Annotated in this window: 95 protein-coding genes, 1 tRNA gene, 1 pseudogene and 1 riboswitch (1 of these 98 cut by a window edge); of the genes and pseudogenes, 54 read left to right on the top strand and 43 right to left on the bottom strand. The window is 56.1% G+C overall.

Annotated features, from left to right (window positions below; genetic code table 11):
* Positions 1 to 101 precede the first annotated feature (101 nt).
* Together gyrA and rcsC are read left to right on the top strand one after the other, a co-directional pair.
* Complete coding sequence (gyrA, locus tag ACJBF3_RS01255) at positions 102 to 2,738, top strand: DNA topoisomerase (ATP-hydrolyzing) subunit A (protein ID WP_045327968.1); 2,637 nt, start codon at positions 102 to 104, stop codon at positions 2,736 to 2,738.
* Positions 2,739 to 2,872: 134 nt separating this feature from the next.
* Complete coding sequence (gene rcsC / locus ACJBF3_RS01250) at positions 2,873 to 5,719, top strand: two-component system sensor histidine kinase RcsC (RefSeq protein ID WP_045327969.1); 2,847 nt, start codon at positions 2,873 to 2,875, stop codon at positions 5,717 to 5,719.
* A gap of 111 nt (positions 5,720 to 5,830) precedes the next feature.
* On the opposite strand, the gene rcsB is transcribed toward rcsC, so the two are convergent.
* Positions 5,831 to 6,481: a response regulator transcription factor RcsB gene (gene rcsB / locus ACJBF3_RS01245; RefSeq protein ID WP_003859405.1), complete on the bottom strand. Its 651-nt coding sequence runs from the start codon at positions 6,479 to 6,481 to the stop codon at positions 5,831 to 5,833.
* Positions 6,482 to 6,497: 16 nt separating this feature from the next.
* Positions 6,498 to 9,170 carry a phosphotransferase RcsD gene (gene rcsD, locus ACJBF3_RS01240; protein ID WP_045327970.1) on the bottom strand — a complete coding sequence of 891 codons (2,673 nt, stop codon included), beginning with the start codon at positions 9,168 to 9,170 and terminating at the stop codon, positions 6,498 to 6,500.
* A 742-nt stretch (positions 9,171 to 9,912) separates the two neighbouring features.
* Here rcsD and ACJBF3_RS01235 point away from each other — a divergent pair.
* The 6 genes from ACJBF3_RS01235 (at position 9,913) to mgtE (ending at position 17,326) form a co-directional block, all read left to right on the top strand.
* Positions 9,913 to 11,028, top strand: a complete 1,116-nt coding sequence (locus tag ACJBF3_RS01235) for a porin OmpC (RefSeq protein ID WP_045327971.1) — start codon at positions 9,913 to 9,915, stop codon at positions 11,026 to 11,028.
* Positions 11,029 to 11,142: 114 nt separating this feature from the next.
* Positions 11,143 to 12,198, top strand: a complete 1,056-nt coding sequence (gene apbE / locus ACJBF3_RS01230) for an FAD:protein FMN transferase ApbE (RefSeq protein ID WP_045327972.1) — start codon at positions 11,143 to 11,145, stop codon at positions 12,196 to 12,198.
* Positions 12,199 to 12,270: 72 nt separating this feature from the next.
* Entirely contained in the window at positions 12,271 to 13,329 is a 1,059-nt protein-coding gene (gene ada / locus ACJBF3_RS01225; protein ID WP_045327973.1) for a bifunctional DNA-binding transcriptional regulator/O6-methylguanine-DNA methyltransferase Ada, read from the top strand.
* Positions 13,329 to 13,985 carry a DNA oxidative demethylase AlkB gene (gene alkB, locus ACJBF3_RS01220; RefSeq protein WP_045327974.1) on the top strand — a complete coding sequence of 219 codons (657 nt, stop codon included), beginning with the start codon at positions 13,329 to 13,331 and terminating at the stop codon, positions 13,983 to 13,985. Before ada ends, alkB begins: the two co-directional genes overlap by 1 nt.
* Positions 13,986 to 14,054: 69 nt before the next feature.
* The gene (locus ACJBF3_RS01215) at positions 14,055 to 15,698 is read left to right on the top strand and encodes a multidrug ABC transporter permease/ATP-binding protein (RefSeq protein WP_045328237.1); all 1,644 of its coding nucleotides are present in this window, start codon (positions 14,055 to 14,057) and stop codon (positions 15,696 to 15,698) included.
* A 191-nt stretch (positions 15,699 to 15,889) separates the two neighbouring features.
* Complete coding sequence (gene mgtE, locus ACJBF3_RS01210; protein WP_045327976.1) at positions 15,890 to 17,326, top strand: magnesium transporter; 1,437 nt, start codon at positions 15,890 to 15,892, stop codon at positions 17,324 to 17,326.
* On the opposite strand, the gene ACJBF3_RS01205 is transcribed toward mgtE, so the two are convergent.
* Positions 17,289 to 18,578 (bottom strand): SulP family inorganic anion transporter, encoded by a 1,290-nt coding sequence (locus ACJBF3_RS01205; RefSeq protein ID WP_045327978.1) that lies wholly within the window; start codon positions 18,576 to 18,578, stop codon positions 17,289 to 17,291. The genes mgtE and ACJBF3_RS01205 overlap by 38 nt on opposite strands.
* Before the next feature lie 187 nt (positions 18,579 to 18,765).
* Here ACJBF3_RS01205 and mqo point away from each other — a divergent pair, with 187 nt between their 5' ends.
* Complete coding sequence (mqo, locus tag ACJBF3_RS01200) at positions 18,766 to 20,415, top strand: malate dehydrogenase (quinone) (protein WP_045327980.1); 1,650 nt, start codon at positions 18,766 to 18,768, stop codon at positions 20,413 to 20,415.
* 92 nt (positions 20,416 to 20,507) lie between these two features.
* On the opposite strand, the gene eco is transcribed toward mqo, so the two are convergent.
* Complete coding sequence (eco, locus tag ACJBF3_RS01195) at positions 20,508 to 21,011, bottom strand: serine protease inhibitor ecotin (RefSeq protein ID WP_045327981.1); 504 nt, start codon at positions 21,009 to 21,011, stop codon at positions 20,508 to 20,510.
* A gap of 209 nt (positions 21,012 to 21,220) precedes the next feature.
* Here eco and ACJBF3_RS01190 point away from each other — a divergent pair, with 209 nt between their 5' ends.
* Entirely contained in the window at positions 21,221 to 21,481 is a 261-nt protein-coding gene (locus tag ACJBF3_RS01190; protein ID WP_045327982.1) for a DUF2534 family protein, read from the top strand.
* Between the two features lie 125 nt (positions 21,482 to 21,606).
* Positions 21,607 to 22,794 (top strand): MFS transporter, encoded by a 1,188-nt coding sequence (locus tag ACJBF3_RS01185; RefSeq protein ID WP_045327984.1) that lies wholly within the window; start codon positions 21,607 to 21,609, stop codon positions 22,792 to 22,794.
* 37 nt (positions 22,795 to 22,831) lie between these two features.
* Here the strand turns inward: ACJBF3_RS01185 and ACJBF3_RS01180 are convergent.
* The 3 genes from ACJBF3_RS01180 to ACJBF3_RS01170 form a co-directional block, all read right to left on the bottom strand.
* Positions 22,832 to 22,908: transfer RNA gene (locus ACJBF3_RS01180), tRNA-Pro, on the bottom strand.
* A gap of 72 nt (positions 22,909 to 22,980) precedes the next feature.
* The gene (gene yejM / locus ACJBF3_RS01175; protein WP_045327986.1) at positions 22,981 to 24,741 is read right to left on the bottom strand and encodes an LPS biosynthesis-modulating metalloenzyme YejM; all 1,761 of its coding nucleotides are present in this window, start codon (positions 24,739 to 24,741) and stop codon (positions 22,981 to 22,983) included.
* A gap of 19 nt (positions 24,742 to 24,760) precedes the next feature.
* The gene (locus tag ACJBF3_RS01170) at positions 24,761 to 24,988 is read right to left on the bottom strand and encodes a YejL family protein (RefSeq protein WP_008500958.1); all 228 of its coding nucleotides are present in this window, start codon (positions 24,986 to 24,988) and stop codon (positions 24,761 to 24,763) included.
* A gap of 134 nt (positions 24,989 to 25,122) precedes the next feature.
* Here ACJBF3_RS01170 and yejK point away from each other — a divergent pair, with 134 nt between their 5' ends.
* A complete protein-coding gene (gene yejK, locus ACJBF3_RS01165; RefSeq protein WP_032641831.1) occupies positions 25,123 to 26,130 on the top strand; it encodes a nucleoid-associated protein YejK in 1,008 nt (335 codons plus the stop codon).
* Positions 26,131 to 26,180: 50 nt separating this feature from the next.
* On the opposite strand, the gene rplY is transcribed toward yejK, so the two are convergent.
* On the bottom strand, positions 26,181 to 26,465 hold the full coding sequence (rplY, locus tag ACJBF3_RS01160) for a 50S ribosomal protein L25 (RefSeq protein WP_008500956.1): 285 nt from the start codon (positions 26,463 to 26,465) through the stop codon (positions 26,181 to 26,183).
* A 125-nt stretch (positions 26,466 to 26,590) separates the two neighbouring features.
* Complete coding sequence (locus ACJBF3_RS01155) at positions 26,591 to 28,351, bottom strand: DEAD/DEAH box helicase (protein ID WP_045327990.1); 1,761 nt, start codon at positions 28,349 to 28,351, stop codon at positions 26,591 to 26,593.
* Positions 28,352 to 28,632: 281 nt separating this feature from the next.
* Between ACJBF3_RS01155 and rsuA the strand changes: the two genes are divergently transcribed.
* The 3 genes from rsuA to ACJBF3_RS01140 all read left to right on the top strand — a co-directional run bounded on the left by rsuA (position 28,633) and on the right by ACJBF3_RS01140 (position 31,175).
* Entirely contained in the window at positions 28,633 to 29,340 is a 708-nt protein-coding gene (gene rsuA, locus ACJBF3_RS01150) for a 16S rRNA pseudouridine(516) synthase RsuA (RefSeq protein ID WP_045327991.1), read from the top strand.
* 15 nt (positions 29,341 to 29,355) lie between these two features.
* On the top strand, positions 29,356 to 30,552 hold the full coding sequence (locus ACJBF3_RS01145; protein ID WP_045327992.1) for a Bcr/CflA family multidrug efflux MFS transporter: 1,197 nt from the start codon (positions 29,356 to 29,358) through the stop codon (positions 30,550 to 30,552).
* Positions 30,553 to 30,830: 278 nt separating this feature from the next.
* A complete protein-coding gene (locus ACJBF3_RS01140) occupies positions 30,831 to 31,175 on the top strand; it encodes a YejG family protein (protein WP_045327993.1) in 345 nt (114 codons plus the stop codon).
* A gap of 3 nt (positions 31,176 to 31,178) precedes the next feature.
* On the opposite strand, the gene yejF is transcribed toward ACJBF3_RS01140, so the two are convergent.
* The 9 genes from yejF to ACJBF3_RS01095 all read right to left on the bottom strand — a co-directional run bounded on the left by yejF (position 31,179) and on the right by ACJBF3_RS01095 (position 42,770).
* Entirely contained in the window at positions 31,179 to 32,768 is a 1,590-nt protein-coding gene (yejF, locus tag ACJBF3_RS01135) for a microcin C ABC transporter ATP-binding protein YejF (RefSeq protein WP_045327994.1), read from the bottom strand.
* Between the two features lies 1 nt (position 32,769).
* Complete coding sequence (locus ACJBF3_RS01130) at positions 32,770 to 33,795, bottom strand: ABC transporter permease (protein ID WP_045327995.1); 1,026 nt, start codon at positions 33,793 to 33,795, stop codon at positions 32,770 to 32,772.
* On the bottom strand, positions 33,795 to 34,889 hold the full coding sequence (locus tag ACJBF3_RS01125) for a microcin C ABC transporter permease YejB (protein ID WP_045327997.1): 1,095 nt from the start codon (positions 34,887 to 34,889) through the stop codon (positions 33,795 to 33,797). The genes ACJBF3_RS01130 and ACJBF3_RS01125 overlap by 1 nt, the downstream gene beginning before the upstream one ends.
* Before the next feature lie 9 nt (positions 34,890 to 34,898).
* Complete coding sequence (locus tag ACJBF3_RS01120) at positions 34,899 to 36,704, bottom strand: extracellular solute-binding protein (RefSeq protein ID WP_045327998.1); 1,806 nt, start codon at positions 36,702 to 36,704, stop codon at positions 34,899 to 34,901.
* Between the two features lie 74 nt (positions 36,705 to 36,778).
* Positions 36,779 to 38,335 (bottom strand): cyclic di-GMP phosphodiesterase, encoded by a 1,557-nt coding sequence (locus tag ACJBF3_RS01115; RefSeq protein WP_045327999.1) that lies wholly within the window; start codon positions 38,333 to 38,335, stop codon positions 36,779 to 36,781.
* A gap of 127 nt (positions 38,336 to 38,462) precedes the next feature.
* Positions 38,463 to 39,032, bottom strand: a complete 570-nt coding sequence (mepS, locus tag ACJBF3_RS01110) for a bifunctional murein DD-endopeptidase/murein LD-carboxypeptidase (protein WP_008500946.1) — start codon at positions 39,030 to 39,032, stop codon at positions 38,463 to 38,465.
* 415 nt (positions 39,033 to 39,447) lie between these two features.
* On the bottom strand, positions 39,448 to 40,161 hold the full coding sequence (locus tag ACJBF3_RS01105) for a phosphatase PAP2 family protein (RefSeq protein ID WP_162837908.1): 714 nt from the start codon (positions 40,159 to 40,161) through the stop codon (positions 39,448 to 39,450).
* Positions 40,162 to 40,194: 33 nt separating this feature from the next.
* On the bottom strand, positions 40,195 to 41,181 hold the full coding sequence (locus tag ACJBF3_RS01100; RefSeq protein WP_045328002.1) for a GTP-binding protein: 987 nt from the start codon (positions 41,179 to 41,181) through the stop codon (positions 40,195 to 40,197).
* A gap of 122 nt (positions 41,182 to 41,303) precedes the next feature.
* Complete coding sequence (locus ACJBF3_RS01095) at positions 41,304 to 42,770, bottom strand: mannitol dehydrogenase family protein (protein ID WP_045328003.1); 1,467 nt, start codon at positions 42,768 to 42,770, stop codon at positions 41,304 to 41,306.
* A 205-nt stretch (positions 42,771 to 42,975) separates the two neighbouring features.
* Between ACJBF3_RS01095 and uxuA the strand changes: the two genes are divergently transcribed.
* Complete coding sequence (uxuA, locus tag ACJBF3_RS01090; RefSeq protein WP_045328005.1) at positions 42,976 to 44,166, top strand: mannonate dehydratase; 1,191 nt, start codon at positions 42,976 to 42,978, stop codon at positions 44,164 to 44,166.
* A gap of 117 nt (positions 44,167 to 44,283) precedes the next feature.
* Here the strand turns inward: uxuA and yeiP are convergent, their stop codons facing one another.
* Positions 44,284 to 44,856 (bottom strand): elongation factor P-like protein YeiP, encoded by a 573-nt coding sequence (gene yeiP / locus ACJBF3_RS01085; protein WP_008500940.1) that lies wholly within the window; start codon positions 44,854 to 44,856, stop codon positions 44,284 to 44,286.
* Positions 44,857 to 45,020: 164 nt separating this feature from the next.
* Between yeiP and ACJBF3_RS01080 the strand changes: the two genes are divergently transcribed.
* A complete protein-coding gene (locus tag ACJBF3_RS01080; RefSeq protein WP_045328007.1) occupies positions 45,021 to 45,275 on the top strand; it encodes a zinc/iron-chelating domain-containing protein in 255 nt (84 codons plus the stop codon).
* Here ACJBF3_RS01080 and setB read toward each other — a convergent pair.
* Entirely contained in the window at positions 45,272 to 46,453 is a 1,182-nt protein-coding gene (gene setB, locus ACJBF3_RS01075) for a sugar efflux transporter SetB (RefSeq protein WP_045328008.1), read from the bottom strand. The genes ACJBF3_RS01080 and setB overlap by 4 nt on opposite strands.
* Positions 46,454 to 46,814: 361 nt before the next feature.
* On the opposite strand from setB, the gene fruB reads away from it, so the two are divergent.
* Genes fruB through fruA form a run of 3 tightly spaced genes read left to right on the top strand, consistent with a single transcriptional unit; the run spans position 46,815 to position 50,579 of the window.
* A complete protein-coding gene (gene fruB / locus ACJBF3_RS01070) occupies positions 46,815 to 47,945 on the top strand; it encodes a fused PTS fructose transporter subunit IIA/HPr protein (protein ID WP_045328009.1) in 1,131 nt (376 codons plus the stop codon).
* Positions 47,945 to 48,883 carry a 1-phosphofructokinase gene (gene fruK, locus ACJBF3_RS01065; protein ID WP_008500936.1) on the top strand — a complete coding sequence of 313 codons (939 nt, stop codon included), beginning with the start codon at positions 47,945 to 47,947 and terminating at the stop codon, positions 48,881 to 48,883. The genes fruB and fruK overlap by 1 nt, the downstream gene beginning before the upstream one ends.
* Before the next feature lie 16 nt (positions 48,884 to 48,899).
* The gene (gene fruA, locus ACJBF3_RS01060; RefSeq protein WP_045328012.1) at positions 48,900 to 50,579 is read left to right on the top strand and encodes a PTS fructose transporter subunit IIBC; all 1,680 of its coding nucleotides are present in this window, start codon (positions 48,900 to 48,902) and stop codon (positions 50,577 to 50,579) included.
* A gap of 47 nt (positions 50,580 to 50,626) precedes the next feature.
* Here fruA and nfo read toward each other — a convergent pair whose 3' ends face one another.
* Positions 50,627 to 51,484, bottom strand: coding sequence for a deoxyribonuclease IV (gene nfo, locus ACJBF3_RS01055; protein ID WP_032641793.1), 858 nt, complete (start codon positions 51,482 to 51,484; stop codon positions 50,627 to 50,629).
* A 64-nt stretch (positions 51,485 to 51,548) separates the two neighbouring features.
* Positions 51,549 to 52,595: a YeiH family protein gene (locus ACJBF3_RS01050; RefSeq protein ID WP_045328015.1), complete on the bottom strand. Its 1,047-nt coding sequence runs from the start codon at positions 52,593 to 52,595 to the stop codon at positions 51,549 to 51,551.
* 97 nt (positions 52,596 to 52,692) lie between these two features.
* Here ACJBF3_RS01050 and yieE point away from each other — a divergent pair, with 97 nt between their 5' ends.
* From yieE to cirA, 3 genes are all read left to right on the top strand, one after another.
* A complete protein-coding gene (yieE, locus tag ACJBF3_RS01045) occupies positions 52,693 to 53,559 on the top strand; it encodes a DNA-binding transcriptional regulator YeiE (RefSeq protein WP_045328016.1) in 867 nt (288 codons plus the stop codon).
* A 152-nt stretch (positions 53,560 to 53,711) separates the two neighbouring features.
* Positions 53,712 to 55,181 carry an amino acid permease gene (locus ACJBF3_RS01040; RefSeq protein ID WP_045328018.1) on the top strand — a complete coding sequence of 490 codons (1,470 nt, stop codon included), beginning with the start codon at positions 53,712 to 53,714 and terminating at the stop codon, positions 55,179 to 55,181.
* A gap of 224 nt (positions 55,182 to 55,405) precedes the next feature.
* The gene (gene cirA / locus ACJBF3_RS01035) at positions 55,406 to 57,376 is read left to right on the top strand and encodes a catecholate siderophore receptor CirA (RefSeq protein WP_045328019.1); all 1,971 of its coding nucleotides are present in this window, start codon (positions 55,406 to 55,408) and stop codon (positions 57,374 to 57,376) included.
* Between the two features lie 99 nt (positions 57,377 to 57,475).
* Here the strand turns inward: cirA and fghA are convergent, their stop codons facing one another.
* A complete protein-coding gene (fghA, locus tag ACJBF3_RS01030) occupies positions 57,476 to 58,303 on the bottom strand; it encodes an S-formylglutathione hydrolase (RefSeq protein ID WP_045328021.1) in 828 nt (275 codons plus the stop codon).
* A gap of 138 nt (positions 58,304 to 58,441) precedes the next feature.
* On the opposite strand from fghA, the gene ACJBF3_RS01025 reads away from it, so the two are divergent.
* The 7 genes from ACJBF3_RS01025 (at position 58,442) to mglC (ending at position 66,634) form a co-directional block, all read left to right on the top strand.
* A complete protein-coding gene (locus ACJBF3_RS01025) occupies positions 58,442 to 59,590 on the top strand; it encodes a YbfB/YjiJ family MFS transporter (protein ID WP_045328023.1) in 1,149 nt (382 codons plus the stop codon).
* Positions 59,591 to 59,692: 102 nt separating this feature from the next.
* Positions 59,693 to 60,361, top strand: a complete 669-nt coding sequence (gene folE / locus ACJBF3_RS01020) for a GTP cyclohydrolase I FolE (protein WP_045328024.1) — start codon at positions 59,693 to 59,695, stop codon at positions 60,359 to 60,361.
* Between the two features lie 19 nt (positions 60,362 to 60,380).
* Positions 60,381 to 61,538 (top strand): DUF418 domain-containing protein YeiB, encoded by a 1,158-nt coding sequence (gene yeiB, locus ACJBF3_RS01015; protein WP_045328025.1) that lies wholly within the window; start codon positions 60,381 to 60,383, stop codon positions 61,536 to 61,538.
* Positions 61,539 to 61,693: 155 nt separating this feature from the next.
* Complete coding sequence (galS, locus tag ACJBF3_RS01010; protein ID WP_045328027.1) at positions 61,694 to 62,716, top strand: HTH-type transcriptional regulator GalS; 1,023 nt, start codon at positions 61,694 to 61,696, stop codon at positions 62,714 to 62,716.
* A gap of 293 nt (positions 62,717 to 63,009) precedes the next feature.
* Complete coding sequence (mglB, locus tag ACJBF3_RS01005; protein WP_014884564.1) at positions 63,010 to 64,008, top strand: galactose/glucose ABC transporter substrate-binding protein MglB; 999 nt, start codon at positions 63,010 to 63,012, stop codon at positions 64,006 to 64,008.
* Positions 64,009 to 64,087: 79 nt separating this feature from the next.
* Positions 64,088 to 65,608 carry a galactose/methyl galactoside ABC transporter ATP-binding protein MglA gene (gene mglA, locus ACJBF3_RS01000; protein WP_008500922.1) on the top strand — a complete coding sequence of 507 codons (1,521 nt, stop codon included), beginning with the start codon at positions 64,088 to 64,090 and terminating at the stop codon, positions 65,606 to 65,608.
* A 15-nt stretch (positions 65,609 to 65,623) separates the two neighbouring features.
* Complete coding sequence (gene mglC, locus ACJBF3_RS00995) at positions 65,624 to 66,634, top strand: galactose/methyl galactoside ABC transporter permease MglC (RefSeq protein WP_008500921.1); 1,011 nt, start codon at positions 65,624 to 65,626, stop codon at positions 66,632 to 66,634.
* Between the two features lie 50 nt (positions 66,635 to 66,684).
* Here mglC and ACJBF3_RS00990 read toward each other — a convergent pair whose 3' ends face one another.
* From ACJBF3_RS00990 to ACJBF3_RS00970, 5 genes are all read right to left on the bottom strand, one after another.
* Positions 66,685 to 68,073 carry a glutamine synthetase family protein gene (locus ACJBF3_RS00990; RefSeq protein ID WP_045328238.1) on the bottom strand — a complete coding sequence of 463 codons (1,389 nt, stop codon included), beginning with the start codon at positions 68,071 to 68,073 and terminating at the stop codon, positions 66,685 to 66,687.
* A 124-nt stretch (positions 68,074 to 68,197) separates the two neighbouring features.
* Complete coding sequence (gene sanA, locus ACJBF3_RS00985) at positions 68,198 to 68,914, bottom strand: outer membrane permeability protein SanA (RefSeq protein ID WP_045328029.1); 717 nt, start codon at positions 68,912 to 68,914, stop codon at positions 68,198 to 68,200.
* Positions 68,915 to 69,041: 127 nt separating this feature from the next.
* Positions 69,042 to 69,926 carry a cytidine deaminase gene (cdd, locus tag ACJBF3_RS00980; protein WP_045328031.1) on the bottom strand — a complete coding sequence of 295 codons (885 nt, stop codon included), beginning with the start codon at positions 69,924 to 69,926 and terminating at the stop codon, positions 69,042 to 69,044.
* Between the two features lie 129 nt (positions 69,927 to 70,055).
* Positions 70,056 to 70,751: a CidB/LrgB family autolysis modulator gene (locus tag ACJBF3_RS00975; RefSeq protein WP_024908161.1), complete on the bottom strand. Its 696-nt coding sequence runs from the start codon at positions 70,749 to 70,751 to the stop codon at positions 70,056 to 70,058.
* Positions 70,748 to 71,143, bottom strand: a complete 396-nt coding sequence (locus ACJBF3_RS00970; RefSeq protein ID WP_023336341.1) for a CidA/LrgA family protein — start codon at positions 71,141 to 71,143, stop codon at positions 70,748 to 70,750. Before ACJBF3_RS00970 ends, ACJBF3_RS00975 begins: the two co-directional genes overlap by 4 nt.
* 167 nt (positions 71,144 to 71,310) lie before the next feature.
* On the opposite strand from ACJBF3_RS00970, the gene dusC reads away from it, so the two are divergent.
* The 5 genes and pseudogenes from dusC (at position 71,311) to ACJBF3_RS00945 (ending at position 78,278) form a co-directional block, all read left to right on the top strand.
* Positions 71,311 to 72,243: a tRNA dihydrouridine(16) synthase DusC gene (gene dusC, locus ACJBF3_RS00965; protein ID WP_045328033.1), complete on the top strand. Its 933-nt coding sequence runs from the start codon at positions 71,311 to 71,313 to the stop codon at positions 72,241 to 72,243.
* A 340-nt stretch (positions 72,244 to 72,583) separates the two neighbouring features.
* Positions 72,584 to 73,891, top strand: a complete 1,308-nt coding sequence (locus ACJBF3_RS00960) for a carbohydrate porin (protein ID WP_371196739.1) — start codon at positions 72,584 to 72,586, stop codon at positions 73,889 to 73,891.
* Between the two features lie 155 nt (positions 73,892 to 74,046).
* Positions 74,047 to 74,880 carry a BglG family transcription antiterminator LicT gene (gene licT / locus ACJBF3_RS00955; protein WP_045328036.1) on the top strand — a complete coding sequence of 278 codons (834 nt, stop codon included), beginning with the start codon at positions 74,047 to 74,049 and terminating at the stop codon, positions 74,878 to 74,880.
* A gap of 30 nt (positions 74,881 to 74,910) precedes the next feature.
* Positions 74,911 to 76,871, top strand: a pseudogene (gene bglF, locus ACJBF3_RS00950) (PTS beta-glucoside transporter subunit IIABC); the annotation flags it as partial.
* A gap of 12 nt (positions 76,872 to 76,883) precedes the next feature.
* Positions 76,884 to 78,278: a glycoside hydrolase family 1 protein gene (locus tag ACJBF3_RS00945; RefSeq protein ID WP_045328040.1), complete on the top strand. Its 1,395-nt coding sequence runs from the start codon at positions 76,884 to 76,886 to the stop codon at positions 78,276 to 78,278.
* Between the two features lie 44 nt (positions 78,279 to 78,322).
* Here ACJBF3_RS00945 and ACJBF3_RS00940 read toward each other — a convergent pair whose 3' ends face one another.
* Complete coding sequence (locus tag ACJBF3_RS00940; RefSeq protein WP_162531749.1) at positions 78,323 to 78,568, bottom strand: hypothetical protein; 246 nt, start codon at positions 78,566 to 78,568, stop codon at positions 78,323 to 78,325.
* On the opposite strand from ACJBF3_RS00940, the gene mdtQ reads away from it, so the two are divergent.
* Positions 78,480 to 79,898 carry a multidrug resistance outer membrane protein MdtQ gene (gene mdtQ, locus ACJBF3_RS00935; protein WP_045328041.1) on the top strand — a complete coding sequence of 473 codons (1,419 nt, stop codon included), beginning with the start codon at positions 78,480 to 78,482 and terminating at the stop codon, positions 79,896 to 79,898. The genes ACJBF3_RS00940 and mdtQ overlap by 89 nt on opposite strands.
* A 50-nt stretch (positions 79,899 to 79,948) precedes the next feature.
* Positions 79,949 to 80,713 (top strand): SDR family oxidoreductase, encoded by a 765-nt coding sequence (locus tag ACJBF3_RS00930; protein ID WP_072265666.1) that lies wholly within the window; start codon positions 79,949 to 79,951, stop codon positions 80,711 to 80,713.
* Between the two features lie 525 nt (positions 80,714 to 81,238).
* Here the strand turns inward: ACJBF3_RS00930 and ACJBF3_RS00925 are convergent.
* A complete protein-coding gene (locus tag ACJBF3_RS00925) occupies positions 81,239 to 81,811 on the bottom strand; it encodes a DedA family protein (RefSeq protein WP_045328044.1) in 573 nt (190 codons plus the stop codon).
* A gap of 157 nt (positions 81,812 to 81,968) precedes the next feature.
* Between ACJBF3_RS00925 and ACJBF3_RS00920 the strand changes: the two genes are divergently transcribed.
* Both ACJBF3_RS00920 and pbpG read left to right on the top strand, forming a co-directional pair.
* Positions 81,969 to 82,556, top strand: coding sequence for a Yip1 family protein (locus ACJBF3_RS00920; RefSeq protein ID WP_045328046.1), 588 nt, complete (start codon positions 81,969 to 81,971; stop codon positions 82,554 to 82,556).
* A 167-nt stretch (positions 82,557 to 82,723) separates the two neighbouring features.
* On the top strand, positions 82,724 to 83,647 hold the full coding sequence (pbpG, locus tag ACJBF3_RS00915) for a D-alanyl-D-alanine endopeptidase (RefSeq protein ID WP_045328047.1): 924 nt from the start codon (positions 82,724 to 82,726) through the stop codon (positions 83,645 to 83,647).
* Positions 83,648 to 83,744: 97 nt separating this feature from the next.
* On the opposite strand, the gene ACJBF3_RS00910 is transcribed toward pbpG, so the two are convergent.
* Together ACJBF3_RS00910 and dld are read right to left on the bottom strand one after the other, a co-directional pair.
* Positions 83,745 to 84,299: a GNAT family N-acetyltransferase gene (locus ACJBF3_RS00910; RefSeq protein ID WP_045328049.1), complete on the bottom strand. Its 555-nt coding sequence runs from the start codon at positions 84,297 to 84,299 to the stop codon at positions 83,745 to 83,747.
* 112 nt (positions 84,300 to 84,411) lie between these two features.
* Complete coding sequence (gene dld, locus ACJBF3_RS00905) at positions 84,412 to 86,160, bottom strand: D-lactate dehydrogenase (protein WP_045328051.1); 1,749 nt, start codon at positions 86,158 to 86,160, stop codon at positions 84,412 to 84,414.
* A 189-nt stretch (positions 86,161 to 86,349) separates the two neighbouring features.
* Here dld and bglX point away from each other — a divergent pair, with 189 nt between their 5' ends.
* From bglX to ACJBF3_RS00880, 5 genes are all read left to right on the top strand, one after another.
* Complete coding sequence (bglX, locus tag ACJBF3_RS00900) at positions 86,350 to 88,647, top strand: beta-glucosidase BglX (protein ID WP_045328053.1); 2,298 nt, start codon at positions 86,350 to 86,352, stop codon at positions 88,645 to 88,647.
* Between the two features lie 146 nt (positions 88,648 to 88,793).
* Positions 88,794 to 89,711: an ABC transporter substrate-binding protein gene (locus ACJBF3_RS00895; RefSeq protein WP_045328055.1), complete on the top strand. Its 918-nt coding sequence runs from the start codon at positions 88,794 to 88,796 to the stop codon at positions 89,709 to 89,711.
* Between the two features lie 12 nt (positions 89,712 to 89,723).
* On the top strand, positions 89,724 to 90,881 hold the full coding sequence (locus tag ACJBF3_RS00890) for an ABC transporter permease (RefSeq protein WP_045328056.1): 1,158 nt from the start codon (positions 89,724 to 89,726) through the stop codon (positions 90,879 to 90,881).
* A complete protein-coding gene (locus tag ACJBF3_RS00885; RefSeq protein WP_045328057.1) occupies positions 90,874 to 91,824 on the top strand; it encodes an ABC transporter ATP-binding protein in 951 nt (316 codons plus the stop codon). Before ACJBF3_RS00890 ends, ACJBF3_RS00885 begins: the two co-directional genes overlap by 8 nt.
* Positions 91,808 to 92,545: an ABC transporter permease gene (locus ACJBF3_RS00880; protein WP_045328058.1), complete on the top strand. Its 738-nt coding sequence runs from the start codon at positions 91,808 to 91,810 to the stop codon at positions 92,543 to 92,545. The genes ACJBF3_RS00885 and ACJBF3_RS00880 overlap by 17 nt, the downstream gene beginning before the upstream one ends.
* On the opposite strand, the gene ACJBF3_RS00875 is transcribed toward ACJBF3_RS00880, so the two are convergent.
* Both ACJBF3_RS00875 and mlrA read right to left on the bottom strand, forming a co-directional pair.
* Positions 92,520 to 92,633 (bottom strand): protein YohO, encoded by a 114-nt coding sequence (locus ACJBF3_RS00875; RefSeq protein ID WP_008500895.1) that lies wholly within the window; start codon positions 92,631 to 92,633, stop codon positions 92,520 to 92,522. The genes ACJBF3_RS00880 and ACJBF3_RS00875 overlap by 26 nt on opposite strands.
* 69 nt (positions 92,634 to 92,702) lie before the next feature.
* Entirely contained in the window at positions 92,703 to 93,443 is a 741-nt protein-coding gene (mlrA, locus tag ACJBF3_RS00870) for an HTH-type transcriptional regulator MlrA (RefSeq protein ID WP_045328060.1), read from the bottom strand.
* 217 nt (positions 93,444 to 93,660) lie between these two features.
* Here mlrA and ACJBF3_RS00865 point away from each other — a divergent pair, with 217 nt between their 5' ends.
* From ACJBF3_RS00865 to ACJBF3_RS00855, 3 genes are read left to right on the top strand one after another with little or no spacing between them, the layout of a single operon-like run.
* On the top strand, positions 93,661 to 95,346 hold the full coding sequence (locus ACJBF3_RS00865; RefSeq protein WP_045328061.1) for a sensor histidine kinase: 1,686 nt from the start codon (positions 93,661 to 93,663) through the stop codon (positions 95,344 to 95,346).
* A complete protein-coding gene (gene btsR / locus ACJBF3_RS00860) occupies positions 95,340 to 96,059 on the top strand; it encodes a two-component system response regulator BtsR (protein WP_045328062.1) in 720 nt (239 codons plus the stop codon). Before ACJBF3_RS00865 ends, btsR begins: the two co-directional genes overlap by 7 nt.
* A 46-nt stretch (positions 96,060 to 96,105) precedes the next feature.
* The gene (locus ACJBF3_RS00855; RefSeq protein WP_032641725.1) at positions 96,106 to 96,576 is read left to right on the top strand and encodes a DUF1456 family protein; all 471 of its coding nucleotides are present in this window, start codon (positions 96,106 to 96,108) and stop codon (positions 96,574 to 96,576) included.
* A 73-nt stretch (positions 96,577 to 96,649) separates the two neighbouring features.
* Here the strand turns inward: ACJBF3_RS00855 and metG are convergent, their stop codons facing one another.
* Positions 96,650 to 98,683 (bottom strand): methionine--tRNA ligase, encoded by a 2,034-nt coding sequence (gene metG / locus ACJBF3_RS00850; RefSeq protein WP_045328063.1) that lies wholly within the window; start codon positions 98,681 to 98,683, stop codon positions 96,650 to 96,652.
* 137 nt (positions 98,684 to 98,820) lie between these two features.
* Between metG and apbC the strand changes: the two genes are divergently transcribed.
* Positions 98,821 to 99,930 carry an iron-sulfur cluster carrier protein ApbC gene (gene apbC, locus ACJBF3_RS00845; RefSeq protein WP_045328064.1) on the top strand — a complete coding sequence of 370 codons (1,110 nt, stop codon included), beginning with the start codon at positions 98,821 to 98,823 and terminating at the stop codon, positions 99,928 to 99,930.
* 93 nt (positions 99,931 to 100,023) lie between these two features.
* Here apbC and ACJBF3_RS00840 read toward each other — a convergent pair whose 3' ends face one another.
* Together ACJBF3_RS00840 and ACJBF3_RS00835 are read right to left on the bottom strand one after the other, a co-directional pair.
* Positions 100,024 to 100,479: a GNAT family N-acetyltransferase gene (locus tag ACJBF3_RS00840; RefSeq protein WP_045328065.1), complete on the bottom strand. Its 456-nt coding sequence runs from the start codon at positions 100,477 to 100,479 to the stop codon at positions 100,024 to 100,026.
* Positions 100,454 to 100,786, bottom strand: a complete 333-nt coding sequence (locus tag ACJBF3_RS00835; protein ID WP_023336316.1) for an RcnB family protein — start codon at positions 100,784 to 100,786, stop codon at positions 100,454 to 100,456. Before ACJBF3_RS00835 ends, ACJBF3_RS00840 begins: the two co-directional genes overlap by 26 nt.
* Before the next feature lie 486 nt (positions 100,787 to 101,272).
* Here ACJBF3_RS00835 and ACJBF3_RS00830 point away from each other — a divergent pair, with 486 nt between their 5' ends.
* The 4 genes from ACJBF3_RS00830 to ACJBF3_RS00815 all read left to right on the top strand — a co-directional run bounded on the left by ACJBF3_RS00830 (position 101,273) and on the right by ACJBF3_RS00815 (position 105,633).
* A complete protein-coding gene (locus tag ACJBF3_RS00830) occupies positions 101,273 to 102,412 on the top strand; it encodes a polysaccharide export protein (protein WP_045328066.1) in 1,140 nt (379 codons plus the stop codon).
* Complete coding sequence (locus ACJBF3_RS00825) at positions 102,412 to 102,861, top strand: protein-tyrosine-phosphatase (protein WP_045328067.1); 450 nt, start codon at positions 102,412 to 102,414, stop codon at positions 102,859 to 102,861. Before ACJBF3_RS00830 ends, ACJBF3_RS00825 begins: the two co-directional genes overlap by 1 nt.
* Entirely contained in the window at positions 102,861 to 105,041 is a 2,181-nt protein-coding gene (locus ACJBF3_RS00820) for a polysaccharide biosynthesis tyrosine autokinase (RefSeq protein ID WP_045328068.1), read from the top strand. The genes ACJBF3_RS00825 and ACJBF3_RS00820 overlap by 1 nt, the downstream gene beginning before the upstream one ends.
* A 76-nt stretch (positions 105,042 to 105,117) precedes the next feature.
* A complete protein-coding gene (locus ACJBF3_RS00815; protein ID WP_045328069.1) occupies positions 105,118 to 105,633 on the top strand; it encodes a protein disulfide oxidoreductase in 516 nt (171 codons plus the stop codon).
* A gap of 36 nt (positions 105,634 to 105,669) precedes the next feature.
* On the opposite strand, the gene ACJBF3_RS00810 is transcribed toward ACJBF3_RS00815, so the two are convergent.
* Together ACJBF3_RS00810 and ACJBF3_RS00805 are read right to left on the bottom strand one after the other, a co-directional pair.
* Positions 105,670 to 107,136 (bottom strand): aspartate aminotransferase family protein, encoded by a 1,467-nt coding sequence (locus ACJBF3_RS00810; RefSeq protein WP_045328070.1) that lies wholly within the window; start codon positions 107,134 to 107,136, stop codon positions 105,670 to 105,672.
* Positions 107,137 to 107,154: 18 nt separating this feature from the next.
* Positions 107,155 to 108,531 (bottom strand): diaminobutyrate--2-oxoglutarate transaminase, encoded by a 1,377-nt coding sequence (locus ACJBF3_RS00805; RefSeq protein WP_045328071.1) that lies wholly within the window; start codon positions 108,529 to 108,531, stop codon positions 107,155 to 107,157.
* Positions 108,532 to 109,017: 486 nt separating this feature from the next.
* A riboswitch (TPP riboswitch) is annotated at positions 109,018 to 109,113 on the top strand.
* A gap of 66 nt (positions 109,114 to 109,179) precedes the next feature.
* On the opposite strand from ACJBF3_RS00805, the gene ACJBF3_RS00800 reads away from it, so the two are divergent.
* Positions 109,180 to 110,478 carry a tyrosine-type recombinase/integrase gene (locus tag ACJBF3_RS00800; RefSeq protein WP_047723550.1) on the top strand — a complete coding sequence of 433 codons (1,299 nt, stop codon included), beginning with the start codon at positions 109,180 to 109,182 and terminating at the stop codon, positions 110,476 to 110,478.
* A 38-nt stretch (positions 110,479 to 110,516) separates the two neighbouring features.
* A complete protein-coding gene (locus ACJBF3_RS00795; RefSeq protein WP_072058182.1) occupies positions 110,517 to 111,341 on the top strand; it encodes an AbiJ-NTD4 domain-containing protein in 825 nt (274 codons plus the stop codon).
* 531 nt (positions 111,342 to 111,872) lie between these two features.
* Here ACJBF3_RS00795 and ACJBF3_RS00790 read toward each other — a convergent pair.
* The 4 genes from ACJBF3_RS00790 to ACJBF3_RS00775 form a co-directional block, all read right to left on the bottom strand.
* Positions 111,873 to 112,418, bottom strand: a complete 546-nt coding sequence (locus tag ACJBF3_RS00790) for a recombinase family protein (protein ID WP_047723527.1) — start codon at positions 112,416 to 112,418, stop codon at positions 111,873 to 111,875.
* Positions 112,419 to 112,931: 513 nt separating this feature from the next.
* Positions 112,932 to 113,213, bottom strand: a complete 282-nt coding sequence (locus tag ACJBF3_RS00785; protein WP_047723529.1) for a hypothetical protein — start codon at positions 113,211 to 113,213, stop codon at positions 112,932 to 112,934.
* Between the two features lie 264 nt (positions 113,214 to 113,477).
* Positions 113,478 to 115,316: a hypothetical protein gene (locus tag ACJBF3_RS00780; protein ID WP_047723533.1), complete on the bottom strand. Its 1,839-nt coding sequence runs from the start codon at positions 115,314 to 115,316 to the stop codon at positions 113,478 to 113,480.
* Positions 115,317 to 115,336: 20 nt separating this feature from the next.
* Positions 115,337 to 115,343, bottom strand: partial view of a hypothetical protein gene (locus ACJBF3_RS00775; protein WP_047723534.1) — the final stretch only. It continues 344 nt past the right edge of the window; the window shows 7 of its 351 coding nt (coding positions 345-351); its start codon lies off the right edge, out of view — the gene reads right to left on this strand; its stop codon occupies positions 115,337 to 115,339.

Genomic DNA, 115,343 nt, shown 5'->3' with positions numbered 1-115,343 from the left:
CAATCCCCGTGAATAAAGCGTATAGGTTTACCTCAATCACCTCGGCTGTGTTATAATTTGCGACCTTTGAATCCGGGATACAGTAGAGGGATAGCGGTTAGATGAGCGACCTTGCGAGAGAAATTACACCGGTTAACATCGAGGAAGAGCTGAAGAGCTCCTATCTGGATTATGCGATGTCGGTCATTGTTGGCCGTGCGCTGCCGGACGTCCGCGATGGCCTGAAGCCGGTACACCGTCGCGTACTATACGCCATGAACGTATTGGGCAATGACTGGAATAAAGCCTATAAAAAATCTGCCCGCGTCGTCGGTGACGTCATCGGTAAATATCACCCGCATGGTGATACCGCCGTGTATGACACCATCGTTCGTATGGCGCAGCCATTCTCCTTGCGTTACATGCTGGTAGATGGTCAGGGTAACTTTGGTTCAGTCGACGGCGACTCCGCTGCGGCGATGCGTTATACGGAAATCCGTATGTCGAAAATCGCTCATGAGCTGATGGCCGACCTGGAAAAAGAGACCGTTGATTTCGTCGATAACTACGACGGCACCGAGCGCATCCCAGATGTGATGCCAACCAAGATCCCGAACCTGCTGGTTAACGGTTCGTCCGGTATCGCGGTCGGTATGGCAACCAACATTCCGCCGCACAATATCACCGAGGTGATCAACGGCTGCCTGGCCTATATCGACGATGAAGACATCAGCATTGAAGGGCTGATGACCCACATCCCGGGCCCGGACTTCCCGACGGCGGCGATCATCAACGGTCGTCGCGGTATTGAAGAAGCGTACCGTACCGGCCGCGGCAAGATTTACATCCGTGCCCGCGCCGAAGTGGAAGCGGACGCCAAAACCGGCCGTGAAACCATCATTGTTCACGAGATCCCGTATCAGGTGAACAAAGCGCGTCTGATTGAAAAAATCGCCGAGCTGGTAAAAGAAAAACGTGTTGAAGGCATCAGCGCGCTGCGTGACGAGTCTGACAAAGACGGCATGCGCATCGTGATTGAGATCAAACGCGACGCGGTGGGCGAGGTTGTCCTGAACAACCTGTACTCCCAGACTCAGCTTCAGGTCTCCTTCGGTATCAACATGGTTGCACTGCACCATGGTCAGCCGAAGATCATGAACCTGAAAGAGATCCTGAGCGCGTTCGTGCGTCACCGCCGTGAAGTGGTGACCCGCCGTACCATCTTTGAACTGCGTAAAGCCCGCGATCGTGCGCATATCCTGGAAGCGCTGGCGGTTGCGCTGGCCAACATCGACCCGATCATCGAGCTGATCCGCCGTGCGCCAACGCCTGCAGAAGCGAAAGCCGCGCTGATTTCCCGTCCGTGGGATCTGGGCAACGTTGCCGCGATGCTGGAACGTGCGGGCGATGACGCGGCGCGTCCTGAGTGGCTGGAACCGGAATTCGGCGTGCGTGACGGTCAGTACTACCTGACTGAACAGCAGGCCCAGGCGATTCTGGATCTGCGTCTGCAGAAACTGACCGGCCTTGAGCACGAAAAACTGCTCGACGAATACAAAGAGCTGCTGGAACAGATTGCCGAGCTGCTGCACATTCTGGGTAGCGCAGAGCGTCTGATGGAAGTGATCCGCGAAGAGCTGGAGCTGGTCCGCGATCAGTTCGGCGACGAGCGTCGCACCGAAATCACCGCGAACAGCTCTGATATCAACATTGAAGATCTGATCAACCGCGAAGACGTGGTGGTCACCCTGTCTCACCAGGGCTATGTGAAGTATCAGCCGCTGACCGACTACGAAGCACAGCGTCGTGGCGGTAAAGGTAAATCTGCAGCACGTATTAAAGAAGAAGACTTTATTGACCGCCTGCTGGTGGCCAACACCCATGATACGATCCTCTGCTTCTCCAGCCGCGGTCGTCTGTACTGGATGAAAGTCTATCAGCTGCCGGAAGCGAGCCGCGGTGCGCGTGGTCGTCCAATCGTCAACCTGCTGCCGCTGGAAGCGAATGAACGTATTACCGCCATCCTGCCGGTACGCGAGTACGAAGAGGGCGTGAACGTCTTTATGGCGACCGCCAGCGGTACCGTGAAGAAAACCGCGCTGACCGAGTTCAGCCGTCCACGTTCTGCCGGTATCATCGCCGTCAACCTGAACGAAGGCGACGAGCTGATCGGCGTGGATCTGACCTCCGGTTCTGACGAAGTGATGCTGTTCTCTGCGGCCGGTAAAGTGGTGCGCTTTAAGGAGAACGCGGTGCGCGCCATGGGTCGTACGGCGACCGGCGTTCGCGGCATCAAGCTGGCGGGTGAAGATTCCGTGGTTTCCCTGATCGTTCCGCGCGGCGAAGGTGCAATCCTGACCGTCACCCAGAACGGTTACGGTAAACGCACCGCGGAAAGCGAGTACCCGACCAAGTCTCGCGGCACGCAGGGCGTTATCTCTATCAAAGTGACCGAGCGCAACGGTTCCGTTGTCGGCGCGGTGCAGGTGGACGATGCCGACCAAATCATGATGATCACCGATGCCGGTACGCTGGTGCGTACCCGCGTGTCTGAGATCAGCGTGGTGGGTCGTAACACCCAGGGCGTGATCCTCATCCGTACAGCGGAAGATGAAAACGTGGTGGGTCTGCAGCGCGTGGCCGAGCCGGTGGATGACGAAGAGCTCGATTCCATCGACGGCAGCGTCGCGGAAGGTGACGATGAAATCGCGCCGGAAGCGGACACCGACGATGACGCAGCGGATGACGCTGACGAGTAATGTCTCCTGATGCAAAAAGGGCCGGATTCCGGCCCTTTTCTTTTGCACAACCAGATAAGTCAACGTTGCGACCTGGCGCGTTTACCGCTACCTTAACCACATTCTTTTGACCCCGACGGCGGAGCCTCGCCCCCTTGAAATACCTCGTCTCCTTTCGTAATACGCTGAAAGTCTCTCGCTATCTGTTCCGGGCGCTGGCGCTCCTGCTTTGGCTGCTGGTGGCCCTGTTGTCGGTGTTTTATATCGTTAACGCCCTGCACCAGAAAGAAGCGGAGATCCGCCAGGAGTTTAACTCAAGCTCCGACCAGGCGCAGCGCTACATTCAGCGAACGTCTGACGTGATGAAGGAGCTGAAGTATATTGCCGAAAATCGCCTCACGGCGGAAAACGGCATCCTTGCGCTTCGCGGGCGTAACGACAAAACCGAAGTCCCTGATTTTCAGCCGCTGTTCCCGGACTCCGATTGCTCCACCATGAGCAATACCTGGCGCGGGTCGCTGGAGTCTCTTGCCTGGTTTATGCGCTACTGGCGCGATAATTTCTCCGCCGCCTATGACCTGAACCGCGTATTCCTGATTGGCAGTGAAAATCTCTGCATGGCTGACTTTGGCCTGCGCGACGCGCCCGTTGAGCGTGACGATGCGCTGAAAAGCCTGCATGAACGTATTGTGAAATACCGCAATGCGCCGCAGGACGAGCGTGGAAATAACATCTTCTGGGTGAGCCAGGGGCCGCGTCCGGGCGTGGGCTATTTCTATGCCCTGACGCCGGTCTATCTCGGCAATCGCCTGCAGGCGCTGCTGGGGATTGAGCAGACCATTCGTATGGAAAACTTTTTCACCCCGGGCAGCCTGCCCATGGGGGTGACCATTCTGGATGAAAACGGCCATCAGCTGATCTCGCTTGCCGGGCCGGATAACCGGTTAAACGTCGAACCGCACTGGATGCAGGAGCGGTCGTGGTTTGGCTATACCTCAGGCTTCCGCGAGCTGGTGCTAAAGAAGAGCCTGCCGCCTTCGTCGCTGAGCATTGTCTATTCGCTGCCGGTGGATATGGTGCTTGAGCGGATCCGTATTCTCATCATGAATGCCATTCTGCTGAACCTGATCGCGGGTGGGGCGCTGTTTACGCTGGCGCGCATGTACGAGCGGAAAATCTTTATTCCCGCCGAAAGCGACGCCCAGCGGCTGGAAGAGCACGAGCAGTTTAACCGGAAAATTGTCGCATCGGCACCGGTGGGGATCTGTATTCTGCGTACCCAGGACGGGACCAACATCCTCAGTAACGAACTGGCGCATAACTACCTGAACATGCTGACGCACGAGGACCGGCAGAGGCTAACGCAAATTATCTGCGGCCAGCAGGTTAACTTTGTCGACGTGCTCACCAGCACGCACACCAACCTGCAGATCAGCTTTGTCCATTCCCGCTATCGTAACGAAAACGTGGCGATTTGCGTGCTGGTGGATGTTTCCGCGCGCGTGAAGATGGAAGAGTCGCTGCAGGAGATGGCGCAGGCCGCGGAGCAGGCCAGCCAGTCCAAATCTATGTTCCTTGCGACGGTCAGCCACGAGCTGCGTACGCCGCTGTACGGGATCATCGGTAACCTCGATCTGCTGCAGACCAAAGAGTTGCCGAAAGGGGTCGACAGGCTGGTGACGGCAATGAACAACTCTTCCAGCCTGCTGCTGAAGATCATCAGCGATATTCTCGACTTCTCGAAAATTGAGTCTGAGCAGCTGAAAATCGAGCCGCGCGAGTTCTCCCCGCGCGAGGTAATGAACCATATCAGCGCCAACTATCTGCCGCTGGTGGTGCGTAAACAGCTCGGGCTCTACTGCTTTATCGAGCCGGACGTGCCGCTGACGCTGCATGGCGATCCGATGCGCCTGCAGCAGGTCATCTCTAACCTGCTCAGCAACGCCATCAAATTCACCGACGTGGGCTGTATTGTGCTGCACGTCTGCCGGGCGGGAGATTACCTGAGCATTCGCGTGCGCGACACGGGCGTTGGCATCCCGGCGAAGGAAGTCGTTCGTCTGTTCGACCCGTTCTTCCAGGTCGGGACCGGCGTGCAGCGTAACTTCCAGGGGACCGGACTGGGGCTGGCGATCTGTGAGAAGCTCGTCAGCATGATGGACGGTGATATTTCCGTCGATACCGAACCCGGCATGGGCAGCCAGTTCACTATCCGTATTCCGCTCTATTCCGCGCAGTATCCGGCAAAAGCGACGGTGGACGGGCTGAGCGACAAGCGCTGCTGGCTGGCGGTGCATAACGCCTCGCTGAATGACTACCTGACGGCGCTGCTCACCCGCAGCGGCGTGAGGGTGTGTCGCTATGAAGGCCAGATGCCGGATGTGGACGATGTGCTGATCGCTGACGAGGCGCTGGAAGAGCCGTGGCAGGGGAGAGGGTCGGTGCTCTTCTGCCGTCGCCATATCGGTATTCCTGTCGAGCGTGCGCCTGGAGAATGGGTACACAGCGTCGCCACGCCGCACGAGCTGTTAAGCCTGCTGGCGCGCATCTACAAAGTGGAGCTGGAAGAGCGCGACGGCGCGGGCGGATTGCCGTCACCGGAGTCTCTGGCGTCGGTGAATGACGATATGATGATTCTGGTGGTGGATGACCATCCGATAAACCGTCGCCTGCTGGCTGACCAGCTTGGATCGCTGGGCTACCAGTGCAAAACGGCCAATGACGGCGTGGATGCGCTGAATGTGCTGAGTAAAAACCATATTGATATCGTGCTGAGCGACGTCAACATGCCGAACATGGACGGCTACCGTCTGACGCAGCGCATCCGCCAGCTTGGCCTGACGCTGCCCGTGGTGGGCGTCACGGCGAACGCCCTGGCGGAAGAGAAGCAGCGCTGTCTGGAATCGGGCATGGACAGCTGTCTGTCGAAACCGGTCACGCTGGACGTGCTGAAGCAGACTCTGTCGATTTACGCCGAGCGCGTGAGAAAAACGCGGATATAAAAAAGGCCCGGAAGGGCCTTTTTTATTTGCCCGGCGGCGCTGCGCTTGCGCGGGCCTACGGGATCTGTAGGCCGGGTAAGCGCGAGCGCCACCCGGCATAAACAGCGGAGATCAATCCTTATCCGTTGCGCTCAGCGTGACGGAGGAGAGATAGTTCAGCAGAGCAATATCGTTGTCCACGCCCAGCTTCATCATCGCGGATTTCTTCTGGCTGCTGATGGTTTTAATACTGCGGTTCAGCTTCTTGGCAATCTCGGTCACCAGGAAACCTTCTGCGAACAGGCGCAGAACTTCACTCTCTTTCGGCGACAGGCGTTTATCACCGTAGCCACCCGCGCTGATTTTTTCCAGCAGGCGGGAGACGCTCTCAGGCGTGAACTTCTTGCCTTTCTGCAGCGCCGCAAGCGCTTTTGGCAGATCGGTCGGGGCGCCCTGTTTCAGCACAATCCCTTCGATGTCCAGATCCAGCACGGCGCTCAGGATCGCCGGGTTGTTGTTCATGGTCAGAACGATGATCGAGATATCCGGGAAGTGGCGTTTAATGTATTTGATGAGCGTGATCCCATCACCGTACTTGTCTCCTGGCATGGAGAGATCGGTAATGAGCACGTGTGCATCAAGCTTTGGGAGGTTATTGATCAGTGCTGTAGAGTCTTCAAATTCACCGACTACATTCACCCACTCGATCTGTTCAAGTGATTTGCGAATACCGAACAGTACAATCGGATGGTCATCGGCAATAATTACGTTCATATTGTTCATGTATAAGGCTACCTTGCTACAGCAAGCTTTTGACGTAGTCGTCAATGTCGCTGATGTATTTTTCAATGCCAGAGGCATCTTTCTCACGAATAAGATGTTCCAGCGTTTCACATAACTGCTTGCCGGGAACCAGATTAAGCATGGCAAACACCCCTTTAAGCCGGTGTGCTGTCTGCGCCAGCGCTGCAAAGTCATTCGCAGCGGACTCAGTATACAACCGCTTAACATCATCTGGTACTGTATCAACAAAGAGTGAATAGTATCCGCTGGCGTGAAGCTCGGCATTTTCATTGCCGCCTAACGGCGATTCCGCTATCTCTTCCTGTGCCAGCTGCTCTTCTATTAGTTGTAGTACAGCTTCCTGCATCGCATTGCTGATATTAAAGTTGACGCGCAGCTGGCCAGGGCCGATTTTCCGCACGCCTGACTCATCATCGCTTAAAAGCAAGCCGGAGGCAGTAAGATTAGACGGATTATCAGTTAAAAACAGATCAAATTCTTGACTTGAAAGTCTTTCATCCGGCGTGATGCATGCCGCACCCCAGTTTTCTAACTGACGAACGACAATATTGCGGATCTCGTTCGAGGTCACATCGACCATAACCACGACATCATCCAGCAGACGTTCTTCATCTTCTTCCTGCGGATTAGCCGCCATTTTCACGTGCAAAGAATAGCGGGTGCCAAGGGATTCACGGGCTTTGATATTCAAATGGCCGCCGAGCTTACGCGCCAGCTGATCGCACAGCCAGAAGGTGAGCGCATTAGCCTTGCCGTAGCGATCGCTTTGCGTGTCATTCAGGAACGGGAAGTGGAGATTATCAATTTCACTCGTGGTAACGCCTTCCCCGGTGTCGAGGATGCGGAACGTCAGGCGGTCTTCAGCGGACTCCTCCGTACTGACTTCGAGCGTGATCTTGCCGATCTGCGTGGTGGTAACGGCGTACTGGATAATCATCAGCAGAATACGGCGCAGCGCTTCGCGATCGCCGTGGCGTTCATCGTTCGCCGGAAGATTGTTATTGATCAGCAGCTGCAGCCCTTTGCGCTTAATCACGGGCAGCACCTCCGGCACCACTTCATCGATCAGGTTCTGAATGGAGAAGAGGGTTGGCGTTCCCTTCCAGAAATCATTCTCCAGCATGTTTGCCAGCTGGATCTCATCAACCATTCTGACCAGCGAGTCGGCCTGGCTGGCAAGCTGGTGGCTTTCAGGGGCGTTTAACGCCGCCGCCTGGGTTGCCAGGGTTCTTAACGGCTGCTTGAAGGCATCGCCAATGTTCTGCATGAATGCGGCGCGCCCCTGCTGGTTTTTCTCATACAGCCTTTGCGCCTGCTTGAGCTTTTTATTGACCAGCACTTCGCGATCCTGATCGCGGATGATGAAGATTTGCGTACGGGGAGCCACCTGGCTGCGGAACTGACGGATCTCGTACAGCTCATTGTTGATGGTGGCCTGAATCACCCCCTGGTGCTGATCCGCCATGGTGGTGATGTTCTGCAGGTTAAGATGCGGCAGCAGATGGTCGGCAATTTTGTTGCTCATCACCGTGCGATTCGCCTCCTGGTCATGAACTAAGACCCCCAGCGGCAGCACGGAAACAATCTCTTCATTCAGCGCACGTAGTACCCGCAGCTCATTGCTGGTGCCGGCCGGAACCGCAGAAGTGTCGCTTTGACGCCCCGACTGGAAACGGAAGGTGCTGTAGCCAAACAGGGCCAGCGCCAGCAGGCCGATATTCAGCAGCAGGGGCAGCAGGATATTTTGCAGCGTGTCGAGCAGCAGCGTGCCAAACGGCACCTGCCACACCAGGCGCATACCGGTCGAGTTCAGCGATGAGGCAATTTCGATTTTCGAGCCGTTAAAGGAGATTGAAACGCTCTCAGCAGCCTCTTTGTCTGACGCCGCACGCAGGTTCTGGGTGCTGCTGTCGGGCTCCAGGCGGAAGCTATCGAGCGGCATGTCCGGCGGGATTAAATCATTAATCGGTAAATCGAAGGCCACTACCGTCGCCAGGTGTCCCGGCTGGTTGAAGGTGGTGCGCAGGGTAAAATAATGGCCGTTTTGCCAGGCCAGGCGACGCAGGGAAGAGAAGCTTTCGCGTTCATCAAGGGCGTTTGCCTGCTGCAGCATCTCTGCCCGGCGGGAGTCGACGATGCTGCCCACGGTGGTCTCTTTGAAACCGGAAGAGAGATCTTTTAGCGGCAGCGTGGAGATCAGGATCATGCTGTTGTCCTGACCGTTCAGATAGTACATCGACCACGGCACCGTTTCGGCACCCCAGAGGGTATCGAGATAGGCCGACATACGCTGCGTCATCTCAAGCGTCGCGCTGTCGTGAGAGCCAAAGATAAGCGCTTCGGTCTTACGCTGCGGTTTTTCGAGATAGTAGACATCCTGCTTAAGCCGCGTCTCCTGAAGCCCATCCCCGGAAGAGGAGGTCGGCGACGCCGCGATATTGTCGTAAATCTGCCAGGTGGCGTAGCGCCAGGTATCTATGCGCTTGTGCACGGCATGGGTGATATCGACGACCTGATAGCTTTTATCCTTCAGCCAGGCGTTGACCGCGCTTTGTACCATTACCCCCATGGTGACTAACAGCACAACGATCAAAAGAAGAAAGAAACGGGTAATGCTCCCGGGAAGGAGAGAGAATTTGCTCGGGGCGGTAGTTTCAGTCTGACTCATTGATATCTTTAACCCGTTATGGTCGTGCTCTGTGGCGATAGGGCAGTATAAAGGGTAATAACTGAATTTCCAGCGCCACTGACCGGGAAGAGGAGACTTTTTCACGGGACATTATCGGCGGTGAGGCGTGCGGTAAATATGTACAAACGCGCCGTGCGCGTACAAATAATCGCCCAGCGCAGCCAGTAAATAGCACGAATTAACAAGAAATTAAGAATTGCATCAACTTGAGAATTTCGCCGGAACCTGTCGGGAATTTAGTTAATAGTCGTTACAATTTCGGTGCGGTAGCACAAAAAATGACAAGTTACGTAAAGAAAGGTAAAAAAAAACCGAATGCGAAGCATCCGGCTCAATTAGGGATAAACAGACATTCAAAACTGAATGACGGTAATAAATAAAGTTAATGATGATAGCGAGAGTTATTTTAGAGATTCGGTGCGATCTTGTTTTGTCATTCAGTGCGGTAACGTTTTTTATTGTAAGGTATTGATATTAATATGGTGGTTTTTTCTTTTGATTATAAGTGCTAATTTTCTAAGCTATTTGTGCTTTGTAAAAGTTCCTTGATATTTACATTTTGAAACATGTTGATAGGTAAATGAAACATCTTCAAAGTTTTAGTATCATATTCGCATTGGATTATTCTGTAATTTTGCGGAGAATGAAATTGCCGACTGGTTAATGAGGGTTAGCCAGTAAGCAGTGGCAATTATAAGGCATATAACAGAGGGTTAATAAAATGAAAGTTAAAGTACTGTCCCTCCTGGTACCAGCACTCCTGGTGGCAGGCGCAGCGAATGCGGCCGAAATTTATAACAAAGATGGCAACAAATTAGATCTGTACGGCAAAGTTGATGGTCTGCACTATTTCTCTGACGACAAGAGTGCCGACGGTGACCAGACCTACATGCGTCTGGGCTTCAAAGGCGAAACCCAGGTTAACGATCAGCTGACCGGTTACGGCCAGTGGGAATACCAGATCCAGGGCAACACCTCTGAAAGCGACAACCAGGCCTGGACGCGTGTGGCGTTCGCGGGTCTCAAGTTCGCTGAAGCAGGTTCTTTCGATTACGGTCGTAACTACGGCGTAATCTACGACGTAACCTCCTGGACCGACGTGCTGCCAGAATTTGGCGGCGATACCTACGGTGCAGACAACTTCCTGCAGTCCCGTGCTAACGGCGTGGCTACCTACCGTAACCAGGACTTCTTTGGTCTGGTTGACGGCCTGAACTTTGCTCTGCAGTATCAGGGTAAAAACGGCAGCGTAAGCGGTGAAAACGAGACCGGTCGCAGCACCCTGAAACAGAACGGTGACGGCTACGGTGCGTCCCTGACCTATAATCTGGGCGAAGGGTTCAGCATCGGCGGTGCAATGTCTTCTTCGAAGCGTACTGCTGACCAGAACAACACGGCTAACCAGGCGCTGAAAGGCGAAGGTGACCACGCTGAAGTGTATACCGGTGGCCTGAAATATGACGCCAACAACATCTACCTGGCGGCACAGTACTCTCAGACCTATAACGCAACGCGCTTCGGCAACTCTCAGAGCAGCAGCCAGATTTACGGCTTCGCTAACAAAGCGCAGAACTTCGAAGTGGTTGCTCAGTACCAGTTCGACTTCGGCCTGCGTCCATCCGTGGCTTACCTGCAGTCTAAAGGCAAGGACATCGAAGGTTACGGCGACCAGGATCTGCTGAAATATGTTGATGTGGGTGCGACTTACTACTTCAACAAAAACATGTCCACCTACGTGGATTACAAAATCAACCTGGTTGATGAAAATGAATTCACCCGTCAGGCGGGTATCGGTACTGACGATATCGTCGCGCTGGGCCTGGTTTACCAGTTCTAATCGCGCGATCGTGTGACGTAAGGGGCCTGATGGCCCCTTTTTTGTGCCTCTCCGGTTCTCACAACTTACCCGTTTTGGTGTACTCTTGCCGCCCTGGCATGAGGATAATAATGAATGGACATGACTTTTTTACGCGCCAGCTTTCTGGCTATGCTTTTTTTCCTGACCGCGTGTAACGATCCCGCCCCCGTAGCGAAGACCGATGCACCTGCCGCGACGGTGCTCGAAGGCAAAACGATGGGGACCTTCTGGCGCGTCAGCGTGATGAACCTCGATAAAACGCGCGCAGATGAACTTCGCGGTAAAATCCAGTCACAGCTGGATGCCGACGACCAGCTGCTGTCGACCTATAAAAATAACTCGGCGCTGATGCGCTTCAACCTCTCAACCAGCACCTCCCTGTGGCCGGTGAGCGAGGCGATGGCCGATATCGTGACCGAGGCCATGCGCGTAGGCTACAAAACCAACGGGGCGATGGATGTGACCGTCGGCCCGCTGGTGAACCTCTGGGGATTTGGCCCGAATAAACAGCCGGTGAAGACGCCCGAACAGGCGGCCATTGATGACGCCCGCGCCCGGACGGGGCTTAAGCATCTGACCGTAATCAACCAGTACGGACAGCAGTACCTGCAAAAAGATATCCCCGATCTGTTTGTCGATCTGTCGACGGTCGGGGAAGGCTATGCGGCGGATCATCTTGCGGCGCTGATGGCGCAGGAAGGGATTTCCCGTTATCTGGTCTCCGTGGGCGGTGCGTTAGTCAGCCGCGGCATGAACGCCAGCGATAAGCCGTGGCGCGTTGCGATTCAAAAACCGACCGATCGGCAAAATGCCGTACAGGCAATCGTGGACATCAACGGACACGGCATCAGCACCTCCGGAAGCTACCGCAACTACTACGAGCTCGACGGGAAGCGTATTTCGCACGTTATCGATCCGCAGACCGGACGTCCTATCTCCCATAACCTGGTCTCGGTGACGGTGATTGCTCCCACCGCGCTGGAAGCGGATGCCTGGGATACCGGATTAATGGTTCTCGGCCCGGAAAAAGCCAAAGAGGTGGTGCGTCAGGAAGGGCTGGCCGTTTATATGATCACCAAAGAGGGCGACGGGTTCAAAACCTGGCATTCACCGCAGTTCGACAGCTTCCTGGTGCGCGACAAAAATTAAAAAGCAAGGTTGCGGGTTTTTTATCAGTGGCGCGCAGGCACGCTCTATGTATGCTTACAAGAGGAGCCGATAATGAAAAACCTCACCTTTATTACCGATGAGGATCGCTGGCAGGCGGTGATGGCCCGCGATCCGCGCGCTGACGAGCAGTTTGTCTTCGCCGTGCAGACAACGGGTATTTTCTGCCGCCCGTCATGCCGCGCCCGCCACGCGCTGCGTAAAAATGTCCGTTTCTATCCCGATGCCCACCATGCCGCGCAGGCTGGCTTTCGTCCCTGCAAGCGCTGCATGCCGGACAGGCGCGATCCGCAGGCGCAAAAGCTGGAAAAAGTGGAACAGGCCTGCCGGCTGCTGGAGCAGGATCCTGCGTTAACGCTGGAGGGGCTGGCGCAGCAGGTCGCCATGAGTCCTTTCCATTTCCACCGTCTGTTTAAGTCCGTGACCGGCATGACGCCAAAAGCCTGGCAGCAGGCGGCGCGAAGCCAGCGTCTGCGAACCGCGCTTGCAGAGGGAGAGAAAATTACCGACGCCGTGCTGGCGGCGGGGTTTCCCGACAGCAGCAGCTATTACCGTAAAGCCGACAATGCGCTGGGCATGACGGCGAAGCAGTACCGTAAAGGTGAGGTGGCGGTGCGCTATGCCATCGATGACTGTTCGTTAGGGCGCTGTCTGGTTGCAGAAAGCGAGCGGGGGATCTGCGCGATCCTGCTGGGTGACACCGATGCTGAGCTAACCGCAGAGCTTGCCGCACAATTTCCAAAAGCCACGCACGCGCCGCTGGACGACGCTTTCGTTCGGCGGATCCATCAGGTGATTGCCAGTATTGATGACCGCGACCTACCGCTTGCGCTGCCGCTGGATATCCGCGGTACCGCGTTCCAGCAGCGCGTCTGGCAGGCCCTTCGCAACATTCCCTGCGGCGAAACGGCAAGCTACCGGCAGGTGGCGCAGGCGATTGGTAAGCCCAATGCGGTACGCGCCGTTGCAGGAGCCTGTGCGGCCAACACGCTGGCCATTGTGATCCCCTGTCATCGCGTGGTGCGTCACGACGGCGCGCTGTCCGGTTACCGATGGGGAACGGCGCGAAAAGCGCTGTTACTAAAACGTGAGGCGAAACGCCGGGAGGGATAATGCTCGATCTTTTTGCGGATGCTGAACCCTGGCAGGAGCCGCTGGCCCCGGGGGCGGCGGTCCTGCGCCGCTTTGCCCTCTCCCGCGCGGCGGAACTGCTTGCCGGTATCGAAGCGGTGACGGCGGTTTCGCCGTTTCGCCATATGGTCACGCCGGGCGGTTACACGATGTCGGTGGCCATGGCCAACTGCGGTGAACTGGGCTGGTCGACAAACGAGCGTGGGTATGTGTATGCCCCGCACGATCCCACGACCGGGCAGCCGTGGCCCCCGATGCCTGATGTTTTTCAGGCACTTTGTCACGAGGCGGCGGTGGCGGCGGAGTACCCTGACTTTCGGCCGGATGCCTGCCTGATTAACCGCTACGCCGTCGGTGCGAAGCTCTCCCTGCACCAGGACAAGGACGAGCCCGACCTGCGCGCGCCTATCGTTTCGGTATCGTTAGGGCTGCCCGCCGTCTTCCAGTTTGGCGGATTGCGCCGCAACGACCCGCTCAAGCGCATCATGCTGGAACATGGCGATGTGGTGGTGTGGGGCAGGGCGTCGCGGCTGTATTACCACGGTATTCAGCCGCTGAAGCCCGGGGTTCACCCGCTCACGGGTGAGTACCGTTACAACCTGACCTTCCGTCAGGCGGGGCACAATAAACTAAAATAAGAATTATTCTTGATGTCCGCGCAGGGCAGTTTACACTGCTGGCTGATTTTTATTGTCCGGATTGCCTGCATGCAACTACTTCTCCTCGTATGGCGTCAGTACCGCTGGCCCTTCATCGCCGTCATGGCGTTAAGCCTTGCCAGCGCCGCATTGGGCATTGGCCTGATCGCCTTTATCAACGTGCGGTTGATCGAAATGGTCGACACCTCGCTCTCCGTATTGCCGGAGTTTCTTGGCCTGCTGCTGCTGCTGATGGCGGTGACGCTCGGTTCCCAGCTGGCGCTCACCGCGCTCGGCCACCATTTCGTTTTCCGCCTGCGCAGCGAGTTTATCAAGCGCATCCTGGACACCCAGATAGAGCGCGTTGAGCAGATCGGCAGCGCCTCTCTGCTGGCGGGGCTGACCAGCGACGTGCGCGCCATTACCATTGCGTTCGTTCGCCTGCCGGAGCTGGTGCAGGGGATCATTCTGACCTTTGGCTCGGCAGCCTATCTCGCCTGGCTCTCCAGCAAAATGCTGGCGGTGACCGCGCTGTGGATTGTCATCACTATCTGGGGCGGCTTTGTGCTGGTGTCCCGCGTCTATAAGCACATGGCGGTGCTGCGCGAAACGGAAGATAAGCTCTATAACGATTACCAGACGGTGCTGGAAGGGCGCAAAGAACTCACCCTGAACCGCGAGCGCGCCGAGTATATCTTTAACCATCTCTATATCCCGGACGCGCAAGAATACCGGCACCACATCATTCGCGCCGACACGTTCCACCTGAGCGCGGTGAACTGGTCAAACATCATGATGCTGGGCGCCATTGGCCTGGTGTTCTGGATGGCAAACAGCCTGGGCTGGGCGGACACCAACGTCGCGGCAACCTACTCGCTGACGCTGCTGTTTTTGCGCACGCCGCTGCTCTCGGCGGTTGGCGCGTTGCCCACCTTGCTGAGCGCGCAGGTGGCCTTCAATAAGCTCAAAAAATTCGATCTTGCGCCGTTTAAGGCCGAATTCCCGCGCCCGAAAGCCTTCCCGAACTGGCAGACGCTGGAGCTGCGTAACGTCACGTTTCGCTATCAGGACAGCGCCTTCTCCGTGGGGCCGGTCAACCTGACGATCCGCCGCGGCGAGCTGCTGTTCCTGATTGGCGGCAACGGCAGCGGTAAATCGACGCTGGCGATGCTGCTTACCGGGCTTTATCAGCCGCAGTCGGGCGAGATTTTGCTGGACGGCACGCCGCTGAGCGCCGAGAAGCCCGAAGATTACCGCAAGCTGTTCTCGGCGGTGTTCACCGACGTCTGGCTATTCGATCGGCTGCTGGGGCCGGAAGGGCAGCAGGCCAATCCTGCGCTGGTGGAGAAATGGCTGGCGCAGCTGCAGATGTCGCACAAGCTGGAACTTCAGGATGGGAAGATCCTCAACCTGAAGCTCTCCAAAGGGCAGAAGAAGCGCGTGGCGCTGCTGCTGGCGCTGGCGGAAGAGCGCGACATCATTCTGCTGGACGAGTGGGCGGCCGATCAGGACCCGCATTTCCGCCGCGAGTTTTATCAGGTGCTGCTGCCGCTGATGCAGGCGATGGGCAAAACCATTTTCGCCATCAGCCACGACGATCACTACTTCATACATGCCGATCGCCTGCTGGAGATGCGCGACGGCAGGCTGAGCGAGCTGACCGGCGAAGAGCGCGATGCAGCCTCGCGTGACGCGGTGGCGCGCACGGCCTGATGCCCATGTGCCGGGTGGCGGCTTCGCCTTACCCGGCCTACGATTTTGTAGGCCCGTGCAGGCGTAGCGCCGCCGGGCACAATGATTTGCACGATATGCCGCTTTTTTCTCCATCCCGGCCCGTTGTTTATTCTTATTTACATATCCCCGCGCTATGCTTAATACCAACTTATTTCATGGATTTATGATTAATGTCGGTATTAAAGAAAAACAGCGCCAGGCAGCGTGACCAGGAGCGCGCGCGCCTCATCTGGCTTCTCACGACGGATAAGGCCGTCACGTCTACGCTATTAGGCAAACTGACCCTGGCTGAGCAATATGATGTCGGCACCCTTGCCGACGATATTGCTGAGGTAGGTGCGCTGGTTGCTCACTTACCCCCGCCGGACCTGGCGGATACCCTCGAAGCGCTTCCCTCGGAAGAGCGTCACGCCCTGTGGCGCCTGGTGCAGGATCACGAGCGCGGGCAGGTGCTGCTTGAGGCCTCCGAAAACGTCTGGGACGACCTGATCGACGAGATGAGCGACCGGGACATTCTCGATGCTCTGCAAACCCTGGATATCGACGAGCAGATTTACCTCGTTCAGCACCTGCCGCGAAACCTGACCGGTCGCCTGCTCGCGTCACTGCCTGCCGATGAACGCGCGCGCGTGCGTCAGGTGATGCACTACGAGAAAAACAGCGTCGGCGCGATCATGGAGTTCGGCGTTATCACGGTGCGCCCGGACGTGACGCTCGGCACCGTGCAGCGCTATCTGCGCCGCCTGGGCAAAATGCCGGATAACACCGATAAGCTGTTTGTCACCTCCCGGGATAAAACCCTGCTCGGCGAGCTGGAGCTGAAAACCATCCTGCTCAACAGCACCCAGCGGCGGGTGAGCGAGGTGATGGAAAACGAGCCGATGGTCTTCTCCCCGGAAGACGATGCGGAAAAAGCGGCGCGTACCTTCGAACGTGACGACCTTGTGAGTGCGGCGGTCGTGGATTCCGTCGGCAAGCTGATGGGGCGTCTGACCATCGATGAGATCGTTGACGTGGTCTATGAAGAAACCGACAACGACCTGCGCGCGCTCGGCGGGATCAGCGCCGAAGATGACGTCCATGCCTCCGTCGGCAAGGCGGTGAAAACCCGCTGGGCGTGGTTGGCCATTAACCTGTGTACCGCGTTTATCGCCTCCCGCGTGATTGACGGCTTTGAACACACCATTTCGCAGCTGGTGGCGCTGGCCTCGCTGATGCCGATTGTGGCCGGCATTGGCGGCAACACCGGGAACCAGACCATCACCATGATCGTTCGCGCGCTGGCGTTGGAAAATATTCAGCCCGGCAACTTTGCCTTTCTGATCTTCAGGGAGATGGGCGTGGCGCTGATCAACGGCCTGGTGTGGGGCGGCATTATGGGGGGCATCACCTGGTGGCTGTATGACGATATGGCCTTAGGCGGGGTGATGATGCTGGCGATGGTGCTGAATTTGCTGGTGGCCTCGATGATGGGGGTCATCATTCCGTTAACGATGACCAAGCTGGGGCGCGACCCCGCGGTGGGGTCGAGCGTGATGATTACCGCCATCACCGATACCGGCGGTTTCTTTATTTTTCTTGGGCTGGCGACGCTTTTTCTGCTTTAAGTCGTCGCATGATGCGGGCGGGGAGCAGGGCCATGACGATAATCCCGCCCAGCACGCCAATCGCCAGATTGCCGGTTGATACCGTGGCGGCAACGGTGACCAGCATGACTAGCGTTTCGGTAATCGGGGCTGTTTTTACCATAGCCGGTTTTATGCTGTGCCAGCTGAAGGTTTTGACGGCAACAATCGCCATGATCCCGGCCAGCACCGCCATCGGAATTTTAGCCATCACGTCGCTGAGCGCCGTCACCAGGATCAGCAACACGATGCCCGCCGCAAGGGTTGAAATGCGGCTTCGGCCTTTACCCATCTCCACGTTGACGATGGTTTGTCCGATCATCGCGCAGCCCGCAATGCCGCCGTAAAAACCGGCCAGAATATTGCCGATGCCTAAGCCAATGCTTTCGCGGCGTTTGCCTGACGGCGTCGCGGTCAGCTCATCCACCAGCTTTGCCGTCAGCAGGGATTCCAGCAGGCCGACAAACGCGATGCTTAACGCGCACGGCCAGATAATGCTCAGCGTCTGTAAATTGAGGGGGACCAGAAGTTCGGTAAGACCCGGCAAACCGCCGCTCATGGAGCCTTCATCGCCCACGGTCGGCAGGGTTTGACCGGTGGAAACGGTGAACACGGTAAGCACCACAATCGCAATCAGCGGAGAAGGAATACTTTTGATATAGCGCGGCACCCACAGCACGATCGGCAGCGTCAGGACGAACAGGCCCACAATCAGCGGGCTTCGGCTCCAGAAATGCGGCACCTGCGCGAAGAAGATCAAAATACCCAGGGCGTTCACAAACCCGGTCATGACCGACTGGGGAATAAAGCGCATCAGCCTTGCCATGCCCAGAACGCCAAACAGAATCTGAATCACGCCAGCCATCAGCACGGCGGGCAGAATGTACTGTACGCCGTGCTGATGCACCATGGGTCCAATTACCAGCGCCACGGAACCGGCCGCTGCCGTCACCATCGCCGGACGACCGCCCAGTACGGACAGGGCGAGACACAGCACCACGGAGGCGATCAGGCTGACTTTTGGGTCAACGCCCGCCACCACGGAAAATGAGATGACCTCGGGGATCAGCGCCAGGGCGGTAATGACGCCTGCCAGCGTTTCACGCGCCAGCAGCTGAGGGGAACGCAGCACGTTGGCTACGCGGTCTTCGGGGGAGACAGCAGAATGGGATAAGGACATAACGGTTCGCTGGTTAGGGCAGGCTTCCGTGCGCGCGATCACAAAACGCAACATACTAGCCAGTAAAACCGCGCTTTACCAGACGCTTCGATAATCCCTTACAAACAACCCATCATTAAATTTCACAATTACAATAATTTCTTAACCTTTAAACAATATTTAAAAGTTGTTACCGTGCCCCCGCAGCTTTTTTCACCTGCAATTTCCACGCATCAAGCACTTTTACACTAAGGCATAAATTATGAAAACAATGACTGCCATGCTCTTTTCTCTGGCCGTGGGGCTTAACACCGTCTCAATGGCGGCGAAAGCTGACGCACCAAAAGAGCAGGAAACGGACGTCCTTTTAATTGGTGGCGGTATCATGAGCGCCACGCTGGGAACCTATCTGCAAGAACTGCAGCCGGACTGGTCCATGACCATGGTCGAGCGCCTTGATGGCGTGGCGCAGGAGAGTTCGAACGGCTGGAATAACGCCGGTACCGGACATTCGGCACTCATGGAACTGAACTATACCCCGCAGAAAAAGGACGGTTCCATTAGTATCGAGAAGGCGGTCGAGATCAATGAGGCGTTCCAGATTTCTCGCCAGTTCTGGTCTCACCAGGTTAACAGCGGCGTGCTGCACGACCCGCACTCCTTCATCAACACCGTACCGCACATGAGCTTCGTGTGGGGCGAGCAGAACGTCAACTTCCTGCGCGCGCGCTACGCTGCGCTGCAGCAGAGCACGCTGTTCCGCGGGATGAAATACTCTGAAGACCACGCGCAGATCAAAGAGTGGGCACCGTTGGTCATGGAAGGGCGTGACCCGAACCAGAAAGTGGCGGCGACTCGTACCGAAATTGGTACCGACGTTAACTACGGTGAAATTACCCGTCAGCTGGTGACGTCGCTGAAGAAAAAAGAGAACTTCAACCTGCAGCTCAGCACCGAAGTGCGCGGCTTCAAGCGCAACGCGGATAACAGCTGGAGCGTGACCGTTGCCGATCTGAAAAACAACGAAGCCGAGCACGTCATCAAGGCGAAGTTTGTCTTTATCGGCGCGGGCGGCGCGGCGCTGAAGCTGCTGCAGGAGTCCGGTATTCCGGAAGCGGACGACTACGCGGGCTTCCCGGTGGGCGGTCAGTTCCTGGTATCCGATAACCCGGAAGTGGTGAATCGCCATCTGGCGAAAGTGTACGGCCAGGCTTCCGTGGGCGCACCGCCGATGTCTGTTCCGCATATCGACACCCGTATGCTTGATGGCAAACGCGTGGTGCTGTTTGGGCCGTTCGCGACCTTCTCCACTAAGTTCCTGAAAAATGGCTCACTGTGGGATCTGCTGAGCGCCACCACCACCTCTAACGTCAAGCCGATGATGGACGTGGGTCTGGACAACTTCGACCTGGTGAAATACCTGATTAGCCAGGTGATGCTCTCTGACGACGATCGTTTCGAGGCGCTGAAAGAGTACTATCCGCAGGCGAAGAAAGAAGACTGGCGTCTCTGGCAGGCGGGCCAGCGCGTACAGATCATCAAACGCGATCCGAAAGAGGGTGGCGTGCTGCGTCTGGGTACCGAAGTGGTGAGCGATAAGGATGGCACCATCGCCGCGCTGCTGGGTGCGTCACCGGGTGCGTCTACCGCTGCGCCAATCATGCTGCACCTGATGGAAAAAGTGTTTAAAGATAAAGTCGCCAGCCCGGAATGGCAGGCGAAGCTGAAAACCATTATTCCATCCTACGGCACGAAGCTGAACGGTAACGTGGACGCGACGGAGCAGGAGCTGGAATACACCAGCCGCGTACTTCAGCTGCAGTACATTAAACCGCAGGCTGCAGATGCTGCCCCTAAAGCGGAGCTGAAGCCTCAGCCGGAAAACAAACCGGTCGCGGATATCGCGCTGTAATGTAAAAAAGCCGGGTGGCGCTGACGCTTACCCGGCCTACGTTCGATGTTATTTTGTAGGTCGGGTAAGCGTCAGCGCCACCCGACTTATTTTTACCGTACTACCGCTTGTCCGACGTTCTCGTCCGCCTTCCACACGCGATACTTCACTTCCACGTTTTCAGGCGTATACACCACGATCGGCAGCTTACTGTTGTAGCGCAGCAGAGCGTTGTCGCCCAGATACGCGGTCACAAATTTCTTCTCTTTCTTGCCGTCCGGGCAGGCCATCATGGTGGAGACCGGCGAGGTGACTTTATCAAAGACGTAGTAGTCGTAGCCCCAGCCTTCCAGGGTTTTGCTTTCCAGCTGGCCGCCCAGACGATGCTGGTTGCAGTCCACTTCCAGCGTCTTGCCAATCAACAGCTCCACTTTGAAATTCGCTTCATCCTGCTGCGCCGGCAGCTGAATGACCTGACGCTTCATCCCTTTGTCCGCTTTCGGATACGGGGCGACTTTTTCCAGCGGCTGCTCTTTTGGGGTTTCGCTGGCGAAAGCCGTGCCGCTGACACACGCGGCGGCGATGAGTGCGAGGGCAAATTTAGGTGCGTTTTTCATTGTCATTCCTTTATGTCAAAACGATCCTGCGCAGGTTAACATAACAACTATGAATAACTGGTGTTATTTACTTACATTTTCAGTATGAATAGCGTTATGCGCTTTTAATTGTCCAGTTTATTGGTTGTTTGTGCTGGTATGGAGTCAGGTGTCAGTTCGTGTTATTTTAGGCTGTATATAATGTTATTCATCTGTAAAAGGGAAGAGAGATGGTTCGTGCAAAACTGAAAACGCCTGAAGGCCGCAAATTCCTCCTGGCGCTGCTGGTCGTGTTTATGATTGCTGCCGCGTGCGTGGGGCGCGCAACCATTGTGGGCGTTATCGAACAGTACAATATCCCCCTCTCTGCCTGGACAACCAGCATGTATGTCCTGCAATCGGCAATGATCTTCGTCTACAGCCTGGTGTTCACCGTTCTGCTGGCCATCCCGCTGGGCATTTTCTTCGTGGGTGGGCGTGAAAAGCACTAATCACTCACCGGGTAGAATCAAGCCAGCCTGCGGGCTGGCTTTTTTTATGTCAGATGATTTTTATTCGCATTTCCAGGATATTCTGTTCCGAACAAGATTGTTCGACATAAAGCAGGAGATGCGCAATGTTATCCCGGTTTGCAACGCTCAGCCGGATCCCGAAAGGCGTCTGGGTGGTGGGCGGCGTCAGCATGTTGATGGATATCTCCTCGGAAATCATTCACAGCCTGCTGCCGTTATTTATGGTCACGACGCTGGGTGCCAGCGTGATTTTCATTGGATTGATTGAAGGCCTGGCGGAGGCCACCGCGCTGTTTATCAAAGTGTTTTCCGGTGCCATCAGCGACTATCTGGGCAAACGTAAAGGACTGGCGGTTCTGGGCTACGGTCTGGGCGCGTTAAGTAAACCGTTGTTCGCTATCGCCTCATCCTCCGGCATGATTCTTGGGGCACGCTTAATCGATCGGGTAGGGAAGGGGATCCGCGGTGCGCCGCGCGATGCGCTGGTTGCCGATGTGACGCCGCCGGAACTCCGCGGCGCGGCCTTTGGACTGCGTCAGTCGATGGACACTATCGGCGCATTTCTCGGTCCGCTGCTGGCCGTAGGCCTAATGCTGCTGTGGAACGATGATTTTCGTACCATTTTCTGGATTGCGGTGATTCCCGGCGTACTCGCCGTAGCGCTGCTTTTCTTCGGCCTGCATGAGCCGAAAGCGCCCGTCGAGCATAAACGCACGAATCCCATCAAAAAAGAGAACCTCAGGCGCCTCGGAAAAGGCTGCTGGTGGGTCATTGGCTTGGGTGCCATCTTCACGCTCGCACGTTTCAGTGAAGCATTTCTGGTGCTGCGCGCTCAGCAGTCGGGGGTGCCGCTGGCGCTCATCCCGCTGGTGATGGTGGCCATGAATCTGCTCTATTTCCTTTCTGCCTACCCGTTTGGAAAGTTATCCGACGCGATGAGCCACACCCGATTATTGCAGTGGGGTCTGGTGATGCTGATTGGGGCGGACATTGTGCTGGCGCTGAGCACCCACTGGGCGGGAATGCTGCTGGGCGTTGCGCTTTGGGGAGTGCATATGGGGATGACGCAGGGGCTGCTGGCGGCAATGATTGCGAAAACCGCGCCTGCGGATCTGCGCGGTACGGCTTTTGGTATTTTTAGTCTGGTCAGCGGGGTGGGGTTGTTAGTTGCCAGCCTGGGGGCTGGAGCCATCTGGGAAACGTTTGGCGCGGAATATACGTTTTATGCCGGAGCGGTGATTTGTCTGGTTACGCTGGTGTATCTGCGCAAAACGCCGGACGAGGCGAAATAAAAAACCAGCCGTAAAAGGCTGGTTTTCAAAGTATTTTTGGTCGGCACGAGAGGATTTGAACCTCCGACCCCCGACACCCCATGACGGTGCGCTACCAGGCTGCGCTACGTGCCGACGCATAGAAAGAATAGTACTCGATTCCGCTTTGAATGCAAGGGAATCCGTCGCTAACTGGTTTATTATTAATCAGTTAGCGATGAAGCGCTTCTCATCCGTCAGGACCTGCAGCAGCAGGCTCAGCTGCGGTTTCTGGTCTTTCAGCCGCTCACCCTGCAGGTTATACGTCTGGTAATTCCCGTTGTTGTTCAGCACCAGCGTTAGCTTCGGCGTGGTCACCGCAAGCGTATTATTTCCCGCCGCCGTGACCCAGTTATGGCGGCGTGCGGCGCTGAAGAGATCCTGGCCCTGGGAATACTCGTTTGCAGGCGTGCTGACGTGCAGCAGGCGTTGCATCAGGGTCGTCATGACATCTTTATGCTCGGTAAGCATATTGATGCGCTGTGCCGGCGTGCCCGGCCAGTGGACGATCAGCGGAACCTGAAGGTTCGGGCGTGACCAGCTCATACTCTTCGTCTCATTACCTAACGGGATGCCATGCCCTGCAGTGACGATCACCACGGTGTTGTCCAGCTTGCCTGACGCGCGTAACGCATCAAGCACGCGGCCAATCTGTGCATCAACATCGCCCGCCGCGCGGCCATAGCGGCGCGCGAAATCATTCTGGTTGCTGTTTGCAAGCGTTGTGCCGTTAAAGGCAACCCACGAGAACCAGCGGTTATCTTCCTGGGCATAGCGCTGTAGCCAGTTTATCCACTGGCTGGCGGTCTGCGCATCAGACTGATTCTGTGCCGCCGGCAGAGAGAAATCGGACAGCAGCGCCTGGCGGTAGAGCGGGCTGTTGAAGCCATCGGAGGAGAACAACCCAAGCTGATAGCCTTGCTGATTCAGCCCGGTGATCAGCGCCGCAGGCGTGCGGGTAGACAGAACGCCGTCCATATAGCCGGCTGAAATGCCATAGAAGAGGCCAAAGATGCCCGCATCGGTTGTGTTACCGGAGCTCATATGCTGAGTAAACGAGACGTTTTGACTCGCGAAATCGGCCAGCACCGGCATCTGCTTCTCGTAACGGGAATAGTTCAGACCGTCCACGGTGATCAGCAGGACGTTTTGTCCGCGGCCCATATCGCGATAGCGCAGGTCGCTCAGCGGATACTGCACGCTGACGGCTTCCGGATTACCCTGTTCGACCAGGCGGCGCTGGTACTCCTGCGCATCAAGCAGGCCGTGTTTCTCAAGGAAGCGACGGGCCGTCATCGGATAGGAGAGCGGCAGGTTGGCGCGCTGCATGGTGATCGGGCGATAGAAGTTCGCATCCGCCCAGATGTACATGATGTGCGAACTGATAAAGGAGACGAAAAAGAGCGCGGCGACGGGCTTCGCGTAGTGGCGTCGACGGGTCAGGCTGCGCAGTTTTTGCCAGCTCCAGGTGGCAAACAGCATCTCAATCAGCAGGATTGCCGGAACGCTGATAAACATCAGCTGCCAGTCGCGTGCCGTTTCGTTCTGGTCGGGGTTAATCACCAGTTCCCAGACGATGGGGTTGAGATGGAGGTGGAAGCGGGTGAAGACTTCACTGTCGATAAGCAGCAGCGTCATCCCCACCGTCGCAAGGATGACGGACAAGAACCGCATCAGACGCTGCGACATGACGATAAACGTCAGAGGGAACAGGATCAGCAGATAGGTGGCGAAAACCAAAAAGCTAAAGTGTCCGACAACGCTTATCCAGGAGTAGATACGCCCGGTTAGCGTGGTTGGCCAGTCTGCGACAAACAGATAGCGACAGCCAATGACCGCCGCCAGCAGAATGTTGAACAGGGCAAACCAGTGCCCCCAGCTGACCATCTGGGAGACTTTTTCACGATAGCGCTGACGATTCGTCACCATAAACTGTTGTTCGTATCCCTTAATGGGCCGGGTCGTTGCTGACGGACGATTGTAAAGCCTGGGCGAAAGATTTTGCGATCGCCTGACGCTGAGCCGGAGCAACGCTGGTGTTAATCAGGTTGGTGACCATATTTCCCAAAACCATCAGGGAGAGATCGGTCGGCGTTTTATGTTTTTCCAGTACGTTGACCAGCTCACTGAGCAGTTGTTCAACGTGTTCATCACTGTAGCGGGAATGTTGTGGCATAAATCAAAATCAGTTTGTTGATGAAAGGGCAACATATTACCGTAGCAACAGCTTTTTTTCCCCTTTTTTATCTGTTGTTGCACACATGTCCTGGTGGTGGTTGAATACCGCCCGGTCTAAAAGGAGAGTTTATCATGAGTCTGGAAATCAACCAGATTGCCTTGCACCAGCTTATCAAGCGTGATGAGCAAACCCTTGAAGTGGTGCTGCGCGATTCGTTACTGGAACCCACGGCGACCGTGGTGGAGATGATGGCAGAGCTGCATCGCGTCTACAGCGCCAAAAATAAAGCCTATGGTCTGTTCAGCGAAGAGAGTGAACTGGCTGATAGCCTGCGCCTGCAGCGTCAGGGCGAGGAGGATTTCCTGGCGTTTAGCCGCGCCGCAACCGGGCGTCTGCGCGACGAGCTGGCGAAATATCCCTTCGCCGACGGCGGGATCGTGCTGTTCTGCCACTACCGCTATCTGGCGGTCGAGTATCTGCTGGTTTCCGTGCTGAACAACTTAAGCAGCATGCGCGTGAACGAGCAGCTGGACATTAGCTCAACGCATTATCTGGATATCAACCATGCGGATATCGTGGCGCGTATTGATTTGACCGAATGGGAAACCAACCCGGAGTCGACCCGCTACCTGACTTTCCTGAAGGGGCGCGTGGGCCGCAAAGTGGCGGATTTCTTTATGGATTTCCTGGGTGCCAGCGAAGGTCTCAACGCCAAAGCGCAGAACAAAGGGCTGCTCCAGGCGGTAGACGACTTCACGGCTGAAGCGCAGCTCGATAAATCTGAGCGCCAGACGGTGCGCCAGCAGGTTTACAGCTACTGCAACGAACAGCTGCAGGCAGGGGAAGAGATTGAGCTGGAGTCGCTGTCAAAAGAGCTGGCGGGCGTCAGCGAAGTCAGCTTCCAGGAATTTACCGCTGAAAAGGGCTATGAGCTCGAAGAGAGCTTCCCGGCGGATCGCAGCACGCTGCGTCAGCTAACCAAGTTTGCCGGCAGCGGCGGTGGGTTAACCATCAACTTTGACGCGATGCTGCTGGGGGAACGTATCTTCTGGGATCCGGCCACCGACACGCTGACCATCAAAGGCACGCCGCCGAACCTGCGCGATCAGCTTCAGCGCCGCACGTCGGGCGGTAAATAGCAGGCACAAAAAACCCCGCAGAAGCGGGGTTTTTTTCGACGTGTTTGCGATTACGCGCGAACGAAGTCGATGTGAGTCAGTTTTGGCTTGAACGCGTGACGCTGAACAGCCTGAACTTTCACTTTTTCTTCTTTACCGCCAACAACGATGGTCAGAACTTCGCTGTAGAATTCAGCTTTGGTCTGCAGGTTCCACAGTTTGTCGTGATCCAGTTCGATTGCAACTGGAGCAGCTTCGCCACCGTAAACGATAGCCGGGAACTTGTTAGCGGTACGCAGGCGGCGGCTCGCACCCTTACCCTGCACGTTACGTACTTCTGCTTCGATAGTAAACATTGATTTCTCTCTGTATTTAAAACCCTACTACAGGCGACCCAGCAGCAGGCGAGTGTTCTGCCTCACGGATGTGAAGCGGGCGGCATTTTATACTCAAATGCCCCTCACATCAATGAAAAGTCCCGCTACCCGCGCAATTCGTTGGCGCGACGGAAGCGCCCTTCGTAGTCAAAGACCTTCTCACGTATCTGCCAGAACTGACCTTTTTTGCGGGCGACCACGAAATCGGGATGGCGCAGCAGCACCTGCTGATGCACGATATCGGCCACGGTGATCCAGCGCAAAGGCACGCCCGGCGTGCGGGTGTGCGGGCGGATAAACAGCTGTTCGAAGGCCATTCGCTGGGCGGGCGTCTGCACCCGGAAGCGCTCGCTGACGTCCGCCCCGTCTTCATCGTAATAGGTGATTTTCAACCATTCGCCTTTTTCATCGGCACCGGGCTGTAAGGCCATGCCGGAACAGCGCAGCACCAGCGCGTCCTTCAGCTTTAATGCCGCTTTCAGCATATCGTCCGGATCAACCAGCACCGTGTCGCACTCGCGGCAGCGGCGAGCGGCAATGTCGTTTTCGGCGTTGCACTGCGGGCAGTTTTTAAAGCGGAAACGAAAATCGCACTGCTCGCGATGCCCGTCATCATCTTCAAACCAGCCCTGACAGCGGCGGCCAAAGTGTTCGATGAGCGTGCCGTCGGCGGTGGTTTTGCCCCAGAAGGTGTTGGCAAACCCGCAGGCAGGGCAAAAGACCTGCACGGGCACGTTGTCGCTTTTCCCTTTTGGCGCGCCGACCTCTGGCGTATAGAGATCGTGCGGGTTACCGGCATAATCCAGAATCAGGCAGTCGGTTTTTCCCGGGGCCAGACGCAGGCCGCGACCAACAATCTGCTGATACAGGCTGACGGATTCGGTCGGGCGCAAAATGGCAATCAGATCGACGTGCGGGGCGTCAAAGCCAGTGGTCAATACCGAGACGTTGACCAGATAGCGGAACCGCTGGGCCTTAAACGCGTTAATCAGGCTGTCGCGCTCCGCGCCGGGCGTCTCACCGGTGATTAACGCCGCGTCGGCGGAGGGCAGCAGGCCGGTGATTTCGAGCGCGTGCTCAACGGTGGCGGCAAAGATCATCACCCCTTTGCGCGTCGCGGCGAACTCCTCTATCTGGCTGACGATATGCGGCGTAATGCGCTTTTGCTTTTTCAGCTCCTGGTTAAGATCCGCTTCGCTGAATAACCCGTTGCTCTGCGCCTGCAGACGGCTGAAATCGTACTGCACCACCGGCATATCCAGCCGCTCGGGCGGCGTCAGGTAGCCATGTTTAATCATGTAGCGCAGCGGAAGTTCGTAGATGCAGTCGCTGAACAGCGCTTTTTCATCGCCACGCACCATGCCGTGATAATGGTAGCGATAGATCCAGCCTTTCCCCAGGCGAAACGGGGTCGCCGTCAGGCCGAGCAGGCGCAGGTGAGGGTTCACCGCTTTAAGGTGAGTCAGGATTTGCTGATACTGGCTGTCGTCGTCATCGCTGATGCGGTGGCATTCGTCGACAATCAGCAGCGAAAATTCGCTGCGAAACCGATCCAGATTGCGGGCCACCGACTGCACGCTGCCAAAGACCACTTTGCCGTGGCTCTCTTTGCGCTTCAGCCCGGCCGCGAAAATATCGGCTTCCAGCCCAAGCGCACGGTACTTGGCATGGTTTTGCTCGACAAGCTCTTTGACGTGCGCCAGCACCAGCACGCGGCCGCGGGCCAGGCGCGCCAGTTCGGCAATGACCAGGCTTTTGCCTGCGCCGGTCGGGAGCACAATCGCCGCCGGCTCGCGATGTTTGCGGAACCAGGCGAGGGTGGCGTCAACGGCTTCCTGCTGATAGGGACGAAGTGTAAAAGTCATAGGGTCTCGGTTTCGTTATTCCGCACATATACCCGTCATACTTCAAGTTGCCTGTGCGTTGGCTGCACTCGTTCACCCCGGTCACTTACTTATGTAAGCTCCCGGAGATTCACTCCTTTGCCGCCTGCATGCAACTCGAATTATTTAGGGTATAGATAGTATGCCACGAAACTTTTTCCCTTGAGTGGCGCAACCAGACCATTATACTGAACCGTTCCAGACTGCTTCTTTTTTCGGACCCGTTGTCCGACTTCCAGCACCATTAAGGCTAAAAAGATTTCATGCGACTTGATAAGTTTATCGCTCAGCAACTCGGCGTAAGCCGCGCTATTGCCGGGCGCGAAATTCGCGCCAGCCGCGTTACCGTGGATGGCGACATTGTGAGAGACAGCGCGTTCAAACTGCAACCTGACCATCAGGTGGCGTATGACGGCAATCCGCTGACCCAGCAGCACGGTCCGCGCTACTTCATGCTCAACAAGCCGGAAGGCTACGTCTGCTCAACGGACGATCCGGATCACCCGACGGTGCTCTATTTCCTCGATGAACCGGTGGCGCACAAGCTGCACGCCGCAGGCCGTCTCGATATCGACACCACCGGGCTGGTGCTGATGACCGACGACGGGCAGTGGTCGCACCGCATCACCTCTCCGCGCCACCACTGCGAGAAAACCTATCTGGTCACGCTGGAGTCGCCGGTTGCGGATGACACGGCAGAACACTTCGCGAAAGGCGTTCAGCTGCATAATGAAAAAGACCTGACCAAACCGGCGGTGCTTGAGGTGATCACGCCGACGGAAGTTCGCCTGACCATCAGCGAAGGGCGCTACCATCAGGTGAAACGCATGTTTGCCGCGGTGGGGAACCACGTTGTTGGCCTGCACCGCGAGCGGATTGGTGCGATTGAACTCGATCCCGACCTGGCGCCAGGCGAATATCGCCCGTTAACGGAAGAAGAGATCGCCAGCGTCGGTCTGCCTTCGCACTAATTTCAGGAGAGCTCTGTGACCACCAGGCCACACTCGTCGTTCAAAATCGTCTTCATTCTTGGCCTGCTGGCCATGCTGATGCCGCTGTCTATTGATATGTACCTGCCCGCGCTGCCGGTGATTTCTGCGCAGTTTGGCGTCCCGGCGGGCAGCGCGCAGATGACGCTCAGCACCTACATTCTCGGCTTTGCCCTCGGCCAGCTGTTTTATGGCCCGATGGCGGACAGCCTTGGACGCAAGCCCGTCATTCTGGGCGGGACGCTGGTCTTTGCGGCCGCGGCGGTTGCCTGTGCGCTGGCGCAGAGTATTGACCAGCTCATCGTCATGCGCTTCCTGCACGGACTGGCCGCTGCCGCTGCGAGCGTGGTGATCAACGCCCTGATGCGCGACATCTACCCGAAAGAAGAGTTCTCCCGCATGATGTCGTTTGTCATGCTGGTGACGACGATTGCGCCGCTGGTGGCGCCGATGGCCGGTGGTGCGGTGCTGGCGTGGTTTAGCTGGCATGTCATTTTCTGGATCCTGGCCCTGGCCGCGCTGCTGGCTTCGGCGATGATTTTCTTCTTTATTGATGAAACGCTTCCCGTCGAGCGCCGCCAGAAGTTCCACATTCGCACCACAATGGGCAACTTTGCCTCGCTTTTTCGCCACAAGCGCGTGCTGAGCTATATGCTGGCGAGCGGGTTCAGCTTTGCCGGGATGTTCTCCTTCCTGAGCGCCGGGCCGTTTGTCTACATCGAGCTGAACCACGTTTCGCCGCAGCACTTCGGCTATTACTTTGCGCTGAACATCGTCTTCCTGTTCATCATGACCATCATCAACAGCCGCTTTGTCCGGCGGGTGGGGGCGCTGAATATGTTCCGCGCCGGGCTGTGGATCCAGTTTGTGATGGCTATCTGGCTGGTGGCGAGCGCGTTTCTCGGCGTGGGCTTCTGGGCGCTGGTGGTCGGCGTGGCGGCCTTTGTCGGCTGCGTGTCGATGGTGTCGTCCAACGCGATGGCGGTGATCCTGGATGAGTTTCCGCACATGGCGGGAACCGCATCATCCCTGGCGGGGACGTTCCGCTTCGGCATCGGCGCTATTGTTGGCGCGTTGCTGTCGATGGCCACCTTTACGACGGCATGGCCCATGCTGTGGGCGATGGCGTTTTGCGCGACCGGCTCGATACTCTTCTATCTCTACGCCAGTCGACCGCGAAAAGCGGCGCACTAAAACACAGAGAAGGCCCGGCAGGGCCTTTTTTGTTGACGCATATCAACCAAACCCCGTTCGTTTATGCTGTGTTTGTTTATTTTATGTAAAATCTATTTGTGTAAAAAGTCACATCATTGTATTCAAAAAGGTTGAGTTAGATCGCAGAAACGGGTACATATAGCGCCGACGCGAGCCTGGATACCGATAAAAAAGCGCTGAATAGTGCAGGCTGGCGATGATGTGTTACTATAAATGTAAATAAATTGTGAAGTAAATTTTGCTTCCGGGGAACGAACGTGAATACATTACAACTTTCTATTATCCATCGCTTGCCCCAGAGCTATCGCTGGTCGGCGGGTTTTGCTGGTTCGAAAGTTGAACCGATTCCGCAAAACGTCGCGGGCTGTGACAACTGCCTGGTGGCGCTCAAGCTGCTGAGCCCGAGCGACGAAAATGCATGGCGGGTGATGGAGCGTCTCAGCCAGGCCCTGACGGATATCGAAGTGGACAGCTCCGTGCTGGAGTGCGAAGGTGAGCCGTGCCTGTTTGTGAAAAGCCAGGACGAGTTTGCCGCCACCTGCCGCCTGAAGAATTTTGGCGTTGCGATTGCCGAGCCTTTTTCCGGCCAGTACCCGTTCTGACCGCTAGTCCGCCGACAACAGCTGGCGCGTGTAGCGCTGCGTTGGCGCGCTGAACACGCGCTGGCACTCGCCCTGCTCGACCACCTCTCCCTGACGCAACACAATCACCTGATGGCATAGCGCCCGCACCACCTGTAGATCATGGCTGATAAAGATATAGGCCAGCCGGTGCTTTTCCTGAAGCCCTTTCAGCAGCGCCAGGATCTGCGCCTGAACGGTTCTGTCCAGCGACGACGTCGGTTCATCCAGAATAATCAGCTCCGGTTTGAGGATCAGCGCGCGGGCGATGGCGATACGCTGGCGCTGCCCGCCGGAGAATTCAGCCGGATAGCGGTGGCGCGTCTCGGCATCTAAACCCACTTCGGTCATGACCCGCATGACCTCCTGCTCGCGCTGCTGCGCGCTCAGGCCAGGCCGGTGCACGCGCAGGCCCTCTTCGATAATCTGTAACACGCTGAGCCGCGGGTTAAGCGAGGAGTTGGGATCCTGAAACACCACCTGCATGCGGGGCCGCACGGGCAGCATCTGGCGGCGGCTCCAGCGGTGCAGCGGCATGTCGTCAAAGAGGATCTCGCCCTCGGAGGCAATCAGGCGCAGCAGCGCCAGACCGGTGGTGCTTTTACCCGACCCGGATTCGCCCACCAGCCCCAGGGATTCCCCCGGGCGCAGCGAGAAGCGGATGTTTTTCAGCACCAAGTTGCGATCGACAACGCGCCGCAGAATACCTTTGCGGATCGGGAACGAAACGGAGAGATCCTCAACGCGCAGCAATGGCGTCCTGTCGGCCGTGAGGGGAACCGGGTCGCCTGAGGGTTCGCTGTCGAGCAGCCGCTGCGTATAGGGGTGCTGTGGCGCGCTCAGCAGCGTGGAGGCGCTGTTCTGTTCCACACAGCGTCCGTTTTGCATCACCGCGATGCTGTCGGCCAGCTTTCTCACAATGCTCAGGTTGTGCGTGATAAACAGCAGGCTCATGTTCAGCTCGTCGCGCAGCTCCCGCAGCAGCGTCAGTATTTGCGCCTGTACCGTCACGTCCAGCGCCGTTGTGGGCTCGTCGGCAATCAACAGCTCGGGGCGCGTAAGCAGGGCCATGGCGATCATCACCCGCTGGCGCTCGCCGCCGGAGAGCTGATGCGGGAAATCATTCAGCCGTTTGGCCGCGTTGCGGATGCCGGTGCGTTCCAGACAGTCCAGAATTTCGCCCCGCGCGGCCTCTTTGCGCATCCCCCTGTGCAGGGAGAGCACTTCATAGAGCTGTTTTTCCAGGCTGTGCAGGGGGTTAAGCGAAACCATCGGCTCCTGGAAGATCATCGCGATTTTATTGCCGCGAATGCCGCGCAGGGTAGGTTCGTCGGCGTGCAGCAGCGAACGGCCGTGGAACAGAATATCCCCCTGCGGGTAGCTGACCGGCGGAGAAGGCAGCAGCCGCAGGATGGAGAGCGCCGAGACGCTCTTGCCTGAACCTGACTCACCCACCAGGGCCAGCGTTTCACCGGGCTGGATCTGCAGCGACAGGTCGGTGACCACGCTGCGCGTCTCGCCCTGCGTGGAAAAAGCAATCGACAGGTTATCAATATTGAGAAGGGGCTGGGTCATCTTATACCGCCTTGTTCGGATCGAAGGCATCGCGCACGGCTTCGCCGATAAAAATCAGCAGCGACAGCAGCACGGCGACTGAAAGAAAGGCGGCGATGCCTAACCACGGCGCCTGCAGGTTGTTCTTGCCCTGCAGCAGCAGTTCACCGAGCGACGGAGAGCCCAGCGGCAGGCCGAAGCCCAGAAAATCCAGCGAGGTGAGGGTGGTGATGGAGCTGCAGAGAATAAACGGCAGGAAGGTGAGCGTGGCCACCACGGCGTTGGGCAGCATATGGCGGAATATGATCCCCCGGTCGCTCACGCCAAGCGCCTGCGCGGCGCGAATATAGTCGAAATTGCGGGTGCGCAGAAACTCGGCCCGCACCACGCCCACCAGCGCCATCCAGCCGAACAGGACGGTGATGCCTAACAGCCACCAGAAGTTGGGCTGCACCACGCTGGAAAGCAGGATGATCAAAAACAGCGTCGGCATGCCTGACCAGACTTCAATCACCCGCTGGCCCCACAGGTCAATTTTCCCGCCGTAGTAGCCCTGAACGGCGCCCGCTACCACGCCCATTACGCTTGAGAAGAGCGTCAGCATCAGCCCAAAGAGCAGCGAAATGCGCGTGCCGTACAGGATGCGCGCCAGCACGTCGCCGCCGTTGGCATCCGTCCCCAGCCAGTTTTGCGCGGAGGGCGGAGAAGGGAATGGGGTTGTGGTAGCAAAGTTAATGCTGTTTGCGCCAAAGCGTATCGGCGCCCAGAGCGCCCAGCCGTGCTGCTCAATCTGCTGGCGCAGCCACGGATCCTGATACTCCGCCGGCGTTGCAAACGGGCCGCCAAAGTCGCTTTCGCTGTAGTTGGCGATCGCCGGCACGTACCAGCGGTCGTTAAAATGCACCAGCAGCGGCCTGTCGTTGGCGATCAGCTCCGAACACATGCTCAAGGCAAACAGGACGGCAAAAATCCACAGCGACCAGTAGCCGCGGCGGTTGTGGCGAAAGCGGGCCCAGCGGGCCTGGTTGACGGGGCTTAAACGCGGCATCAGCGGCCCTCAAAATCAATTCGGGGATCGACCAGCGTATAGCTGATATCGCTGATGATATTCAGCAGCAGGCCAATCAGGGTAAAAATATAGAGCGTGCCGAACATGACCGGATAGTCACGCGATACGGTAGCCTCATAGCCCAGCAGCCCCAGACCGTTGAGCGAGAACATCACCTCGATCAGCAGCGAGCCGGTAAAAAACATGCCGATAAACGTGGCCGGGAATCCGGCGATCACCAGCAGCATGGCGTTGCGGAACACGTGTTTCCACATGATCTGCTTCTCGCTCACGCCCTTGGCGCGGGCCGTCACGACGTACTGCTTGCGAATTTCATCGAGAAAGGAATTTTTGGTCAACATGGTCAGGGCGGCAAACCCGCCAATGACCGTGGCCAGCACCGGCAGCGTGATATGCCAGAGGTAGTCGGTGATTTTCTGATACCACGGCAGGGAACTGAAATCGGCGGAGACCAGCCCCCGCAGCGGGAAGAGGTCGAAATAGCTGCCCCCGGCAAAAAAGACGATCAGCAGGACGGCAAACAGGAACGCCGGGATGGCATAGCCGATGATGATGAACGTGCTGCTCCAGATATCGAAGCGGCTGCCGTTATGTACCGCTTTGCGGATCCCAAGTGGGATAGAGACCAGATAGATAATCAGCGTTCCCCACAGCCCCAGCGTGATCGAAACCGGCAGGCTTTGCTTAATCAACGTTAACACTGACGCGCTGCGAAACAGGCTGTCGCCAAAATCAAAGCGAATGTAATCCCAGAGCATTTTGAAATAGCGTTCGTGAATCGGTTTGTCAAAGCCGTAGCGGTGGGTGATCTCGGCGATCACTTCCGGATCCAAACCGCGTCCGCCGCGATAATGACTTTCGCTGATGTTGCCAACGCCGGTGCGCGCATGGCTCGCGCCCATGCCTTCACCGCCGCCGCCCGGCATGCCGCCGCTGTTGCCAAATTCAATGGCGGCAATGGCCTGATCGACCGGGCCGCCAGGGGCGATTTGCACGATAAAAAAGTTAATCGTGATGATGGCCCACAGGGTGGGGATGACAAGCAGGAGACGACGGATAAGATAGGCGCCCATAATGATTCCCTATCGCCGCTCAGCGGGAAGTCTGGCGGCTTTGTTAACGTCATACCACCAGGTATCAAAGCCCAGGGAATAGACGGGGCGCACGGCAGGCACGGAGAACTTATCCCAGCGCGCAAGGCGGTCTTCGCCCATGTACCACATCGGCAGCATGTAGTAGTTCCAGGTTAAGACCCTGTCGAGCGCGCGCCCGAGCGGCAGGAGCTTTTCTTTATCCCCCTGCGCCGCCACGATTTTCGCAATCAGCGCGTCAACCGCCGGGCTTTTTACCCCCGGCGCATTGTACGAGGAGTCGATGTAGCTGGAGGCCCAGGAGATTTGCAGGTCCGAGCTGGGCCAGGGCTGCGCGGGCCACAGGCGCTGCATCATGTCGTAATCACGGCTGCGCATGCGGCTGGTGATCTGGGCGTTATCGACCTGACGAATGTTCATGGTCACGCCCAGCCGCTCAAGGTTATGCTTAAACGGCAGTACCCACTGATCGTTGCCCCCGGACGAGAGCAGCAGCTCAAAGCTGAGAGGCTTACCCGTTTTGTCGTCCACGCGCTTTTGATTTTTCAGGTGCCAGCCTGCGTCATCCAGCAGCCTGCTGGCTTTCAGGAGGTTGTCGCGATCGTAACCGTCTCCCTTCGACGCGGGCGGCTGAAACACGGTGGTGAACACCTGCGGCGGTACCTCTGATTTCAGCGGCGCCAGCAGGACCAGTTCGTCGGCTTTCGGATAATCCCGCGCGGCGTACTCTGTGTTCTGGAAATAGCTGTTGGCACGGCTGTAGGCCCCGTAAAACAGCGCTTTGTTCATCCATTCAAAATCAAAGGCCAAAGATATCGCTTCCCGCACCCGACGGTCAGTAAATACCGGGCGCTGAATATTAAACGCCAGCCAGCGGGTGTCCTGAGCAGACTCATTTTTGTGCTCGTCTTTGACGATATAGCCTTTGGCAAAATTTTTACCGATATAGCGGGTCGCCCAGTTTTTGGCGCTGCTCTCGACGCGCAAATCGAAGGCTCCGGCCTTGAAGGCTTCAAACGCCACGTTATCGTCGAGGTAGTAATCATAGCGAAGGGTGTCGAAGTTCCAGCGCCCGCGGTTTACCGGCAGACTGGCCGCCCAGTAGTCTTTAACGCGAGAGTAAACGACATATTGCCCCATGCGCCAGTCGGTGATGCGGTAGGGGCCGCCTGCCAGGGGCGGCGTGGAGAGCGGGTCGCTTAGCTTATGATTTTTCCAGAACGATTCCGGCATCACCGGCAGCGAGAACAGACTGAGCATATTCTCTTTGTTGGGTTCGCTCAGCGCGATGCGAACTGTAAGCGGCGCAATGGCGCTGACGGATGCGCCTTTGTACACGATGCGAAACTGAGGTACGCCTTCGGTCATAAATTTATGGAAGGTGAACGCAACGTCGCTGGCCTTAACCGGCGTACCGTCGTGAAAACGCGCCCGCGGGTTCAGCGAGATCTCCGCCCAGGAAAAGTTATCGGCGTAACGCACGTTATCGGCAATCAGCGGATAGTAGCTGCCGGGTTCATCATCAGACGTAACGAAGAGCGTATCGTAAAGCGATTCCGTTCGCGCGGCCGCCACGCCGCGCAGGGCGAAGCGGTTGAAGTTATCGAACGTTCCCGTGGCGGAAAGCGTGACCTTACCGCCCTTCGGCGCGGCAGGGTTGACGTAATCAAAGTGCGTAAAATTGACCGCGTATTTCGGCTCGCCAATCACCGCGAAGGCGATATTTTCTTTGATGGCCTGCGCCCGGCTGGACAGGCTCGTTAATGCCAACATCAGCAACATGAAGCGCATAAGCATCTGGCGGCGGCTCCCTCTATGACAGACCGGCTCGGTTAAGCTGAATAATAAGTGACGTCACGGGCAATGTGAAATTAATCGTCCTCGGGCGAAATATCAGGCCGCCATTCGCGGAACTGCGCCAGCGGCATCGGGCGGCTAATCCAGTAGCCTTGCAGGTAGTTAACGCCGTGCTCGCGCAGCCATGCAGCCTGTTCCGGCGTTTCCACCCCTTCGGCGACGGTCAACATATTCATGCGTCTTGCCAGCGTCAGGACGGCATCCAGCACCGGCGAGGTCACGGTCTCCGTACCTATCGCATTAACAAAACCACGGTCGATCTTGAGATAGTCCATGGTGAAATGCTCAAGATAAATCAGCGCGCTGTGGCCGGTGCCAAAATCATCGATGGCTATCTCAAACCCTTCGTTATGCAGCCATTCGAAGAGGCTATTGGCCTCCCGATGGTTAAGCATGTCGCGCTCGGTAATTTCCAGCACGATCTGGAAATAATCCGGCGGCAGCAACGCTTTGAAGGTGCGCATATCGTCTTTGAAGCTTTCAGAATGCAGGTGCCCCGGCGCAATGTTGATGCCCACCTTCGCGCCCGGCGGTAGCAGCGTTTGCAACACGGGAGCATCGTGAATGATGAGGTCAAAGAGATGCAGCGTCAGCGGGACAATGAGCTTCTGCGCTTCAGCAAAGTTGATAAACGCGTCCGGCGGAATTTCCCCCATTGTCGGGTGCTTCCAGCGCATCAGGACTTCAAGCCCGGTCATCCGGAGCGATTTGGCATCGACGACGGGCTGATAAACTACGTAAAACTGGCCGCGCTTGATGGCGCTTAAAATCTCTTTACCCGGGTTGAGCCGAATACTCAGGATGTAGTAGTTGAGCGATCCGGCACAAATACCGCATACCAGCCCAAAGAAGAGGGCGTAGAGAATTTCATCGCTTGTCCAGGCATCCGCATACAGTTCGATCGTCAGAGGGACGTCTTTTAGCGTCGCGATGCGGGCCGGGATTTCATGCAGGTCGCTCGCCCTGACCAGCGTACTGGATCGCGTTGACAGCGCCTTATCGCCAATGATGAGGGCGATGCCGGCGAACTCGTCCTGACGCGCGGTGTAGAGCAGGTAAGGCGTGAGATTGATATTCACCGAGGTGAACACGCCGCCGTCCTTCACCAGCGGGTTACGATACCAGATGGCAATGGCGGGCTTATTGGGCAACATGGGGGTGCCCGGAAGCAACGCCATATCGATCTGCTTGTCGATGTGCAGCTCGGGTATCAGCTCCTGCATCGGGGCATTCATCGGACCGGTGGCAGAAGAGCAGAAGGCCATTTTGTCTCTGACCAGCAGGAACGCGCGAACGTTAATGCTAAAGGCGGCGCGCGAGGTGAGCTCCTGGTTGACGTCGTGACAGCTATTTAGCGTGAGCGGCTGGAGAACATCGATAGCGTTCTTTAGCTCGTCGAAATAGCTCTCCATGTAGATGCTGATGTCGTGGATCAGGGCGTCGAATTTGACTTCCCGCTTGTGGTAGCTCCAGAAAAATTGCAACGAACCCAGGAGCAGGGCGGCGATCAGGCCTGTGATAATGCTGAGGATCAGTATCTTGCGATTGCTGGAGAAGTAGCGGGTAAACATAGACGTCGTGATTCCTGAAATGCCGCTGGATGTATTCAGTGTAATGGGCAAAAAAAAACACTGCCTAAGCAGTGCTTTTTTTCATCATATCGTCAGCCAAGGGATAACCAACGATACAATTATCATATTAACTGCGGGTCAGTACGCGACGCGCTTCGTTGTAGCGCTTCTTCCAGTATGGTTCGTTCATGCTGGAAATGGTCACACCGCTGCTGGTGGAGGCATGGACGAACTGATCGTTACCAATGTAGATGCCAACATGTCGACCTGTAGAACCGGCACGGAACAGGACTAAATCACCGGTGCGCAGTTTGGTACGTGAAATCGACTTGCCCATCTCCTGCTGTTCATAAGTTGAACGCGGAAGATCTAACCCAAATTGCTCGCGGAACGTACGCTGTACAAAACCGGAACAATCAATACCCGTTTTCGTGCTGCCGCCAAGACGATAGCGCACGCCTTTCCAGTCAGCATACTGGTCCATAATGCGGGACTTCACGTCCAGATTACGTACCATATTTTCAAATTCATCCTGAGAGGCTTGCAGTGAAGAGGAATCTTCCATTCCCACAACACGCGTCTCAGGATGCATATTCTTTGCGGTGTTCGATGTACTACATGCAGATAACAGTACCGCGACTGCTATCGCCGGGATCCCCCGTAAGATATATCTCAGAAACGGTTGAGATTTGACCATGTTGTTTATTTTCCCTTGAAGTCCTTAACGACAAATATCGTTATAAAAATGCCAAACGTGACGAGACTAATTATCTGTTCACATTGAGACAATTGTTTCTGGTCACATTTGTGGCATAGCGCACAAAAATATTCGCCATCGAAATAATTATCTCTATGGGGCAAAACGAGTTCGAGATTAACCGATTGCCTGGGGTATTGCGAGTAAAAAAAGCCTTTTTTTTATAAGAAAATGTGATACAGAAAGTAAAAATCCGGAATTGCTCAAAATGCAGTCAGATCCGATGTTTTATCGTGCAATTGCTTCATTTCTATCATGAATATGATGACGAGAATATGACAGTGGGGAAAGTGCGTGGCGAGAACGCTATCAGGGATCATGTCGATCCCTGATAGTGCAGGTTAATTTAGGTTGGTTATTTGTTTAATTGTTGTTGCGTTTTGCCGGGAAGATAGCGATCGAACAGCGCTATTATCCCGTCGCTCAGCGGGGTCATTAAGCACCACGGCAGCGCAATCAGCGCCACGGAAAGCGAACCGACGACAATATCGGTGAACCAGTGAGCGCCAATCATGACGCGCGGGAAGGCAAAAACCACAAAAATAATCAGGGCTATGGCAAACGCTTTTCTGCCGAAATAGCGAAGCATGATAGCGGAAAAAATAAGCAGCATCATGCCGTGATCGCCGGGGAAACTGTCCTTCGACGCATCTTTCGTTGGAATATGCAGCAGTTCGCTGACGCGATGAATATCGGTGAAGAAGAGCGTGGGGCTGGAACGCTTAACCGGAATAATCGCGGTGGCCAGCTGGTTGATGACAACGGCAAACAGCAGCATCACCAGGCCGATTATCAGAATACGTCTGCGTCCCGCCTTATCTTCTTTCAGCCAGAAGGAGAGCATCAGGCAGCCCATCGCCAGCAGCGAGAAGCCGTCGAAGGCGCGGTTGTTGGTAATAGCCACCAGCCACAGGAATGCGTTGCTCTTCACCAGCTCCTGGTTGAAGAAGTGAAAAATGGCAGAGTCCAGCGGGAACCAGAAACCATGATCTGCCGGGATATACCAGGAGAAGAAAAGCGCCAGACCGGCGACATTAAGCAGTAATATCAGGGGAAATCGAGTTGTCATAACGTTCTGCATAGTGTGAAAACTGGGGCAACGTTAGCCGCCCGAACTTAAACGAATCCTCAACAGGCTGGACTGGAGGGCATTCCAGTCGGCGTTAACCGCACTAATTAACTCTATTCGGCTATCGGGCGGCGCCACATTTTGCGTTTCAATAAAGAAATCGTCGCCCTGACGGTTGATCCGCACCAGGCCGTCCGGCGTGCGCATGATCCCCTTAACGCGATCGACGGGAGCATGTCGGGCCCACTCCAGGATCCCGATGGTATCGAAAACGGTGTCAGCATCAAAAATCCACCCGCAGGCCTGGTATCCCTGACCGCTGTTCAGGTTACGACGCCAGCGCTGATGTTCTGGCAGGCTGAGGGCGGCTAGCCCCTGTTTCACCGGATGGCGATGAGCATGTTCCGCGCTGGCCGGAAGTTCAGCCAGGTTGAGACGTGGAAGGTCAAGCAGAGCGATATCAATATTTCCCTGAGTGGCCTGCACCCGCGTGCGATTGCCGCCGAAATGTTGCCACCACGCCTCCAGCGCGGCCTGGCTTTCAGCCGTGGCGCGATCTTCTTTATTAGCAACGATAACGTCTGCCGAGGCGAGCTGGTCGCGGAAGTTATCATTAGCTACCGCTTTCTCATCCAGAAGCTGACGCGGATCGAGCAGGCACAGGGTGGCGCGCAGGTCGATCCACGGCTCGTAAACCGGGGCGGTCAGTAAATCGAGGATCTGCTTCGGGTGACCCAGCCCGGTGGGTTCTATCAGCAGGCGGTCGGGTTTACCCTGACGCAGCAGCGTATTGAGCCCGACCTGCATCGGCAGGCCATTGACGCAGCACATGCATCCGCCGGGGATCTCTTTAATCATCGCGCCGCTGGATGACAGCAACGCGCCGTCGATGCCCACCTCGCCAAATTCATTAACCAGCACGGCCCACTTCTCGGCCGGATCTTTATTTGCCAGCAGGTGGAGAATTGAGGTGGTTTTACCGCTGCCGAGAAAACCGGTGATGAGGTTGGTTTTGGTCACGTGCGCTCCAGGTGAGAATTGTGATGCTATAACACTTCTCTCTATCCTGGCGAAAAACGTGACCGGTGAGAAGGGGAAGGGCGAACGGAGGCCACATCCGTTCACCTTAAGCGCAATAATCGTTAAATATTTAACGTTTCGATAACAGCCTGACGCGCGCCGTGGCGGGTAATGCGCTGGTATGCCTGGCTTACAGCCTCCACAAACAGGCTGTTTTGCGGGAGATCGTGACCAAAGACTTCACTCAGCCCCAGCAGCGCGTTGACGCGGTCGCTGTCGCCGCTGGCGCTGACAAGCGCGCGGATTTTATCGCTAAGGGGATCGCGAACGTCAATCGCATTGCCACGTTCGTCGGTACCGCTTACGTAGCGCATCCAGCCGGCCACGCCCAGAGCCAGCAGCGGCCACGGCGTTTTTCGCTCAAGGTGGACGCGGATCCCGTCCAGCATTCTCTGGGGCAGTTTCTGGCTACCGTCCATCGCGATTTGCCAGGTTCGATGCTGGAGCGCCGGGTTGGCAAAGCGCTCCAGCAGGCTGTCGGCATAGGCGGTGAGGTCAACATCTTTGATGCGTAGGGTGGGCGCCTGCTCGTCCAGCATGAGGCGACGGGCGGCGTCACGGAACGCGGCGTCCTCCATGCATTCATTAATATGGGCGTAGCCCGCAAGATACCCGAGATAGGCCAGGAAAGAGTGGCTGCCGTTGAGCATGCGCAATTTCATCTGTTCCCACGGAAGAACATCCTGCACCATCTGAACGCCCGCGACTTCCCACGCCGGACGGCCAGCGACAAAGTTATCTTCCACTACCCACTGAATAAACGGCTCGCAGCTGATGGCGCACGGATCGTCTACGCCCAGCGCGTCGGTAATTTCCGCCAGCGAGGCTTCCGTGGCGGCGGGCACAATCCTGTCGACCATCGTTCCGGGGAAGCTCACGTGGCGATCAATCCATTCAGACAGCTCCGCGGAACGCTTTTGCGCCATGCCCAGCACCGCGTTTTTCACCACGTGCCCGTTATCAGGGATGTTGTCGCAGGAGAGCACGGTAAAGGCAGGCAGGCCGCGCTCGCGGCGGCGGTGAAGCGCCTCGACCAGGATCCCGGGGGCGGAATGCGGCTCTGCCGGGTTCTCAAGGTCATGGATAATGCGCGCGTTGTGCAGATCGAGCTTTCCGGTGGCGGGGTCAATGCAGTAGCCTTTCTCCGTGATGGTAAGCGACACAATCGCGACCTGCGGCTCACAAAATTTCTCAATGATGGCGGGCAGAGAGTCCAGCTTTGCGTTCAGGCATTCATGGACGGCACCGACGATAATGGCCTCATTGCCTTCAGCACCTTTCTCCAGCACCGTGAACAGATGATCCTGCGCGCGCAGCTGGCTCATCAGCACGTCGCCGCTGAAGAGGCTAATCTCGCAAATGCCCCAGTCGCCGCCTTTTTCATTCAGCACCCGATTTGTTAACAATGCCTGGTGCGCACGGTGAAACGCGCCAAAGCCAAAATGTACGATGCGGGAGCGTAATTGCGCACGATCGTAGCGCGGTTGCTGAACCTGGGCAGGAAGGACGGCGGAGGCAATTGTCTTCATGAGATACACACCTGATTAACCATTAATTAACAATGCCAGTGTAAAGTTATATGACAGCAAATAAAATTGGTGAGCCGTAAATATCCCCGTTCTGTGAGTTTGATCAATCAATGTGTGGCGCTGTATTGACCCTTCACGGTAAACATGTATGGTAGTCGTCATTGCAGTAGCACATATTGGTATAACAACTTAAGAGGGTGAGGCAATGGAACAAACGTGGCGTTGGTACGGGCCGAACGATCCGGTTTCTCTTGATGATGTGCGTCAGGCTGGCGCAACGGGTGTGGTCACGGCGCTGCATCATATTCCTAACGGTCAGGTTTGGCCGGTAGAGGAAATTCAACAGCGTCAGGCGCTGCTGGCGGAGAAGGGGTTAACTTGGTCTGTCGTGGAAAGCATTCCGGTTCATGAGGATATCAAAACCCATTCCGGTGAGTACCAGACCTGGATTGCGAACTACCAGCAGAGCATTCGTAACCTGGCGGCCTGCGGTATTGATACGGTCTGCTACAACTTCATGCCTATCCTCGACTGGACGCGAACCGACCTTGAATATCAGATGCCGGACGGTTCAAAAGCGCTGCGTTTCGACCAGATCGCCTTTGCGGCGTTTGAGCTGCACATTCTGAAACGCCCGGGCGCCGACGCGGACTATACCGCGGAAGAGCTGGAGCAGGCGCGCGCGTGGTTTAACGCCGCCAGCGACGCGGACATTGAAAAGCTGACCCGCAATATCATTGCTGGCCTGCCCGGCGCGGAAGAGGGCTATACGCTGGATCAGTTCCGCGCGCGCCTGGCGGAATATGGCGATATCGATAAGCAGCAGCTGCGGGAAAACATGGCGTATTTCCTGCGCGCTATCGTGCCGGTCGCGGAAGAGGTCGGCGTGCGCCTGGCGGTGCATCCGGACGATCCACCGCGTCCTATCCTCGGCCTGCCGCGCATCGTGTCCACCATTGAAGATATGCAGTGGCTGAAAGAGACGGTCAACAGCATCTATAACGGTTTTACCATGTGTACGGGCTCCTACGGCGTGCGGGCGGATAACGACCTGGTGCAGATGATTGAAGCCTTTGGGGATCGTATCCACTTTACGCATCTGCGCGCGACCTGCCGTGAAGAGAATCCAAAGACCTTCCACGAGGCCGCGCATCTGGGCGGCGATGTGAATATGGTCGCGGTAGTAGACGCCATTCTGGCGGAAGAGGCGCGTCGTAAGCAGGCGGGCGATATGCGTCCTATTCCGTTCCGTCCGGATCACGGCCACCAGATGCTGGACGATCTGCGTAAGAAAACCAACCCGGGTTATTCGGCGATAGGCCGTCTTAAAGGGATGGCGGAAGTGCGCGGCGTTGAGCTGGCGCTGAAGATGACGAAGTATCCGGAGCTTCTGTAACCGGAATTGCCGGGTGGCGGCTTCGCCTTACCCAGCGTACAAAAACACAAAAACCGGCTTCTGGGCCGGTTTTTTCGCAGGTCGGGTAAGCGTAGCGCCACCCGACACATGCCGTACTCAGTCAGCGCGACCCATATAGCGTTTTTCTTCGATATGGATGCGGATTTTCTCGCCTGCGGAGAGGTATTCCGGCACCTGTACAACCAGGCCGGTGGTCAGGGTCGCCGGTTTGTTGCGGGCACTTGCGGACGCGCCTTTGATGCCTGGCGCGGTTTCAACGATTTCCAGATCGACGGTCTGCGGCAGTTCCAGCGCCAGCAGCACGCCGTCCCAGGTCAGAACCTGCATGTCAGGCATGCCGCCTTCAGGGATGAACAGCAGCTCTTCTTCAATCTGATCTTTGGTGAAGATGTACGGCGTGTAATCTTCTTTGTCCATGAACACGTATTCGTTGCCGTCGATGTAGGAGAAATCAACATAGCGACGGGTCAGGGTCACGGTATCGACGATATCATCACCCTTAAAGCGCTCTTCTACCTTCAGGCCGGTACGCACATCGGCGAAACGCATTTTGTACAGCGTTGCTGCACCACGGGCGCTCGGGGCCTGAATATCGATATCTTTCACAATCAGCAGTTTGCCGTTGTAATTCAGCACCATACCTTTCTTAATTTCGTTCGCTCTTGGCATTGCAGTAATCCTGTTTACGGGAGGTAAAAAATATCGCGCCAAATTACTCGCGCGCGGCCTTTCAGGCAAGCGGAATTCGCGGCTTTTGCTATCAATACGCAAAAGGTGTTACTGTGCGCGCGATGCCCGACTGCACGGGCATTCGTCCGCGAAAGAGAGCATTTATGGATTGCCGTCCCGATTGTGGCGCGTGCTGTACTGCACCGTCCATTTCAAGCCCCATTCCAGGAATGCCCGAGGGCAAGCCTGCCAACACCCGCTGCGTTCAGCTCTCTGAAGCCAACCTGTGTATGATCTTTGGTTCGCCGCTGCGCCCGAAAGTCTGCTCCGGGCTTCAGCCCACGGCCGAAATGTGCGGCAGCACGCGCGAGCAGGCGATGACGTACCTTCTTGAGCTGGAAGCGCTCACCGCGCCTTAAACGTCTTTAATCTTCGCCAGACAGCCGAGCGTCAGCGTACACATCACCAGCGCAATCCAGAACACCGTGTGATAGTTCCAGATTTCAGCCACCACGCCGGCCAGGGAGCCAGCGATAATCCAGCCCACGCGGGTGGTATTAGTATAAAGGGTGGTGGCAGAGCCTGCCTGGCCCGGCATCAGATCCTGGAAATAGAGCATGCCTATCCCGGCGAGAATGCCAATATAGATGGCGTTCAGCAGCTGTAAAGCCAGCAACAGCCCCGGCGTATGTACCGTCAGCATACCGATATAGAACAGCAGACCGGCGGCAGCGGCGATGCGCATTAAAAAACGCTTGCCGAAGCGCTTTGCGTAATAGCCCGCTATCAGCATCGTCGGGATCTCAAGCCCGGCCGCGGTGCCCATCATGATGCCCGCCAGCTTCTCCGGCAGGTGCAGTTCGTCAATAATAAACAGCGGCATATTGATGATATACAGGCTGTTAGTGCCCCACATCAGCGTGCAGATAACAAACAGGATCAGGGCGTCTCGGCGGTTGCGGCGCGGCGCTTCCAGCACGCCCGTTGCCACTTTCGGTTCTTTGCGCATCGACGGCAGGAAGAACCACACCAGCGCACCGCACGCCACAAACGCGACGGCCGCACTCAGGTACATCACCGTAAAGCCAAAACCCATCGCCAGGGCGTAGGCCAGCGGCGGGCCAATCACCCATGCCAGCGATACCTGAGCGCGCAGGACAGAGCTGAACATCACCGCTTCCCGTCCGGTATGGTCGGCGTGCTCGCGGGCCAGCGCGAAAAGCTGGGGGTTCGCCGTTGAGCCAAAGCTGCTCAGGAATACCCCGATGAAAAGCAGAATGAAGTAGTTGCGGTTCCAGGCAAACAGAACGCAGGCCATGACACCCAGCAGACAGCAGAAAACGATCAGACTTTTGCGATCGCCTTTTCTGTCGGATCGCCCCGCCAGAAACTGGCTGACCAGGATACCGATGATGGCGCTTCCGGTAAAAAAGAAGCCGACCATCGCCGGACGGACGTGAACCTCGTTGGTCAGAAACAGGCTCAATGTCGGCGTCTGTAACGCACCGGCAATGCCCGTGAAGAAGGCAACAACCAGGAACGCCGCTGAGGTTAAATCAAAGGGCTTCGGCGAGACGGCCGCAGGGGTGTTATGCATGTTTTATAATTAGCGAGTAGCAGAGAGGGGCGGAGTTTACGCCGTTAGCTAAAAAATAAACAGTGGGTGGCGTCAAGGATGCCACGAAAAATCAAAATGGCATTTCAACTTCCTTCAGACCCGGCTGAACTTAGCTGAAACTGACTTGCTGAACTTCAGCAACATTCAGCTCAGCGAAGAAGAAATGTGCTGTATCTCTAAATTCTGACATCAGAAATACGAGTTTACTTGCAAGGTATTGCAGAAAGCGCAAGACTTTTTGAAACGTTTCAGCGCTATCTTGTTTTAACAAACGGAGCAGGCTAGCGCATTTTTTCTCATTAAAGCTGAAACGATTCAAGTTCAGCAGGAGTGGAGAACCATGTTCCAGTTATCTGTTCAGGATATCCACCCGGGCGCTCAGGCCGGGGATAAAGAAGAGGCTATTCGCCAGGTTGCCGCTGCGCTTGTGCAGGCGGGTAACGTCGCGGACGGCTATGTCAACGGCATGCTGGCCCGCGAGCAGCAGACCTCAACCTTCCTCGGCAACGGCATTGCCATTCCTCACGGCACAACCGACACCCGCGATCAGGTCCTCAAAACCGGCGTTAAGGTTTATCAGTTCCCGCAGGGCGTGCTCTGGGGCGACGGTCAGGTGGCGTATGTGGCTATCGGGATCGCGGCCAGCAGCGACGAACACTTAGGCCTGCTGCGTCAGCTGACGCATGTCCTGAGCGATGACGCGGTGGCGGAACAGCTGAAGTCCGCCACGACTGCCGAAGAGCTGCGCGCCTTGCTGATGGGCGAAAAACAGAGCGAAGCGCTGAAGCTCGATAATGAAACGCTGACGCTGGATGTGGTTGCCTCCGATCTGGTGACGCTGCAGGCGCTGAACGCGGGTCGTCTGAAAGAGGCCGGCGCGGCGGATGCCACGTTTGTGACGCGCGTGATTAACGATAAGCCGCTGAATCTCGGCCAGGGTATCTGGCTGAACGACAGTGCTGAAGGCAACCTGCGCAGCGCTATCGCCGTGAGCCGTGCGGCCACTGCGTTTGACGTCGAAGGCGAGCGCGCGGCCATGCTGGTGACCGTAGCGATGAACGATGAACAGCCAGTTTCCGTGCTGAAGCGTCTGGGCGATCTGCTGCTGAACAACCAGGCTGAAAAACTGCTGAACGCCGATGCCTCCACCGTGCTGGCACTGCTGACCAGCGATGATGCGCTGAAGGAAGACGTGCAGACCGCTGAGTTCGTGGTCCGCAACGAACACGGCCTGCATGCCCGTCCGGGCACCATGCTGGTAAATACCATTAAACAATTTGAAAGTGAGATCACCGTGGCGAATCTTGACGGTACGGGCAAACCGGCCAACGGCCGCAGCCTGATGAAAGTGGTCGCGCTGGGCGTGAAGAAAGGCCACCGTCTGCGCTTCACCGCGCAGGGTGCCGATGCTGAACAGGCGCTGAAAGCGATTGGCGACGCCATCGCGGCAGGTCTGGGGGAGGGCGCATAATGAGCAGACGTGTTGCGACTATTACGCTGAACCCGGCTTATGACCTGGTAGGATTTTGCCCGGAAATTGAGCGCGGCGAAGTCAACCTCGTGCGTACCACTGGCCTGCATGCTGCGGGCAAAGGGATCAACGTCGCGAAAGTGCTCAAGGATCTCGGTATCGACGTCACCGTGGGGGGATTCCTCGGTAAAGATAACCAGGATGGTTTTCAGCAGCTGTTCAGCGAGCTGGGCATTGCTAACCGTTTTCAGGTTGTGCAGGGCCGTACCCGTATCAACGTTAAGCTGACGGAGAAAGACGGTGAAGTGACCGACCTGAACTTCTCTGGCTTCGAGGTGACGCCGTCGGACTGGGAGCGTTTTGTGAACGACTCTCTGACCTGGCTGGGCCAGTTTGACATGGTCTGCGTCAGCGGCAGCCTGCCGTCCGGCGTGAGCCCGGAAGCCTTTACCGACTGGATGACGCGCCTGCGCAGCCAGTGCCCGTGCATCATTTTTGACAGCAGCCGCGACGCGCTGGTTGCGGGCCTGAAAGCCTCGCCGTGGCTGGTGAAGCCGAATCGCCGCGAGCTGGAGATCTGGGCGGGCCGTAAGCTGCCAGAATTAAAAGATGTGATTGACGCTGCCCATGCGCTGCGCGAGCAGGGGATCGCTCACGTGGTTATCTCGCTTGGTGCAGAAGGCGCGCTGTGGGTTAACGCGTCCGGCGAATGGATCGCCAAACCGCCGTCAATGGAAGTTGTCAGTACCGTTGGCGCGGGGGATTCCATGGTTGGCGGCCTGATTTACGGCCTGCTGATGCGTGAATCCAGTGAACATACCTTACGTCTTGCCACCGCCGTTGCTGCCCTGGCCGTCAGCCAGAGCAATGTCGGTATTACCGATCGTACCCAGTTAGCCGCGATGATGGCGCGCGTTGACTTAAAACCTTTTAACTAACAGCAGGAGAGGAATAATGAAAACGCTGCTGATCATTGACTCCGGTCTCGGACAGGCTCGCGCCTATATGGCGAAGACCTTGCTGGGCGCGGCGGCACAAAAAGCACATCTGGAGATTATCGATAATCCAGGTGATGCAGAACTGGCCATTGTCCTGGGCGACAAAATCCCGGCTGACAGTGCGCTGAACGGCAAAAAAGTGTGGCTCGGCGATATTAATCGCGCGGTGGCCCATCCGGAACTGTTCCTGAGCGAAGCGAAAGGTCACGCGTCTGTCTATAGCGCGCCGGTCGCGACGGCTCCGGCGGCGGGTCCGAAACGCATTGTTGCGGTGACGGCCTGCCCAACGGGCGTGGCGCACACCTTTATGGCGGCTGAAGCCATTGAAACCGAAGCGAAAAAACGCGGCTGGTGGGTAAAAGTTGAGACGCGCGGCTCCGTTGGCGCGGGTAATGCTATCACCCCGGAAGAAGTCGCTGAGGCCGATCTGGTGATTGTGGCGGCGGATATCGAAGTGGACCTGGCGAAATTCGCCGGTAAGCCAATGTACCGTACCTCCACTGGCCTGGCGCTGAAAAAGACCGCGCAGGAGTTTGATAAGGCGCTGGCGGAAGCCAAACCTTATCAGGCTACCGGTGCGGCTAAAACCGCCACCGAAGGTAAGAAAGAGTCAGCAGGCGCCTATCGCCACCTTCTGACCGGCGTGTCGTACATGCTGCCAATGGTGGTGGCGGGTGGTCTCTGTATCGCGCTCTCCTTTGCGTTCGGTATCACCGCGTTTAAAGAACAAGGCACGCTGGCCGCAGCGCTGATGCAGATCGGCGGGGGTTCAGCCTTCGCGCTGATGGTGCCGGTTCTGGCAGGCTTTATTGCCTTCTCCATCGCTGACCGTCCAGGCCTGACGCCGGGTCTTATCGGCGGTATGCTGGCCGTGAGCACCGGTTCCGGCTTTATCGGCGGCATCATCGCCGGTTTCCTGGCCGGTTACGTCGCGAAGCTGATCAGTTCGAAGCTGAAGCTGCCGCAGAGTATGGAAGCGCTGAAGCCGATTCTGATCATCCCGCTGATTTCCAGCCTGGTGGTCGGTCTGGCGATGATTTACCTGATTGGTAAGCCGGTTGCGGGCATCCTGGCGGGTCTGACCCACTGGCTGCAAACCATGGGTACTGCGAACGCGGTTCTGCTGGGCGCAATCCTCGGCGGCATGATGTGTACCGACATGGGCGGTCCGGTGAACAAGGCAGCGTACGCCTTTGGCGTGGGCCTGCTGAGTACCCAGACCTACGCGCCGATGGCGGCGATCATGGCGGCAGGTATGGTGCCTCCTCTGGCGCTCGGCCTGGCGACGATTATTGCCCGTCGTAAGTTCGATAAAGCGCAGCAGGAAGGCGGTAAAGCCGCGCTGGTGCTGGGTCTGTGCTTCATCACCGAAGGGGCGATTCCGTTTGCGGCGCGTGACCCAATGCGCGTGCTGCCGTGCTGTATCGTCGGCGGTGCGGTAACGGGAGCCATCTCCATGGCGATTGGCGCGAAGCTGATGGCACCGCACGGCGGTCTGTTCGTGCTGCTGATCCCTGGCGCCATTACCCCGGTACTGGGCTACCTGCTGGCAATTGTTGCCGGTACGCTGGTGGCGGGTCTCTCTTACGCGGTGCTGAAACGTCCTGAAGCGGAAGTTGTGGCAAAAGCCGCGTAAGCGATAAACAACAAAAAAGCCGGGTCGCATCGCGCACCCGGCTTTTTTTATGCCGCCTGTTCTGCGGTTTGCTGTGCCTTCAGCCAGGCAATCTCTTCTGCCCAGATGTCCGGATTAATGGTCTCCAGCACCATCGGGATGCCGTCGAAGCGGGCGTCCTGCATGATGAAGCGAAACGCATCGTGGCCGATGTTGCCTTCGCCCAGGCTGTGGTGGCGGTCAACGCGGCTGCCAAAGGCGCTTTTCGCATCGTTCAGGTGCATGCCGCGCAGGTACTGAAAGCCCACAATGCGCTCGAACTCATCAAACGTGTTTTTCGTCGCCTCGGTTGTGCGCAGGTCATAGCCGGCCGCAAACGCGTGGCAGGTATCAATGCACACGCCGACGCGGGATTTGTCCTCCACGCCGTCAATGATTGCCGCCAGATGTTCGAACTTAAAGCCCAGATTGCTGCCCTGACCGGCGGTATTCTCAATCACCGCGGTGACGCCTTTGGTTTTGTCCAGGGTGATGTTGATGGACTCGGCAATGCGCGCCAGACAGGCGTCTTCGTCGATCTGCATCAGATGGCTACCCGGATGGAAGTTCAGCAGCGTCAGCCCCAGCTGTTCGCAGCGCTGGACTTCATCAAGAAACGCCTCGCGGGATTTTTCCAGCGCCTCTTCAACCGGGTGACCGAGGTTGATCAGGTAGCTGTCGTGGGGAAGGATCTGGCCGGGCCCGTAGCGGTATTTCTCACAGGCGGCTTTGAAATCATCAATCACCTCAGCGGTGAGCGGTGCGGCGCGCCACTGGCGCTGATTTTTGGTGAACAGGGCGAAAGCGGTCGCCTCAATTTCGGCGGCACGAATGGCGGCGTTTGCAAGGCCACCGGCAGCGCTGACGTGCGCTCCAACATATTTCATAAAAAAACTCCTGCTAACCCGAAACGCTTATGATAGCGGGTTAGCAGGAGAAGGACGAGATGGTTTATGCCATCAGGCTATGGACCGCGAGGTTAATCGCGCCGCCGCCGACAATCAGCCAGATGAAGAGCACCAGCGCCATCAGCAGCGGTTTCGCCCCGGCTTTTTTCAGCGCGCTGACGTGCGTGGTCACCCCCAGCGCCGCCATAGCCATCGCCAGCAGCACGGTATCCAGCGTCACCAGCATATCCACCACCGCTTTAGGCAGCAGATGGAAGGAGTTAAAGATCGCAACCACGATGAACAGGATCGCAAACCACGGAATGGTGATTTTACTCTTCTGATTGCTGTTCGCCGGAGCCAGCTGCTTAACCCGCGCCGCGAGGAAAATCAGGAACGGCGCCAGCATCATCACGCGCAGCATTTTGGCAATCACCGCCGCGTTTTCCGCTTCCGGGTTAATGGCGTGACCTGCCGCCACCACCTGGGCCACTTCGTGCATGGTTGAACCGATGTAGATGCCGTAGGCTTCCGGGCTAAACCAGTGGGCCACCAGCGGATACATGGCCGGGTAGAGGAAAATCGCCAGCGTACCGAAGATCACGACCGTCGCCACCGCCACGGTCACCTTGCTGGCTTCGGCCTTAACGACGGGCTCCGTTGCCAGCACCGCCGCTGCGCCGCAGATACTGCTCCCGGCGCCGATCAGCCAGCTGGTTTGCTTATCCAGGCCAAAGATTTTCTGGCCGATAAAGCAGGCCAGCAAAAAGGTGCTGGTCAGGGTCAGGACGTCGATGGCAATCCCGCTCACGCCCACGTCCGCAATCTGCGAAAAGGTGAGGCGGAAGCCGTAAAGAATGATCCCGAGACGCAGCAGGTGCTGCTTGGCAAAGATCACGCCGCCGTCGCAGGATTTCCAGATATGCGGGTAAACGGTATTACCCACGACCATGCCGAGCAAAATGGCCAGCGTCAGGGCGCTGAAACCTGCGCCTGCGATGGCCGGGATGCTGCCGCCCCATAGCGCGACGGCGGTGACTGCGGCGCTGAGGGCAAGACCCGGCACGAAGTGCCACACTGTACGATGATGTTGTAAGGTGATTTCTGACATAACCTTCTCCTTTGTCTGGCTAAAGGTTACGGCGCTCTGGCTTAAAAATAAAATTGATTATATACTTATAATCAATCTATATAAGTGGTAAGCAACCATGCACATTACTTTGCGTCAGCTGGAAGTGTTTGCCGAGGTGCTGAAAAGCGGCTCGACGACCCAGGCGTCACAAATGCTGGCGCTCTCACAGTCTGCGGTCAGCGCGGCGTTGACCGATCTTGAAGGGCAGCTGGGCGTACAGCTTTTCGACAGGGTAGGGAAGCGTCTGGTGGTCAACGAGCACGGTCGTCTTCTTTATCCACGCGCGCTGGCGCTGCTGGAGCAGGCTGTCGAAATCGAACTGCTGTTCCGTGAAGACAACGGCGCGATCCGCGTTTACGCCAGCAGCACCATCGGGAACTATATCCTGCCGGAGGTGATTGCCCGCTACCGCCGGGATTTCCCGACGCTTCCGCTCGAGATGAGCGTGGGCAACAGCCAGGACGTTATCAACGCGGTGATCGATTTCCGCGTGGATATCGGCCTTATTGAAGGTCCGTGCCATAACGTCGATATTATCGCCGAACCCTGGCTGGAGGATGAGCTGGTGGTGTTTGCCTCCCCGGCCTCGTCGTTACTGCAGGGCGAGGTGACGCTGGAGCGCCTGGCGCAGGCGCAGTGGATCCTGCGCGAGCAGGGGTCCGGCACGCGTGAAATTGTCGATTACCTGCTGCTGTCTCATCTGCCGCATTTCCAGCTGGGGATGGAGCTGGGGAACTCGGAGGCCATCAAGCACGCGGTGCGCCACGGTCTGGGGATCAGCTGTCTTTCCCGGCGGGTCATTGCCGAACAGCTTGAGACCGGGTCGCTGGTTGAAATCCCGGTTCCATTGCCGAAGCTGGTGCGCACGCTGTGGTGTATTCACCATCGTCAGAAACACCTGTCCAGCTCGCTGCAGCGTTTTCTGCGCTACTGCGCTATTTAACACTCTCCCCAAAGGGGAGAGGGAAAAATGATGCTTTACTTATAATCCTGGCCGCGTCATGAAGCTCTCTTATAACAGGGTATTTCTGCCGGAAGGAACGGCGATCGTCTGCTACAATCGCGCCTCATTTATTGAATGGACAGCATTTTCACATGGTTTCAGAAATTAAAACCACAGAAGCGCCCACGCTACGGCGTGAACTCAAGGCGCGTCACCTGACGATGATCGCCATTGGCGGCTCAATCGGTACAGGTCTTTTCGTTGCCTCTGGTGCAACGATTTCGGCAGCCGGCCCGGGTGGGGCATTATTCTCTTATATTCTGATTGGCCTGATGGTGTACTTCCTGATGACCAGTCTCGGCGAACTGGCGGCCTATATGCCGGTATCCGGTTCGTTCTCGACCTACGGGCAAAAATACGTTGAAGAAGGCTTTGGCTTCGCGCTGGGCTGGAACTACTGGTACAACTGGGCGGTCACTATCGCCGTTGACCTCGTCGCCGCGCAGCTGGTGATGAACTGGTGGTTCCCGGATACGCCGGGCTGGATCTGGAGCGCCCTGTTCCTCGCCGTCATCTTCCTGCTGAACTACATCTCCGTGCGCGGTTTCGGCGAAGCGGAATACTGGTTCTCTTTGATCAAAGTGGCAACCGTCATCATCTTTATCGTCGTCGGTGTGGCGATGATCGTTGGTATTTTCAAAGGCGCAGAACCTGCGGGCTGGAGCAACTGGACAATAGGCGATGCGCCGTTTGCCGGTGGACTGTCGGCCATGATTGGCGTGGCAATGATTGTCGGCTTCTCCTTCCAGGGAACCGAGCTGATTGGCATTGCTGCCGGTGAGTCAGAAAACCCGGAGAAAAACATTCCGCGCGCGGTTCGTCAGGTCTTCTGGCGTATCCTGCTGTTCTACGTGTTTGCGATTCTGATTATCAGCCTGATCATTCCGTATACCGATCCAAGCCTGCTGCGTAATGACGTCAAAGACATTAGCGTCAGCCCGTTCACGCTGGTCTTCCAGCACGCCGGTCTGCTTTCTGCTGCGGCAGTGATGAACGCCGTTATCCTGACCGCCGTCCTGTCAGCCGGTAACTCCGGGATGTACGCCTCTACCCGTATGCTCTACACGCTGGCCTGCGACGGTAAGGCGCCGCGTATCTTCGCCAAACTCTCCCGCGGCGGCGTACCGCGTAACGCGCTGTACGCCACAACGGTGATTGCCGGTCTGTGCTTCCTGACCTCCATGTTTGGCAACCAGACGGTATACCTGTGGCTGCTGAACACCTCCGGGATGACGGGCTTTATCGCCTGGCTGGGGATTGCCATCAGCCACTACCGTTTCCGCCGCGGCTTCGTCAAGCAGGGTCACGATATTAACTCGCTGCCGTATCGCTCCGGCTTCTTCCCGCTGGGTCCCATTTTCGCCTTCATTCTGTGCCTGATCATTACGCTGGGACAGAACTATGAAGCGTTCCTGGCGGACACCATTGACTGGGGCGCCGTCACGGCAACCTACATTGGTATTCCGCTGTTCCTCGTCATCTGGTTTGGCTACAAGCTGACGAAAGGAACACACTTCGTTCGCTACAGTGAAATGGAATTCCCGGAACGATTTAAAAAATAACCGCACTTCCTCTCTTTTAGCCCGCTCGTTTGAGCGGGTTTTTTTATGCCCGCTCCGCAGAAACAAAGATATATTTCTTAACAATTTAATTGATAATAATTATCGTTTGCTTTATCGTTATCAAAAATAAGCGTGTCACCGACCCACCGCAGACGTGGGCGGCAAGGAAGACGCGTGAGCAATGATGATTTGATTGAGTTGTATTTACCTCATGGAGATATGGAATGTTTAGGTTGAATCCCTTCGTCAGGGGAGGACTTTGCGCGTCCGCAATGTCCCTGGCCCTGCCTGTTATCGCAGCGGAATCCGGCGACACAATGGTTGTCACGGCCTCCGCGACCGAGCAAAACCTGAAAGACGCGCCGGCAAGCATCAGCGTCATCACCCAGGAAGATTTGCAGCGCAAACCCGTTCAGAACCTGAAAGATGTGTTACGGGATGTGCCGGGCGTACAGCTCACCAGCGAAGGGGACAACCGTAAGGGGGTAAGCATTCGCGGCCTGGACAGCAGCTATACGCTGATCCTGATCGACGGCAAGCGCGTCAACTCGCGTAACGCGGTATTCCGCCATAATGATTTCGACCTCAACTGGGTGCCGGTTGACGCCATTGAACGCATCGAGGTGGTGCGCGGCCCGATGTCTTCGCTATACGGCTCCGATGCGCTCGGCGGCGTGGTGAACATCATCACCAAAAAAATCGGTCAGAAATGGACGGGCACCCTGAGCGCCGACTCCACCATTCAGGAACATCGCGACCGTGGAGACACGTACAACGGTCAGTTCTATACCAGCGGCCCGCTGGTGGACGGCCTGCTGGGGCTGAAAGCCTACGGTAGCCTCGCGAAGCGTGAGAAAGACGGTCAGCAGAAGTCCTCTACCACGGCGAGCGGTGAAACCCCGCGCATTGAGGGCTTTACCAGCCGCGATGCCAACGTGGAGTTCGCATGGACGCCGTCAGAAAACCACGACTTTACGGCGGGCTACGGGTTCGACCGCCAGGATCGCGACTCGGATTCCCTCGACAAAAACCGCCTTGAGCGTCAGAACTACTCCCTTAGCCACAACGGCCGCTGGGGTGTGGGCAGCAGCGAGCTGAAGGTTTACGGCGAAAAGGTTGATAACAAAAACCCGGGCAACAGCAATCCGATCACCTCCGAGAGCAACGCGGTGGACGGAAAATACGTGCTGCCGCTCGGCGAAATCAACCAGCTGATGACCTTCGGCGGCGAATGGCGTCACGATAAGCTAAAAGATCCGGTCAACCTCACGGGCGGCTCCGGCAGCAGTACGTCGACAAGCCAGTACGCGCTGTTCCTTGAGGATGAGTGGCGCATCTTTGAACCTCTGGCGCTGACCACCGGCATTCGCATGGACGACCATGATACCTACGGCGACCACTGGAGCCCGAGGGCGTATCTGGTCTACAACGCGACCGATACCGTCACGGTGAAGGGGGGCTGGGCTACGGCGTTTAAAGCCCCGTCACTGCTCCAGCTGAGCCCGGACTGGGTCACCGGCTCGTGTCGCGGCGCCTGTGAGATTGTGGGTAACCCGGACCTGAAGCCGGAAACCAGCGAGAGCTTCGAATTCGGTCTTTACTACAGCGGGGAAGAGGGCTGGTTAGAGGGCGTACAGGCGAGTATTACCACCTTCCAGAATAACGTTGATGACCGCATCAGCATCATCCGTACGGCGAACGTGAACCAGGCGCAGAGCTACCCTAACTACGTTGGCCTGAACGCGGACGGCGAGCCGATTTTCCGCTACTACAACGTTAACAAGGCGCGGATCCGCGGGGTGGAGACCGAGCTGAAATTCCCGCTGGCGGACGACTGGAAGGTGACCCTGAACTACACCTACAACGACGGTCGTGATATCAGCAACGGCGGCAACAAGCCGCTGTCCGATCTGCCGTTCCATACCGCCAACGGAACCGTTGACTGGAAGGCGACGCAGGACTGGTCGTTCTATGTTCAGGGCAACTACACCGGTGAGAAACGCGCGCTGACCAGCAGTGCACCAACGCCGGGTGGCTACGTCATCTGGAATACCGGTGCCGCGTGGCAGACGACGAAAAGCGTGAAGCTGCGCGCGGGCGTGCAGAACCTGCTGGACAAAGATCTGAGTCGGGACGATTACAGCTACACGGAAGATGGCCGTCGCTACTTTGTGGGCGTGGATTATACGTTCTGATGTAACGTTAATGCCCGGTGGCGCTTCGCTTACCGGGCCTACAAAACCCACGAACGTAGGCCGGGTAAGGCGAAGCCGCCACCCGGCAATCAGCCGCACTTACCCAAACAAATGCTCCGCATGGAAGCGGAGATGATCCTCAATAAAGGATGCGATGAAGTAATAGCTGTGGTCGTACCCCGGCTGAATCCGCAGCGTGAGCGGCCACTCTTTCTGACGCGCCGCTTCGGCAAACACGGCAGGTTGTAATTGCCCGGCGAGGAACTGATCCGCATCGCCCTGATCGATAAGCATCGGGATCGCATTCGCTGAGTCGCTCGCCAGCATCAGCGCGCAGCTGTCCCATTCCTGCCATTTCGCTTCATCGTTACCCAGATAGTGTGTGAAGGCTTTTTGCCCCCACGGCACCTGTGTGGGGTTCACAATCGGCGCAAAGGCAGAGACGCTGGTAAATTTACCCGGGTTTTTCAGGGCCAGAATCAGCGCCCCGTGTCCGCCCATGGAATGTCCGCTAATGGCGCAGCGTTCGCTCACCGCAAATTCGGACTGAATCAGCGCGGGCAGCTCGTCGCGAATGTAGTCATACATGCGGTAGTGGCGCGCCCAGGGCTGCTCGGTGGCATTCAGATAAAACCCGGCGCCTTTGCCGAGGTCGTATCCCGCATCGTCGGCCACATCGTCCCCGCGCGGGCTGGTGTCGGGCATCACCAGAGCAATACCAAGCTCGGCGGCAATACGCTGCGCACCCGCTTTGGTGGTGAAGTTTTCGTCATTGCAGGTCAGGCCTGAAAGCCAGAACAGAACCGGTGGATTTTCCGCCGGGGGCAGGAAAATGCTGAACGTCATGGCACAGTTCAGGGTGGTGGAGTCGTGCCGCCAGCGCTGCTGTCGACCTTCAAAACAACGGTGCTCTTCGAGCAGTTCCATGCAGGGCTCCTTGATGAGAATGCGTATTCATAAAAACCATAATACAGCCTTTTCATTGACCTGTGAGTAACTTTCACTTTCGCCAGACCGCGAGATGCTGCATCATAAATTTACTTTTATTTAACAATTGGAGCGGTCATGGCGCTGCGTATTGCGCTCAGTGGGTTTGTCGTGCTGGTGGTGGCGATGGGGATAGGGCGATTTGCCTTTACGCCCCAGGTGCCGCTGATGATTGCTGCCGGGCAGCTTACGCTGACCAGCGCAGGTCTGGTGGCGGCGATGAACTATCTGGGCTATCTGGTGGGCGCGTGGGATGCGATGCGCGCGCACCGCTTCGTTGAAACGCGCCTCTGGCTTGGCATCACCGGCGCGGTTGCGCTGACGCTGCTCTCCGCGGCGGCGGATAACGCCGTCGTCCACGGCCTGCTGCGCTTTGTTATCGGCTGCATGAGCGGCTGGTCCATGGTGCTCATTGCCGCCTGGACCAACGAACGGCTGGGACAGCTGGGTAAACCGGGTCTGAGCGCCGCCGTGTTTGCCGGGCCGGGGGCGGGCATTGCCCTGAGCGGTCTGCTCGCCGTCTATATTCATGCGAAATCCCTGTCGGCCGGGGCGGCATGGCAAATCTACGGCGTGCTGGCGCTGGTGCTGATTGCGCTGGTGGCGCGCTATCTGCCGCGATCCGGTCAGCTCCATCGCCCCGGCACCGCGCCGGAGCCGCTGATGCTGACGGCGGATTTAAAGCGCCTGGTCTGGAGCTACAGCCTGGCGGGGTTTGGCTATATCCTCCCGGCGACCTTCCTGTCGCAAATGGCGGCGGTGCGTTTTCCCGGCAGCCTGTTCGCCCAGTTCGTCTGGCCGATATTTGGCCTCGCCGCCGTGGTGGGCATTGCGCTGAGTATTCTTTTGCGCCACACCTCAACGGCTAACCGCAGGCTGGCTATCGTCCTGTGGTTGCAGGGGGCAGGCGTGCTGGCGGCCTGGCTGCTGCCGGGGATTGGCGGGTTGCTGACGGGCGGGCTGCTGGTGGGCGGCGGCTTTTTGTGCGCCGTGCAGCTCTCTCTTTTATACGGTCGCGAGCTGGCGCCCAACCACACGCGCTATATGGCAGGCCTGCTCACCACCGGGTATGCGATTGGGCAACTGGTGGGTCCGGTCACCTCGGCGTTATCAACCTGGCTTACCCACCGCCTGGAGCCCGCGCTGGGGCTGGCGGGCGTGGCGCTGTTCGTCGGGGGAGCCCTGGTCTGGAATCGTCACGCTGAAAGGCAACAGCAATTGCAATAATTATCGTCGTGAATACTGGATTATGTGCGCCGCCTCACGCACAATGAGAGCATACTTTTGCCACAACGAGGGCAAAAGACGCCACACCTGCAGGAGAACAAAATGTCATCACTCAGTAAAGAAGCTGCCCTGGTCCACGAAGCTCTGGTCGCGCGCGGTCTTGAAACGCCCCTGCGTCCGCCCGTGCAGGATTTGGACAATGAAACCCGCAAGCGTCTGATTGCCGGTCACATGACCGATATCATGGAGCTGCTGAATCTCGATCTGAGTGACGACAGTCTGATGGAGACGCCGCACCGCATCGCGAAAATGTACGTCGACGAAATTTTCTCCGGCCTGGACTACGCCAACTTCCCGAAAATCACCGTCATTGAAAATAAGATGAAGGTGGATGAGATGGTGACGGTGCGCGACATCATGTTGACCAGCACCTGCGAACACCACTTCGTGACCATCGACGGGAAAGCGACCGTGGCGTATATCCCGAAAGACACGGTGATTGGCCTGTCGAAGATCAACCGCATCGTGCAGTTCTTCGCTCAGCGTCCGCAGGTGCAGGAGCGTCTGACGCAGCAAATCCTGACCGCGCTGCAAACGCTGCTGGGCACCAGTAACGTGGCCGTCTCTATCGACGCGGTTCACTACTGCGTGAAGGCGCGCGGCGTGCGTGATGCGACCAGCGCAACGACCACCACCTCGCTGGGCGGTCTGTTTAAATCGAGCCAGAATACCCGCCAGGAGTTCCTGCGCGCCGTACGTCACCACAATTAAGTTTTACAGGGCAGGGACCATGGAGCGAAACGTCACGCTCGATTTTGTTCGCGGCGTCGCCATTCTCGGTATCCTGCTGCTTAATATCAGCGCCTTCGGTTTGCCGAAGGCCGCTTATCTCAATCCTGCCTGGTATGGCGACATCACTCTCCGCGATGCCTGGACGTGGGCTATCCTCGACCTCTTCGCGCAGGTTAAATTCCTCACGCTTTTTGCCCTGCTGTTTGGCGCAGGTCTTCAGCTTCTCCTCAAACGCGGCACGCGCTGGATCCAGTCGCGGCTGACGCTGCTGGTTATTCTCGGCTTTATTCACGGCCTGTTTTTCTGGGACGGCGATATCCTTCTCGCGTATGGGCTAGTCGGGCTCATCTGCTGGCGCCTCATTCGCGATGCCCAGAGCGTAAAAAGCCTGTTTAATACCGGCGTGATGCTCTATGTCATGGGGCTTGGAGTGCTGTTGCTGCTGGGGACGATCTCCGGCGAGGCGACAAACCGTGCCTGGATCCCGGATGCGGCTAACCTGCAGTACGAGCAGTTCTGGAAGCTGAAAGGCGGTACGGAAGCGATAAGCAACCGCGCGGACATGCTGGGGGATAACCTCCTTGCGCTGGGCGCGCAATACGGCTGGCAGCTGGCGGGAATGATGCTGATGGGCGCGTCGCTGATGCGCACCGGCTGGCTGAAAGGTGAATTCAGCCTGCGGCACTATCGCCGCACCGGCGCCGGTCTGGTGCTGCTCGGCGTGCTGATTAACCTCCCGGCGGTGGTTGTGCAGTGGCACATCCACTGGGATTACCGCTGGTGCGCGTTCCTGCTCCAGGTGCCGCGCGAACTGAGCGCGCCGTTCCAGACCATCGGCTACGCGGCGCTGATCTACGGCTTCTGGCCTACGCTTTCTCGCCTGTGGATTGTCAGCGCTATCGCCTGCGTGGGCCGCATGGCGTTGAGTAATTACCTCCTGCAAACGCTTATCTGCACCACGCTTTTCTATCGCTTTGGCCTGTTTATGAAATTCGACCGCCTCGCGCTGCTGGCGTTTGTTATTCCGGTCTGGGTGATTAACCTGGCGTTTTCTATTCTCTGGCTACGCTATTTCCGCCAGGGGCCGCTGGAGTGGGTATGGCGTCAGTTAACCGCACATGCTTCAGGGGTATCATTGCGGAATACATCCAGATAACGATCTGGATCACAATCATTAACAAAACGGATGTAAGCGTTTTCATGAGTGTGAGCTTCTTCACGTAGTCCCCTTTCTCTCGCTGCCAAAATAGCCACCTTGCTAAACACAGGGGGTGTCTGTGAGTTGCTGCAATCCTTTGAAGGATGGTGAATATGATCACCATTCGTGACGTCGCCCGCCAGGCGGGCGTTTCCGTGGCCACCGTCTCACGCGTGCTGAATAACAGCGCGCTGGTTAGCCCTGAAACCCGTGAAACCGTAATGAAGGCTGTGACCCAGCTCGGGTACCGGCCAAATGCCAACGCCCAGGCGCTTGCGACGCAGGTCAGCGACACCATCGGCGTGGTGGTAATGGATGTATCAGATGCCTTTTTCGGCGCGCTGGTGAAAGCGGTCGATATGGTCGCCCAGCAGCATCAGAAATATGTCCTGATCGGCAATAGCTATCATGAGGCGGAAAAAGAGCGCCACGCCATCGAAGTGCTGATCCGCCAGCGCTGTAACGCCTTGATTGTCCATTCAAAAGCCCTGAGCGATGAAGAACTCACCGGATTGATGGAGCAGATCCCTGGCATGGTGCTGATCAACCGCATCGTTCCCGGCTATGCCCATCGCTGCGTCGGGCTTGATAACGTCAGCGGCGCCATGATGGCCACGAAAATGCTCATCAACAACGGGCACCAGCGGATTGGCTATCTGGCCTCCAGCCACCGGATCGAAGATGACGAGCTGCGGCGCGAGGGGTGGCAAAACGCCCTGAAAGAGCACGGTATTACGCCATCGGAAAGCTGGATAGGGACCGGCACGCCGGACATGCAGGGCGGTGAGGCGGCGATGGTAGAGCTGCTGGGCCGCAATCTTCAGCTGTCTGCGGTATTTGCCTATAACGACAGCATGGCGGCAGGCGCCCTGACGGCGCTGAAGGATAACGGCATTGCGGTGCCACAGCATTTGTCACTCATCGGTTTCGATGATATCCCCATTGCGCGTTACACCGATCCGCAGCTGACAACGGTGCGCTACCCCATTGCCTCTATGGCGAAACTGGCAACGGAGCTGGCGTTACAGGGGGCGGCAGGGCTGCTGGATCCGGGTGCAACACATTGTTTCATGCCGACTTTAGTGCGTCGCCACTCGGTCGCCGCCCGGCAAATTGTGGTTCCGATCACTAACTGATTACATGAGGTGATGTAACCGTTTTCAATCTGTGAGTAAATTCACAGTATCTTAACAAGGCGCTGTCTATGATGTCAGCGTTTTAGGGGCTGAAACGCTATGTAACGGTGATTATTCACTTTCACTATAGCCAATGTGCCGCAAACAACGAATAAAACGCATTTCTGGAGCGTTACCGAACACGGAAGAAAGAAATTTTATAAGTGAACTTCGGCTGTCAGTAACGTTTTATTAACACCTGCCCGCCGATCGTTATTCACCAGAACTACCCTGCATAAAAAACCGGAGATACCATGAATAAGAAGGTGTTGACCCTGTCTGCTGTAATGGCAAGCATGCTTTTTGGTGCAGCAGCGCACGCTGCGGATACCCGTATTGGTGTGACCATCTATAAATACGACGACAACTTCATGTCTGTTGTGCGTAAAGCGATTGAGAAAGATGCGAAAGCCGCGCCAGACGTTCAGCTGCTGATGAACGACTCCCAGAACGACCAGTCCAAACAGAACGACCAGATCGACGTTCTGCTGGCGAAAGGCGTGAAAGCCCTGGCCATCAACCTGGTTGACCCGGCTGCAGCAGGCACGGTAATTGAAAAAGCGCGCGGCCAGAACGTGCCGATCGTCTTCTTCAACAAAGAACCTTCCCGTAAGGCGCTGGATAGCTACGACAAAGCGTATTACGTCGGTACCGACTCCAAAGAGTCCGGCATTATTCAGGGCGATCTGATCGCGAAACACTGGGCGGCGAACCCGAACTGGGACCTGAACAAAGACGGTCAGATCCAGTTCGTGCTGCTGAAAGGCGAACCAGGCCACCCGGATGCTGAAGCGCGTACCACCTACGTCATCAAAGAGCTGAACGACAAGGGTCTGAAAACCCAGCAGCTGGCGTTAGATACCGCGATGTGGGATACCGCTCAGGCGAAAGATAAGATGGACGCGTGGCTGTCCGGCCCGAACGCCAACAAAATCGAAGTGGTTATCGCCAACAACGATGCGATGGCAATGGGCGCGGTAGAAGCGCTGAAAGCACACAACAAATCTTCTATTCCGGTATTCGGCGTCGATGCGCTGCCAGAAGCGCTGGCGCTGGTTAAATCCGGCGCGATGGCCGGTACCGTGCTGAACGATGCCAACAACCAGGCGAAAGCCACCTTCGATCTGGCGAAAAACCTCGCCGATGGCAAAGGCGCGGCAGATGGCACCAGCTGGAAAATTGACAACAAAATCGTTCGCGTACCTTACGTGGGCGTAGACCAGTCCAACCTGGCTGAGTTTATCGGTAAATAAGTGATTTGAAATGTCTTCACTGGGCGCAATTCGTTGCGCCCTTTTATAACGCGATATGCGAGGCCAACAAGGTATAATTATGGTCAGCACAACTACTCAGTCATCCGGTGAATACCTGTTGGAAATGAGCGGTATCAACAAGTCATTTCCCGGCGTTAAGGCACTCGATAATGTTAATTTAAAAGTGCGTCCTCACTCTATTCATGCTTTGATGGGTGAGAACGGTGCGGGTAAATCAACATTATTAAAATGCCTTTTTGGGATCTATCAAAAAGATTCTGGCAGCATTCTTTTTCAGGGGAAAGAGATCGATTTCCATTCAGCGAAAGAAGCGCTGGAAAACGGCATCTCGATGGTTCACCAGGAATTAAACCTGGTGCTGCAGCGTTCAGTCATGGATAACATGTGGTTGGGGCGTTATCCCACCAAAGGTGTCTTTGTCGATCAGGACAAAATGTATCGCGACACCAAGGCGATTTTCGACGAGCTGGATATTGATATCGATCCGCGCGCCCGCGTGGGAACATTATCCGTCTCCCAGATGCAGATGATCGAAATCGCCAAAGCGTTCTCCTATGACGCGAAAATCGTCATTATGGACGAGCCCACATCGTCATTAACGGAAAAAGAGGTTAATCACCTTTTTACCATTATTCGTAAGCTTAAAGATCGCGGCTGCGGCATTGTGTACATCTCCCACAAAATGGAAGAGATCTTCCAGCTGTGCGATGAGATTACCATTCTGCGCGACGGCCAGTGGATTGCCACGCAGCCGCTGGAAGGGCTGGACATGGACAAGATCATCGCCATGATGGTCGGCCGCTCCCTGAACCAGCGCTTCCCGGACAAAGAGAACAAGCCGGGTGAAGTGATCCTGGAAGTGCGTAACCTGACCTCGCTGCGCCAGCCGTCTATCCGCGATGTCTCGTTCGACCTGCACAAGGGTGAAATCCTGGGGATTGCCGGTCTGGTCGGCGCAAAACGCACCGATATCGTGGAAACCCTGTTTGGCATCCGTGAGAAAGCCGAAGGCACCATCACGCTGCACGGAAAGAAAATCAATAACCACAACGCCAACGAAGCCATTAACAATGGTTTTGCGCTGGTGACGGAAGAGCGTCGTTCGACCGGTATTTATGCCTATCTGGATATTAACTTTAACTCGTTAATTTCTAACATTCGCAATTACAAAAACAAAGTCGGGCTGCTGGATAACTCCCGCATGAAGAGCGATACCCAATGGGTGATTGACTCCATGCGCGTGAAAACGCCAGGCCACCGCACCCAAATTGGTTCGCTGTCGGGCGGTAACCAGCAAAAAGTCATTATTGGCCGTTGGTTATTGACCCAGCCAGAAATTCTGATGCTGGATGAACCGACCCGCGGGATTGACGTCGGCGCGAAGTTTGAAATTTATCAGCTGATTGCCGAGCTGGCGAAAAAGAATAAAGGGATCATTATTATTTCTTCCGAAATGCCGGAACTGTTAGGGATCACAGACCGTATTCTGGTTATGAGCAATGGTCTCGTCGCCGGTATTGTTGACACCAAAACGACAACGCAAAACGAAATTTTGCGTCTTGCGTCTTTGCACCTTTAAGATCAGGGGCTCCTCATGAGTGCGTTAAATAAAAAAAGTTTTCTCACTTATCTGAAAGAAGGCGGTATTTACGTTGTTCTTTTAGTCTTGCTGGCAATCATCATTTTCCAGGACCCTACGTTCTTAAGCCTGCTGAACCTGAGTAACATTCTGACCCAGTCCTCCGTGCGTATTATCATCGCGCTGGGCGTGGCGGGCCTGATTGTGACACAGGGGACGGACCTTTCTGCCGGTCGCCAGGTGGGCCTGGCAGCGGTTATCGCGGCAACCCTGCTGCAGTCGATGGAAAACGCCAACAAGGTCTTCCCGGAAATGGCGACCATGCCGATTTTCGTGGTGATCCTGATTGTCTGCGCCATCGGGGCGGTGATTGGTCTGATCAACGGTATTATCATCGCTTATCTCAACGTGACGCCGTTTATCACCACCCTGGGTACGATGATCATCGTTTACGGTATCAACTCCCTGTACTACGACTTCGTTGGCGCGTCGCCCATTTCTGGCTTTGACAGCGGCTTCTCGACCTTTACCCAAGGGTTTATCGCGCTCGGCAGCTTCCGCCTGTCGTATATCACTTTCTATGCGCTGATTGCGGTGGCCTTCGTCTGGATCCTGTGGAACAAAACCCGCTTTGGTAAAAACATCTTCGCTATCGGCGGTAACCCGGAAGCGGCGAAGGTGTCCGGCGTAAACGTGGCCCTGAACCTGCTCATCATCTATGCCCTGTCCGGCGTGTTCTACGCCTTCGGCGGGATGCTGGAAGCGGGCCGTATCGGCTCTGCCACCAACAACCTTGGTTTCATGTACGAGCTGGATGCGATCGCAGCCTGCGTGGTGGGCGGCGTCTCCTTCAGCGGCGGCGTCGGGACGGTGCTCGGCGTGGTGACCGGTGTGATCATCTTCACCGTCATCAACTACGGGTTGACCTACATCGGCGTGAACCCGTACTGGCAGTACATCATCAAGGGCGCCATCATTATCTTCGCCGTTGCGCTGGATTCACTGAAGTACGCCCGTAAGAAGTAATCATCTCAGGCAAAATCCGGGTCCGCTCACCGAGCGGGCTTTTTTATGCCCTATGCCAGATGCGACTCCTCTGGCGTCACGATGCGTTCAAACCAGTCGAGCTCAGAAAGCTTGCAGGCGACCCACTGTTCGGAAAAGGCGTCGCCCAGGCTGTCGGTGAGATACTGACAGCGGGCAAAGGCCTCAATCGCCTCCTGCTGAAACAGCGGCAGATCGGGCTGGTCGTGCTGCGGTTCAGGGAGATCCCCCTCGTCGATATGTTCCAGCCCGTAAAGCATGCCGGTCAGGACGGTTGCCGCCACCAGATACGGATTGGCGTCGGCCCCGGCCAGACGGTACTCGATACGACGGTTGTGCTCATCCGAGCAGGGTATGCGCAACGCGGCGGAGCGGGTGTTGTAGCCCCAGGAGTTAAACACCGGCTCCGTCAGATTTTTACGCAGGCGACGAAACGCGTTAACGCCCGGTGCCAGAATGGCGACAGAGGCGGGCATCAGCGCCAGCTGGCCCGCGATGCACAAGCGCATCATGCTGTTAAGCGCGTTCACCGGCGAGGCAAAAACGTTTTCGCCACGGCTATCGTTCAGGCTGAAATGGACGTGCAAACCGCTGCCGGACAGCTCGCTGAACGGCTTAGCCATAAAGTTGGCCTGCAGGCCGTGCTTTTCAGCGACGTATCGGGTCAGGCGGCGCAGCGCCAGCACGTTATCGCACACCTCAACGACGCGATGGCTGTGCTTCAGGTTTAATTCATACTGACCGGACTCGGCTTCCGCCACGACCCCGGACAGCGGAATGCGCTGAAGGTGCGCCAGCTGTTCCAGCTCGTCAAACAGTTCCGTATGGGCCGACGAGGTATCCATATGAAAACAGCCCTGATTTTGCGGATCGCGATCGCCCCGTCCCGTCAGGTAGAACTCGATTTCAGGCGCGATGACCGGAAAGAGGCCGTGCTGGTGGAAGCGGGCCACAACGTTCTGCAGTATCACGCGCGGCTCAAGCGGGCAGGGGCTATCGTCGCTGTCCTTCATCGTCAGCAGGATCTGCGCGTTATGCTCCGGATCCTGCGGGCAGGGACGTAAAGATCCGGCGACCGGGACGCACAGCCGGTCGGGTTCATCATAAAGCGGGGCGGCGATTTTTCCCTTCTGGTCCATCGAATAGACGGACAGCGGAAAATAACAGCCTTTTTCCAGATTCAGCATGCTCTCTACCGAGAGGCGCTTGCCGCGCATCGTGCCGTTGATATCGTTCAGGTAAACGTCGATATGTTTCGTCTGCGGGTAACGTTCCAGGTAAGCGGCCACTTCCACGGCGACGTTGTGCTGCAGGGCGTCAATTTTTTCATCCAGCCAGAGACCGGAACCGGGTGCGCCGGGGAGTGATAAACCGGGAAAGTTAAAATAGGGGCGGAGACTTTTGAGGAAAAACGCGTTCATTATCGAGTTCATAGTCATTCTTCAATGAAGCCGTAGCGGCAGTGAACTCAGCTTAAAAGAGCCGACGTAAAGGCGAGATAAAAAGCGTCAACAGCGGCGTAAAGAAAGTCTAAAGACGACCCTGTTACTTCTCTTTTTTCTGCATATCAAGCAGCTGCTCGGGCGTGACGGCCGGATAGCCCTGCGCGTCTTCCGGCACTTCGTGCATCGCCGGAATCGGCACCAGCGGGCCTAAGAAGCGCGGTTCACGTTTGAAGATATACAGGTCTGCCAGGGCACCAAAGCGGGCACCAAACTCGCGCACGCGCACGCTCAGCATATCTTTTGGCGACGGCACCGCGTAACACTGCGCCTGAATGCCCATATGCAGCGCGATAAACAGCGCGCGCTCGCAGTGGAAGCGCTGGGTGATGATGATGAAGTCGTTGGTGTCGAAGACCTTGCGCGTGCGGACGATGGAGTCCAGGGTGCGGAACCCGGCGTAGTCGAGCACGATATCGGCAGGATCCACGCCCCCGGCAATCAAATCCTTACGCATCGTCACCGGTTCATTGTAGCTTTGCAGCGCGTTATCGCCGCTCAACAGCAGATAGTTCACCTTGCCGCTGTTGTAGGCGTTCAGCGCGCCCTGAATGCGGTAACGGTAATACTGATTAATGACGCCGGTGCGGTAATACTTGGCGGTGCCGAGCACCACGCCAACCTGACGGTAGGGCAGGTCCTGCAGGTCGTCAAAGATGTAGGGGGCGGTTTTCCAGCTCATCCAGCGGTCGAGACCGAGCACGATCAACAGCAGTATGCCGACCAGGACAGACAGGCTGTAAAAAACGCGCTTTAACATGCAGATGGCTCGTACCGAAGGTGAAATTTAACTCAGGCTACTTTACCCGCCTGGTTAGCGCAAGAAACAGCGACTCAACTGAGGGGTTTTTCAGCAAACTGGCGGGCATTTCTGCCCGCCGGAAGGTTTACGCCAGCAGCACGCGGTCAATCGTCGTGCAGCCCAGCGCCTTAAGCGTTGCGGCAGTGGCATCCCACTGGATCAGCGGCGCATCGGCAATTTCAGCCAGAATGGCGCGCTGAATGTCCGGGTAGTCATAGCCGTTCAGGCTCAGCAGGTTGAGCGCGCCCTGCAGCGGCGGAAGCGTTGGGTTAAACGCGGCGTTTTCCGCATAGCTGCCGGTGAAGATTCGGCCATCGCGGCACTGCAGCGCCACGCCGCTCGGGGATTTGCTGTACGGCGTGTGGCTCTTGTTGGCTGCGCGAATGGCCGCCTGGCTCAGGTCATCGCCGGACAGGGCGAAACCGTGGTCCTGATCGTCCATCAGCAGGGTTTTGATCTCCAGATCTTTCGGGCCAAACGCGTCGGGCAGGTAATCCGCCAGCGTGTGCGGCGCGCGGCCAGGCAGGTTGATGCGCAGCTGCAGCCCGCTGTTCAGCTCGTTCATAAACTGACGGCAGTGTCCGCACGGGGTGTAGTTAACGGTAATGGCGCTCAGGGCTTTTTCACCGCGCAGCCAGGCGTGGCTGATGGCGCTTTGCTCGGCGTGAACGGTTTGCTGCATGGTGGCGCCCAGGAACTCCATATTGCCGCCGAAGTACCAGGTGCCGCTGACGCCGCGGGCAATGGCCCCGACGTTGAAGTGGGAGAGATCGGCCCGCGCGCAGGCGGCAGCCAGAGGAAGCAGTGCGAAAGCCAGCGCGTCTTCGTCCAGTCCCGTTGCCTGTTTCAGCATCGTGACCTGCTCCGCGGTCAGCAGGGCGGGGAAGTGCGCATCTGCCAGTACGGGAGCCAGGGCTGACTGCAAATTCTCTGCAAGCTGGGCGAAAGCAGCTTGAAAACGTGGGTGCATGGCGTTTGCCTCATAAAGGTTAATGGATCGGTAGTTTACGGAGCCGCTTGGGCTTTATATGTGATCCACTTCTCATTATGTATGCAACTTATGAAATCAAAATGAAATTTGCGCGACGCATCGCAAATTTTAGCCCATCACCGCCAGAATAAGCGGAAAAATGAACGGGGCAAGCAGGGAGGTGATAATCCCGCAGATCACCAGCGCCAGGGAGCTAAACGCCCCTTCCTGATAATCCAGCTCCGCGCAGCGGGCCGTGCCCAGCGCGTGCGAGGCGGTGCCCATCGACAGTCCCCGTGCCGCTTTAGTATGAATACGCATCGCGTTCAGCAGGGTGTGGCCAAATACCGCACCGAGAATACCGACAAAAATGACGCACATTGCGCTGATGGCCGGGATCCCGCCGAGGCTGCCGCCGACGGCCATTGCGATAGGGGTGGTCACCGACTTAGGCAGAATAGAAGCGGCAATCTGCGGGGAAGCCCCCATCAGCAGCGCCACCGACGTGCCGGTGATCATCGCCACCAGGCTGCCGACAAAACAGATGGTAATGATGGATTTCCAGCGGGCGCGGATCTGGTGCAGCTGCTCATATAAAGGAAAGGCAAGCGCCACGACGGCGGGCTGCAGCAGGTCGTTTAAAATTTTGCTGCCGGCAAAGTAGCGTTCGTAAGGAATGCCGGTGAGCAGCAGGAACGGAATAATCACCACCATCGCCACCAGCAGGGGGTTCAGCAACGGCATTTTGAAACGCGCGGCAAGCTTACGTGCGGCGAAAAACACTGCCAGAGTGAGCGGCAGCGACCACCAGATATTGGCCATCATTTTTTGGTTTTCTCCCCAATCACGTTACGTTCGCCGTGCACCAGATGCGAACTCCAGCTCACCACCAGGAAAACCACCAGCGTGCTGACCGCGCAGGAGACCACGATAGGGCCGAACTGGGCCTTGAGCAAATCAAAATACTGCATGACGCCGACGCCGATGGGCACGAAAAGCAGCGCCATATAGCGGATGAGGACGAAGCAGCCGGGGTTGACCCATTTTGCGGGCAGGATCTGCAGCGCCAGCAAGACGAAGAGGATCAGCATGCCGATAATGCTGCCGGGGATGGTGATGGGCAGCAGCGACGCGACGAAAATCCCGGCATACAGGCAGGCGTAGATCAGGACGAATGCGCGCAGATATTGCCAGATAATGTTCAATGATTTGCTCATGGTGATAGTCCTTGCTGAAACGCATTCATCATACAATTAAACCTAAAAATGTGCCACGGATCACATCATGAAATTTGAGCATAACAGACATTCCGGAATGGAACGTCGTGCTTTCCACGCTCGGGCAGAGCAGATACTATAGCGCGTCTTTTTTCACAGGTACTGCTATGCGTGTTTTACTGGCCCCAATGGAAGGCGTGCTCGATTCCCTCGTGCGCGAGCTTCTGACCGAGGTAAACGACTACGATCTCTGCGTGACGGAGTTTCTGCGCGTGGTCGATATGCTGTTGCCGGTAAAATCCTTCTATCGGCTGTGCCCCGAGCTGCACAACCACAGCCGGACCTCTTCCGGCACGCTGGTGCGCATTCAGCTCCTCGGCCAGTATCCTGAATGGCTGGCGGAAAACGCCGCCCGCGCGGTGGAGCTGGGCTCTTACGGCGTCGATCTCAACTGCGGCTGCCCGTCAAAGCTGGTGAACGGCAGCGGCGGCGGGGCGACGCTGTTGAAAGATCCTGAGCTGATTTACCGCGGCGCGAAAGCCATGCGCGAGGCCGTGCCCTCGCATTTGCCGGTGACGGTTAAAGTGCGCCTGGGATGGGACAGCGATGCCCGCCAGTTCGAGATCGCCGATGCGGTGCAGCAGGCCGGGGCCACCGAGCTGGTGGTGCATGGCCGCACAAAAGAAGATGGCTACAAAGCCGAGCGCATTAACTGGCAGGCTATCGGCGAGATCCGCAAACGCCTCACCATTCCGGTGATCGCCAACGGCGAAATCTGGGACTACGAGAGCGCGCAGGCCTGTCTACAGGCCACCGGCTGCGATGCGGTCATGATCGGCCGCGGCGCGCTGAACGTGCCTAATCTCAGCCGGGTAGTGAAATATAACGCACCGCGTATGCCCTGGGCAGACGTCGTCACGCTGCTGCAAAAATATAGCCGTCTTGAAAAGCAGGGCGACACCGGTTTGTATCACGTCGCGCGAATTAAGCAGTGGCTAAGTTATTTACGCAAAGAGTACGATGAAGCGCTGGGATTATTTCAGGAGATTCGGACATTACAGACTTCGTCTGATATTGCCCGGGTGATTCAGTCAAAATAATAAGCGTTAAATTGCTCACACTTTTTTAAACCAGAAAACAGTTCTGGTTTTCAACGTGGCGCGACGGTGTTAAGGTGCCACTGTTTTCAACGCAGGATTGTTACTGGTTAACAGGCAAAACCTAAGCGTTTCACAGCATTTTCGCTGTGGAGCGCTTAGGTTTTTTTTTGCCTGTCGTTTACGCAGGAGAGACATTTGGCTTAGCGCTTTTTACTGATTTTAAAAAAATGAAATATCGACAGGGAATAGAAAAATTTCCTGCGAACGGTTACGCACTAATACTCAGCTACAGGTTGCTATTATGACAAATAAAAATAATCTCTATGCCCTCGCTTTATTGATGATATCGCCTTTAACAATGGCGCAGGAGTGGAATGGAACGGTATTAGGGTTTGAAGCCCCGCCGAAGCCTGTTCTGGGCGAAATGCTCGGCATACGTAAAATCCTAAACGATAACGGTTTTACCTATAACCTCGGGTATCTGAATGAAATTGGCTGGAACGGCGGCGGTGGCTATAACCACGACTCCCACGTGGCCTATATTGACCAGTTTGCGCTGACCTTCAACCAGGATCTGGAGCGCTGGACCGGTATCCCGGATGCGCGCATCGAGGGGAACATCGTCAACCGCAACCACAATGACGATCTCACCACCAAACGCGTGCAGGATCCGCGCGTCAACTTTAACGACCTGACCCAGGAGAGTTGGGGAGGGCAGTCGATTACCCGTCTGGGTTGGCTGACCTTTGCCCGCAGCTTTGACGACCGGCGTCTCACCTGGCGCATCGGGATGATGAACAAGGTGCAAACCTTCGACCAAATTATCCCCTGTGATTTCCAGCTGCTGTCCCAGTGCGGTGGGAAGTCTGCCAACTCGCTGACCTGGAACAACTGGAACGTTCACACCTGGGGCACCACGCTGGAGTATAAGCTCACGCCAGCCGTCACCTTAAAAGGCGGCGTGATGGAGCAGAATCCGCAGGCCTCCAGCCGCAGCCACGCCTGGAGCTGGTCGACGAAGGGCAGCAAAGGGGTCTTGCTGCCCGTTGAAATCGAAGCGCGTCCGCTGATTAACGGCCTGCCGGGCGCGTACAACCTGGGCGTGGTGTTTACCAACGCGCCGCAAACCGATCTCTTTCGCGGCAAATCCGGCGGTGCGGGCGTGACGGACCCGGACGGGTTTGAAACGCACAGCCGAACCTGGTTTATGTACGCCGGGCTGAACCAGCAGCTTACGCAGCACCAGGACGATCCGAATCGCGGGTTGAGCACCTCGTTCAGCATGAGCCTTGCGGATCAGAGCACTAACTACATGCACCAGGTTTACGCCGCCTCGCTGCGCTACCGCGGGCTGTTTGACGCCCGGCCGGAAGACTGGATTGGGTTTGGCTTAACCTGGATTGATATGAGCAGCCAGTACGCGCGCAACCAGCGTTACCTGAACAGCGTGAGCGGCGTAAGCGATTATGACAATCCGGCGTATCACCCGGTGCCGGGCCACTCCCTGAACGGCGAGTTTTACTATCGCTTCCGTCCGGTGTCGTGGCTGGAGCTGCAGCCGGGCATTCAGTACTGGCACCATCCGGGCGGCGTATCCCGGACGCAGGATGCCTGGGTAACGGAGCTGAAAACCGTCGTGACGTTCTAGCAATGTCGATCCGCGTCACGTTTCTGACGCGTGACGTATTGAGGCTACGAATGAAACTGATAGAGTGCCAGAACTGGATTGTTACTGCTTAGGCAGGCAAAACCTGATTTTCTGGCATCTGCCGGAGGTCAGGTTTTTTTGTTTCTGGGGTTCAGATGAAAATCGCCAAGATACTCAATAATAACGTGGTGGTTGTTCAGGATGAGCGCGGGCGCGAACAGGTGGTGATGGGCCGTGGGCTGGCCTTTCAGAAGCGCGTCGGTGAAGCGCTGGATACGGCGCTGGTTGAAAAGGTATTTGCGTTACAAAGCGATGAGCTGGTGCGTCGACTTGGCGAGCTGCTGAGTCAAATTCCGCTGGAGGTGATGACCGCCTGCGACCGCATCATCGAGCTGGCGGCGCAGCGGCTCGGAAAATTGCAGGAGAGTTTGTATATCACCCTAACCGATCACTGCTACTTTGCTATCGAACGGCAGAAGAAAGGGCTGGCGATCAAAAACGTGCTGCTGTGGGATATTAAACGGCTGTATCCGAAGGAGTTCGAATTAGGGCAGGAGGCGCGGAGCATTATTGCCAGACGCCTGAACGTCGAACTGGAGGAGGATGAGGCCGGGTTCATCGCGCTGCATCTGGTCACCGCGCAGTTGAACAGCGAAATGCCGGAAGTGATGCACGTGACGCGGGTTATGCAGGAGATCCTGCAGCTGGTGAAGTATCAGCTGCAGCTTGAGTACGATGAAGACTCGCTCAGCTACCAGCGTTTCGTGACGCATCTGAAGTTTTTTGCCCAGCGGATGCTTACCCGCACCGTGGTGGAGGATGACGATGTGTCGCTGCATACGGCGGTAAAAGACAACTACGCGAAAGCGTGGAAATGCGCCGAGAAAATTGCGCAGCACCTGAACAAAAGCTATCAGCGCGAGCTGACAACCGAAGAAATTATGTTCCTCGCCATTCATATCGAGCGGGTGAGAAAAGAGGGGCGTTAAGCCTCAGAACAGGATTGTTACTGCACTACGCAGGCAAAACCTGAGCGCGGCCTTCGTCAGAAGGCCGTTCTCGGGTTTTTTTATTTTTTGTACTCAGTCAACAGGTGCCTGCGGGCATCGGATGTAAGGAAATCGAGATGGAATACCAGGCTTTAGCGAAGGATATTCTCGGCCACGTTGGCGGAAAAGAGAACATCGTCAGCCTCGTGCACTGCGCGACCCGGCTTCGCTTCAAACTGAAAGAGAACCAGAAAGCGGATGCCGAAGGGCTAAAGAAAAACCCGGGCGTGATCATGGTGGTCGAAAGCGGCGGCCAGTTTCAGGTGGTGATTGGCAACCACGTTCACGACGTCTGGCAGGCGGTGCGCAGCGAGGCCGGGCTCACCGACGACGCGCCAGTCGTGGAAGAAAAAGGGGAAAAGGGTAATCTGCTGGGCCGTCTGATCGACATTGTCTCCGGGATTTTCACCCCGTTTATTGGCATTCTGGCGGCCTCCGGTATCCTGAAGGGGCTGCTGGCGCTGGCAGTGGTCTGCGGCTGGCTCACCACCGAAAGCGGGACCTATAAAATCTGGTTCGCCGCCAGCGACGCGCTGTTTTTCTTCTTCCCGCTGGTGCTGGGCTATACCGCCGGGAAAAAGTTCGGCGGCAACCCGTTTATTACCATGGTGATCGGCGGGGCGCTCACCCACCCGATGATGATTGCGGCGTTTAACGCCAGCCAGCAGCCGGGTGCGGTTTCGGAAGCCTTTTTAGGCATCCCCGTTACGTGGTTCAACTACAGCTCGTCGGTGATCCCAATTATTCTCGCCGCGTGGGTCAGCTGCTGGCTGGAAAAACAGAGCACCAGGCTGCTGCCTTCCTCGATGAAAAACTTCTTCGCGCCGCTGATCTGTCTGGGCGTGACCGTGCCGCTGACTTTCCTCGTTATCGGGCCGCTGGCGACCTGGCTGAGCCAAATGCTGGCGAACGGCTATCAGAGCATCTACGTTCTGGCGCCGTGGCTGGCGGGGGCGGCGATGGGCGCGCTGTGGCAGGTCTGCGTCATTTTTGGCCTGCACTGGGGGCTGGTGCCGCTGATGATTAACAACCTCGCGGTGCTGGGCCACGACTCGATGCTGCCAATGCTGCTCCCGGCGGTGTTTGGCCAGGTCGGCGCGGCGCTCGGGATCTTCCTGCGTACCCGCGACGTCCGCCAGAAGATGCTGGCCGGCTCATCGGTGACGGCCGGGATATTTGGTATTACCGAACCGGCTGTGTACGGCGTAAACCTGCCGCTGCGCCGTCCGTTTATCTTTGGCTGCGTGACGGGGGCTATCGGCGGGGCCATTGTCGGCTTCAGCGACACCCACGTTTACTCCTTCGGCTTCGCCAATATCTTTACCATCGCCCAGATGATTCCGCCCGGTGGGGTAAACGCCACGCTGTGGGGCGGTGTGATCGGCACCGCGGTAGCGCTGGTGCTGAGCTGCGGGCTGACGCTGGTGGCAGGCATGCGGGGACACGAAGCGCCGGAAGCAGTCGTTTCGGCAGGCGAAGACGATGTCCTGTCCCCGATGACCGGAACCGTTCTGGCGCTCGACCAGGTGCCGGATACCACGTTTGCCAGCGGTCTGCTGGGCAGCGGTGCCGCCATTATTCCTTCCGATAACAAAGTGGTTGCCCCGTTTGCCGGCGTGGTGGCCTCGCTGTTTCAGACCAAACATGCCATCGGCCTGCTCAGCAACAGCGGGATTGAAGTGTTGATCCACGTGGGTATCGACACCGTGAAGCTCGACGGCAGGCCGTTTACCGCCCACGTGAAGGTGGGCGATAAGGTACAGGCCGGCGATCTGCTGCTGGAGTTTGACCGACAGGCGATTATCGCTGCCGGATACGACCTGGCGACCCCGATCATTATCAGTAACAGCGATGAATATCGTGACGTGGTGACCGTGGCGGCAACGTCCGTCAGTGCCGGTGCGCCATTACTCAGCGTAAGCCATCAATAACAGGAGAACGTGATGAAAACTTTCCCGGACGATTTTTTATGGGGCGGCGCGGTTGCCGCGAATCAGGTAGAAGGCGCGTATCTGGAGGATGGCAAAGGGCTATCCACCTCAGACGTTCAGCCGCAGGGGGTATTCGGCCCGGTGGTTGAGCGCGTGGCGGGCGACAGCGGCATCAAGGACGTCGCCATCGACTTCTATCACCGCTACCCGGAAGACATCAAGTTGTTCGCCGAGATGGGCTTTAGCTGCCTGCGCGTCTCCATTGCCTGGACGCGCATATTTCCGAACGGCGACGAGCTGGAGCCTAACGAAGCGGGGCTTGCGTTTTACGACCGGCTGTTTGACGAACTGGCCGCGCACAACATTACCCCGCTGGTGACGCTGTCGCATTACGAAATGCCGTGGGGGCTGGTGAAACAGTATGGCGGCTGGGGCAGTCGCCAGACCATTGGGTTCTTCGAGCGCTACGCCCGCACCGTGTTTACGCGCTACAGGGAGAAGGTGAAGCTCTGGCTGACCTTTAACGAGATCAACATGTCTCTGCACGCGCCGATGACCGGCGTGGGCCTGCCGGAAACCAGCAGCAAAGCGGAGGTCTATCAGGCAATCCACCATCAGCTGGTGGCCAGCGCGCTGGCGGTGAAAGCCTGCCACGAGATTATTCCGGATGCCAGAATCGGCAACATGCTGCTGGGCGGCCTGATGTATCCGCTGACCTGCAAACCGGAAGATGTTCTGGAGACGCTGCAGGAAAACCGCACCTGGCAGTTCTTTGGCGACGTGCAGTGCCGTGGCGCTTACCCGGGGTATATGCGGCGCTTCTTCCGTGATAACGGCATTCAGCTTGAGGTAACGGATGCCGACCGCGATGCATTAAAATCGACCGTCGATTTTATCTCGTTCAGCTACTACATGACGGGCTGCGTCACTGCGGATGAGGCCCTCAATCAGCAGGCGCGCGGAAATATCCTGAGCATGGTGCCAAACCCGCATCTGGCCAGCTCCGAGTGGGGCTGGCAGATTGACCCCATCGGTCTGCGCACCCTGTTAAACGTGCTCTGGGATCGCTATCAGAAGCCGTTGTTTATCGTGGAGAATGGCCTCGGGGCGAAGGACAAACCGGACCCTGACGGCATGGTGCAGGATGACTATCGCATCAGCTACCTTAACGACCACCTGGTGCAGGTGCGGGAAGCCATTGACGACGGCGTTGAGGTGATGGGCTATACCAGCTGGGGGCCAATCGATCTGGTGAGCGCCTCTAAAGCTGAACTCTCTAAGCGCTACGGTTTTATTTACGTCGATCGCGATGACAGCGGTAACGGCTCGCTGGCGCGCAGCCGGAAGAAAAGTTTCTTCTGGTATAAAGAGGTTATTGCGACAAAAGGCGCTTCGCTGAAAGTGTAATAAAACGATCAACCTGGCAGGGGGCATTTACACTGTCGGGTTGATTATTTTTTATTTGCATAATTAAATTTAAATAATAATTCCGGTGAATACTTTTCGGTATATTTAAATTTATGACAATTTACGCTTTGCCACGTATTACTAAAAAAATAAACAGAATCAAGCGTAATTTGCGCCTTTATTTTTTGAGTATATGGCGTAATGAATCGTTCTTTTATTTTATCTCTGAGTGTTCCCTTCGCATTCATTCTGGCTGCCTGCGCGCCAGAACATGCCACGGTATCTTCCATTAAAACGCAAACCACGGCGGCGTCGGTGAATACGGTTCTGCATCATCAGGACTGGCCGAAAAATGAGTGGTGGAAAGACTATAACGATCCCGAACTGAATTCGCTGATTGCGAAAGCATTGAGCGATGCGCCGGATATGCAAATTGCCCGTCAGCGCATTACGCTTGCCGAAGCTCAGGCCAAAGCCGCGATGGCCGCAGACGGTCCACAAATTGATTTTTCGGCCGATGCGGAGCGCCAGAAGATGTCCGCTGAAGGGCTGATGGGGCCCTTTGCCCTTACCGATCCGGCTGCGGGGACAACCGGGCCCTGGTACACCAACGGCACCTTTGGCCTGACCGCAGGCTGGGATCTCGATCTGTGGGGGAAAAATCGCGCCCAGGTTGAGGCCCGAATTGGCAAAGTGAATGCGCAAAAGGCGGAGATGGAGCAGACCCGTCAGCTGCTGGCCAGCAGCGTGGCGCGGCTCTACTGGGAATGGCAAACGCAGGCCGCCGTGGGGGAGGTCCTCGCGCAGATTAAACATGAGCAGGACAATATTATCGGCGCCGACCGCGAGCTGTATCAGCACGGAATCACCTCCTCCGTGGAGGGTGTTGAAACGGATATCAACGCCAGCAAAACCGAAGAGCAGCTTGCCGGGGTCAACGGCAAGATGAAAGCTATCGAGGCGCGTCTGGTCGCGCTGACGAACTCGTCATCCGTGAAGCTTACGCGGCACGCGTTGCCGACGGTCGATGCCGCATTACCGTCGACGCTCGGCTATGAACTGCTGGCACGCCGTCCGGATCTCCAGGAGGCACACTGGTATATCGAAGCCTCCCTGAGCGAGGTGGAGGCCGCCAAAGCGGCGTTCTATCCTGACGTGAACCTGATGGCGTTCTTGCAGCAGGATGCTCTCCATCTGAGCGATCTGTTCCGTTCATCCGCCCAGCAGATGGGCGTGACCGCCGGGCTGACGCTGCCGATTTTTGACAGCGGAAGGCTAAACGCCAACCTGGATATCGCCCAGGCGCAGAATAATCTCTCGGTGGCTAACTACAACAAAGCGGTGGTGGAAGCCGTCAACCAGGTGGCGCGCACGGCCAGTGAAGTCGAAACGCTGATGGCGAAGAACAGCCATCAGCAGCAGGTTGAAAAAGATGCGGCGCACGTTGTGGCGCTGGCCCAGGCCCGTTTCAGCGCGGGTATCATTGCGGGCTCCCGGGTCAGTGAAGCCAGAATACCGGCCCTCAAAGAGCATCTCGAAGGATTGCTGCTAAAAGGCCAGTATGTCGACGCCACGCTGCAGCTGACGTCGGCGCTGGGCGGTGGCTATCATCATGGCTAAAAAAGGTCATTATCTATACTTACCTCTTTGCTGTTTTTCAGGAGGTGAGTATGACCAGAGTAGCGATTGTTACCGCATCGGATTCCGGGATTGGGAAAACCACGGCCCTGATGCTGGCCGAGCGCGGGTTTGATATCGGCGTCACCTGGCACTCGGATGAAAAAGGGGCGCTGGAAACCTGCCGTGAAGTCGAAGCAAAAGGGCAGCGCGCGGAGGCTATCCATCTGGATCTAAGCACGCTGCCGGAAGGCGCCGAGGCCATTGACACGCTGATTGCGCGCTTTGGTCGACTGGACGTGCTGGTCAATAATGCGGGGGCGATGAGCAAAGCGCCGTTCCTTGATATGGCGTTTGACGACTGGCGGAAAATTTTCACCGTCGACGTGGACGGCGCGTTTCTTTGTTCACAAATTGCCGCCCGGCAGATGGTGAAGCAGGGGAACGGGGGGCGGATTGTGAACATTACCTCAGTGCATGAACACACGCCTCTGCCGGAAGCGAGTGCCTACACGGCGGCGAAACACGCGCTCGGCGGGTTAACCAAATCCATGGCGATGGAGCTGGTTAAGCACAACATCCTGGTGAACGCCGTCGCGCCGGGTGCCATTGCCACGCCGATGAATGACATGGACGACAGCGGAGTGAAGGCAGGCTCAATGCCTGAAATCCCGCTGGCGAGGCCGGGCCACACCAAAGAGATTGCCAGCCTGGTGGCGTGGCTGTGCGACAGCGACGCCAGCTACACGACGGGGCAATCGTTTATCGTCGACGGGGGTTTTATGCTGGCGAACCCGCAGTTTAAGCCGGAGGGGTAGATTCCTTTCTCCCTCTCCCTGTTGAATAGGATGTTTTTAGTTCCCTCTCCCTGTGGGCTGTGGGAGCCCCAGTAATTTTTTAAACCTGAAGCAATGTATGTGCCATCAGGGTTATGAATGCCTTACAGCGATGCCCCGGTCCGGCTGTAAATCGCCGAAGCGTTTCCGTAAGGCCGGGGCGAGGCGCAGGGATGCGCCGAGAGGGCGTGGCCTGCAGGGATGCAGGCTCATGCCCGACCCGAAAGCCTGAAGGAATAAGCTGAGGGCACCGCGAAGCGGCGATTTACCGCCGGGAGCCCGGGTTGCCAGGGTGGTGGCGATTGAGCCACCCTGGCACGTTCACCGGTCATGTTGTCACAAAGTAGCAAGGAACATGAAGTGAACGGAATGACCACTACATCCGTATGTTCCCCCCTCACCCCAACCCTCTCCCTCAATAGAGAGGGGGCCGACTGTGCTGGCAATATTTTGTGGGGATTACTCAACCCTGTGGGAGAGGGATAGGGTGAGGGCATCAGACCGCGTTTACTCCTCATCCCGCGTCTTTTCCCGGTGCTTGAGCCACAGCCGAACCCCAATCACCCCCACGATCACCAGAATCAACCACGCCCAGTGCTTCAGGTGCTGGTCGAGATTATGCAGCCATGGCGCAATCACTTCGCCCCCTACGTAGCCGAGCGTCGTAAAAATCAGCGCCCAGGCAATCGCGCCCACTATATTGAGCGGCAGGAAAATTTTTGGCGGCAGATGGCTGGCACCAATCAGTATCGGCCCGATGATGCGAAAGCCATACATAAAGCGCGTTCCGATGACGAACAGATAAGGATGACGTTGAATGAGCCGCTGCGCGCGGCGGATTTTCTTCTGATGCTTTGCGAAACGCTTGAGCAGCGTGGGTCCAAAGCGCAGTCCCAGAAAGTAGAGCAGCTGATCGCCTATCATCCCGCCGAGGGCGACCGCGGCGACAACCAGCGGGAATTTCAGCAATCCCTGATGCGCAGCGACGCCGCCTAGCAGCGTGATGGTTTCCCCTTCTGCCACGCTGCCGATGACCAGCGCGGCATAGCCATATTGTTCAATGAGTGCGTTAATATCCATTACGTAACTGTTATCTCCCTCAGCGTACCTCGTTTAATCATATACCCCATGAATCAACAGCGGGGAAATCAACGGAAATTTCCCACTGTACATAAAATAATCTAAAGCCTGCATTATACTTGAAGTATCGCTGACGGGCCGACAACAAGGGGGCGCTATGAACCATGTCTGGGGACTTTTCTCCCATCCCGATCGTGAAATGCATGTCATCAAAAGTGAGAACGAAACGGTCTCGCATCATTACACGCATCACGTGCTGCTGATGGCTGCGGTGCCGGTAATATGCGCATTTATCGGAACAACACAAATCGGCTGGAACTTCGGTGACGGCACCGTGGTTCAGCTTTCCTGGTTTACCGGACTCTATCTGGCCATCGTCTTTTATGGCCTGATGCTGGCGGGTGTGGCGGTCATGGGGCGCGTCATTTACTGGATGGCGCGTAACTACCCGCAACGTCCATCGCTGGCGCACTGTATGGTCTTTGCCGGATACGTCGCGACCCCGCTGTTCTTAAGCGGTATTGTTGCGCTCTATCCACTGGTCTGGCTGTGCGCGCTGACCGGTACCATTGCCCTCTTTTACACCGGGTATCTGCTGTATCTGGGGGTGCCAACCTTCCTCAATATCAATAAAGAAGAGGGCCTGAGCTTCTCCAGTTCTACGCTCGCTATCGGGGTGCTGGTGCTGGAGGCGCTGCTGGCGCTGACGGTTATTCTTTGGGGTTATGGATACCGTCTCTTCTAAGCTCACTGCATTGCTGGCGTAAATGCCAGCAATGCAGCATCTGTTCACGATTATCCGCTGGCGGCAACGCCCGGCGACCGCTATGATGCCGGAGCCAGCCTGTATTTATCCGCTGATACAGGCGGTGTACGTCATGACGTGCGTGAATAATTATCAGAAGTCTCACCATGCTGAAATTCCGAGTCTCTTTACTTAGCCTGGCGCTGCTGCTGGGCGCGTCCGCTGCCGTGCCGGCCGTCGCCAAAACGCCCGCGGTGACCGCCGCCGCTGCCCAGCCGCAAATTGCGTCCGGCAGCGCGATGATTGTCGACCTCAACACCAATAAGGTGATCTACGCCAGCCATCCGGACCTGGTGCGCCCAATCGCCTCGATTACCAAATTAATGACCGCGATGGTGGTGCTTGACGCCCATCTGCCGCTGGATGAAAAACTGAAAGTGGATATCAGCCACACGCCGGAGATGAAAGGGATCTACTCTCGCGTGCGGCTGAACAGTGAAATCAGCCGTAAAAATATGCTGCTGCTGGCGCTGATGTCGTCCGAAAACCGTGCGGCGGCGAGCCTGGCGCACCACTACCCGGGTGGCTACGACGCGTTTATCCGCGCGATGAATGCGAAAGCCAAAGCGCTGGGGATGACCAATACGCACTATGTTGAACCGACGGGTCTGTCGGTCAACAACGTCTCCACCGCCCGCGATCTGACCAAACTGCTGATTGCCAGCAAGCAGTATCCGCTGATTGGCCAGCTCAGCACTACCCGGGAAGAGATGGCGACCTTTGCGAACCCGGCCTATACGCTGCCGTTCCGCAACACTAACCATCTGGTTTACCGGGATAACTGGAATATTCAGCTAACGAAAACTGGCTTTACCAACGCGGCAGGGCACTGTCTGGTGATGCGCACCGTGTTTAACGGCAAGCCGGTGGCGCTGGTGGTGATGGATGCCTTCGGCAAATACACGCACTTCGCGGATGCAAGCCGACTGCGTACCTGGATTGAAACCGGAAAAGTGCAGCCCGTACCGGCCGCGGCATTGACGTATAAAAAGCAGAAAGCCGAGCAGATGGCGACGGCGCAGAACGACTGAGCCGTTTGTCAGCGCCCGGTGGCGGCTTTGCCTTACCCGGCCTACAAAGACCTCGACACGTAGGCCCGGTAAGCGAAGCGCCACCGGGCGAAAGCGACTACTCCGGCAGCGTCCAGTCACCATCGTTGAGCGGGCGCTGCATAATCACCGTATCCCGCCAGTCGCCTTTCTTATACCCCACGCTGCGCAGCTGGCCGACAATCTCGAAGCCGTGCTTTTTATGCAGCCGCAGCGAGCCGGCGTTATTATTGCCATCTCCCACCACGGCAATCATCTGCCGCCACGGGCCTTGCTCGCAGCGTGCAATCAGCGCAGACATTAGCGCCGAGCCAAAACCGCGCCCGGTGATGCTGGCATCCACGTAAATCGACTCTTCCAGGGTATAGCGATAGGCGTGTCGCGGACGATAAGGGGTGGCGTAACAGTAGCCCACCACAATGCCGCGGTACAGCGCGATAAGCCACGGTAAACCGTGCTCAGCCACGCTTTTCATGCGATGACGCATTTCGTCGATGGTCGGAGGGACTTCCTCAAATGACGCGCGCCCGTGAAGCACATGCCAGGCATAAATGGCGGCGATGGCATGCACATCATCGGGAAGGGCATCGCGCACTTCCAGCTCGGTCTCGGATAAAACATCAATAGCCGACATGATGTGCCTGCTCCTCGTTATAGAATGCCGGAGAAACGTTTCTCCGGCGTAATACGGTTACTCTATTACGATTAAGGCGCGCTAAACAATCTCTCAAATTTGGCTGTAGGAATTAATCAGGCGCTTGCGTTATGGGCTGCTCGGCGTCTGCGCTCTCTTTCCAGTATTTCTTCCGCGTTGTTTTACCAATGCCGGGATTCATGCTGTTTGTAGGGTCATTCTCGCGATAAAACTGCTTAAGTGCGTCAGGGGCTTTATAAAGATGCCCAACGTTGTGTTCGGCAGGATATTGTGCGCCGCGCTCACGCAACAGGGCGAGCATCTGCTCCTTCAGCGCGTGGGCATCCACCCCTTTTTTGACAATGTAATCCTGATGGAAGACGTAGCACATAAAGTGGCCGTAATAGAGCTTGTGCACCAGCTTGCTGTCGATTTCCGGCGGCAGGTGCTCAAACCATTCGGTGTCGTTACGTCGCAGGGCGATATCCAGCGCCAGAATGTCCTCCACCTCTTCGGAATGCACCGCCTGGTAACGGATGGCGGCGCCTGCGGCGGCAAAGCGGTGCAGGAAGGCCTTGCTGCCCTCTTCAGGCGTACAGGCGAAGAAATCCCCTTCGGCGGTTTTGAAGAATTCGGTTAGCCAGCTCTGCGCTTCGGCGATCCCGTCCCCGGCCATTTTCAGCAGCAGATGGTGCTCGTACTTATCGCGCCAGGTTTTCATTCGCTCCGGAAGATGCGCCGGGAAAACATGGCCCAGCTTCTGCATAAAGCGGTCGGTGAAGTGGGGCTTGAACAGCGACACTTTCTCCAGCATCGCGTCGGTGCGACCCTTCATGGTGAAGAAGAACGGCATTTTGTCGGTGCCGAGCTTGTCGATCATCAGGAACGTATCTTTGCCGTAACGCTCGGCGATGTCGTAAATGTCCCGGTGCATGTACTCGCCCGCCACCGGCAGGTGGGTGAATTCGCCCAGAATATGACGACGGATCTCCGTCAGAACCTCAGGCTGGTTGGTGCCGATGTAAAATACCTGCTGCTTTTTCTCTGCCGGGAAGGTGTCGAGGCGGACCGCAAAAACGGCCAGCTTGCCCGCGCAGCCGGAAGATTCAAACAGGCGATCCGGATCGGCGTTGTAGCGCGCCGGCGTATCGGCGTCGATATCGCGCACGCGGGTGACGTAGTCATGATCGTGCGCATGGCGGCCGTCGTGCTGAACGTCCTCGTCCTTCACGCGATCGTCGTCGAGCTTGCTGAGGATCTGTTCCGGCGTGACGCCGAGATCGATACCCAGATGGTTCACCAGCGTCAGCTTGCCGTTTTCATCAATGCGGGCAAACAGCGACATCTCGGTGTAGGCCGGACCGCGCTGTACCAGCGAGCCGCCGGAGTTATTGCAGATCCCACCGACGACCGAAGCGCCAATGCAGGAGGAGCCAATCACCGAGTGCGGTTCGCGACCCAGCGGCTTAAGCGCTTTTTCCAGGGAGTAGAGCGTGGTGCCGGGGAAGGCGAGCACCTGCTCGCCCTTGTCCAGCAGGTGCAGCTTGTCGAGGCGCAGGGTGCTGATAATCACGATGTCACGATCGTAATCGTTGCCGTTCGGCGTGGAGCCTTCGGTCAGGCCGGTGTTGGCCGCCTGCATTAAAATAATCTTGTCGGCGGCGACGCAGGCGCTCAGCACGCGCCACAGCTCAAGCAGGGTGCCGGGGAAAACCACCGCCAGCGCGTCGCCCTGACCGGAGCGGAAGCCCTTGCGGTAGCGGGCGGTTTTAGCCGGGTCGGTAAGCAGGTGAGAGGAGCCAACCAGGCGCGACAGTTCGTTAATAAAAGTCGTGTTATCGTTTGTTCGAACAGAAGACATCTTCCACTCCTTGTGGTGGGGCAAATTTCTCGCTGTAAAGCATAGCGCGATTAACTGTTAAGCGGTCGAGTATTCACGAGAAAAATCAGAGAATAACCCTGCAACGTTCCGAGGGTTTGTGGCACACTGCGCTTTTCGCACGGTATGGCCGAGATCGTCCGGCGGTTATTGATGAGAGAGTAAAACGACATGAAATGGCTATGTTCTGTAGGTGTCGCCGTCAGCCTGGCGCTGCAACCTGCGCTGGCAGACGATTTGTTTGGCAATCACCCGCTCACGCCTGAAGCGCGCGACGCGTTTGTCACGGAATTGCTCAAGAAAATGACGGTCGATGAGAAGATCGGCCAGCTGCGTCTGATCAGCGTCGGCCCGGATAACCCGAAAGAGGCCATCCGCGAGATGATCAAAGACGGGCAGGTTGGGGCCATCTTTAATACCGTCACCCGCCAGGATATCCGCAAGATGCAGGATCAGGTGATGGATCTCAGCCGCCTGAAAATCCCGCTGTTCTTCGCCTATGACGTGGTGCACGGTCAGCGTACCGTTTTCCCGATTAGCCTCGGCTTAGCCTCCTCCTTTAACCTCGACGCGGTAAAAACCGTCGGGCGCGTGTCGGCGTATGAAGCGGCGGACGACGGCCTGAACATGACCTGGGCGCCAATGGTGGACGTCTCGCGCGATCCGCGCTGGGGCCGCGGGTCGGAAGGCTTCGGTGAAGATACCTATTTAACGGCCACGATGGGCAAAACCATGGTGGAAGCGATGCAGGGCAAAAGCCCGGCGGACCGCTACTCGGTGATGACCAGCGTCAAACACTTTGCGGCCTACGGCGCGGTGGAAGGCGGAAAAGAGTACAACACCGTCGACATGAGCCCTCAGCGCCTGTTCAACGACTACATGCCGCCGTACAAGGCTGGTCTGGATGCGGGCAGCGGCGCGGTGATGGTGGCGCTGAATTCGCTGAACGGCACGCCTGCGACCTCCGATTCCTGGCTGCTGAAAGACGTGCTGCGCGACCAGTGGGGCTTTAAGGGCATCACCGTTTCCGACCACGGCGCGATTAAAGAGCTGATCAAGCACGGTACGGCGTCCGACCCGGAAGACGCGGTGCGCGTGGCGCTCAAGTCCGGCATCAATATGAGCATGAGCGACGAGTATTACAGCAAGTACCTGCCGGGGCTGGTGAAGAGCGGCAAGGTCACGATGGCGGAGCTGGACGATGCGGCGCGTCACGTGCTGAACGTGAAATACGATATGGGGCTGTTTAACGATCCGTACAGCCACCTGGGCCCGAAAGAGTCTGACCCGGCTGACACCAACGCTGAAAGCCGCCTGCACCGCAAAGAGGCGCGTGACGTGGCGCGCGAAAGCCTGGTGCTGCTGAAAAACCGCCTCGATACGCTGCCGCTGAAAAAATCCGGCACCATTGCCGTGGTGGGCCCGCTGGCCGACAGCAAGCGCGACGTGATGGGCAGCTGGTCCGCCGCGGGCGTAGCCGACCAGTCGGTAACCGTGCTGACCGGCATCAAGAGCGCCGTGGGGAATAACGCCAAAGTGGTGTACGCCAAAGGGGCGAACGTCACCAACGATAACGACATCGTGACCTTCCTCAACCAGTACGAGGAAGCAGTGAAGGTCGATCCGCGCACGCCGAAGGAGATGATCGACGAGGCGGTGAATGCCGCGAAGCAGTCTGACGTCGTTGTCGCGGTCGTGGGCGAAGCGCAGGGGATGGCGCACGAGGCCTCCAGCCGGACCGACATCACGATTCCGCAGAGCCAGCGCGATCTGATCGCCGCCCTGAAAGCCACCGGCAAGCCGCTGTTGCTGGTGCTGATGAACGGTCGTCCGCTGGCGCTGGTGAAAGAGGACCAGCAGGCTGACGCCATTCTGGAAACCTGGTTCGCCGGTACCGAAGGCGGTAACGCCATCGCCGACGTGCTGTTTGGCGATTACAACCCGTCGGGCAAGCTGCCGATGTCCTTCCCGCGCTCCGTCGGGCAGATCCCGGTCTACTACAGCCACCTGAATACCGGTCGCCCGTATAACGCCGACAAGCCGAACAAGTACACCTCGCGTTACTTCGACGAAGCGAACGGCCCGCTCTATCCGTTTGGTTACGGCCTGAGCTACACCACCTTCAAGGTTTCTGACGTCAAAATGTCGGCCCCGACCCTGAAGCGTGACGGTAAGGTCACCGCCAGCGTTGAGGTGACCAACACCGGCAAGCGCGAAGGGGCAACGGTGATTCAGATGTACGTTCAGGATGTTACCGCCTCGATGAGCCGTCCCGTGAAGCAGCTGCGCGGCTTCGAGAAGGTCAACCTGAAGCCGGGCGAAACCCAAACCATCAGCTTCCCGATTGACGTCGATGCGCTGAAGTTCTGGAACCAGCAGATGAAATACGATGCGGAACCGGGCAAGTTTAACGTCTTTATCGGCGTGGATTCTGCCCGCGTGAACAAAGGCGAATTCGAGCTGCTGTAACGTTTCCCTCCTTTGCATCCCCCGTCTTGCGGGGGATGCGTCTTATCTTATGCTAAAAAGGCATTTCGCCGGGTAAATTCGCCGTTTTAAGCTACGCTTTTCACTCAAGCCTCTGAAAAAGGCGATAAAAAAATGAGGATAGCGGAATGACGATTAAAACGGGGATGGCCGTTTCGGCAGCGATACTTGCGGCGCTCAGCCTGCCGCTGCAGGCGGCGGAGCCGGTAAAAGTGGGCTCCAAGATCGATACCGAAGGCGCGCTGCTCGGCAACATCATCCTGCAGGTGCTGGAAAGCCACGGCGTAAAAACCGTCAATAAGGTTCAGCTGGGCACCACGCCCGTGGTGCGCGGGGCGATTACCTCCGGCGAACTGGATATCTACCCGGAATACACCGGCAACGGCGCATTCTTCTTCAAACAAGAAAACGATCCGGCATGGAAAAACGCTAAAGCCGGGTATGAGAAAGTCAAAAAACTCGACGCGGAGCAGAACAAGCTGGTCTGGCTGACCCCAGCTCCGGCCAACAACACCTGGACTATCGCCGTGCGCAAGGACGTGGCGGAGAAAGGCAAGCTGACTTCTCTGGCGGATCTCAGCCGCTATCTGAAAGAGAAGGGCGACTTTAAGCTTGCCGCGTCCGCGGAGTTTATCGAACGTCCTGACGCGCTCCCGGCGTTTGAAAAAGCCTACGACTTCAAGCTCGACCAGGCGCAATTGCTCTCGCTGGCGGGGGGGGATACCGCGGTGACCATCAAGGCGGCGGCGCAGCAAACCTCGGGCGTTAACGCGGCGATGGCCTACGGCACCGACGGCCCGGTGGCGGCGCTTGGCCTGCAAACACTGACCGATCCAAAAGGCGTGCAGCCGATTTACGCCCCGACCCCGGTCGTGCGTGAGGCAGTGTTGAAAGCCCATCCGGAGATTGCCGACTGGCTCAAGCCGGTTTTCGAAAAGCTGGATGAAAAAACGCTGCAGCAGCTGAATGCCAGCATTGCCGTCGAGGGACTGGATGCCAAAAAAGTGGCCGCCGACTTCCTGAAACAACAAGGGCTTGTGAAGTAACGGGAAAGGGCTGTGCCAATAAAATGTCATAACCGCGTCCTGCTGCTGTTGGCCTGCGTGGCCATCGCGGCGGTCGCGTTACCGTTTGTCAACGTTGCCCCAAACCGCCTGATGTCGGGGGAGGGCAAAGCGCTCTGGCAGGTCTGGTCGTTTACGCCGGGGTGGCTGGCGGCATCGCTGGGCGCGTGGGTCATCCTGTCGCTCTGGCAGGGGCGCCCGGCGCAGTGGCTGACGCTGCTCCTTTCTGAAGGGCTGTTTGTCATCCTGTTCTGGAGTGCCGGGCTGGCGGCGACGCATATGGCGTCGGCGGAAAGTCCGCTGGCGAGAACCACCATAGGCAGCGGACTGTGGCTGTGGCTGGCGCTCTGCCTGCTGGCCTGCAGCGATGCTATTCGTCGACTTATCGCCAGTTCCGTCTGGCGCTGGGTGCTCAATGCGCAGATATGGTGTATTCCATTATTCCTGCTGTTCAGCGGGGAGCTGAACAATCTCTCGCTGTTAAAAGAGTACGCCAACCGTCAGGAGGTGTTTGATGATGCCCTGGCGCAACACCTGACGATCCTCTTCGGCACGCTCTTTCCGGCGCTCCTGCTCGGGATACCGCTCGGCATGTGGTGCTATCGCCATCCTTCACGTCAGGGCGGAGTCTTTGCCGTGCTCAACGTCATCCAGACCATTCCCTCCGTTGCGCTGTTTGGCCTGCTGATTGCGCCCCTGGCCGGGCTGGTGAAGGCTGTTCCGGTGCTGGGAACGCTGGGCATAGCCGGAACGGGGCTAACGCCCGCCCTGATCGCGCTGGTGCTGTACGCGCTGCTGCCGCTGGTGCGCGGCGTGGTTGCGGGATTAGGCCAGGTCGCGCCGGACGTGCTGGAAACCGCCCATGCGATGGGAATGAGCGCCCGGCAGTGTTTCTGGAAGATTCAGCTGCCGCTGGCGCTGCCCCTGCTGCTGCGCAGCCTGCGGGTGGTGGCGGTCCAGACCGTCGGCATGGCGGTAATTGCCGCGCTGATTGGCGCGGGCGGCTTTGGCGCGCTGGTGTTCCAGGGGCTGCTGAGCAGCGCCCTCGACCTTGTGCTATTGGGCGTAGTGCCCACGATTGCGCTGGCGGTTGTCGTCGACGCGCTGTTTGCCTTATGGCTCGCGTTGCTCAGGAGAAGCGCCAATGATTGAATTTCATGATGTCAGTAAAACCTTTGCCGGTCGTCCGGCGGCAAGCCACCTGAACCTGAACTTTGCCGAGGGCGCCTTTTCCGTGCTGATCGGCACCTCCGGTTCCGGAAAATCGACCACGCTGAAGATGATCAACCGTCTGGTGGAGCACGACAGCGGGCTGATCCGCTTTGCCGGGGAGGAGATCCGCAGCCTGCCGGTGCTGGAGCTGCGCCGCCGGATGGGCTATGCCATTCAGTCCATCGGCCTGTTCCCCCACTGGACGGTGGCGCAAAACATCGCCACCGTGCTGCAGCTGGAGAAATGGTCGCGGGCAAAAATCGCCGATCGGGTTGATGAGCTGATGTCTCTGCTGGGACTGGAGCCCGCGCTGCGCGACCGCTATCCGCATCAGTTATCCGGTGGCCAGCAGCAGCGCGTGGGCGTGGCGCGCGCGCTGGCGGCCAACCCGCAGGTGCTGCTGATGGATGAGCCTTTTGGCGCGCTGGATCCGGTTACGCGCGGTGCGCTGCAGGCCGAGATGACCCGCATTCACCGCATTCTCGGACGCACCATCGTTCTCGTGACGCACGATATTGATGAAGCCCTGCGCCTGGCCGACCATCTTGTGCTGATGGATCATGGCGAGGTAGTGCAGCAGGGCTCGCCGCTTGAGCTGTTAACCTGGCCGAAAAACGACTTTGTGCGCGAGTTTTTTGGCCGCAGCGAGCTGGGCGTCAGGCTGCTCTCCCTGCGGACGGTGAGCGACTATATGCGCCGTGAGGCGGTGACGCTGGGCGGCGAACCGCTGCAGGAACAGATGAGCCTGCGGGATGCGCTCTCCGCGTTTGTCGCGCGGCAGTGCGAGGTGTTGCCCGTTTCGGATGTCCGGGGCGCGCCGTGCGGTACCTTACACTTTCGCGATCTGCTGGCCGGGGAGGTGACGCGTGAAGGCACTGCGTGATCCGCTCCTCTGGCTGATAGCGCTGTTTGTCGCCTTACTGTTTCTGATGCCCCACAGCGCGGCGCTGTTTAACAGCCTCTTTCCCGGGCTGCCGCGGCCGGTGTATCAGCAGGAGAGCTTTATTAATCTCGCCCTGGCGCATCTTTGGCTGGTGGCGCTCTCAAGCGCCATCGCGGTTGTGCTGGGCGTTGGGGCGGGCATCGCGGTCACGCGGCCTGCGGGAAAGGAGTTTCGTCCGCTGGTAGAGACAATAGCGGCCATTGGTCAGACGTTTCCGCCGGTGGCGGTGCTGGCGATTGCGGTGCCGGTGATGGGCTTTGGCCAGCAGCCGGCCATCATTGCGCTGATTTTATACGGCGTATTGCCGGTGCTGCAGGGCACGCTGGCGGGCATCGCGGCGGTACCGTCGTCCGTGCTGAGCGTGGCGGAAGGGATGGGGATGAGTCGCGGCCAGCGGCTGCGCAAGGTTGAACTGCCGCTTGCGGCACCGGTGATCGTTGCCGGGATCCGCACGTCGGTGATTATTAACATCGGGACGGCGACCATTGCGTCGACGGTCGGCGCCAATACGCTGGGAACGCCAATTATTATCGGCCTGAGCGGGTTTAATACGGCTTATATTGTGCAGGGGGCGGTGCTGGTCGCGCTGGCGGCCATCGTTGTAGACCGCGCTTTTGAGCGGCTGGCGCTCTACCTCAGCCGACACCGCCGCGAACGATAAACGAGTATCCTGCCAGCATTACGCCGCCGATACCGCTTACGGCCATCAGAACAAAAAGGGTAATAATGGCCAGTTTGGTTGCCTTCATCATGTGCTCCTGTTGTTAACGGAACAATTATACGGTGAAGCGCAGCTGTTAATGAACCATTAAATGCCGTTATGGCTCTTCCGGGCCAAGGGAGTAAACCGGGTAGCCATTCTCACGCCACTCCGTCAGCAGCTGTTGCTGCGTGGCGGAGGGCACTTCCCCGCACCAGACCAGCAGGGTCTGGCCGTCGAAAAACTCAGGTTTAAGCTGCGCCAGCGAGTGCGCCAGAACGTCCACGCGCCAGCCCTTCTGGGTGGCAATCCACGCTTCCAGCCACAGGCGGGTGGTATCGTGCACGTTCCAGCCGACCACCAGCGCATCTTTTCCGGCTTTGTTCTTCGCCGAGGCAAGGCAGACGGCGATGTAGTTGATCAGCACCCCGTCGAGCATGCTCAGCAGCGCCTGCAGGGTGGACTGCTGGCACTGCAGGCGTCGACGGAGCGGAATAAAAAGATGGGAGATCAGCGTCTGGGCCGGATAATCGCGGCCCTGCTCTTTTATCCACCCCCGCAGGCGCTGCAGGTTGCCTGCCTGCAGGAGCCGGAGCAGGGTTTCCTGCTGTTCACGCCAGAGGTGTTGCGTAGCCGGGTCGTCGTGACTCAGCAGGGACTTCACTTTGCCGACCTGCACCCCGTTGTCGATCCAGCTTTTAATTTCGCGGATGCGGTCGATGTCGGCCTCATTGAAAAGGCGATGCCCGCCGTCCGTTCTCTGCGGCTTGAGTAATCCGTATCGTCGCTGCCACGCCCGTAGGGTAACGGGATTGATATCACAAAGGAGTGCCACTTCACCGATTGTGTAAAGCGCCATATTCGCCCCCTGGCTTACGCGTCCCCAGCTTAACTGTAGACCCACTTTGCTGAACCAGGAAGGATTGGTTGTTTTTTGCACAAAGAATGCGAAGCGTATGCGATGTTATGAAAGAGGTGTGACAACGGACACGATTTTGCGCTTTTTTGGGATGCTTCAAAGAAAGTAAAGCCGCATCAGTGTATGTTACGCGTTTTTAGCGTGTGCGGTTTTGAGTATGTACGAGTTTAATCTGGTGCTGCTGTTGCTTCAGCAGATGTGCGTGTTTCTGGTTATTGCCTGGCTGATGAGCAAAACGCGCCTGTTTATTCCGCTGATGCAGGTTACCGTTCGTTTACCGCACAAGCTGCTTTGCTACGTCACCTTCTCTATTTTTTGCATTATGGGGACCTATTTCGGTCTCCATATCGAAGACTCCATTGCCAACACGCGCGCGATAGGCGCGGTCATGGGCGGGCTGCTCGGTGGCCCCGTCGTGGGTGGGCTGGTCGGCCTGACGGGCGGGCTGCACCGCTACTCGATGGGCGGCATGACGGCGCTCAGCTGCATGATCTCCACGATCGTCGAAGGTCTGCTCGGCGGGCTGGTTCACAGCTATATGATCAAGCGCGGCCGCCCGGACAAAGTCTTCAGCCCAATCACCGCGGGGGCGATTACCTTTGTCGCCGAAATGGCGCAGATGGCGATCATTCTGCTCATTGCCCGTCCGTTTGACGATGCGCTGCACCTGGTCAGCAGCATTGCCGCCCCGATGATGGTCACCAACACCGTCGGCGCGGCGCTGTTTATGCGCATTCTGCTCGACAAACGTGCCATGTTTGAGAAGTACACCTCGGCCTTTTCCGCCACGGCGCTGAAGGTCGCCGCCTCAACCGAAGGGATCCTGCGCCAGGGGTTCAACGAAGAGAACAGCATGAAGGTGGCGCAGGTGCTCTACAAGGAGCTGGATATCGGCGCGGTGGCCATCACCGACCGCGAGCGGCTGCTGGCCTTTACCGGGACCGGAGACGATCACCATCTGCCGGGTAAACCGATCTCCTCAGCCTATACGCTGCGCGCGATTGAAACCGGTGAGGTGGTGTATGCCGACGGAAACGAGGTGCCTTACCGCTGTTCGCTGCATCCGCAGTGCAAGCTGGGCTCCACGCTGGTTATTCCGCTGCGTGGGGAAAACCAGCGGGTGATGGGCACCATCAAGCTGTATGAGGCGAAAAACCGTCTGTTCAGCTCTATCAACCGCACCCTGGGGGAGGGGATTGCCCAGCTGCTCTCCGCGCAAATTCTCGCCGGGCAGTATGAGCGGCAGAAAGCCCTGCTGACGCAGTCCGAAATTAAGCTGCTGCATGCCCAGGTTAATCCGCACTTCCTGTTTAATGCCCTCAACACGCTCAAAGCGGTGATCCGCCGCGACAGCGATCAGGCCGCGCAGTTGGTGCAGTTTCTCTCGACCTTTTTCCGCAAGAACCTGAAGCGGCCGTCGGAGATCGTCACCCTCGCCGATGAGATTGAGCACGTAAATGCCTATCTGCAGATTGAGCAGGCGCGTTTCCAGTCGCGCCTGCAGGTGTCGCTCTCCGTGCCGGACGAGCTGGCGTACCAGCATCTTCCGGCCTTTACCCTGCAGCCTATTGTGGAAAATGCCATCAAGCACGGTACGTCACAGCTTCTGGGAACAGGGGAGATAACCATTGCCGCCAGCCGTTTTAACCACCATCTGGTGCTGGATATTGAAGATAATGCCGGGCTTTATCAGCCTTCCGCCTCCGGCGGTTTAGGGATGAGCCTGGTGGATAAACGCCTGCGCGCCCATTTTGGTGACGACTGCGGTATTACCGTCGCCTGTGAGCCAGACCGATTTACCCGTATTACCGTACGACTGCCGCTGGAGGAAAACGCATGTTAAGAGTGCTGATTGTGGATGACGAGCCGCTGGCACGGGAAAATCTGCGCGTTCTGCTGCAGGAGCAGCCGGACATTGAGGTGGTAGGAGAGTGCGCGAACGCCATTGAGGCCATCGGCGCGGTGCACAAACTGCGCCCGGACGTGCTGTTCCTCGACATTCAAATGCCCCGCATCAGCGGGCTGGAGATGGTCGGCATGCTTGACCCGGCGCATCGCCCCTACATCGTCTTTCTGACGGCGTTCGACGAATATGCCGTTAAGGCCTTCGAGGAGCACGCGTTTGACTATCTGCTCAAGCCGATTGAAGAGAAGCGTCTGGAAAAAACGCTCACCCGTTTACGCCAGGAGCGCACCGCCCAGGACGTCACGCTGCTGCCCGAAAACCAGCAGCCGCTGAAGTTTATCCCGTGCACCGGGCACAGCCGGATTTATCTTCTGCAGATGGATGACGTGGCATTTGTCAGCAGCCGCCTTAGCGGGGTGTTTGTCACCAGCGCGGAGGGAAACGAAGGGTTTACCGAGCTGACGCTGCGCACGCTGGAGAGCCGCACGCCGCTGATCCGCTGCCACCGGCAGTACCTGGTCAATATGGCGCACCTGAAGGAGATCCGCCTGGAAGATAACGGCCAGGCCGAGCTGGTGCTGCGTGCCGGGCAAACGGTACCCGTCAGCCGCCGCTATCTGAAGAGTTTGAAAGAGGCGATAGGGCTGTAAAGCTGGTACACTGCGCGCCATTGCATCATCGACATTCGAAGGCTCTATGCTAAGTAACGATATTCTTCGTAGCCTGCGCTACACCCTGAAAGCGAACAATAACGACATGGTGCGCATTCTTGCGCTCTCCGACATGGAATCCACGTCTGCGAGTTTTGACACGTGGATGACCAAAGAAGACGAAGAGGGCTTTGTCCGCTGCCCGGACATCATTCTGTCGGGGTTCCTGAACGGCCTGATTTACGATAAGCGTGGTAAAGATCCGGCCGCGCCAGAGCTGGCGCTTGAGCGTCGCGTAAACAACAACACGGTGCTGAAAAAGCTGCGCATCGCGTTCTCGCTGAAAACGGACGATATCGTGGCGATCATGACGGAGCAAAAATTCCGCGTATCCGTGCCGGAAGTGACCGCCATGATGCGCGCGGCGGACCATAAAAACTACCGCGAGTGCGGCGACCAGTTTTTGCGTAACTTCCTGCGCGGGTTGACCCACCGGGTGCATCACCCGAAGGCGTGATTTGCCCGTAGGCCGGGTAAGGCGAAGCCGCCACCCGGCAAAAAAAAGCCGGAGATAATCTCCGGCTTTTGCGTTATTTCACCTGCTGACCCGGCTTCGCGCCTTCGTCAGGGCTAAGCAGGAAGATATCTTTCCCGCCAGGGCCTGCGGCCATCACCATCCCCTCAGAGATGCCGAAGCGCATTTTGCGCGGCGCCAGGTTCGCCACCATCACGGTCTGACGACCAATCAGCACCTGCGGGTCCGGGTAGGCTGAACGGATGCCGGAGAAGACGTTACGCTTCTCGCCGCCCAGATCCAGCGTCAGGCGCAGCAGCTTGTCGGAGCCTTCCACGAATTCCGCGTTTTCAATCAGCGCCACGCGCAGGTCGACTTTAGCGAAATCATCAAAGGTGATGGTTTCCTGAATCGGATCGTCCGCCAGCGGGCCGGTCACCGGAGCCGCAGCCGCCTTCACCTCTTCTTTAGACGCTTCTACCAGGGCTTCAACCTGCTTCATCTCGATGCGGTTGTACAGCGCCTTGAAGGTATTCACCTTGTGGCCGAGCAGCGGCTGCTGGATGGCATCCCAGGTCAGCTCGGTGTTCAGGAATGCTTCAGCACGGGCTGCCAGCTGCGGCAGCACCGGCTTCAGCCAGGTCATCAGCACGCGGAACATGTTCAGACCCATGGTGCAGATCGCCTGCAGGTCGGCATCGCGGCCTTCCTGTTTCGCGACCACCCACGGTGCCTGTTCGTCCACATAGCGGTTGGCCACGTCGGCCAGCGCCATGATTTCACGGATCGCTTTACCGAATTCACGGCTTTCCCAGGCTTCGCCAACCGCAGCGGCGGCGTCGGTGAAGGTTTTATACAGCTCAGGATCGGCCAGTTCGGCAGAAAGCACGCCGTCAAAACGCTTGGCGATAAAGCCCGCGTTACGGGACGCCAGGTTCACCACCTTGTTGACGATGTCCGCATTCACGCGCTGCACGAAATCTTCCAGGTTCAGGTCGATATCGTCGATGCGGGAAGAGAGCTTCGCGGTGTAGTAGTAGCGCAGGCTGTCCGCGTCGAAGTGGTTCAGCCAGGTGCTGGCCTTAATGAACGTTCCGCGGGACTTGGACATCTTCGCGCCGTTCACCGTTACGTAGCCGTGTACGAACAGGTTGGTTGGCTTGCGGAAGCTGCTGCCTTCCAGCATCGCCGGCCAGAACAGGCTGTGGAAGTAGACGATGTCTTTACCGATGAAGTGGTACAGCTCGGCGGTGGAATCTTTCTTCCAGTATTCGTCGAAGCTCACGGTGTCGCCACGCTTGTCGCACAGGTTCTTGAAGGAGCCCATGTAGCCGATTGGCGCGTCCAGCCAGACGTAGAAGTATTTGCCCGGCGCGTTCGGGATTTCGAAGCCGAAGTACGGCGCATCGCGGGAGATATCCCACTGCTGCAGGCCGGATTCGAACCACTCCTGCATCTTGTTCGCCACCTGCTCCTGCAGCGCGCCGCTGCGGGTCCACGCCTGCAGCATTTCGCTGAAGGACGGCAGGTCGAAGAAGAAGTGCTCGGAGTCACGCATCACAGGGGTGGCACCGGATACCACGGATTTCGGTTCGATAAGCTCGGTCGGGCTGTAGGTTGCGCCGCACACTTCGCAGTTATCGCCGTACTGATCCGGGGATTTACATTTCGGGCAGGTGCCTTTGACGAAACGGTCCGGCAGGAACATGCCTTTTTCCGGATCGTACAGCTGGGAGATGGTGCGGTTTTTGATAAAACCGTTCTCTTTCAGACGCGTGTAGATCAGCTCCGACAGCTCGCGGTTCTCGTCGCTGTGGGTGGAGTGATAGTTGTCATAGCTGATGTCAAAGCCAGCAAAATCAGTCTGATGCTCCTGACTCATTTCGGCAATCATCTGCTCCGGGGAAATGCCCAGCTGCTGCGCTTTCAGCATGATCGGCGTGCCGTGAGCATCGTCCGCACAGATGAAATTAACCTCGTGGCCGCGCATTCGCTGGTAACGGACCCAGACATCAGCCTGGATATGCTCCAGCATGTGGCCGAGGTGGATTGAGCCGTTGGCGTACGGCAGCGCGCACGTTACCAGAATTTTCTTCGCGACTTGAGTCATAGTAGGCATTACTTCTTTTAACTGTGAAAAGGGTTTTTGATATTACCAAAAGGGGCATTATTAAGTAAGCACAAAGCACGGCCTTTCAGGTAAACTTGTTCATCTAAGGTCTTATTCACAAGAACAAAGGAGTCGGGATGAGTTCTCAATCCCAGGCCAAATCACCGGAAGCCTTACGAGCAATGGTCGCCGGGACGCTGGCTAACTTTCAGCATCCAACCCTGAAGCACAATCTTACGACGCTGAAAGCGTTACACCACGTTGCCTGGCTCGACGATACGCTGCACGTTGAGCTGCAGATGCCGTTCGTCTGGACAAGCGCCTTTGACGCGCTGAAAGATCAGACCAGCGCTGAGCTGCTGCGCATTACCGGTGCGAAGGCAATCGACTGGAAGCTGAGCCACAGCATCGCCACGCTGAAACGAGTGAAAAATCAGCCTGGCGTGAACGGCGTGAAAAACATCATTGCCGTCAGCTCGGGCAAGGGCGGGGTCGGGAAATCCTCTACCGCCGTTAACCTGGCGCTGGCGCTGGCAGCGGAAGGGGCAAAGGTCGGTATTCTGGATGCTGACATCTACGGTCCGTCTATTCCGAACATGCTGGGCGCGGAAAACCAGCGTCCAACCTCGCCGGACGGCACCCACATGGCGCCAATCATGGCGCACGGTCTGGCGACCAACTCCATCGGTTACCTGGTGACTGACGATAACGCCATGGTCTGGCGCGGCCCGATGGCCAGCAAGGCGCTGCTGCAGATGCTGCAGGAGACGATGTGGCCGGATCTGGATTATCTGGTGCTGGATATGCCGCCGGGAACCGGTGACATTCAGCTCACGCTGGCGCAGAACATTCCGGTGACGGGCGCCGTCGTGGTGACTACGCCGCAGGATATCGCGCTGATCGACGCCAAGAAAGGCATCGTGATGTTCGAGAAGGTGGAAGTGCCGGTGCTCGGTATCGTTGAGAACATGAGCGTGCACATCTGCAGCAACTGCGGGCACCACGAACCTATCTTCGGTACGGGTGGCGCAGAAAAACTGGCCGCGAAGTATCACACCCAGCTGCTGGGTCAGATGCCGCTGCACATTACCCTGCGTGAAGATCTGGACAGCGGAAAGCCGACGGTCGTCAGCCGTCCGGACAGCGAATTTGCAGAAATGTATCGTCAGCTGGCGGGACGCGTTGCGGCGCAGCTTTACTGGCAGGGCGAAATCATTCCGGGCGAAATCGCCTTCCGCGCGGTGTAATTCCTCTGCGCTTAAGTGCCGGGTGGCGGCTTCGCCTTACCCGGCCTACGAAATACGGTGTTGTAGGTCAGGTAAGCGAAGCGCCACCTGACTTTACCCAAGCCGATAATGCATCAGATAATACTCTCCGTCCGGAGATTCACCCGTCGCCTCAATGTGCCAGCCGTGACGCTGGTAAAACGCAACAGCCCGCGCATTCTTCACCAGACACTTAAGCGAACCCGTACTGGTAAACGTCTTCTGAACCTGCTCGAGAAGCAACTGCCCGACCCCGAGTCCTTGATACTGCGGGTCCACAAAGAGGTTGTGCAGGAAATTATCGTTCGTCCAGACGGAGGCAAAACCCAGGCGGTGACCGTTCTGAACAGCCACCCAAATCACTTCGTCACGGGTTGCCGCGTCAAAATCTTCAAGCTGCCAGTCCGCGCTGTCCAGCCATGGCCAGGCTTCACGCCGCGCGCGGAGATAGAGCGTGCGCAGGAAAGGGCGGTCACTTTCCTGCCAGGGGCGAATCAGAACCGAGTTAGCGGTGATAGAAAATATCTCCATTGTAAGCTTTGTAGATTTTGCCGTCTGCATCGCCGATCAGCACATAGTTTTCACCCATGTAGGTCCAGTGGGTTCCGGCATCCGGAGCCGGCAGGTTACGCAGCTGGTACTGTTTGATGGTGTACTCCGGCGTTTGATACTGCGCCGGCGCCGTGTCGCCAATCTTGAATTTCGTGAAGTCAGCGATGAACTCTTGTTCTTCATAGGCCTTGATGCCGGATGGCGCAGCGGCGGTTTGCGGGGCAGCGAATGCGGAGCCCGCCAGAGACAGTAATACACCCAGAAGCAGCAATTTACGCTTAGCCATTTTTTCTCCAGTGATATCGTTACGGATACTTTTCGTCTGCGGGTCGTGCAAAGCGGAGCAGACAGTCCATTTTAAGTATCAACACAGGGTATGTTTGAAAAAAAATGTAACAAAACTGGACGGTTTTGTGTAGTCGAATTGGGTGATGTTTATCACTGCCATGAATATTGTTCTTGGTTTGTATTTTTAATATTTATTATTTCATTAATCAATTCTGAAAATAACTTTCTCTGTCAAAATTGGACATCTATGCGAATGCTTTCCCTCGGAAGAAGATTTAATATTGTCTTCGAATGAAGCGCGCTTGCTTCCGTTTTAGTACAAGGTCGAGTATTGGCTTTGTGTTTCAGAAAGCGGTTTAGTCACGTTTCACAATGTCAGAATTTCATACTGCAGAATAATAATCAATTAAATTTCATAAAGTTAGCTTAGTTAGTTTTGCAGGCTTGCCGATAAACGCAACGTTAAAAAGAAATATTTATATAAATGAAAAGTACAACTGCATTTTCGCTGTTATTTCTTACTGTTAGTCAGTTAACAGGATGTGTATTTTCTCCTGGCCAGAACTTGAGCGTATCCGGGAAAAAAGTTATTGCGACGGAAGATGTAAATTATCAGCTTGATAAGCGCGTGGAGATTTACCCACTGACGCCGGGATTGATTGAAAAGCTGCGTCCGACCGTGTCGAAATCTCAGGCAAATCCTACTCTGGATGAACAGATCAAAAACTGGGAATACCGTATTGGCACGGGTGACATCCTGACGGTCACCGTCTGGGATCATCCTGAATTAACGACGCCTGCAGGCCAATACCGTAGCGCGAGCGATGCCGGCAACTGGGTCAACGCCGATGGTACGCTCTTTTATCCCTACATCGGCAAGCTGCGGGTGGCGGGAAAAACGGTTTCACAGGTACGGGAAGAGATTACGGCTCGACTGGATAAAGTCATTGAGAGCCCGCAGGTGGACGTCAGTATCGCCGCCTTCCGCTCGCAAAAAGCCTACGTCACCGGAGAGGTCGAAAAATCGGGGCAACAACCGATAACCAATATTCCGCTGACGGTGATGGATGCGGTCAACGCCGCTGGCGGTCTTTCTGCGGATGCTGACTGGCGTAATGTCGTGCTGACGCACGATGGCCATGATTCACGCCTTTCGCTCTACGCGCTGATGCAGCATGGCGATTTGACGCAGAATAAGCTGCTTTATCCGGGCGATATCCTGTTTATTCCTCGCAACGACGCGCTGAAAGTGTTCGTCATGGGCGAGGTGGTTAAGCAGAGCACGCTTAAGATGGATCGTAGCGGCATGACGCTGGCTGAAGCGCTGGGCAATGCCGGGGGGCTCAACCAAAATATGGCCGATGCAACCGGCATTTTTGTCATTCGGCAGGTATCTCAAAAAGGCGACACGGGCAAAATTGCCAACATCTATCAACTGAATGCGGAAGATGCGTCAGCCATGGTACTGGGCACGGAATTCCAGCTCGAACCGTATGACATTGTCTACGTGACTACCGCACCGTTGTCGCGCTGGAATCGCGTGATCGCCCAGCTGGTGCCAACCATCAGCGGCGTCCATGACCTGACCGAAACCGTTCGTTACATCAGATCGTGGCCGCAGTAATGTTCCAGTCGATCTTAGTGGTCTGCACCGGCAATGTTTGCCGCTCACCGATTGGTGAGCGGCTGTTGCGTCAGCAACTACCCGGCAAACAGGTGACCTCAGCAGGTATTTTTGGGCTCGAAGGGCACCCGGCGGACGCGGCTGCGCAGGCTGTTGCCTGGCGTCATGGCGTTTCGCTGGAGGGACATATTGCCCGCAAGGTGACGCGTAGCCTGTTGCAAAAGTCCGATTTGATTCTGGTGATGGAGCCGGAACACCTCCGTTTCATCGCCACAATGGCCCCGGAGAACCGGGGAAAATCGCTGCTCTTTGGACAATGGCTGGAAACCAGGGACATTCCCGACCCGTATCACAAAAGTCGCGAAGCCTATGAATATGTTTTCGAGCAATTAGGAAAAGCCAGTCGGGAATGGGCTCGTCGTTTGAGTCAACAAGGAATAAAGCAGTAATGTCGTCTTCAAAATCAGAAAAATATAGTGCTGCGACGCCGCAGAATAATGAGATCGATCTTCTTCAGCTGCTTGCTGAGATGTTTGATCACCGTGTGATGATTGCGTGTGTCACGCTCCTGCTCACGGCATGTGCGGGGATCTACGCGTTCAGCACCACGCCAGTTTATCAGGCGGATGCCCTGGTACAGGTTGAAGCAAAGCAGAATAATTCGTTGCTCAAGAACCTGACCCCTTTCGAGTCCGATCTCTCGCCAGACGTCGCGCCAGAACTGTTACTCCTCAAATCACGAATGATCCTGGGAGAGACCGTTGATCAGCTTGGCCTGACGATCATCGTTAAGCGACGCGTATTCCCTGTTATTGGGTCGTTATGGGAAAAGGTGCAGGGCCGTAAACCCGATACAATTACGATTGGCGAGCTGACCATTCCTCTTCTTGACGGTAAGCCGCAAACGCTTTTACTCACCGTACAGGAGCAAGGGCGGTATCGTCTTGAAGGTAAAACGCTTACGGCAGAGGGCGTTGTCGGGAAAACGCTGGTTAAAGACGGAATATCGCTTCTGGTGACCTCTCTCAGTGCGGAGCCCGGCGCCCAGTTAACCCTCCAAACCGTTTCAAGGCTCGACGCGATCAACGCCATTCAGGACAGGCTTACGGTTGTGGAGTCGGCGAAACAGAGCGGTATGATTGCATTAACGTTAACGGGTGAAGACCCCGGCAAGATCGCCACAGTGCTGAATACGATTGCTGAAAATTATCTCAGCCAGAACATTGCGCGCCAGGAAGCGAAAGATTCCCGCAGCCTCACGTTTTTACAGGGGCAGCTACCTAAGATCAGTCGAGAACTGGATGAAGCCGAAGCGCGTCTGAATGCCTACAGAGAGCAGCGCGATTCCGTCGACTTATCTCTGGAGGCGAAGTCAGTCCTTGATCAGGTGGTCAACGTGGAGAATCAGCTAAACGAGCTGACGTTCCGCGAAGCCGAAGTTTCCCAGCTTTTCAAAAAGGACCATCCTACCTATCGTGCATTACGGGAGAAGAAACAGACGCTGGAGCGGGAGCGTGCGCGTCTGAACAACCGCGTCTCGTCCATGCCTTCCACACAGCAGGAGATATTACGCCTGAGTCGCGACGTTGAATCCGGACGAACCATCTACCTGCAGTTGCTGACGCGTCAGCAAGAGCTGAGTATCTCGCGCTCCAGCGCTATCGGCAACGTGCGGATTATCGATCCGGCCGTGACGCAGTCAGTCCCAATCAAGCCGCGCAAAGCGCCCATTATCATACTGGGTATGGTGGTGGGGTTGATACTCTCTGCCGGAACGGTTTTAGTGCGCTCAGCCTTTAAGCGAGGTATTACCTCGTCAGAACAGCTGGAAGTTCAGGGGATACCGCTCCTGGCGACGCTCCCGCGCTCGGTGTGGCTGTGGAAAAAAACGCACCTGCGCAGGAGAAACCTGTTTGCTTCCCACTGGAAGCACAGGACGTCGAACATACCGTTTCTGCCCGTCGACCGTCCGGCAGATATGTTTGTCGAGGCGGTACGCGGGCTGCGCACCAGCCTGCATTTTACCATGATGGATGCCGCAAACCGGACCGTGGTGGTGTCTGGACCCACGCAGGACTGCGGAAAGACGCTGGTCAGTACGTCACTGGCGTCGATTGCCGCTCAGGCCGGACAGCGAGTGCTGTTTATTGATGCGGATATGCGTAAGGGGTATGTCCACAATGTTTTCAAACTGAGCAATCATCAGGGATTATCCAGCGTGCTCGAAGGAGATGTTGAGTGGCAGGAGGCGATTCAACGCGTCGAGAAAGGCGGTTTTGATGTATTGACCTCCGGACCCCAACCTTCACATCCCGTTGAGCTGCTCATGTGTGAACGCTTCAAGAACATGATGTCGGAGATAGACAAACGTTATGACATCGTCATTGTCGATACCCCACCCGTGCTTGCCGTAACGGATGCCTTGTTGGTAGCCAGAGCAGCGGCCACCACGCTGCTGGTCGCCCGATTTGGTAAAACCAGCGTCAAGGAGATCGAGAACTGCCTGAAGCGTCTGGCGCAAATGGGTGTGCAGGTGAATGGCGCGATCCTCAATGATATCGTGAAATCGGCTGCGCTCTATTACAACTCGGGGTATAGCCATTACGACTACGGCTACACCCGGGAGTAAACCTGGCGCGACACTTCTTTACAGCATGGTGGCGTTTTGCCCGTTAAGATGACCTTCGTTAAAACATGAGGTCACAATGGATAACCGCAAAATCAGCCGACTGCGCCGCTGGGTGCGGGAAGGGATCATACTCGTTCTGCTGACGCTGGCCGTGGCGTGGGGTGTTGATCAATATCGGAAACCGACGCTTCCCGCCAGCTTTAGTGCCACACCGATGCAAAGCATTGACGGCAAGATTCACGATATCGCGGCGCTCAGCCAGGATCGCCCGCTGCTGATTTACGTCTGGGCCACCTGGTGCAGCATTTGCCGCTACACGACGCCTTCGGTTAATAAGCTGGCAGAAGAGGGCGGGAACGTCATCAGCATCGCCATGCGCTCCGGCGATGATGCGAAGCTCGCCCGCTGGGTCGAGAAGAAAAGCCTGCGTATGCCGGTGATAAACGATGAGAACGGTGCGCTGTCGCAGCAGTGGCAGGTGAGCGTCACGCCAACGCTGGTCATTGTATCGGAGGGTAATGTGGTCAGCACGACGACGGGCTGGACGAGCTACTGGGGATTAAAAGCCAGAATGTGGTGGGCAGGGATATAAAAATCACCCCTCTCCCGGCGGAAGAGGGGTGTTGGATTACTTCGCCAGAACTTCCTGCGCGGTGCGCTCAACCAGAGACAGCAGGATTTTAATATCTTCCAGCGTCACGGTTGGGTTCAGCAGCGTCAGCTTCAGGCAGGTCACGCCGTTATGCTCGGTCACGCCGACGTTCGCACGGCCGGATTCCAGCAGGGCATCACCAATTTTCTGGTTCAGCAGGGCGATACCCGCATCGTCCATCTGCACCTGGCCACGGAAGCGGAACAGCACGCTTGCCAGCTGCGGCTGCATAACCAGTTCCAGAGCAGGCTGCTCTTTCACGTAGGCTGCAACCTGCTGCGCCAGCGTTACGCCGTGATCGATGATCGCCGCGTATTGCTCTTGCCCCAGTGCTTCCAGGCTCATCCACAGCTTCAGCGCGTCAAAACGACGGGTGGTCTGCAGAGATTTAGACACCAGGTTAGGCACGCCCGCTTCTTCGTCAAACTCAGAGTTCAGGTACGCCGCCTGATAGCGCATCAGCTCATAGTGGCGCGCTTCTTTCAGCAGGAACGCGCCGCAGCTGATGGTCTGGAAGAACTGTTTGTGGAAGTCCAGGGTGACGGAATCCACCAGCTCAATGCCGTCCAGGTATTGACGATACTGCTCGGACATCAGCAGCGCGCCGCCCCAGGCCGCATCTACGTGTACCCAGATGTTCTGCTTCGCGGCCAGTTCTGCAATCGCACGCAGCGGATCGATAGCACCCGCATCGGTGGTACCTGCCGTCGCGACGATCGCCAGAATCTGTTCACCGTTCGCATTGCACTGTTCAATTTTCGCCGCCAGATCGGACAGATCCATACGGGAGAATTCGTCCGTTTTCACCTGCACCACGGACTGGTAGCCCAGACCCATCAGCGCCATGTTTTTCTGCACGGAGAAGTGCGCGTTTTCGGAGCACAGCACGCGAATTTTACGCAGATCGCCCACCAGGCCATCCTGCTGAACGGAGTGACCCTGGCGCGCAAAGAACGCATCGCGAGCCAGCATCAGGCCCATCAGGTTGCTCTGAGTACCACCGCTGGTGAAGACACCTGCGTCGCCGGCCTGATAACCCACGCGGGTACGCAGCCACTCGATCAGTTTGATCTCGATAATGGTTGCGGACGGGCTTTGATCCCAGGAGTCCATACTCTGGTTGGTGGCGTTGATCAGCACTTCCGCCGCCTGGCTTACCACCAGGCTTGGGCAGTGCAGGTGCGCCACACACTGCGGGTGATGAACGGACAAGCTGTCTTTCAGGAAGAACTCCACGGCGCGTTCAATCGCCGCTTCGTTACCCAGCCCTTTCGGGTTGAAATCCAGCTTAATACGGTCGCGCAGTTCCGCGACCGTTTTGCCCTGGTACATCTCAGGCTGCTTCAGCCACTGCATCACAGCCTGAGTGCTTTGTTCAATCGCCTGCTGGTAAGCGTCAATGCTCTGCGCAGAGGAGAACAAAATTGGGTTTGAATCAGACATCGTAATCAATAACTCCGGTTACGCCGGGCGAACGCCCGCAGCAAGCAGCGCCTGCTCGAATTTATCCAGGAACACTTTCAGCTCATCGTCGCTGATCAGCAGTGAAGGCAGCAGGCGCAGTACGATACCGTTACGGCCACCACGTTCCAGAATCAGACCATTTTCGAAGCACTTCTTCTGGATCAGCGCAGACAGCTCGCCGTCGCCCGGGAAGCAGCCCATGTGGTCAGCGGCTTCATGTGGCTTGACGATCTCAATACCGATCATCATGCCCAGACCGCGAACGTGGCCAATCACAGGATAGCGTTTCGCCATCTCTTTCAGCTGGCCCTTAAGCCACTCGCCCTGCGCAGCCACTTTGCCCGCGATGTTCTGATCTTTCAGGATTTTCAGCGTCGTCAGACCGGTTGCCATCGCCAGCTGGTTGCCGCGGAAGGTACCGGTGTGGTGACCTGGCGCCCATGCGTCGAACTGCTTCTTGATACCGAGCACGGCGAGCGGCAGACCGCCACCGACGGCTTTAGACATCACGATGATGTCTGGCTCGATGCCCGCGTGTTCGAAGGCGAAGAATTTACCGGTACGCGCAAAGCCAGCCTGAACTTCGTCGAGGATCAGCAGAATGCCGTGTTCCTGAGTCACTTTACGGATGCGCTGCAGCCACTCAGCCGGAGCCGGGTTCACGCCGCCTTCGCCCTGGACCGCTTCCAGAATGACCGCAGCAGGTTTACGTACGCCGCTTTCAACGTCGTTGATCAGGTTATCGAAGTAGTAAGTCAGCGCCTTCACGCCCGCTTCGCCACCGATACCCAGCGGGCAGCGGTATTCGTGCGGATAAGGCATGAACTGCACTTCTGGCATCATACCGTCAACCGCTTCTTTCGGAGACAGGTTGCCGGTCACGGACAGTGCGCCGTGGGTCATACCGTGGTAACCACCAGAGAAGCTGATGATACCGCTACGGCCGGTCACTTTTTTCGCCAGCTTCAGCGCCGCTTCAACGGCGTCAGCGCCGGATGGGCCGGTGAACTGCAGGCAGTACTCTTTGCCCTGACCAGGCAGCAGAGAGAGCAGGTATTCAGAAAACGCGTCTTTCAGAGGCGTTGTCAGATCCAGGGTATGTAACGGCAAGCCGCTGGTAATGACATTTTGGATGCTTTTCAGCACATCAGGATGGTTGTGGCCAAGCGCAAGGGTCCCTGCACCTGCTAAACAGTCAAGGTATTCTTTATTGTCTGCATCGGTGATCCACACGCCTTCTGCTTTAGTGATCGCTAAAGGCAGCTTGCGCGGATAACTCCTGACGTTAGATTCAAACTCGGCCTGACGGGCCAGATAGGTTTCGTTGCTTTTGTGGGCATCTACGGTGTCAATACGGACTTTATCCGTCATCATATCACTCCTACAACCGCCGCTTCGTTATGAGCCACGATTGAATAAAAAGTTAAAAAACAGATGGGGCCTGAAAAAAACGCCGCCAATATAGAGCCTTTTGCCACGGGGCTCAATGGTTAATTTGTTTACTGTTTTGTGACGAGGCACACGGGGGAGGAAATATTAACTTTACAGCGCAAGAAATTGTCCTTTATGACAATTAAAAACAAAACGTTACGCGAATTATTGATGGACTGTAAATGCCCAAAAAAGAGTGTGACAAATCGTGCCATCAATACGCCTTAAAGGTTCTATTCTCAGCCCTACCGCTTCGCTTTCAGCACACCGTCCATTTTTTCCCGCTTTAGAAGCGAATAAATACCAACAGTGTCCCGTTTAAGCGCGAGAGTCAAAATGTGAATGAACGGCAGATTAGCGCGACAGTCCCATGGCGGGGTTGCATCGCCAGGTCACTTCCCCTAAGCTGAAAAAAATACGTGATTCACACTACATGACTCGGGGTGCCCTTCCACGTGAAGGCTGAGAAATACCCGTATTACCTGATCTGGATAATGCCAGCGTAGGGCGTTAATTATTTAGATATTTCAATTGGTTAAACGTTCTTCTGTCTACTTGCTTTTCATCACTGAGACAGAGGCTGTGTTAATTTTGATTACTAAACGCATTCGTTACACCTTCCTCCGCGATTCCATTTACTACGTCCAATTCTGTTTGCCAGACGGCAAAATGTTTAGACGTTCCCTTGGTACGGATAGCCATAGGGAAGCCAATACATTGATGATAGCTTTAATGCCTTTCGTGCTTAATGTGAAAGCGGGGGTATGTCCCCCGGAAAAGCTATCTAGCCAGATTGAAGAACTCACCCAAACCAGAATGCTCTATAGGGCTGCAAGAGTTTCAACTGATTTGTATACAAAGCCCACCATCACCGCACCAATCAATAATGTGGATGTAATTACCGTGGATAGAAGCGTACTCACTTTAGGGGAGGCTTGGGGGCGGTACGTTAAGGACAAGGGAAAATCTTGGACTGCGGCAATTCATTCCGCTAATGAGCGTTACATGGAGGCGATGTTAACTGTATTAGGCGCAGAGAGGGACGTAAAAAGTATCACAAGGCAAGACATCAAACATGTTATGGAAGCTGTCACTGGCCTCCCCAAACGTGTTGTTCAGCCATACCGCTCAATGACAATAGAGCAACTCTTATCCTGTGATGACATCCCCGAGGAGCATTTGCTAGGAACTGAGGCAATCCATAAGCATCTTAAAATCTATAAATCATTGTTCAAAACATATCTCACTGAGGATAAAGGCGTTCTTTCAGTATCTCCTACTGACGGCGTAACAGCCCCTCCATCGTCTGCTAGATATGGGGCTTACACCAATAGCGAAATGAAATCTTTGGTTAGGTATGCAATCGAAGAGGCTAAACAGGATTGGCTTAAATGGATTATCTTATTGCTAGCATACACTGGAGCCAGAAGGGGAGAGCTAGCCACCCTCACCACATCCCAAGTGTGCTTTGATGATGATAGCAATCGTCACTATCTTCTAATCAAAGAAGGGAAGACAGATAACGCAGTGAGACAGGTTCCTTTGCATCAGCATCTAATTGATTTGGGGTTCTTAGAATTTGTTGCGGGGGAAGCTGATAAGCTGTTTCCAGAAGTGGCAGGAAGTAACATGGCTAAGATTGGTAAGGTGTTGTCTGATGTTAGGGACGCTTTACACATCCCATACAGGGATATCCAAAATCAACGGCGTATTGTTCACAGCTTCAGGCATAGCGTTGTCACTGCGGCCTCCGGTTGGATGAATGACATTACTCACCTTCAACAGGTTATAGGCCATGAGAAAACTGGTACGGGGATAACAAGACGATATCTCCACACCTTCCCTCTGTCCGTTGTATGCCATATCATTGATGGACTTGACTGGCGTTAAACGCTTCATAACTAACACAGCGATAAGGCACATAAGCGATGTCTAGACCGTTCTCTCAAAGATATGGACATGTAGTAGTTGAAGATATTATCCAGACTAATGATCTAAATCAGGATTCCAGGGTGGCTATATGGAACTGCCTATATACAGGATTCTTTGGTAATGAGGATAAATTTATACCTGCGCTCCGTTGCGCCAGAGCTGTTTGGAGAGAATATCTTAACCGAGCTGCTGATAAAGAACCAAGTTACTCGAAGGATTATCCCAATGCTATATCTTTACTAACTCATATTAAAACAATCATACTCCAAGATCATTGGTATCGTGTTTATGATTTAGTTGAGTTTATAATTGGAAGGACTGGGTTGTCATTTGATGCAGCCTCAATGATTAATAAAGTTTTCAAAAAGAAAAATGTTGGTTATACAATTATTGATGATGTTGTAACGCCTATTTCGAATGAAGTTGAAGTTAATAGTGTACAAAGTTCTATTGATAACGGTACTGATTCGTCACGTGCTCATTTTGATAGGGCGTTACATCTACTTACTGATAGAGAGCAGCCTGACTTTAGAAACTCTATTAAAGAATCAATCTCAGCGGTTGAATCTCTTTGCAAGAAGATCTCTGGTAATGATAAAGGAACGCTTGGGGATTGTCTTAAAACCATTGAGGATAAAGGTCATATTCATCCAGCGATGAAACGAGCCTTTCAGCAACTATATGGATATACAAGTGATCAAGGTGGAATACGTCACGCGTTAATGGATGATAGTGAGGAGCCCTCTTTAGAAGAGGCTCGTTATATGTTGGTTATCTGTAGCGCGTTCAGTAATTATCTTATTTCTAAAATGAGTGATTAGTTATTATAATGCGAGGCTAATAATGTCTCGCATGTTAATGCGTCTGCTGTACATTTTCCTCATCTCCATAGTTTGCCTACTTACTGGCTCCAAAAAGAAGTGACATCCGTCACGGAGCCATGCAAGCTTGCTTGCGTCTGATTAACCACTCATAGAACAGCTATATCTTATCTACGTCGCTCGCTCCTGTCGTAGCATCGCTAGTATATATAGCCCTGATAGACGCACTCCGTGCAACTCTCTCGCCGTAGGCATCTATAACATGCTAAATAACAGGGTAAATATAATGCATGCTGAATGGTATAAATGAGAGGAAACACTAGTGAAATATGGAGGTAATGAGGGGAAAGGGGTGTTATGCATTTTTCATCCTGACTAACAATTAATGCTATCATCAACGTCAAAAGAAACGCAGCAGAGCTGCATGACGCACGAAGGAGGAATCACCTCACGGCTCTTCCCCTCCGAACAAAGCTCTCACTCATATCATTCGCCTGTTTAGACTAAAGCACTTAACTACTACTTCCGAAATTAAATAACCCTGTTCCAATGTCTTTTAACTGTTGCTATACCTAGCCCTAATATCTCACTCACGGCTTGCTGTGTCATTCCCTCAGCCTTATAGCGCTGTACATCCCTAGTGGTGGAACCATCCCCCGGCCTCCCTTTATACACCCCTTTATCCTTAGCTAGAGCTATCCCCTCAGCTTGACGCTGATTGATAAAGCCCCTCTCAAGCTCACCTACAGCCCCAAGCATAGTAATCATAAATTTACTAACAGGGTTATTACTAAACGTCATGTTGGTATCAATGAAGAATACAGACACATCCTTCTCCAGCAGATTATCTAACAGAGTGAGAAGATCTTTTGTATTACGCGCTAGCCTGTCTACACTCTTAATGCGTACAACATCCCCAGCCACTACGTCATCCATCATCTGACGTAATGCAGGACGCTCTGTATCTTTACCTGAGAGCCTATCGGTGTAGACACGGTCACAGCCTTCAAGGGCTACAAGCTGACGCTCTATATTCTGTTCCTGCGTTGATACACGCACATAACCTACAATAGCCATACATCCCCCTTTAATCTATGTATAGATAATAGCATGGTATCACTAGGGTGTACTCAGGTGATGCTAAAATAAATATATTGACAGAAGAGGAGTGAGTTGATCTATTAAAGGGTTCTCATGACGGAGAGGAGGGGGTAGATAAAATTGGGAGAGGTCTGCTGGAGGGGTAATAAGGGGGGTATACCGGGGGTGACTTCTATGCATAATGCCCCTCAAATTTATCTAGCAAAAATTCTGACGTGTCCAAGCTTGATTATTACATAGCTAGTATGAGGACAGCTATGCGATAGATACAAAAAAGCCCCCATACACAGTTGAGTATATGAGGGCGTGATAAGACTTTCTAGTTATTCTTTCTCATTATATTTATTACGGAGTTTATCTATAAAATCCTGCCTGCTCTTCTCTCTGCGTTTCTTTCTGGCTTTGAAATAGTGATGATATATATAACCAGTTATAGAAACGATAAAGGAGATAGAAATAGCTACAGCTTCTATAGTGAGGCGCATAGTTTTACATCCTTATAATTTTTGCCTCCAACGCTTCAATGCGTTGAGTTAATAATCGTATGGTGGAGATTAAAGTGGATACAGGCATATCAGCGATTTGTGCGCCATAAGGTATTACGGCATTCATTAGCGCTTGCCCGTTGCAATCTAATGGATAGTGTAACGTGGAGCGTTCAGCTAAAAGAGAGTTAACTGTTGACTCAATCTTTTCAAAGTTGGTGTTTATTGCCCCAATCATTGAAGATTGATTTGCCATGTTACCTATTGCAGAAAGTTTAATGCTCATTAATTATTTGTCCTTAAAAGGAATTGCACAGACATAAGATTTCCATCTTCATCATAAGTAGGAAGGATTAGCTCAGACTGTATTAATTTGTTAGTGTAATTGATAAACGCCGATTTAGAACTAAAGCCCATATAGGTAAGCTCCAATTGATTATTAGCGTCCAGTGTTCCCTTCCCCTGTAAGCGTAAAGCATATTTGTACAAGTGCCCATCCCTAGGCACGTTATGAGATATAAAGATATTAGTAAGATCTTTATGCGTAAGCTTATCTGCCATTAACTGCACTACCATCTACAGGAGACTCTTTAACACCAAACATCTCAGCTTCACTCATCTTGAAATATTTGGTGTAATCGTTGCTACCATCTAAATGCGCGCGCATCATAACGCTTTTGTTAATAACAGGGGCAAGCTTGCGCTGTAATTCCCCCGCCTTAGCACGAACACCAGCGTTATTCTCATAACCCTTAGCCGGACGGAATTCAATAGTGTTCCCGCTCCAGATATAAACAAGAGTATCACCTGCTGGCTTGCTGTTCTCTACAGGCATTTGAACCATGCCATAGTTTTTAACTTGCTGAGGGAAACCAACAATAGCTTTACCCTGTTCCCATTCCTTCTGTACGGCTGGGACAAGCTTCTCTAGATAGTTTACGGATACAACGTTCTTAACACTCTCTAGATTGCTCTGGTCAATCTTGCCGCCCATCTTCTGGTAAGTTAGGAAAGCGGGGTCTGCCATATAGTCAACCACTTCATTATAATCTTTAGGGTTGCTATGAGCACCAGAGAAGCTACCTACACCGCGTAAGAGTTGGTTAACATGAGTTTCTAAATCTGCCATAGTCCCTTTAGGGTCATTAATGGAGGGGTTCTTAGCGGCTAGGTTATTAGTTACATCTTTCAGCGTACCTGTGTAGTTTTTGGTATCTGCTTTAGTCTCGGGGTCATCGTCCAGGGGGTTAGCTGGGGTGCGGTTCTTATCGCCATTACGCTTTAAGAATTGCTCCATAGCTTTACCGTATTGACCAATAATAGATGGGTCATTAATACCCTGCATAAATTTGCTCTGAGTAATGATGTTTGCCATTAATGGGTCTGACATATACGGCAATGCAGATTTAGCTTCTAAACCGTCTAACTGAGTCTTAAGAGTATCAGCGGTAATTTGTCCAGAGAGAAACTTATTACGTGCGTCAATAGAATCAAAAATTGGTTTAGCAATGCTATCGGCAAAGTCTCCACCTGTAGCACCCCGGATTCCTTGCATCTGTCCCATCAGCTTATCTTTAAGGGAATTACTCTCAGCAAGAGCTTGAGCATTATCAATCTGACCAGCTTCTAAACGCTTCTGAATGTCATTAAGCTGCGTCTGAGTGTGCTGGAATGCGTTATTCCCAAAGTCTGCCAGAGACTGCTGCGCATACATCTTATTCTTCTTAATCTGCAAGTCTGCTGCTGCGTTAGCACGGCTAACACGCGAGGCTGCAATAGATTCCTGTGACGCTTGCATACTTAACTTCTGCTGCTGAATTCCTAATTGCTTAGAGTAGAAATTCATTTCCGCAAGTTGCTGCTGACGCTGCTGATAAAGGTTAAGTCCCTTCTCCTGTTCTTCCTGAGACATACCTTGCGTAATAAAACCATCTGCCGTAGCTGCTTTGGTATCTGCTACGATTTGCTGGTCTACTGCTGTACCTTCTGCTAGCGTGTCGCCAATCCCTGCTGTACCTGCAAGGCTTTTGGTGAAGTCTGTAAGCTTCTCTGTAAGAGCTGGGTTGTTAGCAACAATGGAGCTGTAAAGCGCACGCTGTTGACGCTGTGCTGCTGATTGTTTCATGCTTCCTTGTTCTACCGCTGCATTCAGGGATGCCACCTTACGGGCATAATCAGAGAGAACGTTGTCCTGTAGCTTCTGAGCTGCCTCTTTCTTAGCTGCCGCTGCACCCTGAGCGAATCCACCTAACAACGTACCAAGGCTCTGAGCCACGCCAGAGGAGGCAATAGTGGTTGCTGTAGAGGGGGCTGGAGCTGTAGCCTGCTGAGGCTGTGAATTGTATTGAGCGATGCTATCGCCGCTAGTATCAAATAAACCATTAGCCATAATAATTACCTTCCTTTCTATTAATGG

The sequence above is a fragment of the Enterobacter sp. PP-008-ECC_S150 genome (genome assembly GCF_045257065.1).
GTDB lineage: Bacteria > Pseudomonadota > Gammaproteobacteria > Enterobacterales > Enterobacteriaceae > Enterobacter > Enterobacter chengduensis.
The sequence above is the reverse complement of the archived record's forward strand: the minus strand, read 5'-3'. Positions and strand labels throughout refer to the sequence as shown.

Bases quoted from the DNA above. Each gene is read 5' to 3' on its own strand.
- ACJBF3_RS00920 (WP_045328046.1), top strand. From the start codon at position 81,969: ATGAACCATGTCTGGGGACTTTTCTCCCATCCCGATCGTGAAATGCAT.
- rplY (WP_008500956.1), bottom strand. From the start codon at position 26,465: ATGTTTACTATCGAAGCAGAAGTACGTAACGTGCAGGGTAAGGGTGCG.
- yeiP (WP_008500940.1), bottom strand. From the start codon at position 44,856: ATGCCAAGAGCGAACGAAATTAAGAAAGGTATGGTGCTGAATTACAAC.
- ACJBF3_RS01190 (WP_045327982.1), top strand. From the start codon at position 21,221: ATGGTTCGTGCAAAACTGAAAACGCCTGAAGGCCGCAAATTCCTCCTG.
- ACJBF3_RS00885 (WP_045328057.1), top strand. From the start codon at position 90,874: ATGATTGAATTTCATGATGTCAGTAAAACCTTTGCCGGTCGTCCGGCG.
- ACJBF3_RS00820 (WP_045328068.1), top strand. From the start codon at position 102,861: ATGTCGTCTTCAAAATCAGAAAAATATAGTGCTGCGACGCCGCAGAAT.
- ACJBF3_RS01095 (WP_045328003.1), bottom strand. From the start codon at position 42,770: ATGAAGACAATTGCCTCCGCCGTCCTTCCTGCCCAGGTTCAGCAACCG.
- yieE (WP_045328016.1), top strand. From the start codon at position 52,693: ATGCACATTACTTTGCGTCAGCTGGAAGTGTTTGCCGAGGTGCTGAAA.
- rsuA (WP_045327991.1), top strand. From the start codon at position 28,633: ATGCGACTTGATAAGTTTATCGCTCAGCAACTCGGCGTAAGCCGCGCT.
- yejF (WP_045327994.1), bottom strand. From the start codon at position 32,768: ATGACCCAGCCCCTTCTCAATATTGATAACCTGTCGATTGCTTTTTCC.
- fghA (WP_045328021.1), bottom strand. From the start codon at position 58,303: ATGGAACTGCTCGAAGAGCACCGTTGTTTTGAAGGTCGACAGCAGCGC.
- ACJBF3_RS00815 (WP_045328069.1), top strand. From the start codon at position 105,118: ATGGATAACCGCAAAATCAGCCGACTGCGCCGCTGGGTGCGGGAAGGG.
- ACJBF3_RS00930 (WP_072265666.1), top strand. From the start codon at position 79,949: ATGACCAGAGTAGCGATTGTTACCGCATCGGATTCCGGGATTGGGAAA.
- alkB (WP_045327974.1), top strand. From the start codon at position 13,329: ATGCTCGATCTTTTTGCGGATGCTGAACCCTGGCAGGAGCCGCTGGCC.
- yejM (WP_045327986.1), bottom strand. From the start codon at position 24,741: ATGGTGACGAATCGTCAGCGCTATCGTGAAAAAGTCTCCCAGATGGTC.
- ACJBF3_RS00865 (WP_045328061.1), top strand. From the start codon at position 93,661: ATGTACGAGTTTAATCTGGTGCTGCTGTTGCTTCAGCAGATGTGCGTG.
- ACJBF3_RS00830 (WP_045328066.1), top strand. From the start codon at position 101,273: ATGAAAAGTACAACTGCATTTTCGCTGTTATTTCTTACTGTTAGTCAG.
- ACJBF3_RS01155 (WP_045327990.1), bottom strand. From the start codon at position 28,351: ATGACTTTTACACTTCGTCCCTATCAGCAGGAAGCCGTTGACGCCACC.
- ACJBF3_RS00945 (WP_045328040.1), top strand. From the start codon at position 76,884: ATGAAAACTTTCCCGGACGATTTTTTATGGGGCGGCGCGGTTGCCGCG.
- ACJBF3_RS01185 (WP_045327984.1), top strand. From the start codon at position 21,607: ATGTTATCCCGGTTTGCAACGCTCAGCCGGATCCCGAAAGGCGTCTGG.
- setB (WP_045328008.1), bottom strand. From the start codon at position 46,453: ATGCATAACACCCCTGCGGCCGTCTCGCCGAAGCCCTTTGATTTAACC.
- mqo (WP_045327980.1), top strand. From the start codon at position 18,766: ATGAAAACAATGACTGCCATGCTCTTTTCTCTGGCCGTGGGGCTTAAC.
- rcsB (WP_003859405.1), bottom strand. From the start codon at position 6,481: ATGAACAATATGAACGTAATTATTGCCGATGACCATCCGATTGTACTG.
- ACJBF3_RS00780 (WP_047723533.1), bottom strand. From the start codon at position 115,316: ATGGCTAATGGTTTATTTGATACTAGCGGCGATAGCATCGCTCAATAC.
- ACJBF3_RS00895 (WP_045328055.1), top strand. From the start codon at position 88,794: ATGACGATTAAAACGGGGATGGCCGTTTCGGCAGCGATACTTGCGGCG.
- ACJBF3_RS01130 (WP_045327995.1), bottom strand. From the start codon at position 33,795: ATGCCGCGTTTAAGCCCCGTCAACCAGGCCCGCTGGGCCCGCTTTCGC.
- ACJBF3_RS00805 (WP_045328071.1), bottom strand. From the start codon at position 108,531: ATGATGACGGATAAAGTCCGTATTGACACCGTAGATGCCCACAAAAGC.
- gyrA (WP_045327968.1), top strand. From the start codon at position 102: ATGAGCGACCTTGCGAGAGAAATTACACCGGTTAACATCGAGGAAGAG.
- ACJBF3_RS01080 (WP_045328007.1), top strand. From the start codon at position 45,021: ATGGATTGCCGTCCCGATTGTGGCGCGTGCTGTACTGCACCGTCCATT.
- ACJBF3_RS00835 (WP_023336316.1), bottom strand. From the start codon at position 100,786: ATGGCTAAGCGTAAATTGCTGCTTCTGGGTGTATTACTGTCTCTGGCG.
- galS (WP_045328027.1), top strand. From the start codon at position 61,694: ATGATCACCATTCGTGACGTCGCCCGCCAGGCGGGCGTTTCCGTGGCC.
- mepS (WP_008500946.1), bottom strand. From the start codon at position 39,032: ATGGTCAAATCTCAACCGTTTCTGAGATATATCTTACGGGGGATCCCG.
- bglX (WP_045328053.1), top strand. From the start codon at position 86,350: ATGAAATGGCTATGTTCTGTAGGTGTCGCCGTCAGCCTGGCGCTGCAA.
- mgtE (WP_045327976.1), top strand. From the start codon at position 15,890: ATGTCGGTATTAAAGAAAAACAGCGCCAGGCAGCGTGACCAGGAGCGC.
- ACJBF3_RS00810 (WP_045328070.1), bottom strand. From the start codon at position 107,136: ATGTCTGATTCAAACCCAATTTTGTTCTCCTCTGCGCAGAGCATTGAC.
- cirA (WP_045328019.1), top strand. From the start codon at position 55,406: ATGTTTAGGTTGAATCCCTTCGTCAGGGGAGGACTTTGCGCGTCCGCA.
- ACJBF3_RS01170 (WP_008500958.1), bottom strand. From the start codon at position 24,988: ATGCCACAACATTCCCGCTACAGTGATGAACACGTTGAACAACTGCTC.
- fruB (WP_045328009.1), top strand. From the start codon at position 46,815: ATGTTCCAGTTATCTGTTCAGGATATCCACCCGGGCGCTCAGGCCGGG.
- ACJBF3_RS00925 (WP_045328044.1), bottom strand. From the start codon at position 81,811: ATGGATATTAACGCACTCATTGAACAATATGGCTATGCCGCGCTGGTC.
- ACJBF3_RS00970 (WP_023336341.1), bottom strand. From the start codon at position 71,143: ATGAGCAAATCATTGAACATTATCTGGCAATATCTGCGCGCATTCGTC.
- ACJBF3_RS00855 (WP_032641725.1), top strand. From the start codon at position 96,106: ATGCTAAGTAACGATATTCTTCGTAGCCTGCGCTACACCCTGAAAGCG.
- pbpG (WP_045328047.1), top strand. From the start codon at position 82,724: ATGCTGAAATTCCGAGTCTCTTTACTTAGCCTGGCGCTGCTGCTGGGC.
- mglA (WP_008500922.1), top strand. From the start codon at position 64,088: ATGGTCAGCACAACTACTCAGTCATCCGGTGAATACCTGTTGGAAATG.
- ACJBF3_RS00790 (WP_047723527.1), bottom strand. From the start codon at position 112,418: ATGGCTATTGTAGGTTATGTGCGTGTATCAACGCAGGAACAGAATATA.
- fruK (WP_008500936.1), top strand. From the start codon at position 47,945: ATGAGCAGACGTGTTGCGACTATTACGCTGAACCCGGCTTATGACCTG.
- yeiB (WP_045328025.1), top strand. From the start codon at position 60,381: ATGGAGCGAAACGTCACGCTCGATTTTGTTCGCGGCGTCGCCATTCTC.
- nfo (WP_032641793.1), bottom strand. From the start codon at position 51,484: ATGAAATATGTTGGAGCGCACGTCAGCGCTGCCGGTGGCCTTGCAAAC.
- apbE (WP_045327972.1), top strand. From the start codon at position 11,143: ATGGACATGACTTTTTTACGCGCCAGCTTTCTGGCTATGCTTTTTTTC.
- ACJBF3_RS01105 (WP_162837908.1), bottom strand. From the start codon at position 40,161: ATGACAACTCGATTTCCCCTGATATTACTGCTTAATGTCGCCGGTCTG.
- yejK (WP_032641831.1), top strand. From the start codon at position 25,123: ATGAGTCTGGAAATCAACCAGATTGCCTTGCACCAGCTTATCAAGCGT.
- ACJBF3_RS00910 (WP_045328049.1), bottom strand. From the start codon at position 84,299: ATGTCGGCTATTGATGTTTTATCCGAGACCGAGCTGGAAGTGCGCGAT.
- mglB (WP_014884564.1), top strand. From the start codon at position 63,010: ATGAATAAGAAGGTGTTGACCCTGTCTGCTGTAATGGCAAGCATGCTT.
- eco (WP_045327981.1), bottom strand. From the start codon at position 21,011: ATGAAAAACGCACCTAAATTTGCCCTCGCACTCATCGCCGCCGCGTGT.
- ACJBF3_RS00785 (WP_047723529.1), bottom strand. From the start codon at position 113,213: ATGAGCATTAAACTTTCTGCAATAGGTAACATGGCAAATCAATCTTCA.
- ACJBF3_RS00795 (WP_072058182.1), top strand. From the start codon at position 110,517: ATGTCTAGACCGTTCTCTCAAAGATATGGACATGTAGTAGTTGAAGAT.
- fruA (WP_045328012.1), top strand. From the start codon at position 48,900: ATGAAAACGCTGCTGATCATTGACTCCGGTCTCGGACAGGCTCGCGCC.
- ACJBF3_RS00960 (WP_371196739.1), top strand. From the start codon at position 72,584: ATGATATCGCCTTTAACAATGGCGCAGGAGTGGAATGGAACGGTATTA.
- ACJBF3_RS01115 (WP_045327999.1), bottom strand. From the start codon at position 38,335: ATGTTTACCCGCTACTTCTCCAGCAATCGCAAGATACTGATCCTCAGC.
- folE (WP_045328024.1), top strand. From the start codon at position 59,693: ATGTCATCACTCAGTAAAGAAGCTGCCCTGGTCCACGAAGCTCTGGTC.
- ACJBF3_RS00940 (WP_162531749.1), bottom strand. From the start codon at position 78,568: ATGGAAGATACCGTGGCATGTTCTGGCGCGCAGGCAGCCAGAATGAAT.
- rcsD (WP_045327970.1), bottom strand. From the start codon at position 9,170: ATGAGTCAGACTGAAACTACCGCCCCGAGCAAATTCTCTCTCCTTCCC.
- sanA (WP_045328029.1), bottom strand. From the start codon at position 68,914: ATGTTAAAGCGCGTTTTTTACAGCCTGTCTGTCCTGGTCGGCATACTG.
- dusC (WP_045328033.1), top strand. From the start codon at position 71,311: ATGCGTGTTTTACTGGCCCCAATGGAAGGCGTGCTCGATTCCCTCGTG.
- cdd (WP_045328031.1), bottom strand. From the start codon at position 69,926: ATGCACCCACGTTTTCAAGCTGCTTTCGCCCAGCTTGCAGAGAATTTG.
- ACJBF3_RS00840 (WP_045328065.1), bottom strand. From the start codon at position 100,479: ATGGAGATATTTTCTATCACCGCTAACTCGGTTCTGATTCGCCCCTGG.
- ACJBF3_RS01235 (WP_045327971.1), top strand. From the start codon at position 9,913: ATGAAAGTTAAAGTACTGTCCCTCCTGGTACCAGCACTCCTGGTGGCA.
- mdtQ (WP_045328041.1), top strand. From the start codon at position 78,480: ATGAATCGTTCTTTTATTTTATCTCTGAGTGTTCCCTTCGCATTCATT.
- ACJBF3_RS01125 (WP_045327997.1), bottom strand. From the start codon at position 34,889: ATGGGCGCCTATCTTATCCGTCGTCTCCTGCTTGTCATCCCCACCCTG.
- ACJBF3_RS00875 (WP_008500895.1), bottom strand. From the start codon at position 92,633: ATGAAGGCAACCAAACTGGCCATTATTACCCTTTTTGTTCTGATGGCC.
- mglC (WP_008500921.1), top strand. From the start codon at position 65,624: ATGAGTGCGTTAAATAAAAAAAGTTTTCTCACTTATCTGAAAGAAGGC.
- ACJBF3_RS01120 (WP_045327998.1), bottom strand. From the start codon at position 36,704: ATGCTTATGCGCTTCATGTTGCTGATGTTGGCATTAACGAGCCTGTCC.
- licT (WP_045328036.1), top strand. From the start codon at position 74,047: ATGAAAATCGCCAAGATACTCAATAATAACGTGGTGGTTGTTCAGGAT.
- ACJBF3_RS00990 (WP_045328238.1), bottom strand. From the start codon at position 68,073: ATGAACGCGTTTTTCCTCAAAAGTCTCCGCCCCTATTTTAACTTTCCC.
- dld (WP_045328051.1), bottom strand. From the start codon at position 86,160: ATGTCTTCTGTTCGAACAAACGATAACACGACTTTTATTAACGAACTG.
- ACJBF3_RS00975 (WP_024908161.1), bottom strand. From the start codon at position 70,751: ATGATGGCCAATATCTGGTGGTCGCTGCCGCTCACTCTGGCAGTGTTT.
- mlrA (WP_045328060.1), bottom strand. From the start codon at position 93,443: ATGGCGCTTTACACAATCGGTGAAGTGGCACTCCTTTGTGATATCAAT.
- ACJBF3_RS01050 (WP_045328015.1), bottom strand. From the start codon at position 52,595: ATGTCAGAAATCACCTTACAACATCATCGTACAGTGTGGCACTTCGTG.
- uxuA (WP_045328005.1), top strand. From the start codon at position 42,976: ATGGAACAAACGTGGCGTTGGTACGGGCCGAACGATCCGGTTTCTCTT.
- apbC (WP_045328064.1), top strand. From the start codon at position 98,821: ATGAGTTCTCAATCCCAGGCCAAATCACCGGAAGCCTTACGAGCAATG.
- btsR (WP_045328062.1), top strand. From the start codon at position 95,340: ATGTTAAGAGTGCTGATTGTGGATGACGAGCCGCTGGCACGGGAAAAT.
- metG (WP_045328063.1), bottom strand. From the start codon at position 98,683: ATGACTCAAGTCGCGAAGAAAATTCTGGTAACGTGCGCGCTGCCGTAC.
- ACJBF3_RS01215 (WP_045328237.1), top strand. From the start codon at position 14,055: ATGCAACTACTTCTCCTCGTATGGCGTCAGTACCGCTGGCCCTTCATC.
- ACJBF3_RS00825 (WP_045328067.1), top strand. From the start codon at position 102,412: ATGTTCCAGTCGATCTTAGTGGTCTGCACCGGCAATGTTTGCCGCTCA.
- ada (WP_045327973.1), top strand. From the start codon at position 12,271: ATGAAAAACCTCACCTTTATTACCGATGAGGATCGCTGGCAGGCGGTG.
- ACJBF3_RS01040 (WP_045328018.1), top strand. From the start codon at position 53,712: ATGGTTTCAGAAATTAAAACCACAGAAGCGCCCACGCTACGGCGTGAA.
- ACJBF3_RS01025 (WP_045328023.1), top strand. From the start codon at position 58,442: ATGGCGCTGCGTATTGCGCTCAGTGGGTTTGTCGTGCTGGTGGTGGCG.
- ACJBF3_RS01205 (WP_045327978.1), bottom strand. From the start codon at position 18,578: ATGTTGCGTTTTGTGATCGCGCGCACGGAAGCCTGCCCTAACCAGCGA.